The sequence below is a fragment of the Dyadobacter sp. 3J3 genome (assembly GCF_009801115.1).
GTDB lineage: Bacteria > Bacteroidota > Bacteroidia > Cytophagales > Spirosomataceae > Dyadobacter.
In genome coordinates this window covers 1-115,343 of sequence record NZ_VTOL01000003.1, presented here as the reverse complement: position 1 = coordinate 115,343, position 115,343 = coordinate 1, and the positions used below count along the sequence as shown (strand labels likewise).

The window sequence follows — 115,343 nt, the reverse complement described above, 5'->3', positions numbered from 1 at the left end:
GTATTCAGAGCCATGAAGTATTATCAAATTCCATCGATGCTACACTCTAGCTGCCATTGGTATATGAAAGCGCTGGAACAAAAAGGATTAACGGAGCTTAACTATGTGATCATTTCAGACGGTCACGTACATGTTGAAACCTATACGCCTTCAACTTATGACTTTGGAAGACTTGAAGACAAACTGAAATTGTTCAGAATATTTTTAGAGGAGTATAAAGATCAAATAACCAATCAAAACATTTTTAATAATGGAATTGGAAGAATTAAGGAGGATTCATCCGCTAACCGTTAAAGAGGTCACCTCCGTTGAAGATATTAATGCCCGGATTATAATGAGAAAGTTTAATAATCAAAGTGATTTTAAATTTTACTATTTCCTGGCTGCTCATTTTGGTGGTATTTATGACAAAGATAACGCTCGTTTTAAAACTCATTATGAATACAATCCTGAGACATCCGAGTTAAAACATGCACGAATCCGCATATCCAATTTCATATCAGAGCGAAGCATAATCAGAAGTAAAGGAAAAATCTACTTCTCGGGATTTTACAAATATCAAGTACTGAGTCAAATAGAGAATTTTAAAACAGACAATAATGGCAAGTGTTAACAAAGTAATTCTTATCGGAAATTTAGGCAGCGATCCAGAAGTTAGATATCTGGAGAGCGGATCTGCCATAGCGAAATTCAGCATTGCTACGACCGAAGCTTACACGAACAAAAACGGTGAACGAGTTGAAAATACCGAATGGCATCGAATTGAGCTTTGGGAGGGATTGGCAAAGGTTGCAGAGAAATATTTAAAAAAAGGGAACCCGGTTTATATTGAGGGAAAGATAAGGACAGATAAATTCACCGACAAAGAAGGAGTTGAGAAATATTCGACAACTATTCGTGCCAATAGCATGACGTTACTCGGCGGCGCGCCTGTTTCCGGTGGAAATCAAATTTCCGGACAAGGTCAACAAACTCAACAACGGCAACCTGACCCAATTCCACCTGGAATGGGACCTAATAAAGACGACGACGATTTGCCTTTTTAAAAATTTGTGGAGGGTTGGTAATCCATGCCGGCGGACATACTTCTGCCAAGCTCATTGCTTTTCAATAGTGATTTTATCCAACATTAATATCCATTCCAATGAAAGAGTCAAATGAAGATTGGAAATACATTCTTTACAGCTGGTGGACATTCAAGGTTATAGCGGTGCTGCTGCTGATCTGGCTGCTTTGTTGATCAAACGAAATAAAGGTTAAGGGTTTAGGTTTCGCGCTATCAGACGCTTCTCTGGTCCTGCGCTTGCAGGTTTGTTTTATATAAATCATCTCAATACTAACATGATCATTTCGAAAAATAAATCGGGCAACCCAAAATATATCGTCATTGATCTTTTTTGCGGAGCAGGAGGCACAACCACTGGATTTGATATGGCAATGATCAACGGACAGAAAGCCGCATGCATTGCTGCCTGTGTAAACCATGATCCTTTGGCGATTGAATCACATTGGAAGAATCATCCTGATGTACTTCATTTTTTAGAAGACATTACAAAATTATATGGTCAAGTTGTTAACGGGATCCTTTTTCAAACCGATCACATGCGTCAACTGGTACGTCTGGTTGAAATTTACCGTGCTGCTTATCCGGATGCAAAGATTATCCTTTGGGCAAGTCTTGAATGCACCAATTTTAGCAAAGCAAAGGGTGGTCAAGCGCGCGATGCAGATTCGAGAACACTGGCCGATCACCTGGACCGGTATGTTGCCGCTTTGGATCCTGACTATGTCCAGATTGAAAATGTTGTTGAGTTTATGAGCTGGGGGCCAATGAAAGATGGAAAACCAGTTTCAAAGAAAAATGGTCAGGACTGGATCCGATGGAAACAACATCTTTGCAGTTTTGGGTACCGTGATGAATGGAAGGAGCTGAACAGTGCGGATTTCGGAGCTTATACAAGCCGAAACCGACTATTTGGAGTATTCGCAAAACCTGGCATGCCAATCATATGGCCACAGCCAAGTCATAGCAAAAAACCATCTTCCGGAAGTATGTTTGGTGACCTTAAAAAATGGAAGGCTGTTAAAGATGTTTTAGATTTCGAAGATGAAGGATTATCCATTTTTAATCGCAAGAAACCACTTGTTGATCCATCGCTTGAAAGAATTTATGCGGGACTTGTAAAGTTTGTGGCTGGCGGGAAAGAAGCTTTTATACTGAAATACAATTCCACGGACGGGAAAGGATATCACAACCCGCCATCAATTGATGAACCTTGTCCGACAATAGCTTGCCAAAATCGTTTAGGTTTGGTCAACACCTCATTCATTGCAAAATATTATTCAGGGAAGCCAGCCGGAAAAGTTATCCCAGTAACGGGTCCTTCTGGCACTATAACTTGCACTGATGGTCAAGCACTGGTGAATGTAAAACCCTTCGTAATGAATACTAATTTCAAAAACGTTGGAAAATCTATCAATGAACCTGCTGCAACTTTGGTTTCAAGCAGGCGTCACCCATATTTATTGACGCCAGTGCCGTATTTGGTAAATTATAATCATTCGAGTGTCACAAACGATATTGAGCTACCTGCGCCGACTTTGGTATGCAAAGATAAGTTAGCTTTAATCAATCCTTCATTTTTAACTAAATATCATGGTACAGGTGAAAATATAAACTCTATCGAATCACCTGCCAGCACTTTAAGTACGAAAGATCGATTGGCAAAAGTACAGGCAGTCTGGTTTGATAAAACCTATACAGGAAATGGAAATATTTCATCCATTGAAAATCCGGCCGGGACCTTAATGCCAATAGATAAGCATAGATTGATTAATTGTGAGCCTATTATTTTGAATCCCTCTCATGGTGGTCACACTATGTCAACTAATGGGCCGTGCCCTGTCATAATAGCCAGGCAGGATAAGGCCCCTCTTTATTTGATTCAGTTTAAAATAGATCCTGAATATAATATTCCGGTTTACGACGATGATTCGGAAGTGATGGTGCGGATTAAGATTTTCATGTCAATCTACGGAATAGCCGACATAAAGATGAGAATGTTGAAGGTTCTTGAACTTCTAAAAATTCAAGGTTTTCCTGCCAATTACGTTTTAGCCGGAAATCAATCAGATCAGAAAAAGTTTATCGGTAATTCTGTGGTTCCGCATGTTGTTCGCGCCTGGACAGAAGCCATGTCTGGTAAAACCAATTTGTCAAAAGTTGCGTAAAAAGTCTTCAACTAATTCAAAATCAATATAAATCCAAAATGGAAACACAATTGTTAACCATGACACCGGCCAATGCCCAAAAAGCATATAACAATGCAGAAGCTTCGATTAAAAAATGGATGAGAGAGTCTTATCCGGACTTTAATTTTGACCGTAAGCTGATAGATCGCATTGATACCTATCAAGACGCCTGTCAGGAGCTGAATATTATTCCGCTGGCAATCTCCGACTTTTCATTTATTCCATCAAATGACCGAGAGTCACTGTATGCCTATCACCAGCTGACAATTATCGCAAGAGTGCTAAATGAGGGATGGGAACCCGATTTTTCAGACAGTAGCCAGTATAAATATTATCCATACTTCGTCTGGAATGAGGAAGCTGCGGGTGGTCCCGGTTTTTCGTACCGCGGTTACGGCTACGTTCGCTCGTACTCGTTCGTCGGTGCCCGCCTCGTTTTTCTTGATTATGATGCCATGAAATGGGCAACGATTCAACCGGAATTTGTCGAGATATATAAAGCCTGGATGACATTCTCGGAATAAGAAAACAAGGTGGTGCGCTGCTGACTGCAGGTAGTCCCAGTTTTTCGTACAACGATTACAACTACGATAACTGTTGAAGAAAGATACCAAGCTCTTGTAAGGCAATTTTAGCCCGCTCGGTATCTTTCTTAGTCCATTTTCTTCCATCTAATCCGTTTAACTTTTTGCTTAAATAATTATCAGCATACTTATTATTTGGCCACATTCTCTTTGCTAGTCCAGAAAGGTTGATATCTGACTGATTTTTTAAGTAATTCTCTATATCCATATGCAAATGTACTTATAAAAAGTAAATAAATAAATGTACATTTTTATAATTAATGTAAAAGAAAAGATGTACATTTGTTTGTATTAATTTATGATATATGAGAAAGTTTAGGGAAATGCACGGTGAAACCAATACAGATCTTTTTAAAAAATGGGCTTCTATGCGTCAAAGAGTATTGTCTAAATGGAAAGGACGTGAGCATTATTTTGACAAGGGAATTACCGTTTGTTCAGAGTGGGAGGTTTTTACTGTTTTTCGGGACTGGGCGCTCGAAAATGGATATGAGCAAGGCCTTGAATTGGACAGAAAAGAAAATGATAAAGGTTACTATCCAGAGAATTGCAGGTTTGTTACCAAGATTGTAAATACTTCAAATAGGTCGAATACTGTAATGGTTGATTATGATGGAGAACTTATTTCACTAACACTTCTTTCTGAAAAATTAAAATGGCCAGTAAGTAAATACAATACCATCAGAAGAAGAATACATAATGGATGGGATTCTGGGAGCGCTATTCAAACACCTTTGAAAGTGGGAAATTTTGGACATAAAGGTTCTATTTCTGTAATAGACAGCTTGACGGGACAAAAATTTAATAGCGTCAAGGAAGCCGCTTTGCATATTGGGGTAAGTCGAAATCATCTAACCGCAATGCTTTCAGGGAAGCGTAGTAACAAAACGAATTTTGTCTACGAATAGCAGAATGGTCGGTAGTATTGCAGAGTATGCTCGAACAAGTTTCCAAAACCGATTTCCCTTTTGCGACAACCATTGTCAAAGAAAATCAAAGATTCGAATTTACCTGATTAATAAACAATCATTCACAATCTAATTTAAAACAAATATGGCCAGCTGTTACTTATCAAAAATTTGATATGAAAACTATAACAGACTTGAAAGGAAAGAAATTTGGCGACTTGGAGGTAATAAAATTCTCCGGATATAGCAATTCTAAAAAACCTCAGTGGGTTTGCGTATGCTCATGTGGAAAACAGATTTCGGTAAATGGCGCTGATTTGAAAGCTGGAAAATCTAAAACCTGCGGATGTAAAAGGGTATCAAATATCATAAAAAGATGCGTTACCCATGGTTTATCAAACAGGGTTTCTGGCAAAAACAGGCTTTACTCAATTTGGAAAGGAATTAAAAAGAGGTGTTATAACCAGAATGAGCCAGGGTATAAAAACTATGGAGGGCGCGGGATAACAATGTGTGATGAGTGGATGGATTACATGAATTTCCACTTGTGGGCTACAGGCAACGGGTATTCAGATATCTTATCGATTGAAAGAATTAGGGTCAATGAAAACTATTGCCCAGATAATTGCAAGTGGGCAACTACTGAAGAGCAAAGTAACAATACTCGTAGAACCATATTTTTAGAGCACAATGGAATAAGAAAGCCACTATCCTATTGGGCAAAAGACTTAGGAGTATCGCGCTCTGCCCTCTGGAATAGATTACAGCGCATGAGTTTTAGTGAAGCAATTATAAAACCTTACAGATCAACAAAACAACAAGTACATGGCTAGCTATTATTTAGTTAAAATTAGATTCCAGGCAGAAGACAGCGCGGGAAGTCTAAAAACGCATAACGAAGCATATTTGTTTGACGCAGTTTCCTACACGGAAGCTGAAGTAAACGGATATAAACGCATAACAACCGGTGCAAGTGATTTCAGTGTCACATCAATTACCCGCATGCGTCTGGCTGATCTTTTCACTTACGAAGATGGCGAAAAGTGGTTCAAAGCCAAAGTGATATACTTTTCTGTCGATGAAAAATCCGGCAAGGAAAAAAAGGTTGTTAATTATATGCTAGTGAATGCTGACGGCATTGATCAGGCATTACAACGAATCACCGAAAGTCTGCGCACCATGCTAATTCCTTACGAAACTACGGACATGAATTTGACGCCGATCCTGGATGTTTTCCCTTACACTGCGGAAGAAGAAGTGGACGAAATTCCGGCAAACATGCGGCCATTGTCTGAGGTGATGGCCGAGCGCGAAAATCTTTAACGTTGAGAGTAATATATGCCTTCGACATACTTCGAAATCCCGTTTGGGATAACCAGTAACGATTTCAAATTTTTTAAAATTTAAATATCATGCAAGCAACACTTGAAAAGACAATTGTGGCCAGGGTAGCCACAAAGGATCTTCGGAATGCTTTAAAAGTAATATCCAAGGTCATGAGCCGCTCACCAATTGTTCCAATGCTCGAATCCATAATAGTGGAAGTCAGAGATGACAGCCTTTTGATATCAGGATCCGATTTGATCACCGCCGTTTTGATCAAAGTTCCATTGAAGCAGGTAATGCAGCCAGGGATATTCACAATTGAGTTTGCCAGACTTAATAGCATCATCAAATATATAAGCGATGAGCATATTCAGTTTGAGGTGTCAGGTGAAGAAAAGCTTAAAAAGATCTGTATTAGCTGGACAGATGCATCGATCACGTTAAGAGAAGACTATACTTATTTAGAAATGCCAAGACTCCCCGCCGCAGGTGATGAAAATGGGATTTTCCAGATGGGTTTACACCAGCTGCGCGAAGGGCTAAAACTTTGTAAAAAGTCCACCTCAAGCGATAATCTCCGTCCAGCTATGACAGGAATTTACATTGACAGCTATGGTGAGCATGTGAAAATAGTTTCAACTGATGGCCACAGATTGACAAGGTATGAGACTGACATTCAGTTTAACTTTCCTTCGTTTATTGTCAACAAGGTATTATCTGATATTTTCGAAGCCAATCGTACTACCAGATCTGAGAATGTCGAAATACAAGTGGGCAAGGCGACCGCTTCGTTCATCTTTGACAACTGTACCGTTGTTACAAAGAAAATGGATGGTAGATATCCGGATTATGAAAACGCCATCTCTCAGGATGTTAAAGTCCACGTTAATGCACCATTAAATTTGCTTTTGAACCGGCTAGAATTAGCCAGGCTTATGAGCAACGAAGTGACTCACCAGGTTGAGTTTGAATTTTCGAAAGATGCTTTAAAAATAGCAACACAGGATTTCGATTACGATATTCAAACATCACAGGTTATGGCTGTTCAAACTATTTCTCAGGACACTGATATCATAATTGGTTTCAATGCAAAGCTGTTAAAACATTCACTTTCGGGGTACAGTGGGGATGTTGAAATCAAAGTGACTGCGAGTAACAGATGCGCACTATTTCATCCTAAAACTAAATACGGCAAATCGTTGACTATTCTTCTGATGCCCGTATTATTAAAAACTTACGATTAATAAAAAAATATTTATACTTATATTGTAAGTATAAATAAATATTAATTACATTTGCTTATCGCTCCAAAAGGCTGACTACTTTTTGAGTTACAACTCCAAGGATTGTACATTCCCGGAAGGGGGCAGTTGTGTGTTCTTGGCACACGATAGGACTAGTCATCCGCTGTCTCTTCCGGGAATTCCTGTTTTTATAGAACTCTCAAAATTACATTTTTATGTTCACAAGTCATATAAAAGTTGGCCAGCTCATCCAGATTAAAACCAAAGGAGGAGAGCCTCCATTTAAAGCGCCATCGCTTTTATTCACCGGAGAATTAGTTGATGAAGGAATATTAAACTTCAAAAACGGTTGTGTCCGTCTTTTATATTCCGGAGAAGTAGCCGTTCAAAACGATGAAGGAAAAGTTATTGGTTTTGAAAAAGGGCAGAAAGTACTAAGCATTCCCCGCTCGATTATTGAATCCGTTGAAGTATTCCGGAATAAGAGATCAACTTCGCTGTAAAAGGAGTACGTATAATTATAATCGTTAGGTTAAATTCGAATATGAAAATATTGGAGAAAGATTTGGAGAATATGTTATCAACTGATAACACCGAAATATTAATCCGGAGAGGCTTGACATGTTTTGACCATAAAGTAATTTTAAAGCAGGTTGATATGGGAGCATATGGAATTGCGGATGTTGTAGGGATTTCGTCAACCGATTTTCTCGGCGAGAATACTATACAAGTATCCATATATGAACTTAAAAAGGATCAAATAGGCTTTGGAGCATTCGGTCAAGCATGTAGATATGAAGCAGGATTGGTGAAGTATTTTCGAGAGAAATGTCTATTTGAGGACTATATGATTTCTTATTGTATCGTCCTGATCGGTGCTTCGATTGACCTTGATTCCAATTTTATCTTCGCAGCCGGGTCTTCATGTAGGACAAGTTGTTATACTTACTCAGTAGATATAGAAGGCGTTCATTTCGTGAGATCTAACTTTGAAGATTTCATCCCAACGAATCTCGTTGATGATGGATTTGGCGGATTGACCAATATGAATTTTCGGGATTTATTTCAGCAGGCCGTATCAAATTGAAAATTTAAAGCAATCATGCCAAGACCCACAAAAAATAACGCTGATTTTTTTGGTCACGATGGTGATATGCGCAACCATAGGAAAATAAAAGCAATACGTGCTAAATACGGACTGCCTGGATACGCCATTTGGACTATGTTTCTGGAAGTTTTGACCACCGCCGACGAGAATCGTTGGGTTAATAATGAACTTGAAACAGAGCTTTTAGCCGGAGACTTCGGAGTTTCTGTCACAGAAATACGGGATGTGTTGAGTTACTGTGTCAGGTTGGAACTTTTATTTGAACTAGATGGCAAAATATACAGCAAAACCTTAGATGAAAAGCTAAAAGCAGTATACGAAAAGCGAAATCTGTCAAGACAAAATTCTCAGCAGCAGGCGCGAAAGTCAGGTAAATTTGACAGAAATTCCGACTCTATCGGTGTTTCTGTCACAGAAACACCGCAAACTAAAGGTAAAGTAAAAGGTAAAGAAGAAAAAACATCTACTGACGTAGATGAAAAAGAGACGACAGCAGATTCTTCGTACGATGGTATTCCGGATTTCGTAAAAAATGAACTTCAAAAACTCGCAGACGATTTGAAAGAAAATCCTCTGGATCATCGAAAGCCTATACCAAGCTGGGAAGAAGTTGAAAAAATTTTTAAAATCGATTCTGATATTTTGACTGCGTGTAAAAAAAACGCACATGTATCTGAAAGTGAATATTTTGAATTGATTGATCGATTTGTTTCTGATCGCAAGGCAGAAAAACACGGAATCAAATCTGAAAGCGATATCAGAAGATATTTTACAGCTTGGATGCCAAAATTTATGCCGGTTTGGAGAGCTGAAAAAGCATCGCTTGCTAAATCAGAGCCCGAAAAAGGGAAAATACAAACTGCAGTTGAGACAACCAGGAAAGCCGTAAATCTTATCAGGGAACAGCGTGAAGCACAAAAAAATGAATCATGGAAATAACATCAACACGCTCACAAAGCATCACTTTCAAAATTCAGAATGATTTCCTGATGGAAAAATTATCTGTTTTTGAAAATCAGATTGTTGAATTATCGACGGTCTCAGATCGGAATCAAAAGTTGAAAGATTGTGATCTGCTTTCGCTGGCTGAAAAAATCAGTAACATCGCCACGATCCGTCTGGGGCTGAAATCCCGCGGTGACAAAGAGGAATTAGTTTTCATTCAAACCATCGAAGCGGATTGCGCCAAGTTTCCTTTCGCCACTCAAAATGAGATATTGAAAGCGCTGGAAATGGGCATTGACGGGCATTTTGATGAAGGCAAGGACATATTTTTTTCATCATCAAAGTTTGTCAGATGGATTAGGCTGTACTTCGATTCAATTCGAAAACCGGTGATGGTCAAGTTTGCTCAGCAGGCGGATAATGCCCCGTTGTCTGCGCCGGAAATTACTACTGCCGAAAGGATTTCAACTGCATCAAAAGTAGCGAACGGCTATGCCGATGCACGCAGGAAGGATCCTGCACACCGCGTGGATTTAGGTGATGTCCTGTTCCGGAATCTGGAATCATTGGGTGTTTACGAATTGGCCCCCAAAGTGAAGGAAACTATTTACCTGAATGTCAAAAAGAAGAATAAAGATGCTCCTGAGGAGTCAGTTAAAGGAATTTGCCAGAATACTGCCTACAATGATTTTATAGGGATGCTTGTCGAATTGGAGTTTATGCTGACAGAATCAGGCGAGCTTGTTAATCTAAATCAAAATGAATCGAACTGATACAAGACCAGATAATAAAACCCAAAGAAATTTTATAGTTGATAATTCGTTGGGGAAGTTGCCGCCTCAGGCAATTGACCTTGAAGAAGCGGTTCTTGGCGCTCTAATGATTGAAAAAGACGCCTTAACATCTGTCGTTGATATTTTAAAACCAAGTAGTTTTTATAAGGATTCTCATCAACGGATCTATGCAGGGATTCTCGAATTGTTCAAGGAGTCTGAGCCGATCGATATCCTGACAGTTTCAGCGAAACTTAGAAAGTCAGGTGAGCTTGAAATTGTAGGTGGAAAAACTGCCATCATGGAGCTTACCATGAAGGTAAACTCCGCTGCTAATATTGAGTATCATACCCGGCTAATAGTTGAATCGGCGATAAAAAGAGAGATGATTGGAGTTTCGTCGGAGATGCTTCGTAGCGCTTTCGAAGATTCAACAGATGTCTTTGAATTGCTGGATCATGCGGAACAATCCCTTTTTAAAATCACAGAATCAGGAATCAAGAAAAGCTATGAAAACATGGGCTCGTTGATCCGGAAGACGTTAGTTGAAATGGATTTGAAAAAGGGTAACGGGACTGGCTTGACGGGCGTTCCTTCGGGATTTACGGCACTTGACCGGCTTACTTCGGGATGGCAAAAGACAGAACTTACCATTCTTGCAGCTCGGCCCGGCATGGGAAAAACAGCTTTTGTAGTTTCTTCTCTGAGAAATGCAGCGGTAGAATTTAATATCCCTGTGGCGATGTTTTCGCTTGAAATGTCTTCGGTTCAACTCGTGAATCGCCTTATTTCCGCCGAAGCTGAAATTGACAGCGAGAAGATCCGAAAAGGACAAATGGAGCTGCATGAATGGGATAGAATGCATCTGAAAATACAGAGACTTCACAATGCTCCGATTTTCATTGATGACACTCCGGCGCTTTCAATTCTTGAATTACGGGCCAAGTGCCGCCGGCTTAAAGCGCAGCATGATATCCAGATGATTGTCATTGATTATTTGCAGTTGATGACAGCCGATTCAGGTGGGAAAGGAGCAGGAAACCGAGAACAGGAAATTGCAATGATTTCCAGGTCACTTAAAAATCTGGCAAAGGAATTGGATGTCCCTGTAATAGCTCTTTCTCAGTTAAGCCGTGCTGTTGAAACCAGGGGAGGTGAAAAGCGCCCACAGCTATCCGATTTACGTGAATCCGGATCCATTGAGCAGGACGCTGACGTCGTAATGTTTCTTTACCGTCCAGAATACTACGGAATAACTGAGGATGATGCTGGCAATTCAGTTCTTGGTACCGGAGAACTGATTTTGGCAAAAAACAGGTCAGGTTCTCTGGATACCGTAAAGCTGAAATTCACCGGAAAGTATACCAAGTTTTCGGATTTGGATGCGGCTTTTCAGACTCCCTTTGAAGCAGTAAATACCAAAATCCCTAATCCGGAAGCACAAAGAATTCACAACTATCAAAGAAACGAAGCTTTTAACAACATCGAACCCCCATTTTAACCATGACAGGAACATACAAAACAAATTACGGATCCAGCTATGAAGTTTTCAACGGCGAGATCATGCAAGGAAAAAGAAAAGTCTCACACCTGATGGCCAGATGTGTTTATCCGGAAGAGAAAAAAGGAGAAGCGTTCCCAGTTCAGGCAAAAGATATTGACCGGAATGTAAGGTTTGGTACCTGGGAATTGATGAAGTAAATGTCTAAAAATCCGTCTAAAAATGTCTAATTTTTTAAGTGATGAATGAAAAAACTATGCTTCCGCCCAAAATTCGATCATTAGTAAAAGAGAAAAGACCACTCAACGATAAAGAGAAAGCTCTTGCCCTAACACTTTCTGCCGCGGTCCATTATCTTATCAGATCGCTTGATGAGATGGAGTACACCGATCTGTACAAACACAAATTAAAACTTGTTGCCAAAGCTTTCACTTACGAGCTCGAAAACCATGCAAAGTCCAGCCTTTGGGGGAATGAAGTTGAAGGGACCGATCTGAACAAAGTCAATGATCAAATGGAAGATATCGTGCAAATGTTCGGTAATCTGCTGATGATCGGTTTATCCATGGGTGAAATTCATAAAGCTCAACAGACTTTGTTCTGGCAGGAAATGCAGAAGCAGTTTAAGCGATTTGATGTGCCGCTTATGCTTACTCCTGAGGGTGATTTGCATTTTATCAATCCTGAAACCTCAAAACCATCTTTCAATCATGTATGACGTTAATTGTCCCTACTGCGGCGCCGAAATAGAAATCTGTCATGATGATGGGTTTGGTTGCGAAGAAGATATCACTTACCAGCAGGAATGTCCTAAATGTGAAAACGGATTTGTTTTTACAACATCGATTTCCATCGATCACCAGGCTTACCCAGCTGACTGTTTGAATGGCGCTCCGCATGACTACAATCCGGTCATTACTTTTCCGAAAGAATACAGCAAAATGCGCTGCACCATGTGTGATGAAGAACGCACTCCAACGATTGAGGAAATGGCTTCAATCATGAAATAATCAACTACTATTAACCATAAGTTACAATATGAGAACAATCCCAATATCATCTACTGAACGGGTAATTATCACCAGATCGGAAATGCAAAATACCGTCCAATTTCAGATTAAAGAAACAAATGGGTGGGAAACGAAGTATAGAAAAGCCTACGATGGAAACTGGAAAGGCAATATCGTTCTGGATATCAAATCTTCTTACGAGGATGAAATTCGCCGGAATAAGCAGTACAAAAAGTCTAAACTTCAACCGTATCATTGATGGCACAGACTACTAATGGACGGATTAGAGATTTTTGTAATAGGAATGGCTTGTCTGTGGAATTCTACAATAAACAAGTTGAGAGCGGATTTAAGTGGTGTTATGGGTGTAATTCATGGCACCATCGTGCAGATTTCGGTTCAGATAAAAGCAGGTACGACGGTTTAACATCGGCATGTCAATCTTATAGAAATGAAACAGCTAAGATTAAATACAGCCCAAAGTTGAGGCCAAGCGCCGGAAGAAATTTTGTAAATGCGCGTGACGGGGACAAACGACAAGCTCGCAGACGAGTTAATTACTTGGTTGAGCAACGTTTAATTCCGCACCCCAATGATTTGCCTTGCGTCGATTGCCAACATATCTACACGCCGGGCGGTAAGCGCCATGAATATGATCATCACTTGGGGTATGATTCCAAATGTCATGAGAACGTTGAATCAGTTTGCTCTACCTGTCACAAATTAAGAACAAATCAAAATGGGAAAAATAAGTAATATTTCTTGGTGCGATGCCACATGGAATATCGCCCGTGGTTGTTCAAAAGTAGATGCGGATTGTCTTTTTTGTTACATGTTCAGGGAAAGTCTTAACGAAACGCGCTACAAACCCAAAGAGGTCGTGCGTACAAAAACTGTATTTAATCTTCCTCTGAAATTGAAGGATCCTTCGAGGATTTTTACAAGCTCCTTAACTGATTTCTTTCATCCGGAGATTGACTCCTATCGAAATGAAGCCTGGGATATAATTCGTAAATGTCCGCAGCACACGTTCCAGATTTTAACGAAAAGACCGGAAAGAATATTCAATCATCTGCCCGAAGATTGGGGTGATGGATGGGATAATGTTTGGCTTGGAACTTCGGTTGGAAGCCAGGCATCAGTCGATCGAATCGATATTCTTGAACGTGTTCCGGCGAAAACCAAGTTCGCAAGTTTCGAACCATTACATGGAAAAATAACAGAAGGATTCCGAGGCGCATTGGACTGGGTAATTATTGGTGGAGAAAGTGGTAATGATAGCGGGAAATACAGATACCGCCCATGCTCCGTCGAGTGGATAGAATATTTAGTTGAAGCCTTTTCTGATACGCACAGTAATATGTTGCTTGGCGCTGATACAAAGATTTTCGTAAAGCAGCTTGGGACATACCTCTCCAAGCAACTGGGATTAAAAGACCGGCACGGAGGAAACATGGATGAGTGGCCGGAATCATTAAATCATTTAAAACTTAGAGAATTTCCATCATGAAATCATTCCTCGATATTTTAAACGAACTCGCAAAAGAAAATTCCTGCGATTCCTGGAAGTATTATTTCGAAAGCAATAAACGATCGGAACGAAGTATCCGGGAGTTTTGCGAGGAAGCAGCGAAGAGATTTTCAAATCAAAAACTTTAACAGATTAGCACTTTATGTATAGAATAGAAGCATGGCATCCCGACATTAATAAAATGGGCGGATGCGGATTTTCAATAAAACTATTTAAGGAATTTAAAGAGAAAGTTGCAAAAACCGATTTGACACAAGAAAAAATTGATATCGGTATCAAAAACATGTCTCCGTATTGGTTTCAGTACCATGGTTATACAAATACCGAATACGAAAGGATTTCTGTTAGATGGGGTGAGTTTGGTCCTGAACATATTACAGTTCCAGGCAATGCCTGTGGCTTGGATAAATCTGATTTCATGTGTGACGACGACGAGATGCTTTTAACTCCTCACAATGTTGATAGCCTCCGGCAAATGAGCTTGCTGCTTACGGTATTTTGTTGGGTGGAAAATATGATTTACCTGCAAACCTTAAAGATCTAAAATAACACCCCTCTTATTCTTGATTTGAGGGGTAAAACTAAACTAAGAGAAATATGAAACTGAAAGACAATCAAAAATTGCTATTAGAGGCCGCAGCGATCGACCTGATCTCCGAAATGAAAGAGAGCTTGCCTGTTGATTCCATGAAAAAGGCAGCACTCGATATTTTTACAGATAATGGACAGCTTCAAGTTCAGATTATCGTTACGCGTGAAGAATCTGACTTCATGGAATATTTTACCACAGAGGAACAATCAAACTTTATTGACGAATGAAACTAAAAGACATAAAAGAATTTTTAGAGACGCTCACTGACGAACAGTTAGAGCAAGATGCTGTTATCATGGGTGATCAGGACATGGGCTTTCCTGGCGGACCAATCACTATTAGCCCATTTGATGAAGACCACTGGTACAGTGAATACGGGGCTTTTTCTGAAAGCTCAATAAGCGAAGAAGAGTTTCAAGAATATCTTGAATATCAAGGCCAAGATGCCCGGGTTGTTTTTGAGGCTGGTAGTGTCTTTTTTCACTTTGATGATTCTGAAAGATGAAAAGAGAAATAATATTCAGAGCAAAGTCTGTTCATAATGGAGAATGGGTTTACGGAAATTTCATCCACTCAAAACGATTCGCTGGATGTGGAAATGAATTCAGAATCCACAATCCCGAAACCGGTTTGGAATCGGATGTAATACCCGAAACGGTTGGTCAATTCATAGGAATGGAAGACATTAAAACCATTGCGATCTACGAAGGCGACATTGTTCAAGAATATGTTATGGAGGATCGTTTTGAAATCGTTTTTTCAGATTACGGAAACTGGGGAATGAAATCAAATTATCCCATTTTAAAGGATATGGAGTATGAGACAATAGATCCGTCGTATGCTTCGACGACACTGAGAATTATAGGAAACATTCACGAAAATCCTGATTTGATAACATCACAGCAGAAATAGACAGGCTAACCAAATTGAAAGAATGAAAGAATTAACGCCTGAACAAATCTGGCTATTTAAAGATTATTTTACCGATATACACAAAGATGGTCACGAAATTAAACCTATGCCGGACAATGTAAAATTGACCGTATGGTGTGACAATGGTGGTGATGAAGCTGGCTATTTATACGATGTTACTACTAACGAAATGGGATTGGAAGCTCTAATTGCTCAGAGCTGGATACCGCATAAGAAGTTAATCGAATTGGCAAGAGAAAAATTTTATACCTCGTTTATATGACCCATATCAAGTAATAGTGAGTATGACCAAGAGAGAAAAACGCCAACTGATTTACGATAAGTTTGACGGAAAATGCGCCTATTGTGGATGCGATTTGAACGGAAAATTTCACATTGATGAAATAGAACCGTGCCGTAGAAAGCAAAAGATGATTCCAGCCCATTGGACAAATGGGAATCCAACGACAGAAAATGATACTTCCACAGCATTTGTAACTTCAAGATGGGTAAATGATGGATTTGAAAATCCGGAAGCTTTTAGAATTGAGAATCAAAATCCATCTTGTGCTTCCTGTAATATTAATAAGCATTCAATGTCACTTGAAGAATTTAGGAAACTCATTGCTGGATTTATGAAGCATCTAAATGAAATCAACACTCAGTACAAGATTGCGAAGCGGTATGGACTGGTATCCGAAACAAATGAAGAAGTGAAGTTCTATTTTGAGCTTTACGAAGAAGACAGAATTTAATGGTTTCTGAAAGAACAAAAACCGAAAAATACATGAGCGAAAAAGATAAGTTAAAAGCCATTTTTTTGAAGCACATTACTCTTAGCTACGAGTATCGGAAGAAAAACGGGGCGTATGAAAAAGACAAAACAATGCTTTGCGAACTTGTTAGTGAAGGCATAATTTATCTTCACTTGAAAAATAATACTACCGCCTATTATGTATTAACAAAAAAACCGGAATAGCAAAACGCTAAACCGGTTTTATCATTCTTCCGAAGATTTCCAACTAAAACAGTTATTTCCTATTATTTCTCATAAATATTTACCTACAACTTCAAGATATAATGTAGGGTCGCCATAATAAAGGTTTTTCAAGGCCAGGTAATATTCCACCATTTTGTCCTGACTTTCAAATGAATCAAGAATCTCGATTGGCTCATTTTTGTCGAAATAATTGAAGACAGCAGTTATTAAATCAATTGTTTTTTCGAATTTTTTCGAACCTTCATATTTAACGGTTTTCGCAAAATGTCCGTAGAAGTAGTCAAAATGCGTGATTATGAATCGTGAATCTTCATTCTGCGTAATCTGGGCATGAAGATAATACTGCACTACTTTCTGGTAATTGAATATTAAATACCAGAAAATGTCATCAATAGGTTTTTCTCCGGAGAAGAAATCAAAAAAATGTGGATGGCCAATATATTCACGAATTGTTTCGGAAAATGCATTTAATGATTCGATTTCCGTCGGCATATCATTTTTGCCGGCCACAAAATGTATATCGGCTTCCGGATCCATTTCGGATGGGGTAGGTAAGGCGTAAATATTTTCATGCATAATTTTGTATTCGTTTTAATATTGAATTTGACTTTCGGTATAATAAGTTTTAGACTGTCCGATTTTACCGATAATTATTTCTTCTCCATCCATTGTATGGGTGAGCTTCGAATTGTGTACAAAGCGGTGTTCTTTATTTTTCATCGCAAATATATCTTCCGGATCCTGTCTCTGTTCTATCGCTTGTGAAGCGGCATTTGTAATTTCTGGAATTGCGTCAAACAACTCCTTAACTTTATCATCTGGAACTCTTTTACTGATTGAAAACGGTGAAATCTTTACATTCCACAAGATTTCATCAACATATGCATTTCCTAAGCCTTTAATCTTATTCTGGTCGGTTAAAATTTGTTTAATTTTTGAATTAGAATTTGATAAGAGGGATGCTAGATAAGACAAAGTAAAATGATTCGACAACACGTCGGGGATTCCTGTTGATTCTGGATTCAAAATTGACCTGGCCTGCCCCATGTTATCAGTAACACATATTCCACCACCATTGCTAAACATAATGTTAAAAATAGGATTGCTTATTTTTTCATCCGTTGGTAGCAAATACATTTTGCCCGTTAGCATCAAATGGATTCCAATCACATTCCCGTTGTCAAGATGAAATTGAATTTCTTTCCCATCTCTGTCAACCTTTTTGAGGACTGCGCCTTTTACGGCTTCGCGAAATTCATCTTCCGGGACATTGAGCTTTTTAGTCCATGGAAATTCGATTTTATTGATTTTTTCTCCCTTAAAATATTCCTGAAGGGTTTTAGCAATTACATTCAGTTCTGGTATCTCTGGCATTATTGTAAAATAGGATTGTAAACAGTTCCGTCTAAATTTATTCGTACAGTTTGATATGGTTCAGTTGTAAACAATCTTGCAGTTAGCTCAACATCCATGTATGTTTCAGCTGGTATTATTTTCTTTTCTTGAACACCCGAATTATTTAGCCATGTTATTCTGAAAATTTGAAATGGCGCCGGAGCAAGGTAAATGTATGATCCATTGGCAAAACAAAATCCGCCATCACCTTCTTTGATTTGGTCTAGGCTATCTCCCCATATTAAATCAGCATATATTTTAATGGATCCATTATCATCTAAATAGGTGCCGTGGATAAAGCTTCTGCCGCATTTAAAATCCCCCAGTTCAGGATCCCAGAGTTCATAGTATTCGATTTCACGCCCAAGGCATTGAATTAGTGTATCCGAGTCAAGGTTAATGAATCCATGCATTATTAGAAATTATAATATAATAGATAAGCTAAAATAGAGATATTTGTTTTGGTACAGCCAACACGGCTTTTAGTTCAATATACGACCGGTCAAAAAATGCCATTTCCGGTATTTGTGGGTTAAGCCAGTGCTCGTGCTCATCCGGATTAAGAACGACCAACATCCGTTCTCCCTCATTTTTAATTTTCTTCATTAGCTCATTGCCCTCAGTTGTGCAGATTGTGTAGCAGTAAGTCGTTGCGCCTGTTTTAGGATCCTTCCATTCATTAAAAAGCCCTGCACAACAGAAGATACCATTGTCAGGCTTGGTTACCATATATTTGGTTTTCTTTGATTTTGGATTTCCAGGCATTTCCCACTGCCATTCATACATTCCATCCATTGGTATAATGCAACGGTTGGAAATCTTATTCTTAAAGGAAGATTTTTCAGGCAATTCTTCAAGGCGCGCGTTCAGACATTGGTTTCTAGCTTTCTTTACTTCCGGGCTGTTCTTTGCAAACCCTTTAAAAGTTAACCAATCAGCGATCAGGCCCCATTCATAAAACTGAATGATCGGCCGCTCATCCCACCGTACAATAGGATATTCGGGAGATTGAAATCCATTTATTTCGACGGATGGCGTATAAATATCTTTCTCCAAGAACTCTGCTTTCAGAGCCTTTGCGACTGACATCGCGTCTGCTGTAAGTTTGGTATGATAACACATACTATTTTGCGTGTATAATTATAATTTCATCCAGTTTAGTTGTATAGCGTGGTGATAGTCTCTCCTGTTTCATCTTCCATGTACGTCCAAGATCCTGAGCCGCAAGTTTTATTTTCTGATTTCCCAGTGACTTATTTAACTTATCGACAACAGCAAAAAGCGGGCCATGTCTGGGATCAGAATTCTCAAATATGCTCCGTTGTCCATAGTTTGCCGGTGTAATTTCCAACGCGATTACGCCAGCTTTTTTATAAGCGAAGCCCAATTTAAAAATTTTTTTCAAACCATCAGCCGCGAACCTCGCTAATTCAATACTCGAATTGGTAGGATAGGGTAGTTGAAGGACCACATTTCTCGCATACTGTGGCTGATCGGGCCTGAATGCATTGGTATGAACGAAAATCATCAATGCATTACAGCAAGAGTCCTGCTTGCGGAGTTTCTGAGCACATATAGTTGCAAAAGTTACAACACGCTCGTGGATGTCAGAGAATTCAGTATAATTCTGGTCAAAGCTTCGGGTTGTCGCTATGTTCTGTTTTTTCTTTTCTTCTTCAAGTTCAAGGCGGCGCCTACCGGCCAGTTCATGTTGAAGCCTGAGCCCAACGATTGACATATTATTTTGCACCCATCCCTGATTCATACGGGTGAAATCAAGTGCTGTAAAAACGCCTAGTGCATTCAGTCTCTTTGCATGTTGCCGACCGATTCCCCAGACATCTTCAACTTTTGTCCATTGGATTGCCCTTTGAATTTGGGTTTCGCTTTTTATTACATAAACCCCGGCCGTGGTATGTTGAAATTTCTTTGCAATCTTATTGGCGACCTTCGCTAACGCTTTTGTGGGGGCAATTCCGACAGATATTGGAATACCTGTTGATTTTGTTACCACGCTGCGCATTTCTTCGCCGATTTTTTGAAGATCAAAGAGTTCAAATCCATCAAATTGAATAAAGGCTTCATCGATACTGTAAACTTCAACCTCCGGAGAGAATGTAGAAAGGATGTTCATTACCCGGCTACTCATATCTCCGTAAAGTGCGTAGTTACTTGAAAAAACCTTTACGCCATTTTTCTCAAAATCCTTTTCGTACTCGAAGGCTGGAGCTCCCATCTTTATTCCAAGTGTTTTTGCTTCATTGGACCTGGCTATAACACAACCGTCGTTATTTGATAGAACCACGATCGGAACGCCGTTGAGTTCCGGACGGAACACACGTTCGCATGAAGCATAGAAATTATTGCAATCAACCAGTGCGAACATATCAGAAGAATTTAATTACGCTGGTAACTACGCCCCAAATGATAAATTCGCTTTCAGAAGTAACCTGGATGGGCGGGTATTTGCCATTTTCTGCAATAAGCCAGCAAATATCTTTATCGATAAGTATGCGCTTGACTGTAAATTCCTGATCGATGAAACATACCGCAATGCAATTGTCCTTATAGGGCAGGCTTTTGTCCACCACAATAATATCGCCGTCATCTATTCCGATATCTTGCATGGAGTCGCCTTTAACGCGCCCCAGAAATGTGGATGAAGGATTTTTCACTATTTCTTTACTTAGATCAATGGCCACGTCAATGAAGTCGGCGGCCGGAGAGGGAAATCCCGCGCTAATACCAGCCACAACGGGAAGAATTATAGCGTGATCACTTGTAAAAGGGAATAATTCAAGTTTTTCTGACAGCTCCGGGATTTCCATAGTTGATGAAGTTTTTAGCAAAGATCAATCAAAGAAAGCCATATTGTCAATGAAAAAATGGATTATTTCCAATTATATGGAAGAAATCCAATTCGGTTAGTTTAAAAATAATATTTCCATATTTATTGCTTATTATTATATACTTATAATATAAGTATATAATAAATTCTTACATTTGTTGGCACATTTCAAATGTCCGCTCTGGCCAGCTGCTGTTTGAAATGTTTTAAACTATATTCATTAAAGCCTGAATCGATTTGAGTGGCCAGACTCTTTTCTTTTCGGGCTTTTTGATTTTTAATGTCATGTTCGATTCTGAATTCTACCCCACGAATAAAGCAGCATGGGAAGCGATGAATGCCGACTGCTACGGCAAAGTAGTTCTCGATCCTTCGGCAGGTAAAGGAGACTTACTTAACTATGCCGCCGATGCCGGAGCATCTAACACACTGGCAATAGAAAAACATCCACAGCTTAGAACATTGGCAGGTGTAAAGCACAGTGTTATAGGCTCAGATTGGTTTCAAACATCTAATGAACAAATTAGCCATGTTCAAATGATCTTAATGAACCCGCCGTTTTCGAACGCAGATAAACATATTTTACATGCATGGAAAATCGCACCGGAAGGCTGTGAAATTATTGCTCAGTGTAACTATAAAACAATCCACAACCCGTACTCAACTTATCGATCCGAGCTTTCGATGTTGATTAAAAATTATGGATCTGCCGAGAACAAAGGTTCGATGTATACAGAGGCTGAAAAAACAACGGATGTAGAAGTTGCAATCATTCACCTATTCAAACCAATGACCGCGACAAATCCTGATTTTGATGGTTTTTATTTCGATATGCCAGAGCTTAATCAGTCCGATGGATTGATTAAATATAACGAGATACAGGCACTTGTAAATAATTACTCGGGTGCATTAAGGTGCTTTGATAAGTTCTCTGACATAGGTGCAGAGTTGAATCAAATTTGCAAACAAATGGATTTTGGTCAATATGGCGGTTTTAATTTTAAAATGTCTGGCAATGACGACGTTCGGGACGGCGAGATTAGAGATAAAAACACTTTTGCCAGACAGCTCCAAAAACAATGCTGGAAAAATGTTTTTAAGAAATTCAACCTTGAAAAATACATGACCAAGGGAGTATTGGCTGATGTTAACAAGTTTGTAGAAAGTCGCTTTAATTATCCTTTCACCATGAAGAACATATTTAGAATGGTGGAAATTATTGTCGGAACTTCTGATAATAATATGCAGAAAGCAATCATTGAAGCAGTTGATAGGTTTACGATGCATACGCATGAGAACCGTTTTAAGGTAGAAGGCTGGAAAACAAATTCAGGCCACATGTTAAATCGTAAATTTATTACTGGATGGATTGCGGAAATGGGATACGACCGCGAGGGACTCCAAATAAAGGACTATCAATCTAATTTTGGTTATATCATGGATTTAACCAAAGCACTTTGCTTTCTTACGGGCAAGGACTTTGATAAGGTAGAGCAAATTAAATATGCCCCTTGCGAAAGAGACGAAGCGGGTGATCTTATCAAAACCTATAAGCATCTAAATCCAGATGGAACGCCAAAAGTAAACTTTCTGGGCACATTTATAATCAAGCATGAAAATAGGTTTCAACCAAACACCTGGTACGAATGGGGCTTTTTTAGGTTTAAAGTCTTTAAAAAAGGGACGGGACACTTCGAATTCAGGGATGAAAACGACTGGGCACGTTTAAATCAGGCGTATGGAAAAGCGAAAGGGAATCCATTACCGGAATCAACTTGGAAAAAACAATCTAAAAAACAATCAACATGAAAATTTTAGCTTTTATTTTAATTATCTTTTTTACATCTTTTCTTATTGTAGATGGATTAGATGTTTGGTATGGAGTGGTTCGTTTTAACTGGACAAAGAAGCATCTTTTAGAAGCAGGTATTTTACATGGTCCGCAAGAAAAATTTCAGTTTAAAATATTGCCACATGGAGGCTCAGAAGGATATTTAGTAGTACTGGTTTCCAAAGATGGGTTTTATACTTATGACGAAGCTGTGGAATATTTTGTATTGGGGGATAGACCTGTTTTAAATCCTTTTCTATCCAAAACTTTAAAAGAGGCCAGAGATTTTACGGGTAAATTTAAAACCTATCAACAGTACGATAATTATGCTAAAAATTTAGAACGGAAATATGACTTATCTGCCAAAGATTATTCTAAAACCGTAACGATATCTCCATAAAAAGAATTGTCCTCTGATCTGGCGGTAGTTTATTATGCATTTCCCAATTTTGTATATTTACACTTCAAATTTTGACAATACAAATGACTAACAATGAGATAGTACAGGAGTTTCCGATACAGCCACTGATCATGCAGCCAGCTGGGCCTCCAACGGAAGAGCAAATAGAAGAAACGATCGCATTACTTTATGAAAGACTGGAATCGCCAGATATGATGCTGCCAATAAACGCTTTTGTCCGAGAAGGATACGAAGAAGCGGTTGACATATTGGTTGATGACATCAAGGATTATCGAAGGATCAGCGCGAAATCAATCCAGGGAAGGGCTATCGCCGTATTAGCTTGCGACTATTTGACTGGCAATTGTTCAAGGGAAATTTTAATTGGGGTACCATTAAAACATGATTAGTTATGATGCCAAACGAAAATCAATTAAAAGAATTCTTCTCCTCGGAAGTATTTAAAGGCATTGATCCTGAAAATGCAATGGCTGCATTCAAATCGAAATTTGATAATGGATATCAATTCATTTACGAGGTGTCATCACCAAATGAAGAAAACGAATATGCAACCTTGGGTTATTTTTCTGACTACAAATCAGCCACAGCGATGTGTAAAAAGTTGCCTGAATCAGGATTGAGTCAGATCACATTAGACGAATATGAGAAGGATGCTTTAAAGTCAGGTGGCTTATTTTGGATGAATATTGATGAACTAGGAATTGTACATGAAATAAGGACAGCAATAAATTTTCAGGAACCGGTCTTTTATTTCCCAAATGAAAAGGGTTTCGGATATGCGGAAGGAACATTTTTTGGCGAAAATGAAGAAGATGCCGTTGAAACAGCCAGAAAAAGAATGGATCAAACAGACAAATCTTATCACGAATCTTTGTAAATTAAAATGACTGGACAAGAATTATTCGACAAGTATACTGACCTCAAAAATGAATACGCACAGACCCTATGGACTGCACGTATGGTAATGGCTGATGATGAAGTATTCTTTAAAAAACTGGAAGAGGCAGAAAGTCAGGGCAAAAAAATAGGATTAGTTGAACTGCCAGAAGGTATTGTTGGAGAACACTCCGAGATTGAGTTTATTTAGCCAGGAACTCGTCAATCAGATTAATCATCGCTTCATAAAGCTCTGGCGCTATTTCCTTGAAAACGCTATTGCCTGCAAATTTATTCTCAAAGGCATGTGCGATAAACTCTGCTTCTTTTTTACCTGTGTGAGCAAAGTAGGCTTTTGTATGACCAAAACCGTATCCAGGATTTAACGACATCAGAGTATCTGCAAATGCTCCGATTTTTTCAATCGTGTCGTGATCTGCTTTGTCTGCATTTATATAGGCATCTTTCCATTTATTTTGTAAGTCCATATATCCCTGTGACCGATTGGCCTGCAAATCCTTTCGGAATTTTGTCATCAAGTTTTTAACTTCCTTAGTGTCCCTGATGCCATTTGCCCAGTCCACAGCATGACCGTATTCGTGGTAAATGATAGATTCTTGCTCCCATTTACTTTGATCAAGGCGTTTATCAGGTTTAATATTGACGGCTTTGGCAACCGGATCGTAATGCGATCCTTTCGCTTTGCTCGTTGTCATCGGCACATCGCTTTTTAATTTTGAGAAAATATCACGGTTGATCTTAACATCGTATTTCTTTTCATATTCACCAATGCTAGAAGGCGTATATTTTGGATCGGCAACAACTGGATCCAATTTGATCACAACCGGTTTCTTGCCTATGGCAAAATTAAGACCGCCTGTTACGGTTCCATTTTTAAAATTGTCTTTTATGAAATAGGGCTGCGATTTGGCACGAAGCAACCGGTCTTTGTTTTCGGATATCCATTCTGTCCATCCTTCCGGCATTTGTGTAATCTCATTGACTGATTTAAATCCGGAAGTATCATCACCGTTCAAAATTATGTCGGTCAGGTTATCAATTTCCTCCTTGGTAGCCAGAATTGAAACACAATTACAGCGGCATTGCGGATGCCACTGCCTAAACCTGAAAGTTTTTGGATATCTGCCTTTCAGGCTTTCGCAAACCACACATGGGAACGGATTATTACTTCTGCGCACTTCAAATCCGACAACGAAATCAAGATTTTGCCAGCGCTCATGATCAGACGTACGGTAGGCCATGTTGATCTCGGACCTGGTGACCCGCATTGCATTTTTGAAGCTGCTCCTGTAAACACCTTGACCGGGAGAATAGGCCTTTGCTGCCTTGGAAAGATGAAGGACTCCTCGCGCATCTCTAACCCGTCTAAAAAGTTTATCCGGATCATTAAGGTAGGACTGAATATCCCGGGCAAGATCCGCTGCGGATTTTCCTTCTGCCATTCCGACATCAAGACCAAGCTCCAATTCCTGTTTGAACTGATCAGTTAGTTTCCACACACGGTCGGAAAGATTTAAACCTTCGGATTTTCTGGACTGAAATGCCTTCAAGGCGTCCAGATTCCGGTCCATGTAGCGATCGATTGTTTCCTTCGGGAACTTGGTAGATTTGATGATTGAATTCACCAGATCATCGTTTTTCGATGCAGACAATAACCATTCGTGCTGAGTGCCCGAATCTATCGTCGCCAGCATCTTCCCGGAAAGAGATTCGAATAGATTTTTTACCCGGTCATTTAAAGCGGGAAAGTCTGAGAAAGCAAAAGGCTTATCCGGATTAAAGTTTACCGACAGGCCCATACGCACCGCTTCCTTGATCGCATTGAAGTAAAGGAGTCTTACTTTTTGTGCGAATGCTTCAACGTTATTTAAATGGTCAGCTTCCCAGTTACGAGGCTTTGACATAGTGTGTGTTTAATTATGGCGAATTCGCCATAATTGAATTATTAATCCCAAATTTCTTTTAGTGTCATCATTTTTGTACTGTAAGAAGTAAACGCTTGAACATGACCATAGTCATGACAAACGAACTTATCTCCAATCCATCCGAAATTATCCTGTTTAACATCCCACATAAAACGTGGTATTTTGTCAGGCCTTTTTAACTCGGGCATTTCCGAAGTTTTTGCCATGCACATAATATGGCCACCCGGACTTATCCAGTCAATAAGAGCGAACCAATTTTTAACCCATTCGAGTTTTCCCGTCAATCCTTCTATCTCTCGCCACATAAGAAACTCCTGAATGTTGCAGTAGCTGTTTTGCATTGTGCAATCATGGTCTGTCTTTTGTACGTGGCCATATTCAATCTTTATAACCTTGGTTGGATCCAACGCATGTTCATAAACTGCCCGGTATGTTCCGTTTGAGATTAGCCGCCCTAGCATGCACATGATCATATCAATTGCAACATGATCAGATTGAATAATGGCCCTTGCTCCTTCGAAAATAGTTGTGTTGTAGCCTAATTTTGTGACCATTCAGTTGTTTCTGTTTTTGTAATTATATCGTCGGCCCTGAAATACTAAAGGTGTTTGCCGTAGTTGTTTCTTCCTGGATCTGTTTAAAATCAGCAACTGGATCAGAAACTAAACCAGCTTTATTTACTGACTGCATCTGACTTATAATTGGTTTACCGCCGTTTGCAACGACCAAGGCGTTAATTTCTTCCATTACGTCTTTTATAGTATATGGAATAATTTCAGCATCAACTTTAAGCTTGCTAGCCGTTTTTGCCCAGGCAACGTTCATCGAGCCGACAAATGATTTTATAATATTTAAACGGCGTTTTAGATAGGGATCAAATGTCTCACGCTTATCCATGACCTTTAAATGTGCATCCATAAATAATAAGCGTAGAGCGATGCCGGAGATGGCCCCCATTCCTTTAACAGCTTCGAATGATATATCTGGTGTTTGGGTGTAGGTAAGTATCACCTTAAACATGTTTTCAACTTCCATTCTAATAGATTCCGGCGCTCCTTCCCAAACCATAAGGCCAACTTTACCACCTTTCTCAACTTCTATTACTTTTCCCTGTTCTCCTTTTTTTCCCAAACTTAAAATTTGACCTTCTGCGACAACCGTCGGGGATCCATTATAATCATTGGTGTCTCCATGACTAGAAAGAAGAATTTCAAGCCTTTCGATAGCAAATTGCACATCGGCCCATTCCGCATCTTCCTGCTCCGCAAAAACCAGTGGAATTCGTTTTAAAATGTTTGGTGTTTTTTTACTTAAAGTCCAGCCTTGCTGATTATTCTGCCATAAATAATAGTTATCGGAGGTATAACATTCAAAATGTTTAACATTTTTGTTTTCATCATCTTTAATGACAAACAACCTGCTAAAAGCGATGAGATCTCCTTTTTCATCAAAATAGGGATAGAGTTCACTTCCGTCCCATGGACTAAAAATTGACAAACGAAGCCTGAATTTTGTTTTAAATCCATAATCTTCGTGCTCTTCTTCTTTCAGTTCAGGATACCAAATCTCTACTACCTGAGTACTTTTGAATAGATTTTTGGCTATTACTCTGTTTTGGCTATCCGTTTTATTGTCGTCAAGAATCTTTTTTATAGCGTCAAGAACCAATATTTCCTCTGGAGAAGCTGCATCTGACTGGATATCTACGGGATTACCAAACAGGAATGTAACAGCTTTGCCAACGATGTTTTTTTGCATTGGTACAGGGATGCGATTAACATACTCCTGTTTTGTACCAGTTTTTGTTACAAAACCACCATTCCCATCGGATTCATCATATTCGTAATTAACAGTTCTTTTAGGACGGATAGACTCATTCATTACTGCGTGTTCCTTTACATCCCACTGTTTTTTCAGATCTTCAATTTTGAAATCCTTTCCTTGGGAGCACAAAATATTTATAAGCTTGGTTGTATCAGAAACCTGATTCAGCCACTGTTTAAGAGTTTCGTAATTCATTAGTGTGTGTATTATCGTAAAAAACTTCCAAGATTTCTTTTTGGCTCTGGCTTGCCAAGTAATTCAGACATTACCACATATCGAGATCCATCAATACTGTGATTCCATGCATCTATAGGTTCATTCAGCCATACGCCATTTTTGTCCTGCTTATACGTATAGTTTTTTAATTCCTTTATTATATTCAATGAACCTTCGGTGACAAATAATTTCATTGATTTCATCTTGTCAATGCCAGCTTTTACAGAACCTTGATATTTTTGGACGGCATGAATATTAAATCCGGCAACGAATATCTCATTAACTAAACGAGGGTCGGCGCTTTCACTCCAAATCTTGCGGTTTCGATTTACAGATTTTAAAGTATTTATTATATCGCTGGAAGTCATGTGGGTTTTATAACACAGCTCATCCATGTACAGACTATTTTCTCCCTTCCAGATTCCTACATTTTCCAGCGCTGTTACATCATTAGTATAACCAAAATCGAGCCCCTGGTACTGAATTGCCATGCTTGGTATTTCCGGAACAATCTCCCAATTTTCAAAAACGAGACCTTCAATTTTAGCACGTTTGCCTAGCCCGTATATCAGCCATTTGCGCTTATCGACAGTACCATTTTTATAATTATCAGGTGTAGGCTCATATGATAGAATTTGTTCTTTGGCATTTTTAGGGATCAGTCGATTGTCAAGCATAGTGCTATGCGAATACCATGTTTTCTCGCGCTTACAAACACTGTCGTAAATCCAGTGTTCTTCTTCACTGGGGTTGTAATCAAGTATCGCAAAACCCTTACAACGTTGCATTAGCTGATCGTATGAGTCTTTTGAAGCTTCCACAGCTTCGTTTATCCAGAAAGCGTCAGTTTGCATACCATGTATTTTCTGAGGATCATCCAAACCAACAAACCAGAACTCTGTACCAAATAAGGTGTAGATTTTATTGGTTTTATTTTCAGACTTACGATCATATAATCCGTACCCTTTTAAAACGTCAATGAAGTCTTTATAAACGGTACCATTTAGCCATGTTCCTTTCAAACGTGCAACCACCACACGCTTTGTCCTAGACTCGTTTATATATGCCCATCTAATCCAAAACTGGATAATACTATGCGTTTTCGAACTTCTGGAACCTCCTTCCAGAACAAACACATTATATTTTTCAGACAAGAATGAAGCATTTAGTGAATCAAAAACCTTAGTGGTTATCCCTATCATTTAAAAACTTTTCAATCTGCTCGTCAGTCATATTTTCGGCGCTAAGAAATGTTATCGGTGCGCGTAGGGGAGAGCCATTTTTCCCAGTCAGTTCTTTCTTCTCCGGAGCATACATACCTAAAAGCTTACGCCTCTCGATCAGCTGAAAACGGATTTCAGAAATGTATCTTGGATCACCAAAGTTGATTTCTTCCTTTTCGCCTTGCTCCAAATGAGTTGTCGTTATTTTGTCAGATGCAATTTCCTTGTCACCTTTCCCTTTTCCGGCTGCTGGTAACTCGCCCTTTCGCTTGGTAAATTTGGACTTATGATCGGTAGATGATTTTTGCCATGCATCCCAAAGAACCATTACGGCGTCATCAATGCGCTGCAATTCGAGCTGAACCATATCATCTATGTCGCTCATTCTTTCACTTCTCCATTCAGCCAGAAGGGCATGACGGTCGTTAAAAACAGCTTTGACACTTGGTAGTTTATCCAGTCCCATTTGCTTCATCACAACCTCGCAAGTCTGACGGATAGTCATACCTTTCTTATAGCACTCGGCGACGATAACCCGTCTTGCGCTCGCTTTCTGTTTATCTTTTCTCCGTGGATCTGTCATGAGTGGCTTACTTTAAAATGCATTCAAAGCCACGAGTTTGCAGCTCTTCAAAAAGATCTTCCAGTTTGTTTACGTCGCCGCACTCAACCTGAAGCTTTTTGCTGATGCCTTTAATTGGGTCTTCCTCACTTTTGTCGTCAACCAGATTCGGCACGTCCATGCCCCAATGCTTCAATTCTTTTTGATCCCACTCTGAGCTAAGCATGTCGTGGTCCCACTTTCCAAAACTCAGATTATCTTTGACGGCGTAAGCTCTTAACTTTTCGGTAGGTGTGTCTTTGGGGAGAACCCGGCATGGAGCCTCTTTCTTATCACGCAGCATCGTAATTGCAGCAAACCAGTCAAGGAAAAAGCTTTCATGGCGCTTGCTTTCGACCAGCTGATCGAATTCAGTTTGTAGCATAGCAACGACTTCTTCAATCGCTTTTAATCGCATATTTCCTCCAATAATGACAAACCTTTTATTAAAAGGAATAACCACCATTTCGCGGATATCCAAAAACTCCGGATCATCGATGATTGATTGGCGAAGCGTTAAGAAGTCAGCGTCTTTAATAAATCTGGGATTCGCAGGAAGCCCTTCAATCTGCCCTTCATTGTTGTCGAGAATAGATAATTTTATGTTCTGTTTCATAGAAATATTTAAGCCTCTCTTTCATCGAATCCGGAAAGTTCCACTATTGCTTCAATTTCTTCCTTAGTCCAAATTAACTGTTCCAGGTTGGGATATTGGTTTGGATATTTATCATCCTTTTTCCAAGGAATAGTTTCCATATCCTGTACAAAGTCGGTTGATTCACAATCAACAACGTGTTTTATATATTTCTTTAAAAGTTCTTTGTAGTCCATTGTTATATTTTTTATACTCTAAATAAAAAACTATTCATCTTCCTAGCAATGTAAGGTGCGCCAACTGCGGAGGAAGGGTGTACATTATCACTGGTAAATTGACCAATATTTTCGTAGGTTATTCCAGAGCTATTAAACAAATCAAGAAGCGGCACAGAATACATCCCGGACACTTCTTTAATTGCATCTGCATAAGCTTTCTGAGCTGTATAATTAGCCCGGCTATTGCCACGTTGAAGGGGAGTGCAAATCACGATCGTTTTTCCAACATTTTGAGATTGTAAAGTGGCTAGCAGATATTTTAGCGCTCCGTAAAACGTAGTTTTTACCGTGTCAGTAACTACGCCAATAGGTACATTATAATACCAGTCGTTTGTTCCACCAAAAATAAATATTCCATCGGCCGCCATTGCTGTTATGCCAGCTATTCTGTCTACAAATGCTGTTCTATGAACGCCGTCATTTTCAATATCCTCTTTCCCCTGGGCAATACAACTTCCACCAATACCATCTTTTTCCCAAGTAAATCCGTGCACAGCCTGCACATATGGAATGTAATAGCCTTGGGCAGTAATACTATCACCAAGAAAAGCCCATTTTTTACCTTGCCAAATTAGATACGAAGCTTTACTGACGTACCCGCTTAAATTCAGCGCGCTTAGATCTAAATAATCTGGATTAATTTTATTTATTCCGGCTGTATATCCTGTTGCGACTGTACCTAATTCAAGTTGAACTGTGTCGTAGTTTGATGTACCAGCGGCCTTGACGTTAATAATTACCTTTACGCATAGACTAGGTGTAGTAAAGGTTGCAGGCAATGTTGAAAAGTTTGCAGAATTCGCGTTATAAACGCCCAAAAGTGCACCACCTGCATCTTCATACCGAATCTTTACGTACTGTGGATTCTGAACTGTTCCAGATAAAGTGTAAGATGTTAGAGGCAAAACAGTAATTTTTTCGGTAATCGCGTAACCGGATTGATTTACTATTGCGCCTGTATTATTTACAGCTTGCGCTTCAATTATTTTACTTTTATCAATTAAATTTTTACTTGGAACGTTTGGTTTTACGAAGACTGCATCTGTTTGATTTTTAGTGTAATACGATGAAAGGTCAATGTTTGAGGCATCTAATTTACTCCCAAATGAAACGTAAGATGTTGCAACAGATCCTAGCTCAATCTGAATAGTATTATAATCCGAGGTCGAATTAGCTTTTACATTTATTATAACCTTTGTACATCCGGCTGGTGTCGTAAAAGTAGCAGGTAGGTTGGTGAAATTTGCACTATTCGCATTGTAAACACTAATAAAAGTTCCGTCAGATTGCTCATAACGAATCTTAATAAATGGCGCACCGCCTATCGCACCTGAAAGAGTATAAACTGTCGAAGGGGTTACAGTAATTTTTTCTGTTATTGCGTAAGTAGCATCATTAACAATGGCCCCAGTATTGGACACAGCTTGCCCTTCAATTACTGCAGCTTTGTTGAATAAATTCTTTCCTTGGATCGTATATTTTGCATATAGCAAATCAGATTGCACTTTTGTATAAAAAGATGCCGCGTTAGCGAAAGTAGCGTCGGATTGCGCCTTTGTGTAGTATAAAACAAGATCAAGTTGGCTTGATGGTATCTTATTGCCAAATGCAATATACGTTGTTGGAACGGCACCTTTCTCTAATTGAATTGAGTTATAATCTGAAGTCCCTACTGTTTTAACAGTAATGTAAATTTTCACACAGTTAGCAGGGGTATAAAATACAGCAGGGAGCGTTGAAAAATCAGCGGAATTCGAATTGTAAAGTCCCAAAAAAGCACCGGAAGCATCCTCAAATCTGATTTTAACATATTGAGGTAGAACCATCGTTCCAGAATATACATATTGAGTTGAAGGTTCAACTACTGCCGGACATATAGCATAACCAGCCTGTGTTACAATAAGGCCAGTTGTATTAGTTAAACCCTTATTTTCTTGAATTAAGTCTTTATTTATTAAGTTTTTAGATGGAACTGTCAACTTTCCATAAATTAAATCCGACTGTGCTTTTGTGTAAACGCTGGATAAATCAACATTATCAGAAGACATAGTTATTTTATAAGCTTCGTATACTGTTGCAACAGATCCTAGCTCAAGCTGAATAGTATTGTAATCTGAAGTTGAATTTATTTTAGTTGAAATCCACAATCTAGTACAATTCGCTGGTGTCGTAAAAGTTGCAGGCAAGGTGGTGAAATTTGCGCCATTAGCGTTGTAAACGCTAATAAATGTTCCGTCAGATTGCTCAAAACGAACTTTGGTTCCACTAGGAAATCCAATTACTCCAGAATATGTGTAAGCTGTATTAGGTAGTACATTTACAAGAATCATTGAATAATTAGCAAGCGAAAGTATCGACCCGGAATTGTTTAAAGTTAACCCTTCTATTATTTTATTCTTATCAATTAAATTCTTTCCTTTAACGCTGAACTTAGATAATATATAATCAATATCATATTTAGAAAAAGAGCTCAACGCATTAGTATAAATTGAATCTAACGCTAAATAAAAAGATTCATATTGTGTAACTGTTGCCCCCAATTCGAGCTGAATAGTATTATAATCCGAAGTCGAATTTATTTTAGTTGAAATCCACAACCTAGTACAATTCGCTGGTGTCGTAAATGTAGCAGGGAGGGTAGTGAAATTTGCCGACACAGCGTTATAAACACCAAGAAAAGTACCTGAAGAATCTTCAAATCTTATTCTAACCCCACTTTGAGCATTCATAACGCCACTGTAAATATATTGAGCTAATGGCTTTACTTCACATTTAACAATAGAATACCCATTAGAAGCATTTATCAGGCCAGTATCAGTAATAACTAAGTTTTCAACAATTGCAGATTTGTCAATTTTATTTTTACCGGCAATGATAAAATCTGTTTTTATGGCAGACACAACTCTATCTAATATAGAATCTTTTGTTACCGAATTAAGTGGTAACCCAAGCAAAGGAAATGAAACATTAAGTTTGAATGGTTCGTAAGAAGTAGCTACGGAACCCAATTCTAATTGAATGTTGTCGTAATTGCCAGATGAAGCCGTTTTTGTGTTAAAAATAAGGTTCGTGCAATTAGCCGGTGTAGAAAAAGTGGCAGGTAGGCTTGTGAAATTTGCACTGTTAGCATTGTAAACACCTAAAAAGTTACCAAGCTCGTCTTCGAACCTAACCTTAACAAATGCCGGGCTGAATATACTCCCAGACAAAGTATAAGTCGTTAAAGGTAAAACTGAACACTTTCCACTTATTGAGTACGTAGATTGACTAGATTGTATTGCTCCAGAATTATTTACAGCTGATCCCTCTATTACAAGGTATTTATTAAATAAATTTTTACCGTAAGTAAAGAACGTAGTCTTATTAGGCGTAACGGATGCATCTTTAAGTTCTGTGGTTCCTATACTTTTTGAAGATATAGTGAATGCCCTACGCACCCAATTTTGACCACTCCAGTAAACTGAATCACCAATATTATACGTTATTGATGTTCCGGTTAAATTACTGGTCCCGCCAACTGCAACAATCCATAACTTTCCTTGATCGGATTGTACTAATCCAAGTGCAGATAAATTTGGAGTATTTGTTAATACATTCCATGATGTATTTTGTGGTTTAAATGGTCCTAGCACTGAAATTAATGATTCTTCAGCTGAATTTGCAGCCAATACAGCTTTTACTTTTGCATCAAGGGCAGCTTGAAGTATTGCGTCCAAACCAAAGTCGCCAATCCCGGCAAGTAATCCCATTTTTCGTAGTGTGTGTATGGTAATCTTTTTATATCGTAAATATAATTAAAAATACTTACAATATAAGTATGTTAAAATATTGACAACATTGACATGACAGCGAATATTTATAAGCTTAGCGGCTTTATCAAAAACGAGATAAAAAAATACCTACATTAGCCAAGAAAGTAGCCTCCATTATAATTTTGAAACAGAATGATTTTACATTTACAAGGCAATGACCAGATTTTAAAAGATGCCGGTCCAATCGATTTAAATGATTTTACCGTTTTGACAGGAGAAAATGGTTCAGGTAAAACTCAATTGTTACAGTGGATCTTGAACGCATGTCAAGGGATGGTACGGGATTATTCGCGTTTTGGAGGTATATATGACGACGAAAATAAGATATTAGAAAATGCCGTTTATGTAAGTCCAGGTTTGAATTATATAGATGGCAACGAAAATAATTTAGTAAATGACTTAACAACGAGTTGGGGCATCTTGCGGCCTATTGTCATGGCATTATCACTTACCAGACATATTAAATACCAAAATTTGGAGGAAGAAGTTGCTGCTCTAAACCAAGTTATTTTGGAATTTTTTAGATCACATGCGATTGGGAATCTGGCGACAAATCTTATGCATTTCCAAAATGATATTGTTAAAATACAGGAACATAAGCTTAAATATGTTAAAGATTTATGTGATAAGAGTAATAAGGCACCAAGTGACCTAACGATAAATGATTATATAGTTTTTCTTGATGTGCTAAATGAGCTGTTTTCTCCCTCTATACAATTGTTATTTTACCAATTTTACTTAAAAAATAAATATTACAATCACCTAACTTCCGGTAAAAAGGCACCATGGGTAGTATTCAATGAAATCTTAGAAAGAGCAAATTTTAAGTACCGTGTAGTTTACGAAACACCAATGAACGAAGATTATATTCCACAGGTGCAGCTTAAAGATGTTGAAAATGGTAATTTGATCTATTTCCTATTTTTGTCTTCAGGTGAAAAGACAATTATGTCTTTGATTTTTGCGCTATACTCATCGACAATAGGAGGCAATTTTCCTCAATTAATTCTGTTTGATGAACCCGATTCTCTATTACATCCTTCAATGTCTAAATTATTATTGGATGTCATACAAGATGTAATAGTGGGAGCAAATGGCGTCAAGGTGATAATGACTACCCATTCTCCTACAACGATAGCATTAGTCCCGGAATCTGCAATTTATTTAATGGATAGAGAAAAAGGTTATCCAATAAAAATTGGAAAAAAGAAAGCTATTAAATCCCTAACTGCGGGGTTGAATAATTTGAATTTACTGTACGAGGACAAACGGCAAGTATTTGTTGAATCAAATATTGATTTTATAGTTTATAACTCAATATATTCTCTTATTAGCGACAAGCTGCTGCAAGATGTGTCCTTGACTTTTGTGTCAACAGGAAAAGAGGATGGTGGATGCGAAAAAGTAAAACGTTTTACAAAAGAATTATTAAGCGCTGGAAACAAGTATGTCGCTGGAATAATCGATAATGACAGTGGGAATGTCAGTTATGACAATATTAAAGTGTTAGGCGAGAACAAAAGGTACAGTATTGAAAATTATCTTTTTGAACCTTTCTTTTTGGGAATATTTCTTCTTTTAGAAAAGGTTATTGACAAAGAAAAAATTGGTTTTAAAGAAACGGATAAAATTTCGAAAATATCAGGCATTGATAATGATCAAATGCAAACAGTAAGTGAAAAAGTTACAGGACTATTGAAAATAAAAGCAGATCATGAATTATTGGTAGAAGGTCTTTCAGAATGTAAAATGATTAATGGTTTTAAAATTTTGGTTCCTAACTGGATTTTGAACTACCCTGGTCATAGGTTAGAGGAATTAGTTAAGGATGCATTTCCGTTTTTTAAGAAGCCAGAATACAAGAATGATGGTTTTAAAAAGAAAATTTTAGAAGACGTTTTTGAGGAATTCCCTGAGTTCATATCAATCGAGTTTCTTGAACTCTTCACGCAATTGCAAAGAATTGACGTTTCATAAAATAAAAATGGCCGGAAGAATTTATCTTCCGGCCATTTTTATTATGAACAGAGAAGGATTGAAACCTTCAAGAGAACTTACCAGGCACCACACCCGACTAGACTTTTTACAGTTTGAATTTTAATCCTAAATCTGGTTAGTGATCAATGAATTAATGCAAGTCAAACGGCCCTTAATTTCAGATGTAAAAACAGCTAGCATTTGTATCACATCTTCTATATCAGTTGTTGTTCTCACTCTCGATCGCGCGTTTATTTTCGCCACCTGTTCAATTATTTTAATTCTTGATTCAAAGTTATCAATATTTGCTAGGAAGACAAGCCTATTACGCAGGAACAAAATTGTCTCCCTGAAAATGCATCCCATCAACGGATGCCTTCGACCAATCCGCACCACAAATCCAGCCATTGCGTCTCCAAACATCCAAGAACTCATTTGACCAGGAAACTTTTCCATGAAAAGTATTCCATGCAGCATTCAGATCAACCGCAATGCCCCAAGAATGAACAGAAATCCCGGATTGTCCACGTTTGGTGCGAACATTAAAGCATCCATCCCATGTCTTAATTTCTTTGTGAAGACCAGTCGCAATCAACTCACGCATCGTGTCTTCAAAAGGCTGGATGATCAGGTAGTTCATGTAAACCTTATTGGGTAGGGCAGGAATTTCTTTGTTGATGTCGTCTGGGATATCCCAGTATTCCATCCATTTTTTCTCAAACGTTTTGAGAGCCGTATATGGGTTACCGAGCTTCGCAATTAATTCTTTTTGTGTTTTCATTAAAATAGTAGTGTGTGAAGAATGATGATCAGCCACATGGATAATTTCCAAAGGGCAAAAAGAAGGATGAAAGCAAGCAGGATAAAAGAAGCAGTATAATAAACCGGCACACGTCGTGGCGGTCTCTTGCCAATGAAATCATACTGAGACCATCCTTGAATCGAAACCCAGCAGTGTCCTCCTTTTTCCCAGTTACGATAATCAATCAGGTTCAATGTACCGGCAAGTCCCATGCCCAAAAAAGCTAGTTTGCCGTTCACCCAGTTTTTCCCAGTGGCAGAGCTGATTGTTTCATTCCGGGCACCGTAGTGGTAGCCGCCTTTTTTGATGAACAGATCATTGAGCATAGTCGCATATGCGATGTTTCCATATACATCTTCTGCGTAGGCCGCATTTAGGAATGATCGGTTGATGTAATTCCAGCCACCTTTAAAACGGATTGCTCCTGCGATGGTGTGAAAGAAAGCGGGTATGGAAAGAAGATTAGAAAGTATTTTGGCTAAAAGCCAGAGGACAATGCCCATTTTAATTATTTCTGTTATAATTGTGTGTATGATTTTGTAATCGGCGGGGTCTCCGCCGACGGCCTTTAAGGCTTGTTAATGAAGTCCTTCATCCTCATTAAGACTGAGCGTTTCGGCTTTTTTTTAAAAGGGATCGAGTCAGGAAGAACCGGTGGGTTGACGACCAAGGAAGGCTTTGATTTTGGAATCAGCTCAACTATTGGGGTTTTGCGGTACTGTTCAAATCGTGCAATTTTCTTTTTGACATTTACGATTGCCCTTTCATTGCTGGCTTTTAACATGCTATCGAGCGAAAGAAGGCTGTCAAGTTTATCCAGTCGTTTTGCTCTGACAACAAGCTTTATCTGAGTGCTGTCAGGTAATTTAATACCGGCAGGAATTTGCAATGAATCTACTTTTGATAATTGCTGCGTTGGACTTTGTTGAGATTTTACGCCCATAGCCAGCAAAATAACGAGGCAAGCCAAAGGCAACAAAGTTATCCAGGTTACATGTTTAGTTTTCATTGGTTTGATTGTTTGGAGTAATAGTTGGTGTTTTGACAGTTGGGATCGTTTCGGAAAGCTTCTGAATGCTGACCGCTTGCTTTTTGGTTGATTTTATACTTCCTTTTATGCTTTCTTCGAGAAATTTTATCCTTTCCTGATCCTTTATTGCAGTTGCGTCAGTGCGCACCACAACAAGGCTGTTGCAATCATCTTTCTCCTTTTTCATATCCTTATACAGATCTTTCCAAAAGGATATTTCTTTGCTGTCGGCTGTGAGTTGATTGGCTACTGCGACTTCCTTTTCTTCATCCTTATTGCCTAATTTGTTATTTTGCCAGACGATGACGCCCGACAGAGATAGCAGTGCCGTAAGAAGCATGTAGATGATTGCCTGGGTAGGCTTTTTCTCGGTTAAGTCGGTGATTTTATCAATATTATTCTCCACGCTGGTAGTGAGTTTTGCTTTGTTAGTGTGTGTATTTATTGGCTGGCAACCTTTGCAATAACTCGAATCAGCGTGATTGCAGCAGCTCCAATTATTGCTCCTTTAATGCCTTTCCTTCGCCCGGCCTCTTTTTCGGAGTCAAGTGCCGTCTGGCATTCAGACACTTTTGATTCATGCAGGATGTTGTCGAACATGTGGGAACGTTTTTCTGATTCATAGGCCTCAGATTGAAGTTTATGTGTGATTTGCAATTGTCGGACATAAGGTTTTAAAGCTTCGAATTTAAGGGTGCTGTCTTCTAATGCTGTCACGTATTTCACCTGCTCTAATATCACTTTTGACTCTTGCCCGTAGCACGCTGCGACGGATAACCATAGCAAAACTATCGGTGGCCATATCTTTTGCCAGGCTGTCAATGTTTCCTTCATGAATTTTTAAGTTTTGTTGTGCATCTTTTAAATTATTATCTGCCTTGATTACCTCCTTTCTCCAATAGTCTGCACTGTCCAAAGCAATATCAATTGGCTGTTTTGGAGCTTGATTTTGTCTTTTAAATTGGACGTAAAGCACAAAACAAGTAATACTTATCAGTACAATTCCGCCTGCAATCAGGATCTTTTTAAAGTTTGGTTTCATGATAAATTTTAATATTATTCTATTTTTATCCTTACTTGTTTGTCTGTGCCGCCACCGTTTGAAGACCATAGTGACCGGTATCCCTGATCACCTGAAAAACTTGTTATCGGAAAAGTAATGGTTGGCACTGAGGTAATCGGTGGAATCGTTGTAGACTTGACATAGTCATTTTGAAGCACCCAAAGCGCCGGAGCTAATTGAATGATATTATTATTCGTGCCATTTTCCCCAAAACTATAAGCCAAGGCGAAATGTATAATCTTGCCGCCTCGCTTAAAGAATGAAGAACCGTATTCGAGTAAATGACCAGAATCGGTATTATTCCCGTAATTGGTAGATCCGTCCGTTGAAAGATCTTCGGGGTCAAATTCAATTCCAGCTTCTGCGTTGGGGAAGGTGCCAAGATTTACATCAGCTGAAAGTAGCTTAGTACCTAGATCATACCTATTTGCGCCTTCGGATGAATACATCACATCGCATCCGGCAAATATCTTGTTCAATCGGTAAGTCATGTACCAGGCTGATTGCGCACCACCTGCGTCGGCATAGAATCCACATGCTTTTACCCCGCCCTCATGCACTGCATCTCGGAATGTCGCATGAAGATTTACTAATCCATCCGTTATGAAATCATACCATAATTTGCCATTTTCAGTAGTCCAGAAATACCCAGTATCGTATGCATTAGCAATGTTTGGAGTAACTGGTGGCGCTAAACCTGCATGCCCATTGGCCGCTGCATAAGTTGCCCATGCTGATCTATCTACGTCAGAATATCCGGTTAACTCACTGAAAGCTGATGGTGCGTAGGTCTGTACAATCGGGTTCCAAAATTCTTCACTATTCCCATAACCCATAGATATATAATCCGTGTCGTTGGGATACTGAGCCATTATTGAAGCTAGATGTTTTATCATAGCCCTGAACTTTGACTTTGCAATGACGCTATATGGTGCCAGCGTTATCTTATCGATTTCTGTTATCCATATTGTCCCGCCAGATCCTTTCGCGCGCTCGCTCTCCGGAATGAATCCATCGGTAGCTATTCTAAGAGGAAATACGCAGATAGCTAATTTGAGGCCTTTGCTTTTACAATAATTTATTGCCGCAATCAACTTTGCATCATTATATAAACCCTGGGAAGGCTCATAGTCCATCCACTTCATACATAGCCTTACCCCGTTGATGCCAGAAAACGTAACACCATTATAATTCAGGCTTGTAAATGCTTCTATTCTTTTTCTCCAATCCTGATCGATACCATACGGGTCAGATGCGCTAAATCCATACCCTGATGTATTCATATAAATTCTTCTTCCGGAAGAAACAATAACCGGGGGAGCTTCTAAAGTGAAACTTACAGGCGCAGGAGTTGTAGGGCATCCAATTCCTTTAATACTAAAAGAAAAAGTACCATAACCAATTGAATTGTAAATAATGCTGCGGGTCGGATTTGATGAATTAACCGATCCTGTACGAAGAATACCAGTGCTATTACTTACAGTCCATACAATATCCGGAACATTCAAACCTGACCAGGTGAAAGTCAGGCCTGTTGGACTTGTGGAAGAAACAGACTGAATATTTGGACCTGAACAAATAGGCGAAGGAGGAGTAGTTACTCCGCCAGTGTCAACAGGAGCTTCTATACGATTCAGCAGAGTTTCCAGGTAGACCTTTACCCATTCCTGAGTTGCTGCACGGCCTCCGTTACTTATGTGAACATTTACTTGCCCAAAGGATAAACTTTGAACAAGTAATAAAATTATTATTCCGGTTAATCTTTTCATTAAAAAGTGTGTATGTTATCTGTTAATCAAGGTTCGTAAGCCACCACCATTGTACTTCCAGCCACTTGACCCAGGTTGAATTGGACACCGTTATAAGTTATAATCACGGTTTCTATTACAGAAGGATCAATGTTTGTGTTATAATAGAAAAATGCTTTTTTGGTTCCTGGAATACAAAGCGCAACTCCTTTATTTGCTGCTAACGCTTCATTGAAATAGCGGTTGTCGTAACGTGGAACTCCTTTTATAGGCAACCTCCGTTCTGTTGTTGAGCTGGTAAAAGGCACGCCATTTGCTGTGTAATCACAGGCATAAATTTGTCTTCCAGCCTGGTTTAGGGTAGGGATTAACCGGGCATACATTCTACTACCAACCACCCCGGCATCAAGACAAATACCCGTGCGCCTCCAGTCAATATCGCTTACTTTTTTCGCTCCAAATGCTTGCCAATAATACCATGAATCGTAAACCAAAAGCGAAAAGAACGCGTCAAATTTCATTATTTCGGCGGGCGTATCAGGGTAATCGTAACTGATACTTCCATTCGCCAAAAGGGTTCCCGAATCTTTATAAGGAACATCCGCCCCGTGTGCATTTGACTGCATAAGGTCGGTAGCGAACAACATTTTTGCTTTGTTTGGCGTCGCATTTATAGTAACCAATGCTTCCCAGAATTTCGCTGTTCCCCTTGCAGGAGAAAGACCAGTTATAGCGTAGTAATCACCGATTACAGTGCCACGGTAATTATATGCACCCTGGGCGTATTGTTTAAACCCTGTATTATTGGATCCATCTACATTTTCAAGGTTATTTACAACATTAGAATTTGTCAAACTTAGTGCATAGGATCCTAAAGGATCTTTCCCGTTCAACCCAACATTTTGAGATCCATAACCATAATCACCAAGTAACTGAACTTTGGTATATCCAAGCGCCGCTACTCTTTCATTAAATCGTTGGTAAAAACATTCCCTCGAAGGTGCAAATTGCGGGTACAACCCTTCTGTAAATTCATCCGTATAAACGCAGCCTTCGCAAATAAAAATACCATCTGCAACAGTGCGGGCCTGTTCGCAAGTTGCTTGACCACCGTACGGTGTAAGCTCAATCCCATAAACACCTTTGATTATATTATAATAATCAGTACTTGAAAGGTTGAAAGAAGGTAAAATACCATGCGTGTCTACCCCTGGAGTCGGAGCTCCGTTTGTGTAAATACCGGCTCCGTGAAGGTTTTGCCACCAAAGGTGATTAATACCTCCGGCCGACAAATGGTCTGCTGTTTCTTGCGCTGTATTTCCAGCCGGAAAAGCATGTAATGTAACTGGCTTATCTGGTGAGTAACTGGAAGGGTTGAAATAGAATTGAGGCACATATTTACTAGCATCTAACCACGAAGGGTTATTATCCCGAACCAAAGAGCCTGTATTTAAATCAACCCCGTTATTTGTCGTTATCTGCGTAACAGCCGTGGCAAGCAACCAAGAACCGTCTGCGTTGGGGTTTTCATTTGCGTGAAGCCAAATATCCCAGCCTCTGTTCTTGAAATCGGTATGAGAATTAGAACCGGCCCAATTTACGTCAGCATATTCTTTCCTTACCGTAAGAAGAATACCGTTTGGAATAGTAACATTCTTAAATGATTTAATCGAATTATCTGAATTTTTCCAAGGAACTTCATTTAACCAGTAAAGGGCCCTATATTTCCGGCCGTTAGCGTTACGGTAGGTTATGCCAGATTCTTGGTAATCGTCAGCGGTATTATCAGAATAAACACCATTTACATTTGAAATTGTAACAAGTAACTTCGGAACCTGTGAAAAAGCAGGAATTACGTTATTCTGAACAGGCGGAGTTCCTGGGTCTATTCCTCCGGGATCCTGATAAACAAACGTTTTGCTACTGGAACCTATACAGCTCGTTCCTATTAAATCAAGTGTATAATTTCCGTACGGAATTGCGCTGTAAGTGAAATTTAAAGTTGACGAGGTAGGCGTTAGATTTCCACTTCGAATTGTCGCTCCTGCTCCATTTTTAATTCTCCACAATACTTCAAATACCCCGTTTCCGTGAAAAGTAGCAGTAAGCGCTGTTGCCTGAACATTGGTAATTGTCAGCAAAGTAGGTCCTGATGCGCACGGAACCGTAGGATTTGGATTCGAAGGATCTGTTGGGTCCGTTGGATCAGGGTTATCCCCACCTCCCAGATTGTAATTGAAACCCACGTAACATGTAGGGTGCAAGGTAGGCCTGATTGTTATTCTGACTGAATCAAGCCGTGGAACACCTTCGATACGCATCCTTTCACCAACAGTATAGGGTACCGCGTTCCAAAACCACGTTTGCTCACCCTTTACAATCCTGATTGAATAGTTGTTCAGGTTTTGAAGCGAGACGGTTAATCCTATTTCAATAGCAGAGCCCTCTTGAACGATGGTGTCAATACGTAGATCACAATCAGAGATATTGTATTTCTCTAATTGATCAAATAGATAGTTCTGAACCCATTCTTCTGTTGCGATATTGCCGGAAGAAGGGTAGGTTATTACAGATTGAGAGAATATCGGAAGGGCTGCTACAAGTAGTAGCAGACTTAAAAAGTACTTTCTCATTTTTTCTTAATGGTAAAGTCTTTTGAATCTTTCCCGGTGCAGGTATTTGCAGTTACCGTCAGGTGGTAGTCCCCAGGGGGCAGGCTTTGATATCCTATCTTAATGATATTACTCGTTGGCTTCAAAGAACCTTTCGTCACGATTTCATAAATCGGCCCTAGTAGAAGATAATCCAATCCAAAGACATCCTTTCCGTCAAACAGTATTGAAATTCCAGTCATGGTGTCGAAGGTAATCGATTGAATCGTTGGCCCCCGTAAACAGTTCGGCAAAGGAACGACTGAATCCGGAATATTTTTAGTCCCATTCGAATGCACCGTTGACAATGAATCTATCTTTTTGGTGACAAGAGATTTGACCCATTCTTCGCTGGCAATATTTCCCGCAGGAAAGGTTACAGTAACCTGAGCACGAGCACTTCCCAGATATAGTATTCCAATTAAAGCAAAAATTAAGTTCTTCATAGTGTGTATGTGTTTTACCCAACAAAGATAAAAATATATTTATATTGTAAGTATAAAATATTATTTATAGTTTTGTCCTGACACTACACACACACATCAAATTCTTCATGAAAGAGAAATTACGCTTAGCGCTTGTAAATAAGTACAAATCACTTGGGTACAGCCAGAAAGCAATTAATGTGGTTCTTGAATATCTCGAGAAAAGCGTTAAAGAAGAAACCGAAATCGACGAGGCTGTTGACGGGGTCGGTGCAATGTTAAAAGCTTTCCAGTCCGAAATTAACCGAATCGCTGCTGCTGAAATCGCTGCAAAGGATAAGGAAAAAGAAGACGAAAAAGAGGAGGCAGCTAAAAAAGAAAAAGAATCTTCCGCCGGGGGCAGTTCTGAAAACGGCAAGGATAAATCAAAAGATTCCAATGAGGTGCCGGAATGGGCAAAAGGGTTAATTGAAAGCAACAAGGCGCAGTTAGAGGCCAACAAGTTACTTTCAGATAAACTGGCAGCTATCGAATCGGGCAAAACAAGCGAATCAAGGAAACAAATCTTTGAAACGAAGCTGAAAGACTTCAATCCTATTTTAAAGGATGTATACATTGATAATTTCGATCCTTCGAAATTTGAAACAGATGAAGCTTTTCAAGAATATGTGACTGCTACGGAAGCAAAAATTTCCCAGGCGTCTCAAAAGCTTTCAGATCTTGGTTTGGGACAATCCGGTCGTCCATTTACTCCTGTTGGAGGTGGTGCTGGAAAAGAAGCCTCCAAGGAGGAGGTTGATAGCATCTTTGGTGCACTTTAAAATCAGAAATCATGTCCGTAGTAAGTTTAAATCGCGATCGAAAAAATTATTCGACTGAAAACGATAACATCGTAATCGTCGAAATGCTCGAAAGTTTAAAGGGTGGCCGATCCCTTGACGTTAATGGATATCCATTGCATGTCTTAAAAGCAGGCCATGTCATCATCAAAAATTCTACAACTGCTGATCACAAGCCAATGCCGGTTTCAATAGCCGGAGCAATTGTGAAGCTGGGTGCAATCACTGCGGGCACTGGGTATGTAAATGCTGGTACCTATTCCAATGTAACACTTACAGGTGGGACAGGAAGTGGAGCAAAGGCGACTATTGTAGTTGCAGGAGGCTCAGTGATCAGTGCGACTTTAACAACTGCGGGAACCGGGTATAAATATGGCGATAGTCTAAGTGCTGCTGCTGCAAATATCGGCACAGCCGGATCTGGTTTTACAGTTTTTGTTTCCGAAACAGATGGAGCTGCATCTGCCTATACGGCACTTCCTTCGGGACATGAATATGTGGGTATTCTGATTGCGACCATCGAAGCATCAGCTGCGTTTGCTGGTATTTTGGTGCATGGAGCAGTTAATGAAGTAGCCTCACCATTCGCGGTTGCCAGCATCAAAGCTGCATTTAATACAGCAACGGCTAACCGTATACGGTGGACAAGCGATCAAGCCTGATAAGCTGAAATCGCCAATATAATCACACACACACTTTTATATTTTAAAGAATGGAACAGTCATTATTTCCGGACTACGTTAAAAAATGGTTCAAGCCGGTAGTCCTAAGATATGTTCAGGAGTTGAACGGGACTAAAAACCCGCTACCATATCTGCATACGCAATTAACCGAGCAGGTTTTCTCTGTTACTGGTATGTGGGATACGGTTTCTGAACAAAATCAGTTCGTAAGAGCCGATTATATCGCTTTGGATTCACCTGTTCCGACCAAAACATCCGGCGGAACAAGTGCAATGGGCGGTAAGATTCCAAAGGTTGGTATTGAGCGTTGGTTGAACGAACAACAACTGACCGATATTCAAACTACCATTGCAATTGGCGGCACTGAGGGGCAGATTGTAAAAAATCTATTCAATCATACCAAAGCTGTTATTGCTGGTCAGTACGAAACGAATGAAGGTACATTTCTTCGTGGGTTTTCTGAAGGTGTTGCAGAGATTGCTTCTGAAAACGTTGGCGCCGGTATTCGCGTAGACTATGGGTATTATGCCGAAAACAAATTTGGTGCCAACATCCTTTGGTCAAGCCCTTCTACTGCTGATCCTCTTGCCGATATCGACAGAGTAAAGGATAAAGCCAATGGTGACGGAAATTCACCACAGGTAGCTTACCTTGATAAATTCGCACTTAAAAACCTGATGAATAGTGCGGCCTTTAAAGACCGTTATGCTATATCTATTGGTAATTTGGGTACAGTTAAGCCCACACCTGGGCAAGATGCCGCTGTCGCTCTTTTCAAGGCAATCACTGGTCTGGATGTGGTTCTGGTAGACCGTTCAATTCGTTACCAAATCGACGGAAAAACATCTTCTTACAAGCCATGGGCAGAAGGTCGCGTTGTTCTTGCTCCGGCTGGTGTACTTGGATCTTTGGTCTATGCTCGTTTAGCGGAGGAAAACTCTCCGGTTGCAGGTGTGTCTTATGAAAAGGCGGACAATTATATCCAGGTGTCGAAATTCAGAACGAACCGTCCTTCACTTGCTGAGTATACGAATTCTCAGTCGAGATCACTTCCGGTGATTTCAAATGTAGATCAGATTTACACGATTGACACTAAAACTGTTCAAGCGTAATGGCAGGAAAGAAAAAGGATGTTGTTGAAAACCAAGGTTTCATTGTTAAAGATGAATTCCGCGATCGCACCGATTTTAATAAGATTCATTATGTCGGTAGCGATGTCAGTCACCTTGAAAAAAGTGTACTTGAAAGTTTGGTTTCAAGAGGGTTAGTGGAACCTCCTTTGAAAACCGAGATTAAAGCAAAAGCCGATTCTGATAAAGAACAAGCGGATTCTGGCGATAATCAAGGTGAAGAAAGTTCAGGATCCGAAGCAAATTCTGGATCTGGACAGGCGGAGGATAAAAGCCAAACGGCCGATGAAGGCGCCAAAACTAATGAAGCAGAATGACAAACCTTGCGCTCATAAAGCATTTGATCGGCAGCAATGCAAAACTTTCTGATGAAAGGTTAAGTATTGCTGCCGAACTAATTGGATTAAATCCTTCCGAGGAATATTATCCTACTAACAAATGCTTGATCTATGGTTTGGCAATTAATGAAATTCAAACGGATAAAGGAGTCAAGTCAATTTCAGAAGATGGTTTCACGATTCAATATTCTGATTCCAGTTTCGCAAGTTCTTTACTTTCCCTTGCAAAGCAGAGTGGATGCAAAGAATTGATTGATCAGTTTGGAAACGGTCCAAAAATCAGAAACGCTTCAAATCTCTGGTAATATGTTCGCTCAATATCCATACGAATTGTTTCAATATATCCAGACAAGTCCAGGCGGACAGGATGCAGATGGAAATTGGATTCCACAAGCTGCTGAATGGGTAAAAGTTGGTATTTGCAGAAGCAAGGAGAATGGAAATGGTTCTTACATAACGGTCACGGACGGAAATGCTTATGTATATGAGTATTTGATTCTTATGCCTGAGGGAACAACGGAAATTGCCCGAGGGACAAAGATAAAAGTGGAATTGGAAGGGCATATTAAGCTTGAAGGTGTTGTGAAACGATTTGAAACCAAGCAGCTGAATTCAAAATTATGGGTGTAAAATCCAAGTTTACCGCGGCTGATTTCAGGAGAGAGCTTGAAAAGAGGTACCAGAGAATCAATCGCGCGATTATCCTTCAACTTCAGGCGCTAGGTGAAGAACTTGTAAATCATGCCAGGTCGCTGGATACTTACAAGGATCAGACAGGAAATCTTCGGGCATCGATCGGTTATGTACTTATTGTTAATGGAGTTGTTTACAGTCACTATTTCCCTGATTCGAAGCTAGGTGCGGCAACCGGAAGACAGTTAGCTGATGAACTGTCATCTCGCGCCGGAAAAGGATATGCTTTGATCGTAGTGGCCGGAATGGATTATGCGGCAGCCGTTGAATCGATGGGTTACGATGTGTTAACGTCTGCTGAAATGCTTGCATCATCGGAATTCCCGAAACTAAAAGCGAAGATGTTAGCGAAAATTAAAGCAATGAAATGAAAACAGCGCTGGATCAGTCAACTGAGATATTTAAGATTTTAAAGAGTGATCCCACGCTTGCGTATGCCATTACCGGTAGCATTTATAAAAGTGTGAGACCGGCCGATTCAAAGTTGGAGGATATCGTTGTCAATACAATTGCATTAAGTGACGGTAGTCTTCAAAAAGGAGTTTCTAATGTCAATATTCATGTTGTCGATTTGCAGCAAGGACCAGCAAATAAACCATTTTTTGTTCCCAATGAATCCAGGCTTCAAACACTTGTTGAGATTTTAAAGTCTATTCTTAACAATATATATGGTTCAGATTTTAGCCTTTATATCGCCAGCACAGCATTAATCAGACAACCGGAGATTAATCAACACTATATGAATATCAGAATAAATTTCATTTTTGAAAATCTGGAATAATCACACACATTAAAATTTAAAACACACACTATAATGGGAGTAACAAGAGGTACCAGTGATGTCCAGATTGGGACCATCGCTGTTGATGGTGGGGTTGCTACCGCCTTCACTTCAATCGGAGCAATATATGCCGATTCAACTGCGGCCTTAACCCAGGCTGACGCAACAACCAAAGACTTTATGTCTATCCAATCGGATCAGCCATTGGATAAGGACGTAACGCCAGGTGCATTGACCATGATGATTTCTTTAATGAACGTCACATCCGATGACATGGTGGCATTGTTTGGAGGTACTGTAACAGGGACAACCGAAGCAAATAAGATATGGAAAGCGCCATTGCAAGCTGTAACCATCGAAAAGTCTGTTAAGATCGTCCCAAAGAAGGGTAAGATTATTACACTAATCCGTACCCAACTTTCAGCAAAAGCAAATTTCAACCTACAAAAAGATGGGCTTTATCTTGTCGATGTTCTTTTGTCTGTTTTGCAGCCAACAAAGGCATTAACATCGCCTTGGGAATTTGGGCCGGAAGTAGTGGTAGCTTAATCAAAAAAACACACTTAAAATTATAAAAAAAAGCCTCTTAGCCGAGGCTTTTTTTGAATACACACTATGGAAGAAACAGAATTCGATCCGCTATTGGCGGAAAAAAAAGAACTCGATATCATCAATAACAATGGTATGTTCTTTACTGTGACCAAAAGATTTACGGGCTGGTTTAGTAAAAGTAAAACAAGATCTTTCACCATTACGAGTTTTCCATTAGGTGTCATGGACAGGCTCAGTGGCGAGTATATCAATCTTGATCTTGATGAAGAATTGATTAATATAAATCCGCTTCATGAAGTAAAGAATTTAACCAAAGCACACGCATATCGATGCGCAAAGATCGTTGCCATTGCCTGGCTAAATAACAGTCCATTTTATCCATTCCTGGTAAATTTTCTTGCTGGTTATTTCTTTATGAGAATCACGCCGAAGCAGTTACTCCAGTTAACGACCATCATCAATACGATGGCTAATTACGGGGATTTTACCAACTCTATCAGATACCTCAGGACAGCAAGGACCACAAAACCGCAGCTGATAGAGACAAACAGCGAGGACTAAAAAGTCTTCATGGATCACGCGGTTCTATATGCGCACATTTCGGATGGCCCCTGGATTATATTCTTTGGAAAATTCCATATGCCATTGTCATGCGCATGCTCATTGATCAGCCTTCATACGAGTCAGGAAGTGATAAAGACACTAATTCAAAATCCGATAAGACTGTTTCTCATGATGGGCTAATTAACTCTTTGATGAATTACCAAAATAATCTCCCCAGGTAATGAATAATAACAACGGTGCCCTTTCTTTTGAGGCTACAATATTGAATTCTCAATTCAATGCGGCCATTGAAGATATGTCAAATCGTATTCGTGCGCTTACTAATACTGCGGCGACCGAGTCAACAAAAGTCAATGATGCGTTTGGTAAACTTGCGACACTTGCAGGTGGTGCATTTGCATTTACTCAGCTTGCTACACTTCCTCAGAAATTAATACAGGTCCGGGGAGAATTTCAGCAGCTTGAAATTGCATTTGAGACGATGCTTGGAAATAAAACCAAGTCGGACGCCTTATTTGCAGACGTCGTTAAGCTTGCTGCTACAACGCCATTTAATTTAAAAGAGGTTGCAACCGGAGCCAAGCAGCTTCTTGCTTATGGTGTGGCAAGTGAAGATGTTACCAAGACTATGACAAAACTTGGTGATATCGCATCGGGACTTTCTATTCCTTTAAATGATCTTACTTATCTATATGGTACAACCCGAACACAAGGCAGGTTATTCTCTGCCGATTTAAATCAGTTCGTAGGTCGAGGGATTCCTCTAATCAGGCTCTTGTCTGATCAATTTGGAGTTGCGGAATCTGAAGTGAAAAATTTAGTCGAAGCTGGAAAAGTTGGATTCCCGGAAGTTGAGAAAGCAATAAATACGCTTACCCAGTCAGGTGGTATGTTCTCCGGCCTAATGGAGAAGCAAAGCAAATCCCTTACCGGGCTCTATTCCAACTTTGAGGATTCCGTTGAGCAGGCATTTAATAATATTGGTAAAAGTCAAGAAGGGCTTCTTGCTTCAGGTATTGGATTCGCAACTACACTTGTTCAGAATTACGAACCAATACTTGATGTACTGAAAGTTCTTGTTGCAACCTACGGAGCATATAAAGCTGCTATTGTCGCGACCGCCGCAGTTCAAGCCATAGCTGCCAGCGTTGGGCCTGTTAAGTTATTCTTTGAATTGGCCGGAACAATTAAGTCTGCTGCTGATGCTCAGGCATTATTCAACTTAGTTACCGGTTTAAATCCTTACGTTGTAGCAGGAGCCGCACTTGTCGGACTGATTACTGCTGTTGCTTTATTCCGCGATACTACCACACAAGCAGAAAAAGCACAGCAACGAATAGCTGATGTGAATAATGTTGTATCGCAATCATTGTCCGGAGAAAATGCAAAGATTCAAGTATTAACTGCTCAGATAAAAAATGAAAATGCTTCCCGTGAAGACAGAAATAATAAGCTCAAAGAATTAATATCCATTCATCCACAGCTCTTAAATGGGCTGACGCTCGAAAATATTGCTACCTCTGAGGGCACGAAGGTAATTAATGGATATATCGAAGCCAGGAAACGTCAAATTGAAACAGATACGCTTAAAAACGAGCTTGATCAAAGTATCCAAAGACAACTTGATGCTAAAAATGGCAAGAAGGATACAGGAATTGTATCAACTATACTTGGCGCGGCAGCGACGGCCGGGAATGCGGTTGGATCTGCTATTTCAGGAGTTGATTTCGCTAAGATTCAGGCTCAGAATACAATAGCAGCGAATAAACAGATTGTTCAAAGCGAAGGCGAACTTCAAAAGAAAATCCTGGAACGTGTAACTGCTTTGCAGTCCGCCGACGCTGCTAGTTTAAAGTCTTCGGATAATACACAAAAGGTTATCAAGAAAACAGTAGCTTCTTATGATGAAGAAATAAAAGCAAAAAAAGATGCTCAACAAACAGCATCTTCGAGTACAGAGTTTAAGAAACTTCAAGCGGATATTGATAACCTTGAAAAGCAAAAAGCGAGGATTACCGGAGCTATTTCCAAGGAAAGTAAAGCGGCTGCAAAAGAGGCAGATAAATCGGGCCCCTATGGATCTGCTGCGTATTGGGATTACATAGTTTCCAAATCAAAAGAAATACTTGAAAAGACACCGGTTAGCAACACAGGCCAAATTGCTAAACAACAGGCAATACTTGCCGATGCTGAAAAGAATGCGGCTAACGCCCGAAAAAAATTGGCAGTCATCTCATTCGATGAAGAATTAGAAGAAAAGAAGAAGATTTATGTCCAGTATCAGCTTTGGGTTGATAATCTTGGAGCGAAAGCGGCTAATGAGCAATTCGACGGACTGATCTCGCAAGGTAAATCTTATGCCGAATATTTGAAGCAACAAATAAACGAATTTGAATCTTTTCATCCTGATTCGTTGACCGGACAGGAGCAGGAAAAGTTAGTGAAATTAAAGGTTGAGTATTCGGATGTTACCGGTGCAGAAACCCCGCTGGAAAAGTTTCAGAAAAGGCTAGATGATATCAGGACGTCTGCGACTTCTTTGACAGATGAAATTGAAAGGCTGAAAGCTGTTCAGTCCGAGTTAGGCACAACTGATATGTCGCCTGATTCTGTGTTGAAGCGTAAAAACACACAGCAGCAACTCAATGAAGCATCAGCACAAAGAAAAGACAATTTTCGACAATATCTTTTAGAAGTTGCCGGATCCGAGCAAAAGCGTCTTGAAATCGAAAACCGGTTTAAAGATCTGCGGATTGAACTTGAAAAACGTTACGGGAAAGAAAAAGGCGCAGCTTACATCAAGGCTTTAAATCAGATCAATGAGGATGAAATAAAAGCTAATAAAGATCAGGATGTTCTTGTCGCTGAAAAATCTAAGGAATTCAAGGAATTTGCTAAAATAGCCAAGCTTTCAAATGATGAAATAAGCAGAGATAAAGTTATTCAGGCAAGAAAAGATTTTGACGAATTCACTAAAAATCTGGATAAAGAATCCGAAGAATACCGTCAGCACCTGGAAACTCTTCAAAATATTGAAGAAAATTACAAAGCCAAAAGTATAAAAAGATGGGATATGATTGCCGGTGCTATCGGGCAATTAAGCGAAGTATTACAGGAGATGGGTGGCGGAATTGGTTCCGTTGGTTCTGCTTTATCCGGATTAGCGGGGCAGTACGGAAACATAAAGCAGGCATTCGCCACGAATAAGGATGGCACTACCAGCATGAACCAGTATGCTGCGGCAATTCAGGGTGTTATAACAATTGTCGGCGCTTTGGTATCTGCCTCAAAAAAGCGTCATGAAGAGGAAAAGGCATTTGCTCTTGCACGTATTAGTTTTGAAAATGATTACCAACTGGCACTTAATCAGCAAATTGGTCAATCATATGCAGGGAAAGATAGTATTTTCAATAATGATATAGAGGCTAAAATTAAAGCCGGGGTAGCTCAATATCAAGATGCTCAAAAAAAATATCAGGAAGCAATTGACAGGCTAAATGATGGACAAGCAAAAGTAAGACAAAAAAATGTTGTTGATGGTAAGTCTGTTGGGCAGTTAGCCGGAGCAGGTGCCGCAGCAGGTGCTGTCATTGGAGGTATTGTTGGTGTTGGTTTATTTAGCGTTGCAACAGCAGCGGTCGGAGCGGTGATTGGCGGTGCAGTAGGGGCGATTAGTGGGCTTTTTGCTAAGAAAAAGAAAGATATTTTTGGTAATCTACTTGAACAATATCCTGATCTTATATTAAAAGGTGTGGATGGATGGGAGAGCTTAAATGTTGCTATGGCAAAGTCTCTTATCGCAACAGGTCAGGTTGATGATAAAACAAAAGAATTGCTTGAAACTACAATTTCTTACAGTGATGAGCTAGATAAATCAAAAACTCAAATACTAGAAGGACTTTCTGAGTTGACTGGAATGTTAGGCGACAGTATTAGAGATGCTTTGGTTGGATCCTTCCGCGACGGAACGGACGCTGCACTGGCATTCGGGAAGGCGGTTGGTGATGTAATTGCCGATATGGCATCAAAACTTTTATTTACTTCTATTTTCTCTCAAAAATTCAAAGATTTAGAGAAAAGTATGGTGGCTTCATATGGAGTTGGTGGAGATGGTACAATTGTTGATGACCTTGGTGAGTTCTTCGCAAATGGGGATGTTAAGCAAGGTGTAAAGGATTACACTGAAGGCTTAGAGTTAATTAACCAGGAAATGGAAAAATATGGGCTAAAAAATGTATTCGGTGTATCTTCTGGATCATCAGCCGATCCATTACAAGGATCAATTCAAGGGGTATCACAGGAAACTGCTTCCGTTTTAGCCGGATCCATAAATGCCATTAGAATCACCCAGGCAGATTCAAATACAATTCTCCGCAACTCGCTTTTTCAATTAACAGCAATTGCTCATAATACCAGCTACAATGTTTTACTGGTTGATATTAGTAAAAAACTCGACAAGCTAAATCTATTAGATTCTAATTTTAATCGGGAGTTTGGGGGCTGATAAAATAGATATTGAAATTATTTTATTGCCCTACTACTTAGAAGGTAGCGGGGCAATAATTTTTCAATCTGATATTAGTATAATAAGCATTTAACTAATACGCTCTCTGCGGTATCAGTTTAAAAATAGAATCACGATCATCATAAAACTCAATTAACTTATGGTTTGTAATATTAGTTAACTCTTGAAGATAGTCGTTTACTTTATAGGGATTAAAGCCATTAGCCTGGTTGTTTATTATCGCTGTCTTACTAAAATTCTTTGCAGATGTATATTTATTGGATAATTGGAAGTTAACAATCGCCTCACTTGCGCTACCAATAAAATTTCTGGTATGGTAGCCAGTGACATACATTACCAGATAAGTTTGGGATGGTTTTCGTATAATCGCATTAAACTTAACATTATTCAACTCTTCATTATCAACCGACAATGAGTCATTGAGCTCCAAGTCTCCTCCAAATGCTTGCTTAAGAAAACCGTTAACCTCTGTAGAGAATTTCTTTCTTTCAGCAATTGATTTTTCTTCTAAATAAGATATTGACTGGTTGTTCGAAAGAAGACTTATGAAATTACTAACCTCAAACACCATTAAAGCAATTAGGTCTTCGTCGTCCGTGGATTTGTAATTGTAGACAGTTCCGTCTTTATGGGTAGCTATTTTAATGCCGTAGTGTAATCTAATTTGATCTTCTACTCGCACATTAATATCTTCTTCCCCCGGAACATGAATATCATTATAATAATCTCTATCAACCCATCCACCATCTGAAATCACAAATTTTTCCCCCTCTTTACTAATAAATACGGAAACATAGTGATTAGACAATGTTGTTACAGCTGTTATTATTTCGATAGTATTACCTCGAATTTTATAGTCAATCAGATTGCAAAATTGAGATTTTACATTCCTGAAAATTCCGGTTAGATCAGTCTTCATTGTCGAACGTAATTCCAGAATGTAAATCAATTTCTTCATCGGGAAACATTCCCAATTGCTTACTTTGAATTATTTGTGGAATAATGGTATTTTGATTAGTATTAATGTATTTGCAGAAAAAACTCATTCCAAAGTTAATATCTGTTTGCAGATTTTCTTCATTTTTATCAATAAAGTCGTCTCTTAAAGCTCTATTAACACCGTTGGAATCATAGTAATTAATATGAGGCGTCTTAATTTGAGTTCGGTCTAACTTTGTATTTCCGTCATTGTTAAAATGTGAAGGACCATCCGAATCAAAGTAATAGGCTGGACTATCTATAAAATATTTAATAAATATTTTTAATCCATATTTTGCTTCTCTTTTTTTCTTATCCGCTTCAAAAATTATTTCATCATCTGAGTCATGTTCAATGGATGTCCGATATCTACTCCAATTACCCTCCCTGTCTTCAAGAATAATTTGAGGTTCAGTTATGGCCTTCTTTTTGTTTAAAAGTAATTGATATAGTTCGTATTCCAGGCTTATTTTAGTACACTTTTTAGTCATATTGGAAGGGTAATTAAAACGTGAGCTCGCTAGTAAATAAAAAAATGTGATATTACAAAGTTGTATTGTAATATTTTTGATAAAATTTATTAAACGGTTATAAAACAATTCAAAACAAAAAAAGGCGATAGTTAAATCTACCGCCTTTTCTTAAATTTTAATGAATAGTGTCATTTGCTTGGATAATACAGCGCCACCGGATTATTCTTATGAATCTCAACGGATATGCCTTTTTCCTGGCAAAGCTTGTTAAAATACATAACGTCGAATTTATTAGTCACCAAATGGAATCCGTCATAGGTAGGAATCGTGGTTAAGATTTTATTTCCATCAGGCTTGATAGATTCATCTGACAAAATTTGTGACGCAATGGCCATTTCTTCTGGGGAATCACAATCTATAAGCCAAAACCTGTCTTTACTAGTCTGCTGTCCGTTTGCGGAATTTAGAATTCCATTAATGCCAATGTGGTTTTTGGATATTATTCTTTCTGTTATTTGCTTTAACAATTCCAAAGTTATCCTCTCTTCATTCCTTTTATTCAAAGATATTCCAGCCCTACATTTGAATTCTTCACATAGTTGAATTATCTCATCCTGCTTTTGATCAAACTGTTCAAAGTTGAAAAAGCAATACGTTTTTATCAGTCTGGCGCTGTTATTCTTATTCCCAAAAGTAGTCGCGCCATCCTTCTTCCGGAGGATCAATTGACAGTAGTAATAATCACCGTCAGATTCCCAGTTTAGCAAAGATCTTATTTGTTGAAAATTATTGACGGCGTTCATAGATCTGCTACGGTTAAAAGTTTAACTATCCTATCATTGGAAGCAATTACAAACTGAGCAGATTGATTATTCCTTCTCATTTCAAACCACCATTTTATATTTTGCTGCGCATCTTCAATCGACGAAAATGATTTTCCGTTGAAAGACGGGATAAGCTTCCCGGTCGAGTATTGATATACTTTAAACATTTTATTATTAATTAGATCAAAAATCTCCTTCTGCAACCTGTAAACATATTAAACCCATTTGGCGCCAAGTTTCTACCACTTGATTTCTGTCGTCCAGAACGAATTCTATGTTGTATCTTCCACGGACGTTTGCATCGAAAAGTTCTCGTTTGACAATTGAATCCTTTCTGGAATCGCCAGTTGCACGCATAAATAGGCCCACGTATTCTATTCCATGTTTTGACAGGAAAAACTCAGTCTGGGCTCTGTATTTATCCTCACGTCCAGACATGAAAATGACAGTTTTTCCTTTTATAATCCCAGCGACAACGTGATTAAGAAGGTCGTTATCGCATTTTGAAGCGTCGTACGGGTTTCGTCCGTTCAAATTTGCTAGTGTTCCGTCCAGATCGCAGATAATTGCAGATGTAAGGCCATCAATAAACTCAATTATTTCATTTTCAGGTTTTAAAAACTGATTGTGCATGTTTCGGATTACTTTTTCACCTACGGAGTTGGCTCTTTTTAAATCCCATTTGATGCAGGTATCAATTGAGACGTCTGTGAAATCCTTAATTTCCAATTCTGCTTTGCCTCTGATAAGATCATGGATATGTACCTCATGTTTAGGGGCGAGGTTAGTGTCATCTATTATAACGTGCTTTCCTTGTTCAAGTGCAAGGAGAATTAGTGTATCACGCACCTTTATAATGAATTTTTCTGAGTCCTTGGACCAGTTGGAATTATCCATCATTGAGCGGAGATCGTCCTTATTTATTCTTTTATAGGTGTTGGGATTTTTATCGATTATACTTTTTGCCCATGTAGATTTACCTGATCCCGGTAGCCATTTAGTTAATATTACTTTCATTAGATTTCGTTTTTGAATGGTTTTGAATAAGCCGGGCGCACGAGTTTCCAAATTGCCTTGTGAGTACTTTTTTCGTCCAGCATAAGGAATAAAATCGGTGGATATTTCTGAGTTTGAAAGTATAAAGCAGTTTCTTTTCTGGATTCTTTTACCATGAAAACACTATTGCATTGATTCAGTATCTCAGTGAATTTACCAGTTAGTTCCGATTCTGTTTTCTTAACCCAATCATAAAACTCATCAGGCACGCGATCAAGTAATTCATCAAAAGGTTTGCCTTCGGCTAAATACTCCCAAATGGCAATATTCGACACCCCAGTTATAATACGGTGAAGCCGAACATATTCCTTGAATTTCATCTTAAGGCGCATTCCATTGGAGAAAAGAATTACAAAACCTTCATCGTCAGCATTATCAATTTCTCGTATTTTATTAAGATCCGACAAACCATCATATCTATTTACGCACTTAAAGAATGATTGATCAGGTAATGGTAAATCAAGGCCGGTTTCGTTATCAATAATCGCCAATAGGATTATATCATCAAGCTTGCCGTAATTGACTACAATTCTATTTTCTGGGTAGATTATCTCAAAAAGATAAGTTTTATCCTTTTCAAGCTTAGAAAAAGAATGTGAATAATTTCCATGCAATATGCTCGTTGCATGAAGAGCCTGTTTACTTGTAAAGCTTCCTCTCGTAGCGATGTAGGGCTCATTTTCTATCCAATAAAGAATACCTAGCGATCCGTCAAGTTTATCAAAGACTTGAAAAGGGACCAGTGGAATTTCTTCTGGCTTATGCTCTTCGTAATTGAAAAATTTTGAGAATGGGCGAGCAACGTAATTCATTTCGGAATCAAGAATCAATCCGCGAGTTTGCAAAGTGATTTCATTCCACAGTTTTTCATATTGAACAGTGGGTGAATAATTATAGATAAACAAATCAGCGGACGGGTGTTTTTGAACCGTCACCAACTTTTCACTTATCATTTGAAGAAGTAATTCTTTATTCATTTTGTAAAATTAATAAAGTTATTAAACACAAGCCTTCGTCAATTAGTAGCTCTTCTTTTACCAAAATTCAGTTCATCGATATACCGGTCAAGACAAAAAAAACCCAAAAACAGGTACGAGCTGTTAATGGGCTTACGGACTTCTCCGTTGCTTTCGCAAAATATCAGGCTCGTACACCAAAGTTTTGCGATATGACATCACAAATATATGAATAAAATATACTTACAATATAAATATATTATAAAAATTACCTTTTTTGTCGATTCTAATAAAACCGACCCTTCTTCCAAATCCTTATATCTTGCATGTGAAATAGATATCATATGCAGGAATTACAACTTCAAATAATAGAGTTCATTGCTAATAATACGACTGCGGGAACCACACTCGGCGAAAAGCTACTGGAAATGCAGCGCCAATTCCCACCTTTCAATTTCTATTACGATAAGCCGGAAGGAATGTCAACAAACCATTACCTGCAAAAATTTAAACCGGTTGAATTCCGGGATTACTTTATCTATGGTCAAGTAAAGCGATGGTTTCTAAATCTAATCAGTCAAGCTCAGGAATTTACAAAGAAAGGAGAGGCTGAAAAAGCAATTTGGATTTATGAAACGCTGATTGAGCATCGATATCCAAATTACAAGCCTTATGATCTACTGATAAAACTTTACCGAAAGCAGAAGGATCCGGCCAATGAAAACCGAATAATAAATATTTCGATAGAATTCTTTACAGCGCTTCGGAAGAATCAAAAGGAATATGTATTATCGCTTGCTCGGGAAGTTGGTATGAAAGAAAAGGCTCTGGAATATATCAATGCAGGCAACAAGATTGAATATTATGGCGGGGCATTTGTGCTTTATGATCCGGTAAAGGTTTTGGAGAAATGGAAATTACTAAACTTAAAATTTAATGAAAAGCGAATATTTAAGCCAATCTGATATTGCAGATATATTACTTAATTTAAGATTTGTAGAAACGACAAAAGGATCACACAAACGGGAATTTAGAAAAAATCATCATTCAGGTAAGTTTGTGCAATTTAATCATATCAACACTAGGGTTGGGACTTACAATAATTATGATGAAAAAATTAGTCTCAATCTGGAGGACTTGCGTGATATTCTTTTTTATTTGAATAATAACAAAAGTGACTTTTCAATAGTACTTCGAGAAGGTAATTTTCAATATGATACGATTAAAAATAGGATCAATGAGTTGAGGCAACAAGTTGAAGATTACAAGTTATTTAATGTAAAAGAGCGGAGTAGACATAAACTTTTAAAAGTTATTGAAAACTATGAATTGGTCACAATTGAGCATCTGTCAAATTGATTATGAATATTTATAAGTATAAAGTTAAAATGGGCGCGACAGCGTTTATGTTAAAAGTTTTAGAATTGGGGCCAACTCCTGATCCATTTATAGAAGGAAAGCTCTGTAAACTAAATATTACTTTTCCTCTTAAAGATAATATAAAGCAGATATATATTAAAGATTTGAATCTAAATGGTGATACACTTTGGCAAATTCAAGTATTGGGTGAAAATGATATTGAATATTTAATGCTACAAAGTCAGTTAGAACCGTTAGAGAAATTGCACTTTGAACCAGATTAACACTTACAGTATATCCTCAATTAATATTACCGTCTTCTGATCCTCCAACCTCTTAACCTTAACCTGCCGATACTCCCGTTCCTGGATTATCGCTGGCTTATCATCAATTATAACCCCAGCCAACACTAAACAATCCGTAGGGATTTTTCCAGTAGAAACTAAATTATCAAAATCCAATTCCTGTCGGCAGTGATATCGAATCAATTCAAATTTAACCGGCCCCAAATGCCGGTTTTTTGTTTTGGATTTAATAAACCAAACCCATGTATCCCGGATCTTATTTCTTTTCCGCCAGTGCATCCGGAGCAATCCCCCAGGCCCGTTATTGCCGGGAAGTTTCCCGGGAAAAGTTATTTCTGTGATCATTACTTATAATTTCATCGGTCTTTTCTTCCGGAACTTCTTCAACGAAAAGCATTTTATATTTTTTGCCGTCGTACTCTTCAATAATGAAGGTGCCAATCAACTTTTTATCTTCAACAGTTTTCATTTTTTTAAAGAGCCGGTTATTTCTTCATCTAAATCTTTCAAGTACCAGTCAATACCATTTTTCTTAATCAAATCAGTTTGAATTTTCCAGTACCGATTACTGATCTCCCTGGCATACAAAAACCAAATCTTAAATTTGATATCAAAAACTAATTTTTTAATCAAATAGTAAATATCAACACCTATTATTCCAATGGCATTAATAGAATTAATTACCGGTATCCAAGCAATGTATGGCAGAAAGAACCTGGCTTCATCCGACAGGAAACAGAGATCATCGCTCTCGAAATCAATATTATTGAAGACTATAAAGCCGCTTATTAAATAAATGGTGAAGAAAAAATACCAGAAGTTCATAATGGATTATCTGTTTTGATTTTTGATAGTGCATAGTTTAAAAAGTGCTGCTGATCCTGAAATATTTGATGAAACTCCGTCTCTGCATTATCTCCGGACAACAAAACACTTTCTTTCGATATATGACTGATGGATCTGATTTCGGAATGAATCTCGCCTTTTTCAATAAAACCCCATACGATGGAATCGTGATCAGCAAACCAGGACAGCAAATCTTTGAAATTCATTGGCTGACAAATACAGTGAGATTTTATATTTTCCAGAACGACAGGATCCTTGCTTTTTGGAATAACCAAACTCCCTAACCATTCATTAATCTCAGATTTATTAGAGGGGAATGGAGGCGCTACGGATTTATTTTCAGTTATTGGAATAATTTCAACAGCAACCTGATCAGAGATTTCTTTTTCGCTTTTAGTCGCACCATAAATCAAACTATTTGAGCAATCAATCATTTGCTCAATGGTCATCTCATTTACAGAAGCCAAAATTTTTGCGGCTGCTGCCAGTGTTGATTCAGAAGTGGCTTCTGCTTCCAAAGTTTTGATCTTACGTTCAGGCTTATTTTTCTTTTGAATCTGTTCTTCAATAGAAATCATTCCGACAGCTGGTAACGGGTTGTCGTTAAGCCAAGCAAATAATTCCGGGAAAGTGCTTTTGTGAACAGACGCCTTTGCGAAAGCTGAGTTCTTCCCATCTGGGTGGTTATGTCTCAGCCAGGTACCTTCTAAGGAATGGACCTGAAATACTTTGCCTTGATTGGTGGTAATAAATTCGCCTGTCGTAACATGATCTCCATCCAATTGGCAGCAAAGCGCATAGAACAGCGAAGCATCAAATGTTTCCATGACCTCCCTGCCATCTTTAAAAGGGGTATTAGTTGTAGAAATCTTGTTACTACTTTGTTTGTAGAAAGTAGCAACATAGGGCTTGTTCGGGTAAAATTGAAGTAGTGAAAGATCGTATCCCAATTTTATCAATTGAACAGACAAAGGATATCCGTCAACCTGAGCAATTTTCCACTGCTGCTCCGAACATCTCATTGCGAACTTTTGGCAGAAATTTGGCATGTGTGTGTAAGTTGTTCTATTTCTTATTATTTATTGCAGCATCTTTTGCCATTTGCGGCGTAATACTTAGAAAAGGATTATTTGGCGGAATCGGGACTGCATTTGGATATACACGGCAATCAACTAATTCGCCACCAGGTAAAATTCCAGCATTACCAGACTTACTAATTTCGAAATTGTCGACCAAGTCTTGACGACCTGCTGCAATCAATTTGTCTTTTGATTCTTGTGTCATGACTGTTGCATTGTAATTTGAAATGAAATCTTTGAAAACCGGCAACATTTTACTGCTGCCGGTACTATCCCCGTTATGTTGTACTAATCTGCATTTGGCATTCACGATACCTGGCAAGAAAACACTTAGATTTACCAACATCGACCGTACTTGCCTCATTATTTATACGGATCGGTTCTACGCTTATTTAGTGTTGTTATCCAGATAGTTTTGAAACCGGGAATGCCTAATTTGTCACACATTCCCGGTGGAGTTTTCACCTGTAGGACCTCAATTTCAAGCAGGCTAAGGGCGACTTTATTATTTCCCTACACTTTTACCGGGTAAACGTCCTCTTGATCTTTATTCCGTATTACTAACTCCTCTCGTCGTCTGGATGGTTGCGGCCGTTGAGAGGATCGAACTCCCAGGAATACCAGCCTTCCGGTTTCATAAAACACCCGCCTTTCAATTCTCCGCGTATGAATATTCAAGCTCCTTTTTACTACTCCCTTACTTCTTACGATACAAATCGGATACGCGTTTGCGTTTCCAAAAAGAACACTTCCTTCCACTTTTAACGACCATTTTTAAATGAAGAAACCCAAATCGCGTGAGAGTCGATTTGGGTTCGTTGGAACTTCCATTCCGAAGAATGGTATTGTAGCCTCTCACAGAAACAATACCACTTTAATTAGAAGCGGGAGGTCGACTCGAACGACCGATCTTTGGGTTATGAGCCCAATGAGGTACCATCTCCTCCACCCCGCATAACAAACGTACTAAAACTATTTAATATATTTACATTGTAAGTATAAAAAATATTTTATGTTACATTTGTATGAGAACACACACTATAAATGACCCTAGTACTTCACCTTCCATTCGACGAGTCGAACGGATCGGAAATAGCCTATGACTATTCCGCTTCCGGTCTTCATGCTGTGATTACAGACGGGCGATTTACGAAAGGAAGAGAGGGCAATAGCGTGTATTTTCCGGGTAATGGAAGAGCGGAAATAGTTGGATCACAACCCATCAATCTCAACGGAACTTTCACAGTTCATGTCTGGTATCAGGCTGAAATTCAAGGAATATACCCAACTGAAACCTACGTGCTTGTCAAATATGCGGGGACTAATAGGTATTTAAGAGTAGAGCTTAAAACAACACTGCATAACTGGACTCATATTGCTATTGTAAAAGATGGAACCAGGTTTATGACCTATGTCAATGCGAAACTCATAGACAACAAAGAAACTCCGGAAGGCTGGGGTAGTCCCACAGGATTTTGCCTTTTGTCAAATTCTCCTAACTCTGGAAGTGGGTTCAGTTATATCGACAACTTCATTGTCCTGAATGACCAGGTATTAAGCCAGTCAGATTTTGCCAATATTATTTCAAACGCCACACTAGAAGTGAAATATTTAATCAATGGCCGTGATTTCAAGGAATTTGGGATTACGGTCTCAGCAATTCGTGGAATCATCGACAGGTTGGAAATGAAGAATCCAAGTTCATACGACTGGCCTGATTATCACGGCAGAACGACCAACCTGAACGATATCAGATTTGAGCCAAGACAATTTGAAATGGACTGCTGGTTCTCCGAAATCGGGAAGGATGCAACGATTGAAAATGCGCTTGAATTTAAAGAAGAACTCTCCAAGTCAGGCACAATCCGGATCATGATTCAATTGGGAACCAAGCCATTGATCTTCGAAGCCTATGTGAAAGATTCCATGCCATTCGATATTGAAAAATGGCGCGACGGTAAGATGTTTACCAAATTCACGTTGAAATTCACAGAAGATGAGCCGGTAAAAAGGATTTTAAAATTCATCAAAACGGACGCATCCGGGCCGGTTTCAATTACATTAAAACCATCAAGTTTGATTAACGTGTACTGGGGGGATGGATCGGTTATGCACGACGTTTTTAGCAATTTTAATCAAACCAGTCAGCTGTACGAGCCGAACACAATTACACATAATTACTCCTCTAACGGGGAATACTACATCGTCATGTCCGGTGTGATTGAAGATATTGATCAGGATACATTCACTACTAACGCGGTACAGGTGTGGAGCAAATTATCTTAATCAAAACCGACGGAACTCGTTTTCCGCTCAGACGCACTAATCCTGCAACGGACATCACCAAAGCAGAACAGGTGAAGGAGATCCTTGGTCAGGACGTAGTCAATATTTCTGTTCAATCCTCGAAAGCGCTGGAACTGGAAATTGGAACTAAAATCATGGTTTTCAGTGACGAATATACCCTGAATTATGTGCCGCAAGCTCAAAAAAACTCAGGTCGGGAATTTTCCTATGATCTGGTTTTTGAAGGTGTGCAGTATGATCTTTTGCGCTCACAGTATTTTAATACAGACGTTTTAGGCGTTTATACTTCTGGGGAGTTTTCACTTACCGGCGTTATAGATATTTTCATTTCCTCACTGATCTACAACGCCAATCGAACCTTTGGCGCAGGAAAGTGGATTAAAGGAGAAATAGCAGAATCGGACACTAAAACCGTGACTTTTTCAAATCTTGATTGCCTGGCTGCGCTTCAAACTATTTGCCAGGCATTCTCTACTGAATTTGAAATTATCCGGAACTCAAATGGGTCCAGGACGATCAATGTCAAAAAGATTGGGCAGATCCTTAATGATACTTTTTCATATGGGAAAGGTAATGGGCTTTATGAGCTCAGCCGTAAAGCAGTTAATCCAACTGGATTGGTTAACCGTCTTTATCCAAAGGGATCAACAGAAAATATCAAAGCTGGTTATCGGAATTTTTCAGACCGGTTAAAAATTGGGGATGAAGGATCCGATTATGTTGAAAATGCTGCGTCGGTAGCGGCATTGGGTATAATTGAAGGTTCAAAAAACTTTGACGAAGTAAAGCCACAGCGTGAAGGAACAATTACTGCAATTTATGGAGGTGATATCACCGGCTTCGTTGATGGTACCATGGATTTTGATTTGAATGAAAAGGATACAGCCGGCAACACAAAATATCTGATAGCAGGAACTTCGGCCAAAATTCATTTTAATTCAGGAAATCTGGCTGGCTATGAATTCGAATTACAAGAGAAACTTGGATATGTTCATGCAGACAAAAGTTTTCACCTGATCGCGTTGACTGAAAAGCAAGGTGGAATTAAACCCCTGCTTGATTCGCCGTTCATGTTTGCTGTTGGTGATAAGTATGTGATTCTGGACATCAACATGCCGGATACTTATGTCACGGCGGCGGAAACAGAATTAAGGACAAAAGGTCAATCTTTTGTTGATGCAAATTGTTGGCCGATGGTTTCATTTGCTTTGAAAGTGAAACCTGAATATTTGGCAAATCAGACTTCTTCTTCGGCTATTACTAATTTCTTTTCCCTCGGAGATTACATAAACATTCGAGACCTCGATCTTGGAATTAACAAGGCCACGCGCATAACCAGTTTTACACGGCAAATATTGATTAAGTATCAATACGACCTTGTTGTTTCGGACTCCTATCAGGTCAACACGATTGCCAAGACTATCAATGATCAGCGCGATATCCAGACAATCATCCGGATAAATGACCTACGTAATCCACAGAAAGCCCGGATGAACTGGCGCACGCAGCAAGAGCTTTTAAAAGGAGTATTTGATACAGATGGATACTACGATTCGGATAAAATAAAGCCTCTTTCCATCGAAACAAGTATGCTTTCCGTGGGGGCCAAGTCACAGCAGCTGATGCTTAATACGGTGATCAGGCCGAATTATCAGGGAGATAAAAATGTAGTCCGGGTAGATGGTGGATCACTGGTTCATTATACGATCGAGGATGCTGTTAGAAACTGGACGATAAATGCCCAAACGGTTTCCCTTGGTAATGACAATTTCTACTATATATATGGACGCTGTAACAAAACAACAAATGCAGGATCCATCCTCTTTTCGCAGAATCAAATCAAAGTAAATGATGATGCGACATATTATCATTTTCTTCTGGGTGTGCTTCACTCGGTAGATCCTATTCTTTTCATTCGCTGGATTAACCTAACTTATGGCGCCACGACAATCAATGGTGGATTTATAACGACTGGGATGATTAAAAGCGCTGGTGGCGATACTTATTTCGATCTCAATAACGGAGAAATAGGAGGCAAGATCACTTTTAGGCGCGCCGATGGAACAAAAGGAATTGTGGCGGATCTGGAAGAAGATTTTAGCACTTTGACTAATTATGTGAATGAAACTTTGGCTGGTATTGACGGGAAAATTGATACCTGGTATTATGCCTATGACCCAACACTATCTAACGAGCCAACAACCAACTGGATAACAAATGAAGTAAGGGATGCGCACGTAAACGATTTGTTTTATAACACAAATACTGGAAAATCGTATCGTTATGTAAAAAATGGCGCAGTATACAGCTGGCAGATTCTTTCAGATTCGGATATACAAACGGCACTTGCTTTGGCTGCACTTGCAAAAGACACAGCTGATCATAAAAGGCAAATATTTGTAACAACACCGGTCACACCTTATAATATAGGTGATCTTTGGGCAGATGGTACCAATATAAAACGTTGTCTTGTAGAGAGGCTGACAGGTGCATTCAATGCCTTGGATTGGGACGCTGCGTCTAATTATGATAATACGGTTACCACTATTGACGGAGGAATTGTTACCTCAGGGCGCATTCAATTAGCTGGAAGTGGTGGAAGTATTCTGGCGGGTATAACCGGAGAGGGTACCGCTGATAATTCAATTAGGCTTTGGGCCGGGGCGGGGTATGACAACAGGGCAGTTGCTCCTTTACGGATAAAGCAGTCTGGTGAAATTGAAGCCCGGAAGAAAATAGAAGTATTCAATTCCAGTAATATCGGAATGGCTGGGATATGTGGATTTAACGTTTCGGGAGACGGTCCAGTTGTGGCATTCTTCGGCGCGCCTTATGCAAATAGGAATGTCGCTCCGTGCCGAATTAATTCTGACGGCACCATAATATCAGGAAGCTGGTCAATTGGATCTGGCGGAATTACAAATTATGACGGAACAGCTGTGATTGTTGCTGCTTCCGGATCAGGAAACAACGTAACCAAAGCAATTATTGGCGCAAACGCAGTTTCTTCGGCATCTGGAATTTCAGCAGCTGCCTACTTTTCGTCAAAAATTGCTGGCGCAAATAATGTTGGAGCAATTTTCGAAGCCTCTGGCGGTTTGAGCAATTATGCAATATTGGCTTTAACCGGGAAAGCCCTTATTAATGAATCATTAATCAATGGAAAAAGTACCTATAAGGAAACACTAAATGCGGACGCAAGATTGATCGATCCCTCATTGTATGATTTTATTGTCATAAACGGCTTAAAAGTTGGATCCACAATATCAGCGGTTAAATTTACTACACCAAGTAGGCCAATCTATAACGGAAAGGAGATAATGGTTTTGCAACAGAATGATTCAGCCAACCTTAGAATTTTAGAAACTGTAAGAGGCGCAAATAATTTTGACATTGCTGGGGGAGCTCTTGCTACCTTAGTTTATGCAGATGGATTTTGGTATGCAGCCGGAGTCTGGGATAATACATGGACATAAAATAAAGATTAATGAAAAAACTCACGCTTTCGGTTCAAGACCGAATCTACATTCAACTTCTTATTCCCTCAATTGGAGGCCGCATAAAAATGCTTCTGGCTACAAAATTGTTTGAAGCAATTCAATTCACATTGGACGAAATCACACAATACGGAATTCGTGATTTATCGGACGGATCAACTATTTGGGACCGGTCAGAAGATATTGCAATTTCATTATCTGTGGAACAAGTTGATTTACTAAAGGAAGGTGTGGACAAAGCAGATAAGGAGAATAGGATTTACCGTGAAATGATCCCGCTTGTTTTAAAAATTGATGACTTGAAATAGAAAATGGCATATTTTAATATTTAAAATAAGAGATATATTGGTGATTCTATTTTAATTAAAATGAGCCTCGATAATTGTATTTGTGTGCAAAATGTGTGCGACAAATTAAAAATCACTTATCAAGTAAATGATAAGTGATTGATGTTTAAGTGACCCCGCTGAGGTTCGAACTCAGGACCCACAGATTAAGAGTCTGTTGCTCTACCAGCTGAGCTACGGAGTCGGACTATTTTGTCCAAGTTACATATAATTCAATTCAAAGTTTTATGTTTTCCGGAAGCAATAAATATTCCTGTTACAATGACCAATCCGCCGAAGAACCACAGACTTAATACAATATTGTAATAAACGATAGCAATCAGGCAGATTACGGATAAAATTAACGCAACGGCAGGGAAATACGGGTATGCTGGGACTACAAATGGACGTTCCAGATTAGGCTCTTTTTTTCGTAAAGCAAATAGCGCAGCCATACTGATGATATACATGACAACCGCTCCAAGCGCAGCAATGATAATAACCTGATCTGTCGTTCCCAGACTCAGCGCGACACATCCGATTATCCCTCCTGTAAGAAGTGCCCAGTGAGGTGTTTGAAATTTAGTATTTACCTGGCCTAGAAAAGAAGGCAGGTAACCACTTCTCGCCAGCGCAAAAATTTGCCTTGAATAACCAATGATTGTTCCGTGAAAGGACGCGATCAACCCGAATAGACCTAAACTTGCAAATAATTGTGTCCAGCTGCTATCTCTTCCCAGCACAATTCCCAGGGCCGCCGGGAGCGGGTAATCGATCGTACTTAATAATTTCCAATTCGCCACACCGCCGGTAAAAATCATGACAGCTAATGCCAAAATTACCAGTGTCAGTATGCCATAAATATAACCGAGTGAAATCGTTCTTTTCGGATCTTCAACTTCTTCTGCAACCATCGCCACACCTTCAATGGCCAGATAAAACCAGATTGCAAAAGGAAGCGCTGCAAACACCCCCTGCCAGCCAAATGGCATAGGATCGGTAACAAATGTTTCGTAAGAAAAATGTGGGGCGACTATGCCAACATACAAAAGCAATTCACCAACAGCCAATAAAGTGACGACGAGCGAAAAAAGTGCTGATTCCTTAATCCCGAACATATTAATGGTTATGAAGATGACATAACAGGCAAAAGCGGTTTCCAGAACTGTTATATTGGGGTAAAGGAAATGTGTGTAACTTCCTAGCGCAAAGGCGATTGCGGGAGGCGTAATCAAAAACTCGATTAATGTGGCATATCCGGCTATCAAACCTCCCCACCAGCCAAAGGCGCGATGTGCGTAAGAAAAAGGTCCGCCTGCTTGCGGTATCGATGTGGTAAGTTCTGTAAAGCTAAAAATGAAGGTTACATACATGATCGTAACCAGAAGCGTTGCTATTAAAAAACCGATGGTTCCGGAAACTCCCCAGCCGTAATTCCATCCAAAATATTCCCCGGAGATAACAAGTCCAACTGCAATGGCCCAAAGATGAATGGGTTTCAATACTTTTTTAAGCGCAACAGTCTGTTCTGTGGACATGCAAGGAGTGAGGTTAAGTTTAGTTTCGGTATTACTTAAAGTTTCTCGATTCGGTCTACTTTTTTAGGATTTTATTTTTATCAACGGGGTGCAGTTCGCAAATAATCACCCATTTGTATCACTTTTCCTGTATCAATAAAATCAACCTGAAGGCTCATCATGGTTTTCCAGGTATTGATATTGTCAGGCGTATCCCAGAACCGGATTTTTTTATTCAGTCCATGCGTTTTCTGAACAACTTTTGATATCAGTTTTTTATCATTTCTTGGTAAAGGGCCTTCCCCGTTCCAGCTTGTATATCTGGAAAAAGATTGGCTTATAAGCGCGATCCTTTCCAGTTGTTGCGGTGTATACGTAATATCAGGATTTCCATCGAAAGAAATGTAAGCCGGATATTGAAAGAATAATTCGGGTACGGGAATATTGCCGCTTACCACGATTTTAATATTGCTGCCGGAAGAAATTATTTCAGGATGTTTTTCCAATTCTTTTACCAAAATATCCAGCGTCTCAACCGCCTTGGATTTTATGTCGATCAGAAATTGAAAAGAAATATCTTTTTGCGAATAAATCTGTCCGTTGTTCTTTTCCAATTGAGCTATTATTGGACTGAGATAAAGCTTTTCAAACGTTCTTTCCGGCGTAGTATCCTCAATATTGTTGACGGAGTAAAGAACCCCGTTTTTCAACAGTACGTCCGTTTCGACAGAACCAAATTGCTGCTCGCTTGCTTCATTAAAAGGTTTAAGCTGTCGGTTGTCGTTGTGAGAGTGTGCCTGCGCTGTGGTATAAGACAAGAGATTTTGTGCCCACGCACTTTGTAAAAAAATAGAAAAAATTAGTGTTGAACTCAGTGCACATTTCATAGCAGATACTTAAACTGGGCATAGGATGAAGTAACCGTAAATATAAAGTTAAATTATCATTTACTGAATAGTCAGGAGATTTTATCGGTATTGTCTAAATTGAAAACAAAGAATTATCCGTGGAATAAGGATGATTAATTCAACAAATTTTGACCTTATAACATGATGATATAGGAATATCCTTATTTTCGCTTTTGTGTATTAAATAAATGGTTAACCTAACAAACCCGGATGGAAAAAAATACTTCACTATTTCGTAAAAAAACAGTTGAACAGATTTTAAAAGATGCTCATGCGAATGAAAATGGTGGGTTAACCAAAATACTTGGCGTCTGGGATTTGGTATCGTTAGGAATTGCCGCCATAGTCGGTGCCGGAATTTTCAGTACGATTGGTCTGGCTAGTTTCAATGGAGGGCCGGCTGTTTCACTTTTATTTGTTTTTACAGCAATTGCCTGTGTTTTTACAGCCTTATCTTATGCACAATTTGCCAGTACTGTCCCCGTTTCCGGGAGCGCGTATACGTATGCCTATGTAGCTTTTGGTGAACTTTTTGCCTGGATTATCGGCTGGGCGTTGATTTTGGAATATGCCGTATCCAACATGGTGGTGGCTATTTCCTGGTCGAAATATTTTGTTAGTATGCTCGAAGGTTTCGGAATTGTGATTCCTGGTTACCTCACCATAGATCCCGGTTCGGCTGCGGACGCATTTCAAAAACTGCAAAGTACGGGAATAGATTCCTTATCGGCTGCCGAAAAACTGAGCGCAATGGCATACCAAACAGCACCGATATTAGGAGGTTTTCATCTTATTCTGGATCTGCCTGCCGGACTTATCACTGCTTTGGTAACCAGTCTGGTTTATATCGGGATAAAAGAATCCAGGACGGCCAGTAATATTATGGTGGTACTGAAAGTCGGGGTAGTATTACTGGTGATTTTTGCGGGGGCATTTTACGTAAAACCGGAAAACTGGACGCCGTTTGCGCCTAATGGGGTAAAAGGTGTTTTGAGCGGAGTGGCGGCTGTATTTTTTGCATTTATCGGTTTTGATTCCATTTCTACCACGGCCGAAGAATGTCGGGATCCGCAGCGTGATATGCCCAAAGCCATGATTTATTGTTTGGTGATCTGCACGGTTTTATATGTACTTATTACGCTCGTTCTGACAGGGATGGTGAATTATAAGGAGCTGAATGTAAACGATCCTCTTGCTTTTGTATTCCAAAGAATCGGGCTGGATTTTATGGCAGGTCTTATTTCTGTCAGTTCGGTGATTGCGATTACCAGCGCACTTTTGGTATATCAGCTTGGACAGCCAAGAATCTGGATGACGATGAGCCGCGATGGTTTGTTATGGAAAAAATTCTCGAAAATCCACCCGAAATTTCACACGCCTTCTTTCGCAACAATCATAACCGGATTAGTCGTTGGTATTCCTGCATTATTTTTCAAGATGGATTTCTTCGTGGATCTAACCAGCGTCGGTACTTTTTTCGCTTTTATTCTGGTTTGCAGCGGCGTTCTTTATCTGGATCATTCAGGAATTTCAAAGCAGTCGAAATTCAGAGTTCCGTATTTCAACGGAAAATTTCTGGTTGGTTTTGGATTGCTTGCCGCAATACTTGGACTTGCATTTTACGGTCAGAACATCATCGCAGAATGGAAATCATTAACAGTGAGCGAAATTTTTGAGCATAAATTCCTGACGGTAGTTTTCTGGGCTACCTGGATTATGCTTTCCGTACTGAGCTTCAAACTAAATTTCTCGGTACTTCCGGTAGCCGGAATTCTTACCAATCTTTACCTGATGACGGAACTTGGCGCATCCAACTGGCTGATTTTCGTAATCTGGCTAGCGATCGGGCTGGTAATTTATTTCAGTTACGGCTACAAAAAGAGCAAGTTGGCGGGGAATATTGAATGACAGAATTATAAAGTGAGTGAATGATAGAATGGAATACCGGAGTTGATCGCTCAATCCGGTATTCCATTTTTTTGTTTTATATTTTGTCAATTTTGATAGAAATTACGTAGTCTTCCTTCTTTTTTTGAATTTCAGTATTTGGAGATGGCGTCACCGATTTTAATTCTATCCGGTATTTTTCACCACCCAGATCTACATCTGAACTTGGGAGAATTTTAGTGCCATCTTTTGCAGCCATACAATACAAACAAAGTTTGAGCTCTTTTTGTGTTTTCTGGCTTTGGATATCCAGTAAAAGGTCAACCGTAACAGAACCGCTCCATATACAATTAACATTTTCCGGACAACGTGAATCGGCTACTTCTGTAAAAGTTGCTACCGATTTTGTGGTCGGATCGATGGTTAAAGGTTTCTTGTAGTTTAAAAGTACAATGCCTTCCTGTAACCCTACTTTTTCTGTTTTACAGGATGAAAATCCAATAAGTAAAACCAGAAAGTATATTGAGTTTTGTGTCATATCTTTTATACGAAATGGGTGTTACTTCTTTTTTATATCAAGAGAAATCGCATAATCTGATTTCTTGACTTCACCTACCGGCCTTGTCAGCGGTAAAATGGATTTTAAAATAAAACGATATTCCTGACCTGCAAAACTGTAATCCAGGGAGTCCGGGATAATATCACCACATCCAATACACATTTTCAAATGATTCGTAATTCTTCCATCCGTTGTGACACCGTCCAATGACACATCCACTTGGACGAAACCTGCAATAAGACAATTGGCTCCTTCCGGGCAGCGACTATCTGTTACGTCAAAAAAAGTAAGTGATGCAGGCGGCACATCATTGATTGACACCGTTTCCTTATAATGAATCACGCCTTCTTCTTTTTTATCAACTGAAGATTTCTGACAAGCGCCAAGCAGAACTCCTGCCCAAAGAATATAGTATAGTTTTTTCATCTCTTTTCGTTTTTAACAGGACTAATAAATCTCAGGAATGGTTGTAATGATATCGATTTGTGATAGAAATATTTATTGATAAAATATAATAATAGTTTATTAACGATGAAGGGTTATTTCTTATTGATTTGATTAATAATTATTTAAACGAAAAATCCGATTGGCTTAAACCTTTGTCCAATGCGTTAGTCCAAGAATAAAATACGTTCTTATGAAAGATTTGAATATAAGTAAAGACGTACTGCATTTGTACCGAAGAGCCGGTTTTGGAGGTTTGCCTGATAGAGATATTTCTATCAAAAAAGCGATAAGCCAACTTTTTCATGATAGTGAAAATTTCACGCCCATTGAAACAGTAAGCAAAGATTCGAAGCCGCCGCTTATGAGCGAAGGAGCCATGATGCCGGACGCAGATACCCTGAAAAAAGAAAAGATGAAGAAAAACCGGGAAGAAATCCGGGAACTGAATCTTGCCTGGATGTCCAAAATGGCAAAGGGTGACACAGCACTTCGTGAGCGCATGTCGCTGTTTTGGCATGGGCATTTTGCCTGTCGCGTACAGGATGCTGCTTTTGTGCAAAGTTACCTTAACACAATAAGAAAAAATGCGCTGGGCAATTTTGGTGATATGTTAATGGCTATTTCCAAGGAACCCGCTATGCTTCAATTTCTGAATAATCAGCAAAACCGGAAGAACAAACCGAATGAAAATTTCGCGCGGGAGGTCATGGAATTGTTCACGCTTGGACGTGGAAATTATACTGAAAAAGATATAAAAGAAGGAGCCAGGGCATTTACCGGCTGGGGATTTAATACCAAAGGAGAATTTGAGTTCAGAGAAAAAGCACATGATAAGGATGAAAAGAATTTTCTTGGTAAAAGCGGAAATTTCCAGGGAGAGGATATTATTAAAATCCTTTTGGAACAAAAACAGACAGCAAGATTTATAACGGCCAAAATATACCGGAATTTCGTCAGCGAAATTCCTGATGAAAAACGGATATCCGAACTGGCTGAGGATTTTTACAAATCCAGTTATGACATCAGCCGATTGATGCATACTATTTTTACCGCTAAATGGTTTTATGAAGATGCTCCCAAAAACAGGTTGATAAAATCTCCTGTTGAATTGGTTATTGGCATTCAACGTACTTTAAATGCAGATTTTGTCAATAAAGAACCTGTATTATACATTCAAAAGGTTTTGGGTCAAATTCTCTTTTATCCTCCAAATGTTGCGGGCTGGCCCGGAGGACGAAACTGGATCGACAGTTCCAGTTTACTATTCAGAATGCAGCTTCCGAATTTAATGGCGGGAGTTACGACACAAAAAATTCAGGCCAAAGAAAGTGGCGATGTGAATGACCAAACTGTAAAAAAGAAAGGTGAGAACTCTAAAATCGATGTCGATTGGGATCGATGGGCAAAACGTTTTGAAAAGGTTGAAAACCAGAAATTACCTGATTTTTTGAGTCAGGAATTACTAGCCACAAAACCTGATGCGACAGTTATGGCTTTAATAGCTGGTAAAGAAACCGTGATTGCGGACCGTACACAATACATAAGAAAACTGACTTTGGCCCTTATGGGTTTGCCAGAATATCAAATCAGTTAATTTCATTAAATAAAATCCAAAATGAAAAGACGTGATTTTATAAGAACTTCGGTTTTTGCTACTGCCGGGACAATGATGATCCCGCATTTTTTGAAAGCACATGAAACCGGAATTTCTGCCAATCCGAATGGAAAGATTCTGGTTGTGATCCAGTTGTCAGGTGGTAATGACGGACTCAATACCGTGATTCCTTATCGGAATGATATTTATTATCGTGAACGGCCAGTTTTGGCCATTGAAAAGGAAAAGATATTAACCTTGAATGATGAAATTGGTTTAAATCCGGCCCTGGAATCTCTCCGAAGGCTTTATGACGATGGTCGTGTCAGGATTTTGAATAATGTAGGTTATCCCAATCCGGATCGTTCTCATTTTCGGTCGATGGATATTTGGCAAACAGCTAGTAATGCGGATCAGTATCTGAATACGGGCTGGCTTGGTCGTTATCTGGATTCTTCGTGTGCAGGATGCGAAATAAAACCGCATCATATGCTGGAAATTGATGATACGCTAAGTCTGGCCATGAAAGGAAATAAGGCAAATGGACTGGCGATGCTGGATCCGCAAAAATTATATCGCCAGACAAAAAATGGGATGGCTGGAAATCTCGCCAAAACAATCCATCATTCAGAAGATGATCATGATCAGGTAAGTTATTTATACAAAACGCTGGCGGATACCGAATCCAGTGCTGATTATCTATATCAAAAAGGTCAGGTTAAAGGAACTTACAGTGATTATCCGGATACTCAAATTGGAAAAAGTTTAAAGACCATAACCGAACTGATCGTTTCAGGCGTGGATACGCAGGTTTATTATGTATCACTTTCCGGTTTTGATACGCATGTGGGACAAAGAAACCAACAGGATAAATTATTGAAACAATATGCAGATGCAGTCGGTGTTTTTGTCGACGATTTGAAAAAACAAGGTCAACTGGACCGGACGATGATTATGACTTTTAGTGAATTTGGCCGGAGAGTGAAACAAAACGGTAGTAACGGAACGGATCATGGAACTGCAAATAACGTTTTCCTGATCGGCGGCCCGCCACGCAGTTCCATAGTTTATAATGAAGCGCCGAATCTGGTCGATCTGGATGGAGGAGATTTACGTTACTCCCTTGATTTTAGAGATTTGTATTCGTCTTTGTTGAAAGATTGGCTGAATGCAGATGATGTGGCTGTATTGGGAAAAGGCTTTTCTGGCTTGCGGGGGTTGGTTTAGTTAGGTTACGCAGAGGGCCACAGAGCTAAAAAGAGAGACACAGAGGTTTTCTTTTGAGATCTATTTTTTTTCCCGTTAACAACTTTTTATTACCCGTCCGACGGTAGAAAAAATCGTTGGACGAGTGCCCAAATAAAAACCTCTATGTGCGCCTCTGTGTAACCGACAAAAACTAGATTACCAAAGAAAAAACAGTCCCTTTCCCAACCTCAGACCTCACATTTAATTGTCCGCCGTGTTGCTGCAAAATCTGGCGGGAAAGACTTAGACCTATACCAGAACCCGTTTTTTTAGTAGTATAAAAAGGAATGAAAATATTGTCAAGTGCCTCTGGTTCAATACCGTCCCCATTGTCTTCAACTTCTATTACCGTCACGCCATCCGTAACATAAGCATTAATCGAAATCATTCGACTAGCTTGTGAGGTGAAGGATTCAGAAGCATTCTTGATCAGATTGATCAAAACCTGTTGAATTTGCGCACTATCCGCTTTGAGGGAAAGTGTTTCCGGTTTTATATTGATTTGCCATAAAACACCTGCCGCTGTCAGATCCGTTTGTAATAACTGCATCACATCATGGAGTAATTCTTTAACCGCCAATGTAGCAAAATTAGGCTTTGGGAGCGTGGTGAAATCGCGGTAGGCATTTACAAACTGCATCATGCCTTTGCTTCGTTTTTCCAATGTTTGCAAGGCTTCTTTCAAATCGCTTACAGCTTCCTGATTGGAAGTACTTGGCTCAATATCTTCATTAACGATCAGCCGCATCGTCCCCACTAAGGAAACAATCGGTGTCATCGAATTCATGATTTCATGACGTAAAACCCGAGTCAGGTTTTGCCATGATTCTACTTCCTGCTGTTGAAGTTCCGTCTGGATATTTTGTAAAACCACAATCCGAACCCACTTTCCGTGCATTTGAATGGCGGCTCCCTGTAAGGCCAAAGGCTGATCCGCTGGGGTACGATATAATTCCCGGACACCGGAATTGAGATTAGCCAATAATTCGTATAATCTCGGATGTTTGTCTTCCAGTTCGCTGAGTTGATGAAGGCGATAAATTCCCAGCATCCGTAAAGCTGCACTGTTGATAATATTCACCTGTCCTGTGCCGTCGAAGGTAATCAGTCCCGTTCCGATATGCTGCACAATCGTATTCAGATATTGCAAACTTGCCTCTTTCTCCGCTCTCGCCTGACGAAATGCCTGCAAAACTTCATTGAATTGCTGGTTCAGCTCCCGGAACGTGGTACCCATGGTATTATCCGCCCGGAAATTGATCGTAAAATCAGAATAACGAACCGATTCCAGGAAATAAATCAGTTTCCGGTTCACCTTCGTTACATAATTATAGAGTAAAGAGGCCTGAACAAAAACTACAATAGAGCCAAGAATATAGATCAGGCCTTCATTGGTGTGAAATTCGACCAGCCGGAACAAAAGGATAACGGTAAGAATGATGACCGTTATCCGGACGGCAATCATAATACTGAAATGGCGAAGACCGGTCATGCTATTCTGATTTTTCTATGGCTAAGGGATTCTCTAAGAAGAAAAATTTTCTCCCGGACTAATATCGCATTTATTCTTAAACTCCAACAGCCAAAATATCAAATTCTTCCAGTGAGCGCAATTTATAATGGGCAAGATCAAATTTCGGATCATCGTACACCTCCGGATTTGGAACACAAATGGTTATCATTTTAGCCGCGTGTGCCGAACGGAGACCGGTAAAAGAATCTTCAAAAGCAATACACTCATGCACGGGAATTCCCAGTTTTGCCGCCGTAGAAATATACACAGCCGGATGCGGTTTGGTATGTTCTTCCAGTTCTCCTGAATGCCAGGTATCAAAATAATCGATGATTTCCAGTCTTCGTAGTACCGCTTCAATCAGTTCCATATGGGAGGCGGAAGCAACGGCCAGTTTTATTTTTTCTGCATGAAGATTTTTGACAAGCTCAATAGCGCCAGGCATCGGTTTGGCGTTAGCGATAATATTTTTGTGTGCAATCGTTAAAATTTCTTGTTCGAGTTCTTTACGATCCGGCGTGTTCCACGGTTGGATACGATAGCAGAATTCAAGAAATAATTTTATAGACAACCCGGTTGTCTGAAGTTTCAGGTCGTGTGTTAGTTTGAAGTTTACTTTTTGCATCACTTCCGTGGCTGCCTCCGTCCAGATCGGTTCTGAATCGATAAGCAATCCGTCCATGTCAAATATTGCCGCTTTAATCATTTGTAAAAAAAAATAGAATTTAGATGTGAGATAGCAAGGTTAAGAAAAACCGTTGTTAAAAATACTTTCTGTTTTTAATAATGACCAAAACTACTACATTCGTAGATAAGAATGGCTTTAGGGGTGTCCAAAATTGGACTGAGAAATACCCTTTGAACCTGAAACAGTTTGTACTGTCGTAGGAAAAAGCGTTTAAACGAAGGTTTTCACTTTTGTTATCACAATTCCGGGTACTGCTTTCCAGGCGCCAATTCGTTTTGTTTTCTTTCAAAACCCGGTAAAAATGAAATTTAATCTTGCTGAAAATCTGACGGAGCTACGAGCAAAATCGCCTCTGGTTCATAATATTACCAATTTTGTGGTGATGAATTATACCGCCAATGCACTGTTAGCCATTGGCGCCTCACCGGTTATGGCGCACGCCATTGAGGAGGTCGAAGATATGGTGGCCCTTGCCGGAGCTTTGGTCATTAATATTGGAACACTTTCTCCGGCCTGGGTGGAAGGTATGAAAAGAGCTATGCTGGCTGCGGTGAAATTCGGCAAACCTATTATTCTGGATCCGGTTGGTGCCGGTGCTACGGCCTATCGAAATGTTACACTCACCGAATTGTTAAATACTGCTTCCCCAGCCTTAATTCGTGGAAACGCCTCTGAAATTCTGGCATTAGCCGGAAGCAATATTCAGACAAAAGGTGTGGATAGTACAGCAAGTTCCCTGGATAGTTTGCAAGCGGCGAAATTATTAAGTGAAAAATATGGCTGTGTAGTTAGTGTAAGCGGCGCTACGGACGTCATCGTCAGCGGTGAAAAAGTGGCTTATGTGGATAATGGCGTTTCGCTTATGACCAAAGTTACGGGCATGGGTTGTTCGGCGTCGGCTATTGCCGGTGCGTTTTTCGCAATTCAGCCGGATGGTTTTAAAGCGGCTGTTTCGGCAGCTGCGATGATGGGTGTTTGTGGTGAAAAGGCATTTGAAAAAGCCAGATCGCCAGGATCGTTTCAGGTCGCATTTTTAGATTTATTATCAGAATTGTCGCCGGAAGAATTGGAGGAATTGGCAGTTGTCAGGTTGTTGTAGTTGGTAGAAATCAATACAAAATTTGGTTATCAAATTAATATTAGAAAATTGGTTGGGCGCGAATTATGTCACCCGGTTGGGGTTATGGAACGTAGTTGGTAATATCCTTTCTATAAAAATGTCATCCCTTCGGGATTTTGGATTGGTTGAACGTTGGGATTTGATAATGTGTCGAAATCAAATGCTCAATAATAACAACGTCTCTTAGAAATTTACGGAAACCAGGACCTCATTTAATTGATGAAAATTCCAACAAGCCACAATCCCGAAGGGCTGACATTATTATAGCAAAACATCATTACATCTCAGCCAAAACCTCGAAGGGGTGACATAGTTAAACCTATTAAACTTTCCTAAACTTTTAATTGTAAAAACAAAATGCAACTATACCTGGTAACTGATGAAAATGCCTGTCACGGCAGAGATCTATTTTGGGTTGTGGAAGAAGCTGTAAAAGGTGGCGTGACGATGGTGCAGCTTCGGGAGAAATCCCTGGGAACCCGTGCATTTATTGACCGGGCCAAAAAGATGAGAGATATACTTCTTCCTTATAACGTCCCACTGATAATCAATGACCGTATTGACGTCGCGCTGGCCAGCGATGCCGATGGTGTTCATATTGGACAAAGCGATATGCCTTATGAATTATTGAAAGACTTATGGCCGCAAGAAAAAATGATCGGCCTTTCCGCTGAGACAGAAGAAGATATAATAGAAGCGGAGAATTACGATTTAACCTATCTTGCCGTGAGTCCTTTGTTTTCAACTCCTTCAAAAACAGATACTTTGCTGCCCTGGGGAATGGATGGGTTAAAGTGGATAAAATCGAAAAGCAAACATCCGCTAGTTGTTATTGGAGGATTAAATGACACAAATGCACAGGAAGCAATTTCCAATGGAGCGGAAGGAATTGCTGTTATTTCAGCCATTTGCAGCGCCATTTCACCTTTTGAAGCTGCCCGAAATTTAAAATTCCTGATCAACAAAATTGATAAAATATGAAACGCTATCCCACAGTCCTCACCATTGCCGGATCCGATAGCGGGGGAGGAGCAGGAATTCAGGCGGATCTTAAAACAATTGCTGCGCTGGGAGCCTATGGCGCCTCTGCGATTACAGCTTTAACTGCGCAAAATACGACTGGTGTTCGGGCTATACATCCCGTGCCTGGTGCGTTCTTGAAATCTCAGCTGGAAGCCGTTTTTGAAGATATAGTTATTGATTCTGTCAAAATTGGCATGATCAATACGGTTGAAACCGCTGAAATAATTGCAAAAATCCTGGATCGTTTTCAACCCGGATTTGTAATTTTTGATCCTGTTATGGTTTCTACAAGTGGTGCGAAACTGATTCAGGATGAAACGATTGCTGTTTTGTGGAAAGAATTATTTCCACGGGCGGCTTTAATAACTCCAAATCTGGATGAAGCCAGTATTCTTGTTGGAAGAGAAATAGTAAATCCGGATGAAATGATTGTCGCCGCTGAGGAGATGATTGAAAAAGGCTGCCGGGCGGTTTTGCTCAAAGGCGGACATTTAATCGCTCCAAAATTATTTGATGTTTTTGTTCAAAAGGGTGAAAAACCAGAGATTTTTGAAAGCGATTATATCGAAAGTAAGAATGTTCATGGCACAGGCTGTACACTTTCTTCTGCTATTGCGACGTTTGTTGCACTCGGAAATTCCTTAACGGAGGCCATCAGATTAGCCAAAATATATATTGCCGGAGCCATTGAAGCCGGAAAAGACATTAGTACCGGACAAGGTTCTGGCCCGTTAAATCATTCATTTTCTCCACAGAAAATGCAAATCAGACATTACGATAATTAATATCTTATGAAATTTACAGATCATCTTTGGAACGAAGCATTACCGGTTTACAATAAAATTCAGGAACACCCATTTAACCAGGAAATGAAGGTCGGAACCTTGCCGGTTGAAAAGTTCAAATTTTATATTTATCAGGATTCATTGTATTTGGTCGAGTTCGCAAAGGCGCTTGCAACTGCGGGAACAAAGGCCGGAACAAGTCAGGAATTACTCGATTTTCTTCAATTTGCCCAAAATGCGATTATTGTTGAGAGGATCTTACACGAAAGTTATTTCAAAGAATATGCGATTGATTTTGATGGTGGAAAAGCTCCCGGATGTTTTGCCTATACGAATTATTTATTATCAACAGCCGCTTACGAATCCTATGAAGTTTCAGTAGCAGCCTTGCTTCCATGCTTCTGGATATATAAGAAAATCGGTGATTATATCTATGCAAATCAGACTTCGCCTAATCCTTACCAAAACTGGATTGACGCTTACGCAGGGGAAGAATTTGCCGCCTCAGTTGAAAAAGCGTTGTCGATTTGTAACAATCTGGCTGATCAGGCATCGGAAAAAACAAGGGAAAAAATGACGGAAGCTTATCTCACCGCATCCAAACTAGAATATGTATTTTGGGATAGTGCTTATCAGCTCGAAAATTGGAAGGTTTAAGGGAGTTTTCAATTTGAGAGGGTTCTTGGCAAGTGATTTCCTAGCCGATTTAAGGTTGTCATTGGAACGGTTATTTTAATTGAATCTGTTATTAATTTCATCACAGACTTAAGAATAAATAATTATGGAAAAGAACCTTCAAAATTCGGAAGCAATAAATAAATTGAAATCACTGGTTGAAGATATTCGTTTTTGCATGTACACAACCTATGAAAACGGAAAAATTGAGTCACGTCCTATGACAACTTTGGAAGTTGACGAAGGAGGAAATGCCTGGTTTTTTACAAGCAAGCATACCGAAATCGGACAGGAAACAGGGAGTGGAGAAAATGTCACTTTGATTTATTCTCATCCGGGAGATAATACTTATCTGAGCGTTACTGGTTACGCAACAATTGTAGAAGACGAACAGAAAAAAGAAGAATTATGGAGCCCATTATCAAAAGCCTGGTTTCCGGAAGGAAAAGATGATCCAAATCTGGTTGTGTTGAAAGTAACAACGGATGAGGCCGCATATTGGGATAGTCCTTCTTCAAAAATGGTTGTTTTCTTTTCAATGGTAAAAGCGGCAGTTACCGGTCACCAAAGTGATCCGGGAGATCATGGAAAACTTAACCTTGCGTAATTAACTTCCGGGTTTTGATATTGAAAATACGATCGTTCGTCAAATGTCTGTTAATTTAAACAGACATTTGACGAACGATTTTTTATTGAATTGTCAATAACCATTTCTGCTTTTAAGATTTGATTTTTAATAAAAAAATCGCTGGAATGAGATTTTACTCTCAAATCCAGCGATCCTATTATTATGAAGGAAAGGAAATACTATTCCTGGTTGGCTTCCTCGTTTACATACGTCTCCGCCAGTTCGGTTAACTTGTGATCTGTCGTTCCCTCCTCATCCAAAGTAGTCTGAAGCATATTTGCTACGTCTTCATGACCCAAAGTTCTTGCAATGTTTCTTAACGTTCCGTAAGAAGCAATTTCGTAATGCTCCACTTTCTGAGCCGCCATAATCAGTCCACAATCCCGGACCATCGTGCCTTTATCTGTACTTTCAATAATTTCATCTGCTTCTTTTAGCAAGCCAGTCATGGCCTCACATTTTTTTGCTTGTGCTTTCTCTCCGATAACCCCGAATATTTCTTCCAAACGACTCGCATGTTCTTCGGTTTCGGTCGTATGTTTTTCAAAGGCAGCCTTCAGTTCTTCCGAAGTCGCTGCTTTTTCCATTTTTACAAGCGCTTTGGCTAAATGTTTTTCAGCCCAATAGATATCTTTTAAACCGTCAATAAAAAGTTCAGTCAACTTTTCATGATCTTTTTCGCTGATTGCATTTTTTACTTTACTTTTTGCAGTTTTCATAATTGTAATGGTTTAATTTTTAAGTGGTTGATGATAATTTAACATGCTCATTTTGCTTCCTCTTCTTAAATTTTCATACCAATCCCGACAACTGCCTATACCCGGATTTTAAATTGATTCATGAAGACATATATCCACAACTATTTAAATTATAAACTTTAATAGTCGCTAAAACTCCTCAAAGCATTATATGAAAACTATAAAAAGTACTGTTCAAATTGAAGAATGATTTTTAAGTATGTACCTCTTTGATAAATATTTAACACAGCACTCATGTCTGATCGTACAAAAACATCGACTCTTTTATTTGTAATTTTATTCTTACTTATCGCAGTTGGAGTCGCCTTTTTTCTATATAAATCTAAAAATGCTAATCCGGTTTCAGACCTTAAACCCAGGGTAGAAATGAGTATCAGTAAAATAACCAACGTTACAGATAGTACTATGGAGATGGATTTTAAATTACTGGTTGACAATCCTTTACCAGTAGGAATGGATATTCAGGATTTTAGGTATGACGTAAAAGTGAATGGAGTGGAAATTATAAAAAGTAACTATGCTGATCCATTGAAATTAAAGTCCCGCGATACGACAATGGTTACGCTGCCTACGAAAATCAATGTGAAGAAACTTGTTTCCGTAAGCAAAAAAGGTGCAGCAGCTCATGAAGATAGTGCCGACTATCACCTGGAAGCTGCCTTTCACCTGGCAAAACCATTTCTTGGAAAAGATACATTACATATTGAACAGGACAAAAGGCTTCCGCTGATCCGGTTGCCAAAAGTAGAAATGGAGGATTTTGATGTTGAAAAGTTCAGGCTGAGTAATTCCGAAATATCCATCAAATTGAAGCTTATTAATCCAAACGCATTTTCGGTAGAATTCCGGGATCCTTCTTATGTTTTTGATTTGGGAAATCAGAAAGGATTGGCAAAAGGTTCAGTCAAAGGTGTCACCAAAGTGCACGCAAAAAGTAGCCGGATATTCGAAATTCCTGTGGAAGTAGGTATGGGAAAAGCACTGAAAACCACAGGTGCCTTAATCTTCAAAGGTAAAAGTCTTCCATTTAAAATGTATTTCAAATGCAAACTGGTTTCCGACAACGACATGATGAAAAACAGCGAAATGAGCATGGTCATGGAAGGGGAATTAAAAGATCTCGAAAAGCTAAAAAAGAATATGAAGTAATGGAGATATGCCTAAAACCAAAGAAAGCCACGCCCCAATTCAAGGCCGTGGCATCCAAATGAGCAACCCATTCTATCATTCACTCATTCAAAATTCTATCATTGCTGCGCCTCATTTAATATTCTATCATTGCTACCATTCTATCATTTATTTCTTCTCATCAAACCAAATCGTCATTTCATTAGCCCCGCGGTTTGCCCAAGCGTAATAAGGAATCAGCACTGCTGATTTTGAATCATTTGATTTCAAAACAGTTAGACCACCCAGAAAATCTTTTTGATATTCGGATGTAAAGGCCTGATTGGGAGCGATGGTCATGGAAAGAGCTTTTCCGTTGTTATCCTTTCCTTCTGCGCAATACAAAACCGGGCCTCGCTCAATAGCAACTTTTCCTTTATCGGTTTTAATATTTTCGTTAGCAATAACTTTTCTGACAGGCATATCCAAGGCCAGTGTCACAACATCACCCGTTTTCCACTGACGGTTTAATTTGATATAGCCGTTTTCAATCGTTGCAGGTGCGTTTTTGCCATTGATTGTCAGTACAACTGGTTTTACTGTTTTGTCCTGATAAGTATACAAATCTCCTGGAATCGCCTGTCCGTTAGCCCATCCCGGAATTCTTATGGAAAGTGGAAAACTGGCAGATTTAGCTGGTGATATGGTAATTTTGATATTCCCGTCCCATGGATAATTCGTTTTCTGATTAATTTTCACCGCATTGTTGTTCAATTTCAATTCGGATTCACTATCCATAAAAAGATTCACAAACAGCTCATTCGCTTTCGTTGCATAAACATATCCCGGAAGTGATGGTAAAAAACGCGTGACATTTGTTGGGCAACAAGCGCAGGCAAACCACTCATGACGCGTAGCTCCGGAACCATGTCCAAAATCATTGATCCCATTGGAAGCCATCGGGTTGACATAGAAAAATTCATTTCCGGAAACCGACATTCCTCCCAAAAAACCATTGTACAATGTTCTTTCAAAGACGTCCATATATTTGGATTCTCCTGTGTACAAAAACATTTTATGATTCCAGATCAGGTTTGCTACCGCCGAACATGTTTCAGCATAAGCATTGTCATTTGGCAAGACATAAGCTGCGTCAAAGGCTTCGCCGTCCGCTCTTGCGCCAACGCCGCCCGTGATGTATTGTTTTTTTGTAGTCGCGTCATCCCAAAGACGGTGAATGGTCTTGCTATACTGAGGATCGTCATCGATCGTTAGCATATCGGCAATTCCTGCATAGAGATATTGTGCCCTCACCGCGTGACCAACCGCTTCCGTTTGCCTTACAACCGGTTTTTGATCCTGAAAATAAGATGGGCCAAGTTTGTGTTCATCAAGAAATAACGTACGTTTGTCTGAGCGCCCCCGCATATCCACAAAGAAATGGGCAAGATCCAGATATTCTTTTTTTTTGGTAGTCCGGTACAATTTTACCAACGCAATTTCAATTTCTTCATGCCCCGGAACCACAATCATTTGTCCGGGTTTAGGGCCAATTGTTTTAACAAGGTGATCCGCATTTTTGGTAGCAATATCCAGCAAAGTTTTTTTTCCGGTAGCGTTGTAATGGGCAACCGCGGCTTCATAAAGATGCCCCACAATGTAGAGTTCATGGCTGCCATTTTCAAAAGAATATCGGGACGGGCCCGCAATCCAGTCGTAAGATCCGGTGGTGTCTTTGTTGATTGTACGAATTGTATAAAGATATCCGTCAGGTTCCTGAGCCGCCGCAAAAAGTACTATCAGACTGTCAAGATAATGATCCAGTTTGGCATCATAATGGTTTTGGAGCGAATAAGCAGCGCCTTCGACAACTTTGAAAACATCGGAATCATCAAATCGTGTTCCTTGAAAAACGCCTTTTTTTAAACCTCCGGCAACAGCAAAGTTGTCAATCCGGCCGGTTTGTTCACATTCCTGAAAAACGTGAGGGATCATAACAGTACGTCCCGTTTCAAGTCTTTCATGCCAAAATCCCTGATGCAGTTTTACATCTTTAAGCGGAACAGATGTGATCGAATTATTTTGAGCAATACTTATTTGAGTTAAAAAAAGAAGGAAAATCAGATGGCAATACTTTATCATTAGTTGAAAATTGAAATGAGAAGTTGTTTTACATAACGATAACTGGGCTTAAAAAATATGCCAGAGGGGATTTCGGCCGTCGGCAATCGGCTTTCAATTCACCTTCAATCGCGCGGCCCCTCCTAACTTTCCACTTTCAACTAAAAAAATCAAAGACCGTACTTCTCCATTCTTCGATATAAAGCTGCCCGGCTCAATCCCAATTCTCTGGCAGCGTCTGTAATATTTCCGTTGAAACGCTTCATTGCCTGCACGATCATATTTTTCTCCATATCTTCCAGATCAAAACCTGTTGCCGTTGTAGGTTGCTCACCGGATGTTTTTAGGAAAAGATCGTCGGGCTGCAATGTTTTTTCCTGAGAAAGAATGACCGCTCTTTCAATGGCGTGCTGTAATTCCCGGATATTTCCCGGCCAGTTATATTGCTGCATTTTTTTGATTAATGCGCTGCTGATATCCGTAACAGGACGATTGTATTTCTTACGGAATTGTTTCAGATAAAATTCTGCAAGCGGCGCAATATCTTCCGGACGTTCACGAAGCGGTGGAAGGTCCAGTTCAATGGTATTGATACGATAGAAAAGATCCTGACGGAAAGATTTGTCAGCGACCATACTTTCGATATTCATATTGGTCGCGCAAATCAGGCGGACGTCAAGAGGAATTGATTTATTAGAGCCAACACGGGTGACCTTGCGTTCCTGTAAAACGGTCAGCAATTTTGCTTGAAGCGATAATGTCAGATTTCCGATTTCATCCAGAAAAATGGTTCCTCCTTTTGCTTCTTCAAACCGACCGGCGCGGTCATCCTTTGCATCTGTAAAGGCACCTTTTACATGACCAAAAAGTTCGCTTTCGAAAAGTGAATCACTTAATGCACCCAAATCCACTACGACAAAGGGTTTATCAGAACGCTGTGAATGCTGGTGTAAGTGTTTTGCCAATTGTGTTTTCCCGGTACCGTTTTCGCCCAAAATCAAGACGTTAGCATCCGTAGCTGCTACTCGTTCCGATGTTTTCAAAACATGCTGCATACCAGCGCTTTGTCCTATAATTGCATCCGATGATGTTTTTTCTTTTTTATTATCACCTTTTTCCTCCGTTCCTGTTGCCAGTTTATCACCTTTTTTCTCATTTAAAACATCCGCAATGGTTGCAACGAGTTTATCATTTTCCCAGGGTTTTAAAACAAAATCAGTAGCTCCGGATTTTATGGCGCGAATTGCCATTTCAATATCTCCGTAAGCCGTGATCATAATCACTTTAATATTGGGATTAATGTCAAGAATCCGGTCGAGCCAGTGAAATCCTTCTCTGCCACTGTTCACATCACGTGTGAAATTCATGTCGAGAAGGATCAGATCGTAGCTGCTGTTGGTTACAAGGAAAGGTAGTTTTTGAGGATTTTTTTCAATATCGACAAGTTTTGCATGGCGTTTAAGCAATAATTTTGCTGCACTTAAAACATCGACATCATCATCAATAATAAGAATTTTGGCTTCGGAAAGGAGCATATTTCTGGGCTTTGGCTAATATTTGAATTTTCGTTTTGCAGTCAAACTTTATATCGATCACAAATCATTAGGCAATATTGGTTAATTTTTATGTAATTTTTAAGCTAATAAGATACTTAACGCAATCTTCTATGCTGATTTGTAAAAAGTATTCTTGTAATCCTGGTTTTTAATATGCAATTAACGACCGGATAATTGTTCGGATGAGGCCATTTTAGCTTGTCCGAAGCCGAACAAAAGTGTCCGATATTGAACATGTTCGATAATTGTAAATTGTTTAATTTTATTGATTTTCAATTAGTTATGATCAATTGCTTTTTCTGGCACAAGGATTGGATATAAGAAGAAAAAAGATTTTTAAACGATATTTATAAGCCTGACTATATAATGGAAGTTAAAACACCAGTTTCGGGGAGCGGCGGATCCAATTTCACGGGAGGATCAACAATGGATAAAGCGAAACCAAAGAAATTTTGGAATAGCCGCAGGATCGGGATTATTGCCGGAAGTGTCCTGTTGGTTAGTTTTTTGGTTTACCAGTTTTTCTTCGCAGACAAGAGAAGCAAGCTGAATGTGCAGCAGGATAAACTTACAATCTCAACTGTAAAAACCGGTGTTTTTGACGAATTTATCGTGGTAACCGGGGTTGTGCAGCCATTAAAAACAATTCAGCTGGATGCGATAGAAGGTGGTTATGTAACCCAGAAACTGATTGAAGGTGGTAATATGGTGAAACAAGGTGATGTACTTTTGAAACTGGAAAACCAGAGTCTGAAATTGAGTTTCCTACAATCTGAAACGGAGGCAAGCCGATTGGTTAATGATCTTCAAAATACCCGTCAGCGTCTGCGTGTGGAGCGTTTTGCTTTGCAGAAAAGTTTGAGTGAACTTGATTTCCAGATTGACCAGGCGAAAGATGCGCATGATCGAAATATCAAATTATATAAGGATAAAGTAATCCCTGATGCTGATTTTCTTAAAACGAAACGTGAATTCGACCGTTTGACAAAACAGCGTGATATTGAAATAGAATCACAAAAATACCAGGAAGAAAACTCCAAAATGCAGATTTCTCAACTGGAAGGAACACTGGCCAATACGAAGAAAAACGTGGATTTGTGGAGACAAACGCTTGATAATCTGGTTGTAAAAGCGCCGGTTTCGGGTATGCTTTCTTCTATGAATGTTGAAGTGGGTTCAAATATTAACCAAGGCCAGAACATCGGACAAATTGATGATTTGAATGGTTTCAAAATGCGTGTCAGTGTGGATGAACACTATATTTCAAGAATTTTCGCCGGTCTTACTGGAAGCATGGATTTTAACGGCAAGGCATATACTTTGAAAATTATCAAAATTTATCCTGAGGTTTTGAGCGGCCGTTTTGAAGTGGATATGGAATTCCCAAAAGGTGGAGCGCCTGAGCTGATCAAACGCGGACAGTCAGCGCCGATCAGATTGCAGCTTGGACAGCCATCAAAAGCAACCTTATTACCTGTTGGCGGATTCTTCTCCGAAACTGGCGGAAACTGGGTGTATGTTTTAGGCTCAGACGGCAAACGTGCTGCGAAACGTAAAATCACACTGGGACGCAAAAATCCTGAATACTTTGAAGTACTTGAAGGATTGCAGCCAGGTGAAAAAGTAATTACAAGTTCGTATGAGAACTTTGGGGATAATGAGGTTCTGGAATTTTAGGTTAGCTGTTGGCTTTTAGCGATTAGCTTTTAGGATAGATAATTGGAACTCGATTGGTAGAAAGGTGATTTTTAACAGCTAACAGCTAACAGCTAACGCCCATTTAATTTTTTGATGAACGAGTTTATCATCTTTCTTATTTCGGTTAAATTTTGATGAAGTTGTTCATAAACCAAAATGTCAATATAAAATAGATCTTTTGAAAGCATTAATTGATAGTCAAGTTCAGAGGCGGAACCGCTGGCAATAACTAAAAAATGAGCAAGTTCTTTGTCTGATAAGCGTCCGCAGCCTTCTGAAATATTAGAGGGAACGGAAACAGAACAACGGCGGATTTGACTTGTCAGACAATAAATTTCTTCTCTAAGGAAAGTTTTTGTAACCTGATAAATAGCCAATGTAAGTAAATGACTCTTTTGCCAAACAAGTAAATCTTTATAGTCTTTCATTGATTCAAGTTTTATAAGCGCAATTGAGAATGTAGAAACAGCATTTAGTAACGAAATAGTAATAAAAAAAGCAATACGTAAGAAGTACCCCGGACCAGGCTAAAAGCCAAAAGCTAATAGCTGAATGCTAACAAAACATAACAAGCCAACACGTAAGAAACACCCATAACCAAGCTAAAAGCCAAAAGCTCACAGCCAACAGCTAACGAAATATGATCAAAATTGACAACTTACAGAAAATTTTTTCTACTGAGGAAGTAGAAACTACCGCCCTTAACGGGATTGATCTGGAAATCAAAGACGGAGAATTTGTCGCTATCATGGGACCATCCGGTTGCGGGAAATCTACGCTTTTGAATATCCTTGGCTTGCTGGATAATCCAAGTGCTGGCTCGTATGAGTTTTATGGTACCGAAGTTGGTAAAATGTCTGAACGTCAGCGTGCCCAGATCCGTAAAGGAAATATCGGTTTTGTATTCCAAAGCTTTAACCTGATCGACGAACTTACGGTTTATGAAAACGTCGAACTTCCTTTGTTATACCTGAAAACCCCTCCGGCAGAACGTAAGGAAAAAGTGGAGGCTTCCCTTACCCGCATGAACATGATGCACCGTCGGAATCACTTTCCGCAGCAGCTTTCCGGGGGACAGCAGCAGCGTACTGCGATTGCACGTGCGGTAGTTGCAACACCAAAAACAATACTTGCGGATGAGCCGACTGGTAACCTTGACTCCAAAAACGGAGAAGAAGTGATGGCTTTGTTAAGTCAGTTAAATGGTGCCGGAACGACGATCATCATGGTAACTCACTCGCCGTACGATGCAGGTTTTGCCCACAGAATTATCAATTTGTTTGATGGTAAGGTGGTCACTGAAAAGATTCACGTTTAGAAATACATATAGTACCCAGAGTTCGGATTTGATTCGGACAAAAGTTTTCTTCCGATGATGGTTTAGTATTTCAAAAGTAAATTTTGGAATACTAAACCATATTAAATCTATTAGCCGGACATGATATTGCCTTGATTTTTAAGATTGAGGTATTGGTCAAAGTCACTTCTTAAAAAAATATGAACAATGTTCAGACACAATCTCCTTGTCATTTATCGCAACTTCAAGCGATTTAAAAGTACTTTTTTTATCAATTTGACAGGACTTTCCGCGGGATTGGCCTGTTCGTTGTTGATATACCTTTGGGTTAATGACGAACTAAATATTGACAAATTTCACGAAAAAGACAGCCAGCTTTTTCAGGTAATGGAAAACCGGGTGCAGGCTCAGGGAATCTGGACTGCACAATCCACATCTATACCTTTGGCAGAAACGCTTAAAAGTGAACTGCCGGAAGTTGAATACGCCATTACGTCAAAATTGTATGATGGCACGCTGTCGGTTGGCGATAATGATGTTAGAACTAAGGGCAGATACGCCGGAAAAGATCTCTTCAAAATGTTTTCCTACGGTCTGGAACAGGGAGATGCAAATCAGGTTTTAAATGACAAAAATTCAATAGTTATTTCTGAAAAACTGGCACTGAATCTTTTTCATACAACAGAAAATATCATCGGAAAACCGATTGAATTCCAGCATGAAAAGCAATATGTAGTTTCCGGAATTTTTAAAGGAACGCCTTCTAATTCTTCTGAACAATTTGATTTTGTCATTTCTTTTGAGGTGTTAAAGGATAAATATTCAAACAGCGCTAATTGGGGGAATACAGGTCCTGAAACATTTGTATTACTGAAAAGCGGTACCGATGTAAATCAGTTTAATAAGAAAATTCTCAATCTGGTTAAGTCAAAAAGTAATGGGGAAGTAACTCACCGCACGTTATTTGTACGCCCTTATTCTAGCGGATATTTGCACGGAAAATACGAAAATGGTTTAACTGCGGGCGGCAGGATAGAATATGTCCGGTTATTTTCGATCATCGCTGTTTTTATATTGATAATAGCCTGTATCAACTTTATGAATTTGTCTACGGCCAAAGCTTCGGGACGGATTAAAGAAGTTGGTATTAAAAAGGCAATTGGTGCGTACAGAGAAACGCTGATTTATCAGTATCTGGGAGAATCGATGCTGATGACTTTCTTGTCGCTTTTTCTTTCTGTTTTACTGGTAATATTGGTTTTACCTCAATTTAATGAAATAACAGGAAAGGATCTGACACTTCATTATGATCCAAAACTGGTTGTCACACTGTTGGCTGTGGTTATTTTTACGGGCTTAATTTCAGGGAGTTACCCGGCTTTATATCTGTCCGGTTTTAATCCGATTTCTGTTTTAAAAGGAAAATTAAATGTTTCTGTTGGCGAAGTTTGGGCCAGAAAAGGTCTCGTGGTTTTTCAGTTTACGATTTCTGTAATCCTGATTGTTTCGGTGATTGTTGTTTACAAACAGGTGGAATTTGTCCAGTCCGAAAACCTGGGATATGATAAGGACAACATTGTCTATTTTTTTAGAGAAGGGAAAATGCAGGATGACGGGAAAGTGGAAACTTTTTTGTCAGAATTAAAAAACATACCCGGGATTGTTAACGCATCCAGCATCGGTCACGATATGACCGGGCATAATTCCGGTACCTCGGGAATTTGGTGGGAAGGGAAGGCGGAAGATAATAAAACCGAATTTGAGAATGTCGGTGTGAATTATGAAATGATGCAGACGCTTGGAATTCGACTGAAAGAAGGTCGTTTATTTTCTAAGGATTTCAGCTCGGATAGTGCTAAAATTATTTTTAATGAAGCGGCCATAAAATTTATGGGACTGAAAGATCCGGTCGGAAAAACGGTTAAACTTTGGGGGAATGATATGCAGATTGTAGGGGTAACCAAAGATTTTCATTTTGAATCTCTTCATGAAAATGTAAAACCTTTGTTTTTCCGTTTATCTCAGGGCAGCACTTATATTATCATGGCAAAAATTGCAGCCGGAAAGGAAAAGCTTGTTTTAGCGTCAATGGGGGAACTTTACAAAAAATACAACCCTGGATTTTCTCTTGATTACAAATTCCTGGATCAGGAATATCAAGCACAATATGCGGCGGAACAACGCGTAGCTGCACTTTCAAAATATTTCGCAGGTTTGGCAATTCTCATTTCCTGTCTGGGATTATTTGGCCTGGCCGCCTTTACAGCAGAAAGAAGATTGAAAGAAATTGGTATTCGTAAGGTGCTTGGATCCAGCGTTTTCAGTATTGTATATTTGCTTTCCAGTGATTTCACAAAACTGGTCATTGCAGCCATTGTTATCGCATTGCCTGTCAGTTATTTCATCACGGGTTATTGGCTGAAAAGTTTTGCATTACATATTGATCTTGAAGTCTGGTACTTCCTTGGAGCGGGCATCGCCGCATTAGCAATAGCCTGGGCGACCGTCGGAATGCAGGCTGTAAAAGCGGCGAATGTGAATCCTTTGGAATGTTTGAAAAGCGAATAGGTCGAGGTAGCTGTTAGTTATTAGCAGTTAGCTTTTAATACCAGGATTATCGAAAATGTATGCCTGTCGCGTCTTTTCCATGGAACATCTTAATATCCCATACGCTTGAAATATCGGAAAGCTAATACCTAACCGCTAAAAGCCAACACCTCAAAATGATAAAAAACTATCTCAAAATCGCATGGAGAAACCTTTGGAAGCATAAGGGATATTCTCTGCTCAATATTCTCGGTCTGGCTACCGGGATGACGGCCTGTATTGTGATCATGCTTTTTGTTTTTTACGAAAAAAGTTTTGATGACATTCATAAAAAAAATGTGTATCGGCTGGACGAAGTTCAGAAATTTCCGGGCATGGTTGCTTCACAAAATGTGGCGTTATCGATGTTTCCGATGGGGCCAACTTTAACGGCGGAGTATCCGGAAATTCTGAATTTTACAAGAGTCAGAAACATGGATAAGGTGAAACTTCGCTTTGACGACAAGAAATTCACACTGGCCGAAGCGATATTTGTTGATTCTACCTTTTTAAAGATATTCGATTATGAATTATTAGAAGGCGACAGAAATCAGGTTTTACAAAAGCCCAATAGCGTTGTCTTAACCCAAGAAAGTGCATCCAAAATATTTGGAAAAGCGGATCCAATCGGGAAGATTATTACGGTTTATGGAAGCGATACCACGCGTTTCAACGTTACCGGTATTCTTAAAAACACGCCGAAAAATTCACATCTTCAATTTGAAGGTTTGTTTTCATTTAATACCATGATAAAACCGGATTTTATCAACAACTGGGGAGGTAACTGGTTAGTAACGTATCTGGAACTATCCAAAGACGCCAACATCGCTTCTCTGGAAAAACAATTTCCGGCGTATTTGAAACGGCATATGAAAGGCGATGGCGCGGGCTATTATCAATTATTTTTGCAGTCATTAAAAGATGTTCACGCAAACTCCACAAACATCACCCACGATTATCAGAATTATCAGAAATTTGACCAAACCTATACCCGCGTTTTCACGATTGTAGCGCTGATCGTACTGCTGATTGCCTGCATAAATTTTATGAATCTTTCCACCGCGCGTTCAGCCGGACGGGCCAAAGAAATTGGTATACGGAAAGCGAGTGGATCGGGCCGAATTCAATTGGGCGCTCAATTTCTTGGAGAATCGGTGATGCTGTGTTTTCTTTCACTTATTCTCGCCGTTCTTTTCGTCTTGTTGCTGCTTCCTTATGTCAATGATTTGAGTCAGCGTCAACTTGAATTTTCGATATTCAAAAACCCTTTGCTTCTCGTCGGTTTAATCGTCGGAACTGTTTTGGTTGGGGTTATTTCAGGACTTTATCCTGCCGCTTACCTTTCTTCTTTTAGTGCAGCTACGGTTTTAAAAGGAGTCATGAAAGGCGGGAATAAAAAATTATCCTTCCGAAATGCTTTGGTGGTGGGCCAGTTTTCTGGTGCTATTTTCCTGATGATCGCAACGGTTCTTACAGTTCGCCAATTGAATTATATGCAAAAAGCGAATATTGGATTTGATCGCGAGCAGGTCATTACCATTCCTTTGGGAGTCCAATCCGGTAAAAATTACAAAGCGATCAAAGATGAATTATTATCCAAGGCGCAAGTCGTATCGGTTACAGGTTCGGGGCAGAAACTGGGTAACAACATGCACCAGACAGGCGTGCGATATCATGGCCCCGGTCCGGTGCGCGAAATGGCATCTTCTCAGATTGTGGTGGATCCGGATTATTTGACTTTATATAAAATCAAACTTGTGGCCGGCCGGAATTTTAAAGACGACAATGCTGATAACGGAAAAGCCTATATCGTGAATGAAACTCTGGCAAAAGAGTTACTAAAAGATACTCCTGGCAAGCCACTGGATTATTTGATAGGTAAGAATTTTGGATTTGGAGGAATGGATTCGGCTGGTGTAATTGTCGGTGTCTCCAAAGATTTTAACTTTAATTCCCTGCATCATAAAATTGAAACCTTATGCATTTTTGATCAAAAGGAATGGGGTTACAACGAAATGTCCGTTCGGATTAAGACGGCCAAAGCGGAAGATGTTATCGGAGAAATCCGTTCAACCTGGAAAAGTATTGCCCCGGAAGAAGATTTTGAATACCAGTTTCTTGATGATCATTTTGCCGAATTATACCAGGCTGATAATACGGTGAGTGAAATCGTTGGCATTTTAGCGGGCCTCGCCATTTTGATCTCCTGTCTCGGATTATTCGGTCTTGCGTCTTTTTCAGTGGAACAGCGGGTCAAGGAAATCGGCGTGCGAAAAGTATTGGGAGCCAGCGTTGCCGAGATTGTCAATCTACTTTCCAAAGATTTTGTAAAACTGGTACTTGTCGCTTTTATAATCGCCGCGCCGCTTGCCTGGTTTGCCATGAACAAATGGCTGGAAGATTATGCTTACCGTATTGATATTCCGGTTTGGGTTTTCGGTTTAGCCGGAATTCTGGCCGTTGGAATTGCATTACTGACCGTCAGTTTTCAATCGATAAAAGCAGCGTTGAAAAATCCTGTAAAATCGCTACGTAGCGAGTAGCGGTTAGCTGTTGGCTTTTAGCTATAGATCCGGGTTTTGGAAGTTTGTTTCCTGAAATGAGAGTGGGTTTTGTAGCTATTGAAGGAGATAGTTATACTTGATTAATTGACAGTTACAGATAATTTCTAAAACTCAAACAAAGGCTCGAAGCCACGGCTAAAAGCTAATCCCTAACCCCTAAAAGCCAAAAGACATGTTAACCAATTATCTCAAAATCGCTTTCCGTAATCTTACGAGGAATAAGGTATTTTCGGTGATCAATATTGCAGGGTTGTCGCTTGGGCTTACCTGTTGTATGTTAATTGTACTTTACACCAAAGACGAAGTAAGTTTTGATCGTTTTGAAGAAAACAAAGACCAGCTTTACCGGATCCAGGTAGCGATGACGGACGAGAAAGATACGCACGTCATAGGCAGTACCAATGCAATTCATGGACCTTCTTTCAAACAGGAAATTCCAGAGATCAAGGAAATCGTCAGAGCGCAGAGCAGTTCTTTTGTTGTAAAAAAAGGGACAGATCTGCTCAATGAAAATATTCTTTTTGCCGACGATAATTTCTTTACCGTTTTTTCAATGCCCTTGTTGTATGGCGATCCGAAAACGGTTTTGTCGGATATCAATTCCATTGTGATTTCCGAGGATGTTGCTGAGAAATATTTCAATACAAAAGATGCTGTTGGAAAAACACTGGATCTTAAAATTGATGATAAGTTTGAAACATTTAACGTTACCGGTGTTGCCAAAAAATGTCCTCAGAATTCCTCCATCCAGTTTGAATCCGTTATTCCTTTCAAATTCCAGGAAGCGCGAGGCTGGACGGATCAGGAATGGTTGGGGTTTTATATGAATACCTTTGTATTGTTGCACGAGAAGGCCAATTATCTGACTGTTGTTCCAAAACTTGATCAGGTTTTTAAAACAAAATCTGCTGTTGAAATCAGTAAAATCAAGGATTTTAAACAGAAAATTCACTTCGACCTTCAACCGTTTCTTAAAATTCATCTGGACGGCGAATCCGCAGATATCAGAAATGGGTTAGGCAAAGGCAGCAGCCCGATTTATACCTATATCCTTTCGGGAATCGCCATTTTTATTTTGCTGATTGCCTGTATCAATTTTATAAATCTCACCGTTGCAAGATCCCTCAAACGGGCAAAGGAAATCGGAATCCGCAAGGTTGTTGGAAGTCAGCGGAAACAGCTGATGTACCAGTTTTTGGGAGAATCGTTCCTTTTGTCGTTTATCGCTTTCAGTTTTGCCTTTGTATTAACCCATTTGATTTTGCCGGTTTTTAATGAGTTGGCAAACAAACAACTAGCGGTTTCTTATTTGTTCGATTTTAAACTTGTTGCCGGTTATTTTGCACTTTTTCTGATCACAGGTCTGGTGGCGGGATTTTACCCTGCCATGGTTTTGTCGGGATTCAGCCCGGCGCAAACATTGTATAACCGTACAAAACTGACGCAGCGGAATTATCTTACCAAAGGTTTGGTCGTATTTCAGTTTGCTTTGTCGGTTTGTCTTGTTATTGGTACCATTATTATTTATTCTCAATTTAAATATCTGACCAATAAAGATTTAGGTTATAATGATATCAATCTGATGCGTTTCAGTATCGGACGTGGCGGTGGCAGAAAGGAGTCGCTGGCCGCCATAAAGCAGGAACTGGAAAATACAGCAGGTATTAAAACGGTGGCTGCTTTCAACGGAAATTATAACAGTACCGGAGCAAAAATTGAAAAGGGAAGTATTGATTTCGGCTATATCGGAGTAGATGATAATTTTCTGAATGCGTTAGAAATTCCTATCATAAAAGGCCGCAATTTCTCCCGGAGTTTTACATCCGATCCAATGGAAGCGGTTGTGGTGAATGAAGCGTTCGTGAAAGAAGCAGGCTGGAAAGATCCGGTTGGAAAAGAAATTAATTTTGATTGGAAAAATCAGAAATATAAAGTGATCGGTGTGATTAAAGATTACCACTTCGCTTCTTTAAAAGAAAAGATAAAACCGCTTTTATTGACGCAGGATCCGAATTATGGATTGGGTACCATTTACCTTAAATTGAATTCAACTGATATTCCTGAAACGATCCGGACTGTTGAAAAGGTTTTTCACGCACATGTGCCTTTTATGCCTTTTGAATACAAATTTGAAGATGTCAGTAATTTGAAAAGATATGAAGCGGAGGCCAAATGGAAACAAATGATTACGTTGGCAGCCATTTTATCGATTTTTGTTTCCTGCATAGGTTTATTTGGTTTGGCCACTTTTAATGCTGAAACAAGGGTAAAGGAAATCGGGATAAGAAAAGTTTTGGGTGCTTCCGTTGCCAGTATTGCCACTTTATTATCAACGGATTTTGTCAAACTGGTTTTGATTGCGATCGTTGCAGCGTTACCAATTTCGTATTACGCGGCTACTATCTGGTTGGAGAATTTTCCTTACAGAATTGAAATTTCCGGCTGGTATTTTGCACTTTCTGCTGTTCTTGCCATTTCTGTTGCCGTTTTAACTGTTGGAATTCAAAGTTTGAAAACGGCCATGATGGATCCGGTGAAATCTTTGAAATCGGAATAAAATTTACCAGATTATCGGTAATTCGTAATGCTTAAAATTGTTATCCCTGCTAATTACAGTCAGGCTATCACAAATTGCCTGAGCAATAATAATTCTGTCAAATGGATCTCTATGGAAAATAGGCAAATTTATTAATTGACTTGTATGTAAAAAAGTAATAGGTAAAAGCTGGAAGTCATTTTTAATTACGTGCCATTCCAATTCCCGGAATGGCATTTCTATTTTCAATTTGTTGATATTTATCTTAATCGCAATCTCCCAGAAGGTTGCAATACTAATATACTTAACATTATCAGGATCTTCAATGATGACTTTTGAACTTTGCGAAAGTTCATTGTCGCCGTTGATAAACCAAAGAAAAGTATGTGTGTCCAATAAATAATTCATTACATATAATCCTTAAAGTCATCTAGAGGTTCGTCGAAATCCGGAGACATTTTAATTTTGCCTTTGGCACTTCCAAATTCAGGAATAATTTTCTTTTTTTTCTCTTTACTCGATTTCTCGATTAGAAAATCAATAAAATCATTAACCTCTTCTTTCAAGTCGGGGGTTAAAGTTTCTAGTTTCGTATAAATTGATAAAGTACTCATTCTTACTTTTTTGTCTGTTATACAAATATAAAAACAACTGCCAGTTTAAAGATAACTATATTGAAGTTATAGTTAATAGAGCACTCAGGAAATTTATTAAATGTTAATTACATTAAGATACTCTTTTTTTTGGGAATCATGGCAAGATTTTCGAAAGTCCAATACCGAACGAAAGTGTCCATAATCGGACACTTTTTTTGTTTCATATTTGATATAAAACATTTATAATGAAATAGTTAAATGCTATATTTTTGCCTGGTATAATAATTTCAATTCGAATAGACGGGTATTCCTGCAACACTGAAAAATGCAGATTATTTAACCCGGAAAATCAAAAAAAGCAACCCATTTAGCTATGAAAAAGTATTTTATCATTCTACTAACCACTGTAAATTCGATCGCTTTCGCACAATCGCGATCTGTGAATAAAAGTATAGAGGACGATGGTAAGTCTGTGTCGATCCATATCAGCGGAACAATTGACGGACAAACAATACGATATGATCATACTTTTGATCTGTCTTTTTTGGATAAATCGGAGCGAATGGCGCTGAAAGAAAAGGTGATGGACTCGTTGGATCTTTCTTTTCCTCCTGCTCCAAAATCTCCCACGGCACCCTTGTTTTCTGAGGAAGAACGGGAGCCGGAAATTTCAAGAAGAGTTCCCAAAATGACGATAACGGAAAGTACTGAAAATACAAAAACTGAAATCTGTGATAAAAAACAGCCTTTTTCAAAACAAATAAAATATAATGCCGAAGGACAAATGTATATGCACTATCAGTTTGTCAAAAACGGAGAAGATTTTGAATACGAGAGAACGTTGAACGCTAATGGAAAATCGGAAGAAGAACGTCAACAGATTATCACAGAAACAGAACAGGAAATAGGGTTTTCAATCTATAAATAATCAGCAGATGATACGTAATTACTTCAAAATTGCTTTCAGGAATCTCTGGAAAAGTAAGGGTTATGCAGCGATAAATATTGTCGGGCTTGCTGTCGCCTTTTGTATCAGTATTTTTCTTTTTCTGACGGCTTATTTCCAACTTTCATTCGATCTGTTTCATAAGGATAGCGACAGGATTTTTCAGACGTATCTGTTTTCAAATAAACCCGAAAAAGAAGAAAAAGGCACCTCCATGCCCATGCCGCTAACGCCTGCTCTGAAAGCGGAATATCCGGAAGTGGAGGCAGCTGCAAGATTGGTGAACGGCAGCAGTATGGTTGAATACAAAGGGAAATATTTTGATAAACAGGTGATGCTGACAGATCCTGATTTTTTGAAAATATTTACTTTCCCGATGTTAAAAGGTAGTTCGGAAACGGCGCTGAATGATCTGAGCAATATCGTGATCAGTGAGAATATGGCAAAAGCTGTTTTTGGCACTGAGGATCCCGTTGGAAAACAAGTAATGCTTGGAGCCGAAGGCGGAAGTCAAAAACAATATAATGTAACAGGAGTATTAGCTGATTTTCCGGACAATTCATCCATTCAATATGACGCATTTATCCGGGTGGAAAACCATCCGGGTTACCAGAATCAAAAGGATGCCTGGGACGCCATGTCTCACAACGTTTATATAAAACTGGCACCCAATGTCGATCAGGGTTCCTTTGAAAAACGGTTGAAATCTTTTTCAAATAAATATTTTGCAGGTAATATTGCCGTATTGAAAAAACAGGGAGCAAAACCTGATGAGCGCGGTGATATTTTTGCTGTCAGGTTACAAAAACTGGCCAATGTACATTTTAATAAAGATATTTCAGGAGGCTCTGCGGTTACGCTTATCTATGCATTGATGGGCATTGCCTGTTTCATTTTGCTGATCGCCTGTATCAATTTCATAAATCTGAGTGTTGCGCGTTCATTTACACGAGCTCGGGAAGTTGGTGTTCGTAAATCTTTGGGCGCACTTAAAAACCAGCTTTTTGTACAAATCTGGGGTGAAACATCGATGATTTGCTTTGTCGGATTTCTTGCCGGACTTTTTCTTGCCTATGTTTTTCTGCCACAATTCAATGCCACATTTAGAGGGAAACTAACGCTTGAATATATTTTCCAGCCAGCAAGCATGGCCATTGTTCTTGGTTTGTTTGTGCTTGTGACCTTGATCGCAGGCGGTTATCCGGCTTGGCAAATGTCTAAATTTAACGCTGTGGAGGTTTTAAAAGGAAAGATTACTTTAACGCGTCCCGGTATCTTGCGCAATTCACTCATTGTAACGCAGTTTACTTTATCTAGTTTGTTAATTTGTTGTACCATTATTGCGATTCAACAAGTGAATTTCCTTCGGACGCAACCGCTTGGTTTTAATAAAGATCAGGTGATCAGTATTCCCGTTGGAAATAAAGTGAATGGCCAGCAGGTATTACGCAGAATGCGTAATAAGTTGGATAATGACCCAACTATTCTTGGGATTTCAGGTAGTGGAGTAAATCTGGGCGTTGGAAGCGACCATAGTACGTCCAGAAGCATCCTGGGTTTTACTTACAAGGAAAAAGAAATTTCGTCAGACTGGGTTTCAGTTGATTACGAATATGCAAAAACGCTTGGAATTAAACTTCTCGGCGGCCGGGAATTTGATCCGGCATATCCAACGGATTCTCTGGACCGGGTGATCATAACGGAACAGATGGCCAAAATGATCGGGGAAAAAGATCCGGTTGGGAAATATTTTCAAACGGATACTGCAGGGGTGAAATATCAGATCATCGGTCTTATTCCTGATTTTCATTTGTATTCACTGAAAGCGGATCAGAAACCGATTACTTTACATATTTCACATTCAGAATCAATCAATTATATTTTTGTCCGGGTCACTCCCCAAAGTCTTTCCGGTGCGATGGACAAACTTAAAAATGTATGGAAAGAAGTCGCTCCGCAGTCAGAATTCATAGGTTCTTATATGGACGAAAACACCGATGCCTGGTATAAGGAAGAAGAAAGGCTATCGCAGATTTTTAGTCTGGCATCCGGTGTCGCAATTTTATTATCATGTCTGGGATTGTTTGCGGTTGCATTGATGGTTATTGAGCAGCGTACGAAAGAAATTGGTGTTCGTAAAGTATTAGGTGCCAGTATTTCAAGTATCGTTTATACGTTGTCCGAGGATTTTGTAAAAATGGTGGTTCTCTCCATTATTATAGCAACTCCGTTAGCCTGGTTTTTTATGCAAAAATGGCTTGATAATTATTCTTACCGTATCGAAATAAGTGCCTGGATTTTTGTTTCCGTCGGCATTGCTGCAATTTTCATAGCCTTGGTTACGGTTAGTTTTCAATCGATTAAAGCAGCTTTGATGAATCCGGTAAAATCTTTAAAATCTGAATGAAACACTTTTGTTGATAGATATTTTGTGTGATTTTTAACCTGACTTCTTAAAATAATAAAGCGATGATAAGCAATCACATTAAAGTAGCATTCCGGAATTTTCGCCGGCAAACTTTTTTTTCGCTTGTGAATGTTACCGGCCTTGGGGTTGGACTTGCGGCGTGTTGGCTTATCGGGATTTATGTTTATTACGAAAGGAGTTTTGATGAATTTTTGCCGGATGCGGATCGTATTTTTTCGGTCACGCTGGATTTTAAAATGGGTGGCGAAGAAGGAAAGACAACCAATACGCCTCCACCGCTCGGTCCAAGATTAGCAGCAGATTATCCGGAAATTGAAATGACAGCCCGGACTTTTAACCTCGGAAATGTTATTGTACGGCGCACAGTTTCCGGAGACGAACCGCTGCAATACAACGAAACTGCGGCGATGGCGGCCGATACTTCATTTTTAAAATTATTTGCTTTTCCGATTAAGGAAGGCGGTTTGTCAGCGCTTAATAAGTCTGGAAGTTTGGTATTAACTGAGCAAACTGCTGAAAAATATTTTGGCACAAAATCTCCGATAGGACAGGCTCTGGAAATCAATGGACATATGTATACGATTTCCGGTATCGTAAAAAATCTGCCTGCCACATCCTCAGTCCAGTTTGATTTTTTGTTGCCCATGGCTGATTTTCGGGTTGTAGAAAACTTCGCCTGGAGCTGGATTTGGCTTCAGGTGGATACCTGGGCGAAATTTCACAAAACACCAACGCCCGGAACAATAGCTTCACTGGAAGCAAAATTTCCGGATATGGTCAAAAGATATGCACCGGCAGCCTACGAACGAGTCGGACAGGATTTTCTGAAACAACTTGAAAAGGGTGACAAACTGGATGTTAAATTAATTGCTCTCAAATCATTACATCTAAATGCCGCGGGGTTTTATTCCCGATTGACAACACTTGGAGATAAACAGCAGGTAAACATTTTTGCCATTGTGGGTGGTTTGATCCTTTTGCTTGCCTGTGTAAATTTTATGAATCTTTCCACAGCCAGGTCGATCAAGCGTACCAGGGAAGTTGGCATTCGTCGTGCTTTGGGATCAAATAAAAATGTGCTGGTTGGACAGTTTCTTACCGAATCATTATTATACAGTGTAATTGCGATGATTCTGGCAGCTGTTTTAACTTCGATAACATTACCTTTTTTCAATAAACTTACAGGATTGAGACTTGAAGCGGCAGATCTTTATTCTTTAAAAATATTGCCTTACGTAATTCTCCTGCCACTTTTAACTGGTTTGGTCTGCGGTTTATATCCTGCCTTCTATTTTTCCAAATCCAAAACGGTTGATATTTCAAAAATGTCCGGTACGCCGGCTACGGGAGGTCATGTTTTTTTGCGGAATGGTTTGGTTGTATTTCAATTTTCTGTATCCATAGTACTGATGTTAGGCGCTTTTGTGGTTTACGAACAATTACATTTTGCTACGAAAGTTTCACCCGGACTGCAACGTGAAAACGTTCTGATTATTGAGAATGCCCGGCATTTGGGAAATGCTTCTGCCAAAGAAACTTTTCGTCAGCAATTGTCTCAGATTCCAGGTGTTGTTAATACAACATTTTCATCTTATTTGCCTTCTCAGGGAAGTTTTGGAGATTATTATGAGCCGGAACAAGGAGATCAAAAACACGCGGTTGTCAAAAGCCTGCTTCTAAGTTCTTTCATGACAGACCTAAATTTTGTTCCTACTCTGGGAATAGAGATAATTGCCGGACGGAATTTTCTGTCCAATACAGTGAGTGATTCAACAAGTGTTATTTTAAACGAAGCGGCTGTAAAAGCAATGGGCTGGGAAAATGGTGTCGGAAAATGGATGCGTTATCCGGGTAACCGGAACCAGCGTTTTCAGGTCGTGGGCGTGATGAAAAATTTTTATAACGGATCCGTGAAGCTGGCTATTGAGCCGATTGCAATTTTTAACGAATCGTCTAAAAGTTATCAAACCTGGGATTCCAACGTGGCTGTGAGATTACTGCCCGGTACTGAAAAATCAGTCATTCAAAAAGTGGAAGCACTTTGGAAAGCCGCTGTTCCTGAGGTACCCGTGGAGCATGATTTTCTGGATTCTTCTTTTGCCAGGCTTTACATTTCAGAAGGAAAAACGAGTACCGTTTTGGGCGTTTTTACAATTCTGGCATTATTTATCGGCTGTTTGGGATTATTTGCCCTGGCTGCTTTTACGGCTGAACAGCGTACCAAAGAAATTGGAATCAGGAAAGTACTTGGAGCTTCTGTTTTTGGATTGGTTCGTTTGTTGTCGGGCGATTTCCTCAAACTTGTATGTATCGCCATTATTGTATCGACACCGCTGGCCTGGTATGCAGTGGATAAATGGCTGCAAAATTATGCCTACCGGGTTCATGTGTCCTGGCAGATATTTGCTGTTGCTGCGATAATAGCTATTGTTATTTCTTTGGTTACAATCAGTTTTCAAAGTATCAAAGCTGCACTGGCCAATCCTGTAAAATCTCTTCGCTCAGAATAGTAAACCTAACTTCCTATGTTCAGAAATTATCTCAAAATCGCCGCCCGGAATATTTGGAAGCACAAAGATTATTCTTTTATCAACATTGTCGGACTGGCTATGGGAATGGCCGTTTCCATGTTGATACTCATGTTTGTCATGCATGAATATAGTTATGACAAGTTTCATAAAAATGGTGACAGGATTTATAGTATGCTGGCCACCGTGAATATGGACGGGCATAACATGCAGTTCAAGAATTTCAATGCAAAACTGGCACCACAGCTAAAAGAATCAACGCCGGAAATCCAGAACTTTGTTCGTTTGAAGGAATCCTATCAGTCGGTAGTTATTAAAAATCCTGAGAATTCGTCAGCGTTATTCAGTGAAAAAAACTTCATATTTGCCGATCCTTCTTTTTTTAAAGTTTTTTCGTTTAAGTTAAAAGAAGGTAATGCAGATGAGATTTTAAATAAACCCTATGCACTTGTAATTTCCGAGCGTGCGGCGAAGAAATATTTTGGAGAAAAAGATCCTGTCGGGAAAACGCTTTTATATGAAGGAAAACATTTGTTTGAAATTACAGGTATAGCTGAAAATCCTCCTTCCAATTCTACCTTCAATTTTGATTTTGTCGCATCACTTGCCACAATCCCTCAGCTAGGCAAAAATGAAAAGGATATGTGGGAACATGCCGGTGCCTTCAATACATTTCTGTTACTTGATTCTGAAAATTCAGTAAAAAAGGTTGAAAAAAGTATTATTGCGTCAGGGCTTAAAATCGATGATTTTGATAAAAAAGCAAGTTATTCACTTGAAGGATTTACCACCATTCACCTTGGGAATAATTTTGTGGATTCGGGGAATACCGCACTGATCAATATTTTTGCCGGTATTGCTTTATTGATATTGTTTCTGGCACTTTTCAATTACATGAGCCTTACCACCGCAAGGTCAACACAGCGTGCGAAAGAAGTAGGCGTTCGTAAAACGGCAGGAGCGGGGAGAAGTGGTTTGATCAGGCAGTTTTATACCGAATCAGTCATGGTATGCTGCATTGCATTTGCCTTATCGTTTGTTCTGGTAGAAATTATGCGCCAGCCATTCTACAATTTATTAAATCTGAAAATTGACAGCTCTTTTTTATTATCTCCTTCTTTTATTGGGATATTGACTGGTATTTTGCTTTTTAGTGCATTCGTAGCGGGCAGTTATCCGGCACTGATCTTATCAGGTTTTTCTCCGATTGAAGTATTGAAAGGAAGGTTAGGAAGCCAGCAAAAGGGCGTGGCTTTACGTAAAGTTTTCATGGTTTTTCAATTTACTGTTTCCATTGCACTAATCGTTTGCAGCTTCATCGTGCAGCAGCAATTGAGCTTTATGCAAAACGTAAAACTGGGATTGAATAAAGACCAGATGTTGAATATCCCGTTAAGCGGATCTGTTGGTAAAAATTATTTTTCATTAAAAAACGAGATAGCAGAACTTGCTGGTGTGGAGGACGTTACTTTTTCAACAACCAGCTTATACAAAGGGTACAGCATGTTTTTTGCCCAAAATAAATCAACCAAAAAGGATTTAAGTGTGTCATATGCCGAAGTTGATGCCAATTATATGAATACGCTTGGGCTAGCCTGGAAAATAAAGCCGGAGGGGAGTTCCTGGAAAAACGGACATGGTATATTGTTGAATGAGACGGCAGTAACCGACTTAGGCTTAAAAGGTGATCCATTGGGACAAACTGTATTTAACAGAAATCTGGTGGGGGTTTTAAAAAATTTCCGATTCGCATCAACCAAAAGTGACAAGCTGCCTATGGGGCTTTTCATTATGAGTGACACCACAAATATGCTGGCTGATGAACAAGGGTCCGGAGTTTTGTTTGCCAGAATGGACCCCAAATCCAACATTGTTGAAAAAATAAAAGCAATTGAAACTATTTACAAGAAATATTCGGCCGATAAGCCTTTTGAATATTCTTTTCTGGATGATGCTTTCAATGATACATTCAAGACAGAAATTCGGATGTCCAAAATGTTCACGGTATTCACAGCTTTCGCCATCTTTATTGCCTGCATGGGATTATTCGGTTTGATCACATTTACAGCAGAAACACGGACAAAAGAAATAGGAATAAGAAAAGTGCTGGGTGCCAGCGTGGCTAGTATTGTTGCGCTTTTATCAAAAGATTTTTTCAAACTGGTGGTTATCTCTATCGTTTTGGCTACACCGGTCGCGTGGTATTTTATGAAAAAATGGCTGGAAGATTTTACTGAAAGAATTGAAATAGCCTGGTGGATTTTTGCCATTGCCGGACTCATGGCAATCATTATTACCTTCATTACAGTTGGTTTTCAAAGCATCAAGGCAGCCCTCATGAATCCGGTTAAATCACTTAAAACAGACTAAACAGACACAACTAAACATCAATTATATGAGCCATATAGCGATCCCGATTCCAAACATTCCAGGAAGGCATGAAATCGAAATTGAAGTAACTGTGAATGGGCTGAAAGAACAGCTGCATTATCGTGTTGAGCTTTTTTATTGGGACAATTGTTCAAATCCAACCGGCCATCGTGCGGATTGTATCAGTGAAATGCTCTCTCATCAGGATCCGGAATGGGCCGTTTATTACATAGGCGCGCCCACGGACGAATATGTGCCGATTACGTTTGTCAAAAAAGAAAGTAGATGGCTATTGCAGAAAAGCCGGGCCACCGCGTAAACTTTTACATAAGTTTTTTGTCAAATTCTTACCTGTTACCGGGTAAGAATTTTTCATTTTAAAACCACCATCTTTCATATTCGGAAACGGGTTTCCATTTGCTTTTTGGTTCGAAATGATTCCATATTATTTCGGAAACTTTACGGATCATGTCGTAGCCTTCATTATCTCTTTGCCAGCGCTCGTCCTGCTGGTTTTTGGTTGTAATACAAAAAACATAATCACCATGAGGCGCGTGAACCATCACTACTTCTGATTTGGCCTGATTTACTGCCCCACTTTTTGCTCCGGTTTTAATAAAAGGCGGAATTTGGGACAATGCTTCGCCATCCCAAAACTGCATTCCTAAATAGCGGTACATTCTTTCACTTGCAGAAGGACTGATCACTTTCCCCTGCCGGATCATTACCATCAATTCGGCCATTTCGCGCGGTGAAGTTTGTCCCCAGCCATAGATTGCCTGGTTTTGTTTCCGTCCAGGCGTTCTGGAATTGACACGTGTGTTGACAAATCCATTCGTTTCCATCCATTGATTAATTGCTGCGCCGCCACCTGCCAAAGCCTGCAGCCACAAACTTCCGGTATTATCGCTCAATGAAATCATCAAATGAATAACTTTTGGTAAAGGAATTTTAGTGCTGTCACGAAAGGAACCTGTGATTCCGTCATCATATTTCAGGGAATCGCGGTAGGTGAGAAGCTGGTCAAATTGAAGTTCACCCTTATTTATTTTGTCAAAAACACCAATCATGATGGGTATTTTCACCATACTCGCAGTCGGGAAAATTGTATCGGAGTGCACGGAAGCAAACTTATCTGTTTTTAGATTTCGCACATACACACCCGCGCTTCCTTTAAAACCAGCCAATGCTTTTTCAAGTTTTTCAGTAAGCTTTTTATCAGATTTGGAGGGAATTGAATTAAAATTTTGAGCTGGTACAGCAAAATTCATGAATGTTAAGACCGTAAGAAAATAAATGCGTTTCATATAGTAAAAAGGTAGTTTGGGGAAATTCGTCAAAAATAAATCTGTATGTTAAATATATATCAGGTAACTAAATGTCTTGTTATGAATTATTTGTGAGGATATGTTAATTGATTTACAAAATAATGACACAAAATTTTTTATGAAAGGTGGGGAATGGATTCCCGTGCCGCAATTTATATATTCCTCAGTTTTTGTATAATCTGTGGAAATTTATTAGAAAATAGAAATCCTTCAAAAATTAAATCCACAACATAGAAGAAAAGCATACACACATTTGCCATCCGGGAGTATGGAACATGTTTTGTACTAACATATTATGAAGAGCTAACAAAGCTGTCGGACTTACCCAAAATAATTATTTAATAATAAGAAAGATGATAAGTAAATCTGCATACACCGAACGTGAGTTGATATCTTCTTTGAAGTGCAACAGTAAGGAGGCTTTCGAATATCTTTACGACCATTATGCTTCGGCCTTGTATGGTATCATTATGAAAATTGTTAAGGATGAAGAGAAGGCGGCGGATGTAATGCAGGATTCTTTTTTGAAGATCTGGAAAAATATTGATAGTTATAATAATGAAAAGGGGAGTTTGTTTACCTGGATTCTGAATGTTGCCAGAAACACAGCCATAGATCGGTTAAGGCTTGATGTTAAAAAGGAAAAATCGGTAAGCTGGGATACTGTTCTTGAATCAGAAATGGGAAATAATGTTATATTTAATCCAATACCTGCCACAATTGATATTCGTGCAATCGTTTCCAGGTTATTACCTGAAAAAAGTATTTTAATTGATCTTGTTTACTTTCAGGGATATACGCATGAAGAAGTGTCTGACAAATTGAGCATACCGCTGGGTACTGTAAAATCAAGAATCCGCAAGGCGCTTAAGGAATTAAGAGAAATTTTTGATGTTTGTAACTACGCGCTAAGAGCTGCATAAATAAAAAAATAGCAATTTGGACCAGTTTCTCTTTTCGGGATGCTGGTTTTTTTTATGGATTTTAGTTTTTAGCGAATAAATTTAAGGAAAGCGAAAATTATATTTCCTTAATACACTGTTTTAGAACGAAATAAATAATACTACATAATCCAGATTTTCTCTTAGCGAAAATCCAAAGAGTACTACAATTTCTACGAAATGATTTATTGTTGCATCATCTAATATAATTCGGTCAAAAACAAAGGTTTTCTTGAAGGAATTAAATTTGGATGTAAAAGCTATATTGAGACTGAGGTTTGAAGTTAAAGTAATATACGGGCTTTTTTTTTCTTATTTCACTTTTCACTCAGTGTTAAGAATAAAATAGTAGCGGATTGTAGAGTAAGTTTGATGACGTATAATAAATAGCGTTCATTTTTCCTTTTTTGCCTCTTCTAACTCCCTGAGTGTGATTAGTTTTGTAACCTTATCACCTTCGGCCGGTGAATTATTTTTTAGTGGTCTTCCAATTGACTTGATTAATAAGTGGTTGGAGTTTTGTCAAAATGAACGAATTTTTAATGATACTTGAATCTTATTTTAGAATTATTTTATGAGTGAATAGAAAAAAATAAGTCACAGAATATGTTTGCAAATTTATTGAATACTTGGAAAAATCATATTTTGTCTTTGGGGTCAAAAAAATCACTTTTTCTTATTTAACGGTATAGGTAAATTTGTAAAGGGTTGACAGGTAAACTATTTAACTTTTTTTGGTAGTAGATTTAGTTGTTTTTACTCCGTAGAATTAATTTAATTATTACCGTAGATGTAGTTGTTTGTGATTTATAATATAAAATTAATCATAAAAATGATTTGATTTTTAAATAGAATTTTTTTTACATTTGCACTTGTCGACACCTCCATAAATAACCATAGAAGTTTAACTATACTGGTCATTGCAACATTAATGATTGATAGGATAAACCGTCCGCTAATCCGTTAAGAAGTTTAATTGTTTTGAATTCCAATTGAATCAGATCAATCTGTTTTATGGAATATTTTTTAAAAAAATCATGTCAGTCAGTACTTTATTTAACCCGTAAATTTCTCATCATTATCGCTAACAACTATACATTCTCATGAAAACATTCTATTCATTAATAGTGATATGTGCTCTTAACCTGTACATATCAATTGGTACAACAAATGCCCAAAAGATAGTTTCTCAGCCCTCTGGTCTTTCGACAGTCGTCAAAAACAACGTAAGCGCTCCTGCCTCAGCCGCGAGGACAACAACATATCCAAAAGGAGATTGTTCTTGTTCGAATAATTTATTGGCTGACCCAAGTTTCGAAGACAGCGATCCTTTCAGTGGCTGGAATAAATCAGGAACATGGTCAACCGATGGAACTTACGCTGTTTGTGGTTCTGATGCAGCGGTTTTGCAAAATGCCGGTTCTATATATCAAGATTTCGAAATTGTCCCTGGGTCAGTAGTAAATTTTACTATTTGGGGTGGATATCACGTATTCAAGTCGCAGACTTTTAAGAGGACTTTTATGGATGTCAATAAAAAGCTAATCACGGCTGACTCCCTGATCGTTGATTGGGACGTGGATGTTGCGCCTACATCCGGACCAATTTTAAAAAAATATACCTTTTCGGCAGCGACGGCACCTGCCGGTACCGTTTACGTTCGTGTTGAAGCAAAAGCAAAATCGGGAGATTGGTTTAAAGTTGACGGAGGTTGTTTGCAGATAACTGCCCCTCCTATTAGTTGCGGATGCGATAACAACGTATTATTAAATCCTAGTTTTGAAAATGGGATCACTTCATGGACATTTACTAAGATTGGTAATGGTTCAGCTAGTTCCAATACTACCTACGACGTTTGTGGTAGCAATGCGATCGTTATTAATGGTGGCGGTAAACTTACCCAAGACGTGCCAATTATTGGAGGTACAACGGCAACACTTACAATTTATGGCGGGTACCATGAAAAAATAGGCCAGAAGTTTAATCTGATATTCCTTGCGCCTGATGGTATCACCGCTCTCTTGACAAAAACTGTGGAAGTAGACTGGGATGTTGATATCGTTGCTGCCGGTCAACCGATATTGAAACAGTATTCATTAACCGATGTAGCGCCTCCTGGTTCGTCATTTGTTCGGGTAGAAGCAACTACACCAGGTCCTGATTTTTTCAAAATTGATGCGGCTTGTCTGAAACTTACCCCTGCCCCTTGCGAAACTTGTACGGGTAATCAACTGGTAAACCCAAGTTTTGAAGATGGGGTAAATAGCTGGGCAAAGACCGGGGACGGTACATTTGCAACTTCAACAGACTATGTAGTTTGTGGAACTAAATCAGCTAAAATAACGAATAAGGCTGCTATCTCGCAGACAAAAAATATTGCTCCTGGAAATACAGTAACCTGGACAGTATATGCCGGATATGAAGGTTCGAATACTGGATTCACACAGACTTTAAAGGTGAAATTCTTTAAGGGAACGGAAGAGATAACAGGGTCAACAGTGACTCAAGTAATTGACAAATCCGTAACAGCGGCCACAGTTGGCTTGAAAAAATATACACTGACAAAACAGGCACCTTCCGGTACAACTTCGGTTGTTCTTGAAATTTCTTCAAGCGCAGGTACTATTTATTCTGATCTTGGTTGCTTCCTGCTCAAAACGGATACACCGCTTCCTGTAACACTTACAGATTTCAGCGTGAAAAAAGAAGGAACAGCTGCTTCACTTGCATGGAAAACCACAGCAGAGACCAACTCAAAATCTTTTGAAGTACAACATAGCCTTAATGGTAAAGAGTGGGCAGTTTTAGGCTCAGTTGATGCACAGGGTGAAAGTTCAGTAACCAAATCTTACAACTATACACATGCTACTCCTGCTAACGGCAACAATTTGTATCGTCTGAGAATGATCGATAAAGATGAAACGTTTGCTTACAGCAGAATAATCAGTGAAAATTTTGTTACCGATGAGTCAGCAGTACTTTACCCCAATCCGAGTTCGAATTTCATGAAACTGAGAAATGGTAAGGAAAAAATTGCCAGCATTCAGATCTATGACATCAGAGGAGTAAAGGTGAAAGATTTTGTTCCGAAAGATGGTGTTGATGTAGATATCAGTAATCTGTCTTCTGGAAGTTACATCGTAACCTTTAAACAACCCAATGGCTTGATAACCAAACAGAAAATTACGGTAATCAGGTAGTACAAAGCGTTATTAATTTCAAAATCCTTCACCTGTCATTCGGGTGAAGGATTTTTTTGTTTACATACGGTCATCGCTGATAAAGAATTAGCTGTGCTTTCACATTGATCTTTCCAATATTAAGTTTTTCATATCATTACGCTATTGTTATCTTTTTGGCAATTATTCCATTTAATTTTGTGTTAGTGACTTCACGTTCAGGACATAATTAGCAGAAACATTGAAGGATTTTAATCAAATCAGTATAGTGCAGGAAGAAACCGAAAATCTGGAAATCCCGAAAATGGGTATTCTTTCCAAAAAAGATTTCGGCGTTGATTTCAGGTGGGGCACTGCTACTGCAGCATTTCAGGTTGAAGGCGCGGTTGCAGAACATGGGCGGGGAGAGTCAATCTGGGATACTTTTACCCGTCAAAAAGGGAAGATAAAAAATGGCCATCACGCAGAGATTGCCTGCGATTTTTACAACAGATATGATGAGGACCTGGAATTAGTTGCGGATCTTGGCTTCAAAGAATTCCGTTTTTCCATTTCATGGTCTAGAATTTTGCCGAATGGAACTGGTATAATTAATGAAAAAGGAATCGATTTTTATAACCGGATCATTGATAAATGTATTGCCCTTGATATTGAACCCTGGATTACTTTATATCACTGGGATTTGCCTCAAGCGCTGGAAGACCGCGGAGGCTGGAAAAACAGAGAAATTGTAAAGTGGTTTTCTGAATACGTTTCGCTTTGCGCGGATGCTTTCGGTGGAAAAGTCCGTAACTGGATCATTCTAAATGAACCTATGGCCGTTGCCGGCCTGGGGTATACAACAGGTATGCATGCGCCTGGCAAAAAAGGATTATTTAATTTTCTGCCGGTTGTGCATCATCTGGCTTTATGCCAGGCAGAAGGTGGCCGGATTGTCCGGGATATGGTGCCTGAGGCTTACATCGGTACAGCACTTTCCTGTTCACATGTGCAGCCTTTTTCGCAAAGCACAAGAGATATCCGGGCGGCCAAAAGAGCGGATGCAATCATGAACCGTCTTTTTCTGGAACCGTGCTTAGGTCTGGGTTATCCTATTGATGCATTTCCATTTCTGAAAGGAATTTCAAAATTCATGCTGGAAGGAGATGCTGAGAAACTGGCATTTGATTTTGATTTTATCGGACTTCAGAATTATTTCCGGGTTATTGTAAAGCATTCTTACTTCGCACCTGTTTTGTGGCTTGAAGAAGTATCGGCCAGGAAAAGAAATGTTCCGTTGACGGCTATGGGCTGGGAAGTGGCGCCGGATGGGATGTACGAAATTTTGAAACAGTTTGCTAAATACCAAAATATCAGGGAAATCATTATTTCTGAAAACGGGGCAGCTTTTGATGATGTGTTGGAAAATGGAGAAGTTCAGGATCACAAAAGGATACAGTTTTTTCAAGAATATCTTGCTAATATTTTAAAGGCAAAAAACGAAGGTGTGAAAATAGGAGGATATCTCGCCTGGTCTCTTTTAGATAATTTCGAATGGGCCGAAGGATATGGGCCTCGTTTTGGGCTTGTTTATGTCAATTATGAAAATCAGGAACGGATTATCAAGGATTCGGGAAAATGGTTTGCTAAATTTTTGAGAGAATAAGAGTTTCACGCGAAGCAGATAAGAAAAAGGGTAAAGCACGCAAAGTTAAAATCTTGGCGAGCTTTGCCCTTCACTTTTTTGCTACTATATAACTTCTTCATGCTGCCTCAGCCATAAGCCTTTTTAGTGCCCTTTCTAAATTTGCAATTTTAGCCAATCTGTATTTTTCTCTGTATTCGTCTTGGTCGAAAGGAATAAAAGGCTGCTT

General features: G+C 39.3%; 118 protein-coding genes, 2 tRNA genes and 1 riboswitch (1 of these 121 running past the window's edge). Of the genes, 72 read left to right on the top strand and 48 right to left on the bottom strand.

Features of this window, described 5'->3' with window-relative positions:
* From FZF08_RS07380 to FZF08_RS07360, 5 genes are all read left to right on the top strand, one after another.
* Nucleotides 1-294, top strand: partial view of a hypothetical protein gene (locus FZF08_RS07380; RefSeq protein WP_159468004.1) — the final stretch only. The gene continues 336 nt to the left of window position 1, outside the view; the window shows 294 of its 630 coding nt (coding positions 337-630); the start codon falls outside the window, past its left edge; it ends in the stop codon at nt 292-294.
* A complete protein-coding gene (locus FZF08_RS07375; protein ID WP_159468003.1) occupies nt 251-613 on the top strand; it encodes a hypothetical protein in 363 nt (120 codons plus the stop codon). The genes FZF08_RS07380 and FZF08_RS07375 overlap by 44 nt, the downstream gene beginning before the upstream one ends.
* Nucleotides 600-1,046, top strand: a complete 447-nt coding sequence (locus tag FZF08_RS07370) for a single-stranded DNA-binding protein (RefSeq protein WP_159468002.1) — start codon at nt 600-602, stop codon at nt 1,044-1,046. Before FZF08_RS07375 ends, FZF08_RS07370 begins: the two co-directional genes overlap by 14 nt.
* 295 nt (nt 1,047-1,341) lie before the next feature.
* Nucleotides 1,342-3,231, top strand: coding sequence for a DNA cytosine methyltransferase (locus FZF08_RS07365; protein WP_159468001.1), 1,890 nt, complete (start codon nt 1,342-1,344; stop codon nt 3,229-3,231).
* Nucleotides 3,232-3,269: 38 nt separating this feature from the next.
* Nucleotides 3,270-3,776 (top strand): hypothetical protein, encoded by a 507-nt coding sequence (locus FZF08_RS07360; protein WP_159468000.1) that lies wholly within the window; start codon nt 3,270-3,272, stop codon nt 3,774-3,776.
* Between the two features lie 61 nt (nt 3,777-3,837).
* On the opposite strand, the gene FZF08_RS07355 is transcribed toward FZF08_RS07360, so the two are convergent.
* Nucleotides 3,838-4,044 (bottom strand): hypothetical protein, encoded by a 207-nt coding sequence (locus tag FZF08_RS07355; RefSeq protein ID WP_159467999.1) that lies wholly within the window; start codon nt 4,042-4,044, stop codon nt 3,838-3,840.
* Between the two features lie 97 nt (nt 4,045-4,141).
* On the opposite strand from FZF08_RS07355, the gene FZF08_RS07350 reads away from it, so the two are divergent.
* The 22 genes from FZF08_RS07350 (at nt 4,142) to FZF08_RS07245 (ending at nt 16,665) form a co-directional block, all read left to right on the top strand.
* Nucleotides 4,142-4,744 carry a hypothetical protein gene (locus FZF08_RS07350; RefSeq protein WP_159467998.1) on the top strand — a complete coding sequence of 201 codons (603 nt, stop codon included), beginning with the start codon at nt 4,142-4,144 and terminating at the stop codon, nt 4,742-4,744.
* A gap of 176 nt (nt 4,745-4,920) precedes the next feature.
* On the top strand, nt 4,921-5,577 hold the full coding sequence (locus FZF08_RS07345) for a hypothetical protein (protein WP_159467997.1): 657 nt from the start codon (nt 4,921-4,923) through the stop codon (nt 5,575-5,577).
* Nucleotides 5,570-6,067: a DUF4494 domain-containing protein gene (locus FZF08_RS07340; RefSeq protein WP_159467996.1), complete on the top strand. Its 498-nt coding sequence runs from the start codon at nt 5,570-5,572 to the stop codon at nt 6,065-6,067. Before FZF08_RS07345 ends, FZF08_RS07340 begins: the two co-directional genes overlap by 8 nt.
* Nucleotides 6,068-6,156: 89 nt before the next feature.
* A complete protein-coding gene (gene dnaN, locus FZF08_RS07335; RefSeq protein WP_159467995.1) occupies nt 6,157-7,314 on the top strand; it encodes a DNA polymerase III subunit beta in 1,158 nt (385 codons plus the stop codon).
* Nucleotides 7,315-7,529: 215 nt separating this feature from the next.
* The gene (locus tag FZF08_RS07330) at nt 7,530-7,817 is read left to right on the top strand and encodes a hypothetical protein (protein ID WP_159467994.1); all 288 of its coding nucleotides are present in this window, start codon (nt 7,530-7,532) and stop codon (nt 7,815-7,817) included.
* 41 nt (nt 7,818-7,858) lie between these two features.
* Nucleotides 7,859-8,401, top strand: a complete 543-nt coding sequence (locus tag FZF08_RS07325; protein ID WP_159467993.1) for a hypothetical protein — start codon at nt 7,859-7,861, stop codon at nt 8,399-8,401.
* A 15-nt stretch (nt 8,402-8,416) separates the two neighbouring features.
* The gene (locus FZF08_RS07320) at nt 8,417-9,361 is read left to right on the top strand and encodes a DUF4373 domain-containing protein (protein ID WP_159467992.1); all 945 of its coding nucleotides are present in this window, start codon (nt 8,417-8,419) and stop codon (nt 9,359-9,361) included.
* Complete coding sequence (locus FZF08_RS07315; RefSeq protein WP_159467991.1) at nt 9,352-10,140, top strand: hypothetical protein; 789 nt, start codon at nt 9,352-9,354, stop codon at nt 10,138-10,140. The genes FZF08_RS07320 and FZF08_RS07315 overlap by 10 nt, the downstream gene beginning before the upstream one ends.
* A complete protein-coding gene (gene dnaB, locus FZF08_RS07310; RefSeq protein WP_159467990.1) occupies nt 10,127-11,641 on the top strand; it encodes a replicative DNA helicase in 1,515 nt (504 codons plus the stop codon). The genes FZF08_RS07315 and dnaB overlap by 14 nt, the downstream gene beginning before the upstream one ends.
* Before the next feature lie 2 nt (nt 11,642-11,643).
* Complete coding sequence (locus FZF08_RS07305; RefSeq protein WP_159467989.1) at nt 11,644-11,841, top strand: hypothetical protein; 198 nt, start codon at nt 11,644-11,646, stop codon at nt 11,839-11,841.
* Nucleotides 11,842-11,882: 41 nt separating this feature from the next.
* Entirely contained in the window at nt 11,883-12,359 is a 477-nt protein-coding gene (locus FZF08_RS07300) for a hypothetical protein (protein WP_159467988.1), read from the top strand.
* Nucleotides 12,352-12,651, top strand: a complete 300-nt coding sequence (locus FZF08_RS07295) for a hypothetical protein (protein ID WP_159467987.1) — start codon at nt 12,352-12,354, stop codon at nt 12,649-12,651. The genes FZF08_RS07300 and FZF08_RS07295 overlap by 8 nt, the downstream gene beginning before the upstream one ends.
* 28 nt (nt 12,652-12,679) lie before the next feature.
* The gene (locus FZF08_RS07290) at nt 12,680-12,910 is read left to right on the top strand and encodes a hypothetical protein (protein WP_159467986.1); all 231 of its coding nucleotides are present in this window, start codon (nt 12,680-12,682) and stop codon (nt 12,908-12,910) included.
* 15 nt (nt 12,911-12,925) lie between these two features.
* Nucleotides 12,926-13,078 (top strand): hypothetical protein, encoded by a 153-nt coding sequence (locus FZF08_RS07285; protein WP_159467985.1) that lies wholly within the window; start codon nt 12,926-12,928, stop codon nt 13,076-13,078.
* Nucleotides 13,079-13,390: 312 nt separating this feature from the next.
* Nucleotides 13,391-14,161, top strand: coding sequence for a DUF5131 family protein (locus tag FZF08_RS07280; RefSeq protein ID WP_159467984.1), 771 nt, complete (start codon nt 13,391-13,393; stop codon nt 14,159-14,161).
* A gap of 163 nt (nt 14,162-14,324) precedes the next feature.
* Nucleotides 14,325-14,726, top strand: a complete 402-nt coding sequence (locus FZF08_RS07275) for a hypothetical protein (protein WP_159467983.1) — start codon at nt 14,325-14,327, stop codon at nt 14,724-14,726.
* Nucleotides 14,727-14,779: 53 nt separating this feature from the next.
* Nucleotides 14,780-15,001, top strand: coding sequence for a hypothetical protein (locus FZF08_RS07270; protein WP_159467982.1), 222 nt, complete (start codon nt 14,780-14,782; stop codon nt 14,999-15,001).
* A complete protein-coding gene (locus FZF08_RS07265; protein WP_159467981.1) occupies nt 14,998-15,279 on the top strand; it encodes a hypothetical protein in 282 nt (93 codons plus the stop codon). The genes FZF08_RS07270 and FZF08_RS07265 overlap by 4 nt, the downstream gene beginning before the upstream one ends.
* On the top strand, nt 15,276-15,686 hold the full coding sequence (locus FZF08_RS07260; protein WP_159467980.1) for a YopX family protein: 411 nt from the start codon (nt 15,276-15,278) through the stop codon (nt 15,684-15,686). The genes FZF08_RS07265 and FZF08_RS07260 overlap by 4 nt, the downstream gene beginning before the upstream one ends.
* 22 nt (nt 15,687-15,708) lie before the next feature.
* Nucleotides 15,709-15,969, top strand: a complete 261-nt coding sequence (locus FZF08_RS07255) for a hypothetical protein (protein ID WP_159467979.1) — start codon at nt 15,709-15,711, stop codon at nt 15,967-15,969.
* 22 nt (nt 15,970-15,991) lie between these two features.
* On the top strand, nt 15,992-16,441 hold the full coding sequence (locus tag FZF08_RS07250) for a hypothetical protein (RefSeq protein ID WP_159467978.1): 450 nt from the start codon (nt 15,992-15,994) through the stop codon (nt 16,439-16,441).
* Between the two features lie 32 nt (nt 16,442-16,473).
* Nucleotides 16,474-16,665: a hypothetical protein gene (locus tag FZF08_RS07245; protein ID WP_159467977.1), complete on the top strand. Its 192-nt coding sequence runs from the start codon at nt 16,474-16,476 to the stop codon at nt 16,663-16,665.
* A gap of 69 nt (nt 16,666-16,734) precedes the next feature.
* On the opposite strand, the gene FZF08_RS07240 is transcribed toward FZF08_RS07245, so the two are convergent.
* The 6 genes from FZF08_RS07240 to FZF08_RS07215 are packed head-to-tail and all read right to left on the bottom strand — an operon-like array spanning nt 16,735 to nt 20,909.
* Nucleotides 16,735-17,262, bottom strand: coding sequence for a hypothetical protein (locus FZF08_RS07240; RefSeq protein WP_159467976.1), 528 nt, complete (start codon nt 17,260-17,262; stop codon nt 16,735-16,737).
* Nucleotides 17,263-17,277: 15 nt separating this feature from the next.
* Nucleotides 17,278-18,060, bottom strand: a complete 783-nt coding sequence (locus FZF08_RS07235; RefSeq protein WP_159467975.1) for a DNA-formamidopyrimidine glycosylase family protein — start codon at nt 18,058-18,060, stop codon at nt 17,278-17,280.
* A complete protein-coding gene (locus FZF08_RS07230; RefSeq protein ID WP_159467974.1) occupies nt 18,060-18,494 on the bottom strand; it encodes a hypothetical protein in 435 nt (144 codons plus the stop codon). The genes FZF08_RS07235 and FZF08_RS07230 overlap by 1 nt, the downstream gene beginning before the upstream one ends.
* A gap of 28 nt (nt 18,495-18,522) precedes the next feature.
* Complete coding sequence (locus FZF08_RS07225; RefSeq protein WP_229216448.1) at nt 18,523-19,203, bottom strand: SOS response-associated peptidase; 681 nt, start codon at nt 19,201-19,203, stop codon at nt 18,523-18,525.
* A gap of 1 nt (nt 19,204) precedes the next feature.
* On the bottom strand, nt 19,205-20,467 hold the full coding sequence (locus FZF08_RS07220) for a Y-family DNA polymerase (RefSeq protein ID WP_159467972.1): 1,263 nt from the start codon (nt 20,465-20,467) through the stop codon (nt 19,205-19,207).
* Nucleotide 20,468: 1 nt separating this feature from the next.
* Nucleotides 20,469-20,909, bottom strand: coding sequence for a LexA family transcriptional regulator (locus FZF08_RS07215; RefSeq protein WP_159467971.1), 441 nt, complete (start codon nt 20,907-20,909; stop codon nt 20,469-20,471).
* 305 nt (nt 20,910-21,214) lie between these two features.
* On the opposite strand from FZF08_RS07215, the gene FZF08_RS07210 reads away from it, so the two are divergent.
* From FZF08_RS07210 to FZF08_RS07190, 5 genes are all read left to right on the top strand, one after another.
* Nucleotides 21,215-22,738, top strand: a complete 1,524-nt coding sequence (locus FZF08_RS07210) for a DUF4942 domain-containing protein (protein WP_159467970.1) — start codon at nt 21,215-21,217, stop codon at nt 22,736-22,738.
* Complete coding sequence (locus FZF08_RS07205; protein WP_159467969.1) at nt 22,735-23,160, top strand: hypothetical protein; 426 nt, start codon at nt 22,735-22,737, stop codon at nt 23,158-23,160. The genes FZF08_RS07210 and FZF08_RS07205 overlap by 4 nt, the downstream gene beginning before the upstream one ends.
* Before the next feature lie 83 nt (nt 23,161-23,243).
* Nucleotides 23,244-23,570, top strand: a complete 327-nt coding sequence (locus FZF08_RS07200) for a hypothetical protein (protein WP_159467968.1) — start codon at nt 23,244-23,246, stop codon at nt 23,568-23,570.
* A gap of 2 nt (nt 23,571-23,572) precedes the next feature.
* Entirely contained in the window at nt 23,573-24,058 is a 486-nt protein-coding gene (locus tag FZF08_RS07195) for a hypothetical protein (protein ID WP_159467967.1), read from the top strand.
* Between the two features lie 6 nt (nt 24,059-24,064).
* The gene (locus tag FZF08_RS07190) at nt 24,065-24,268 is read left to right on the top strand and encodes a hypothetical protein (protein WP_159467966.1); all 204 of its coding nucleotides are present in this window, start codon (nt 24,065-24,067) and stop codon (nt 24,266-24,268) included.
* Here the strand turns inward: FZF08_RS07190 and FZF08_RS07185 are convergent.
* From FZF08_RS07185 to FZF08_RS07150, 8 genes are read right to left on the bottom strand one after another with little or no spacing between them, the layout of a single operon-like run.
* Entirely contained in the window at nt 24,261-25,982 is a 1,722-nt protein-coding gene (locus FZF08_RS07185) for a hypothetical protein (protein ID WP_159467965.1), read from the bottom strand. The genes FZF08_RS07190 and FZF08_RS07185 overlap by 8 nt on opposite strands.
* A 41-nt stretch (nt 25,983-26,023) precedes the next feature.
* Nucleotides 26,024-26,557, bottom strand: a complete 534-nt coding sequence (locus tag FZF08_RS07180) for a hypothetical protein (RefSeq protein WP_159467964.1) — start codon at nt 26,555-26,557, stop codon at nt 26,024-26,026.
* A 22-nt stretch (nt 26,558-26,579) separates the two neighbouring features.
* A complete protein-coding gene (locus FZF08_RS07175) occupies nt 26,580-28,022 on the bottom strand; it encodes a phage portal protein (RefSeq protein ID WP_159467963.1) in 1,443 nt (480 codons plus the stop codon).
* Nucleotides 28,023-28,033: 11 nt separating this feature from the next.
* Entirely contained in the window at nt 28,034-29,197 is a 1,164-nt protein-coding gene (locus tag FZF08_RS07170) for a PBSX family phage terminase large subunit (RefSeq protein ID WP_200837046.1), read from the bottom strand.
* Between the two features lie 28 nt (nt 29,198-29,225).
* A complete protein-coding gene (locus FZF08_RS07165; protein ID WP_159467961.1) occupies nt 29,226-29,849 on the bottom strand; it encodes a hypothetical protein in 624 nt (207 codons plus the stop codon).
* Nucleotides 29,850-29,856: 7 nt separating this feature from the next.
* A complete protein-coding gene (locus tag FZF08_RS07160; protein ID WP_159467960.1) occupies nt 29,857-30,483 on the bottom strand; it encodes a hypothetical protein in 627 nt (208 codons plus the stop codon).
* An 8-nt stretch (nt 30,484-30,491) separates the two neighbouring features.
* The gene (locus FZF08_RS07155; protein WP_159467959.1) at nt 30,492-30,698 is read right to left on the bottom strand and encodes a hypothetical protein; all 207 of its coding nucleotides are present in this window, start codon (nt 30,696-30,698) and stop codon (nt 30,492-30,494) included.
* 11 nt (nt 30,699-30,709) lie between these two features.
* Nucleotides 30,710-34,489: a GDSL-type esterase/lipase family protein gene (locus FZF08_RS07150; RefSeq protein ID WP_159467958.1), complete on the bottom strand. Its 3,780-nt coding sequence runs from the start codon at nt 34,487-34,489 to the stop codon at nt 30,710-30,712.
* Nucleotides 34,490-34,684: 195 nt separating this feature from the next.
* Between FZF08_RS07150 and FZF08_RS07145 the strand changes: the two genes are divergently transcribed.
* Nucleotides 34,685-36,529, top strand: coding sequence for an AAA family ATPase (locus FZF08_RS07145; protein WP_159467957.1), 1,845 nt, complete (start codon nt 34,685-34,687; stop codon nt 36,527-36,529).
* Nucleotides 36,530-36,854: 325 nt separating this feature from the next.
* Here the strand turns inward: FZF08_RS07145 and FZF08_RS07140 are convergent, their stop codons facing one another.
* The 9 genes from FZF08_RS07140 to FZF08_RS07100 all read right to left on the bottom strand — a co-directional run bounded on the left by FZF08_RS07140 (nt 36,855) and on the right by FZF08_RS07100 (nt 44,269).
* Complete coding sequence (locus FZF08_RS07140; RefSeq protein WP_159467956.1) at nt 36,855-37,310, bottom strand: M15 family metallopeptidase; 456 nt, start codon at nt 37,308-37,310, stop codon at nt 36,855-36,857.
* Entirely contained in the window at nt 37,310-37,834 is a 525-nt protein-coding gene (locus FZF08_RS07135; protein WP_159467955.1) for a hypothetical protein, read from the bottom strand. Before FZF08_RS07135 ends, FZF08_RS07140 begins: the two co-directional genes overlap by 1 nt.
* Before the next feature lie 65 nt (nt 37,835-37,899).
* Nucleotides 37,900-38,340, bottom strand: coding sequence for a hypothetical protein (locus FZF08_RS07130; RefSeq protein WP_159467954.1), 441 nt, complete (start codon nt 38,338-38,340; stop codon nt 37,900-37,902).
* Entirely contained in the window at nt 38,330-38,767 is a 438-nt protein-coding gene (locus tag FZF08_RS07125) for a hypothetical protein (protein ID WP_159467953.1), read from the bottom strand. The genes FZF08_RS07130 and FZF08_RS07125 overlap by 11 nt, the downstream gene beginning before the upstream one ends.
* A gap of 35 nt (nt 38,768-38,802) precedes the next feature.
* On the bottom strand, nt 38,803-39,078 hold the full coding sequence (locus tag FZF08_RS07120) for a hypothetical protein (RefSeq protein WP_159467952.1): 276 nt from the start codon (nt 39,076-39,078) through the stop codon (nt 38,803-38,805).
* Nucleotides 39,050-39,403 carry a hypothetical protein gene (locus FZF08_RS07115; protein ID WP_159467951.1) on the bottom strand — a complete coding sequence of 118 codons (354 nt, stop codon included), beginning with the start codon at nt 39,401-39,403 and terminating at the stop codon, nt 39,050-39,052. The genes FZF08_RS07120 and FZF08_RS07115 overlap by 29 nt, the downstream gene beginning before the upstream one ends.
* A 14-nt stretch (nt 39,404-39,417) precedes the next feature.
* Nucleotides 39,418-41,193 carry a hypothetical protein gene (locus FZF08_RS07110; protein WP_159467950.1) on the bottom strand — a complete coding sequence of 592 codons (1,776 nt, stop codon included), beginning with the start codon at nt 41,191-41,193 and terminating at the stop codon, nt 39,418-39,420.
* Nucleotides 41,194-41,219: 26 nt separating this feature from the next.
* Nucleotides 41,220-43,805: a hypothetical protein gene (locus FZF08_RS07105; protein ID WP_159467949.1), complete on the bottom strand. Its 2,586-nt coding sequence runs from the start codon at nt 43,803-43,805 to the stop codon at nt 41,220-41,222.
* The gene (locus FZF08_RS07100) at nt 43,802-44,269 is read right to left on the bottom strand and encodes a hypothetical protein (protein WP_159467948.1); all 468 of its coding nucleotides are present in this window, start codon (nt 44,267-44,269) and stop codon (nt 43,802-43,804) included. Before FZF08_RS07100 ends, FZF08_RS07105 begins: the two co-directional genes overlap by 4 nt.
* 107 nt (nt 44,270-44,376) lie before the next feature.
* Between FZF08_RS07100 and FZF08_RS07095 the strand changes: the two genes are divergently transcribed.
* The 11 genes from FZF08_RS07095 to FZF08_RS07045 all read left to right on the top strand — a co-directional run bounded on the left by FZF08_RS07095 (nt 44,377) and on the right by FZF08_RS07045 (nt 54,332).
* Nucleotides 44,377-45,069: a hypothetical protein gene (locus tag FZF08_RS07095; protein ID WP_159467947.1), complete on the top strand. Its 693-nt coding sequence runs from the start codon at nt 44,377-44,379 to the stop codon at nt 45,067-45,069.
* 11 nt (nt 45,070-45,080) lie between these two features.
* Nucleotides 45,081-45,749 (top strand): hypothetical protein, encoded by a 669-nt coding sequence (locus FZF08_RS07090; protein ID WP_159467946.1) that lies wholly within the window; start codon nt 45,081-45,083, stop codon nt 45,747-45,749.
* Between the two features lie 50 nt (nt 45,750-45,799).
* On the top strand, nt 45,800-46,882 hold the full coding sequence (locus FZF08_RS07085; RefSeq protein ID WP_159467945.1) for a major capsid protein: 1,083 nt from the start codon (nt 45,800-45,802) through the stop codon (nt 46,880-46,882).
* Complete coding sequence (locus FZF08_RS07080; protein ID WP_159467944.1) at nt 46,882-47,217, top strand: hypothetical protein; 336 nt, start codon at nt 46,882-46,884, stop codon at nt 47,215-47,217. Before FZF08_RS07085 ends, FZF08_RS07080 begins: the two co-directional genes overlap by 1 nt.
* On the top strand, nt 47,214-47,543 hold the full coding sequence (locus FZF08_RS07075) for a DUF6706 family protein (RefSeq protein ID WP_159467943.1): 330 nt from the start codon (nt 47,214-47,216) through the stop codon (nt 47,541-47,543). The genes FZF08_RS07080 and FZF08_RS07075 overlap by 4 nt, the downstream gene beginning before the upstream one ends.
* Before the next feature lies 1 nt (nt 47,544).
* Nucleotides 47,545-47,868: a hypothetical protein gene (locus FZF08_RS07070; RefSeq protein ID WP_159467942.1), complete on the top strand. Its 324-nt coding sequence runs from the start codon at nt 47,545-47,547 to the stop codon at nt 47,866-47,868.
* Entirely contained in the window at nt 47,859-48,302 is a 444-nt protein-coding gene (locus FZF08_RS07065; RefSeq protein WP_159467941.1) for a hypothetical protein, read from the top strand. Before FZF08_RS07070 ends, FZF08_RS07065 begins: the two co-directional genes overlap by 10 nt.
* A complete protein-coding gene (locus FZF08_RS07060) occupies nt 48,299-48,712 on the top strand; it encodes a hypothetical protein (protein ID WP_159467940.1) in 414 nt (137 codons plus the stop codon). Before FZF08_RS07065 ends, FZF08_RS07060 begins: the two co-directional genes overlap by 4 nt.
* 33 nt (nt 48,713-48,745) lie before the next feature.
* A complete protein-coding gene (locus FZF08_RS07055; RefSeq protein ID WP_159467939.1) occupies nt 48,746-49,261 on the top strand; it encodes a hypothetical protein in 516 nt (171 codons plus the stop codon).
* Nucleotides 49,262-49,327: 66 nt separating this feature from the next.
* Complete coding sequence (locus FZF08_RS07050; RefSeq protein ID WP_159467938.1) at nt 49,328-49,825, top strand: hypothetical protein; 498 nt, start codon at nt 49,328-49,330, stop codon at nt 49,823-49,825.
* Nucleotides 49,826-50,048: 223 nt separating this feature from the next.
* Complete coding sequence (locus FZF08_RS07045) at nt 50,049-54,332, top strand: tape measure protein (protein WP_159467937.1); 4,284 nt, start codon at nt 50,049-50,051, stop codon at nt 54,330-54,332.
* A 94-nt stretch (nt 54,333-54,426) separates the two neighbouring features.
* Here the strand turns inward: FZF08_RS07045 and FZF08_RS07040 are convergent, their stop codons facing one another.
* The 6 genes from FZF08_RS07040 to FZF08_RS07015 form a co-directional block, all read right to left on the bottom strand.
* Complete coding sequence (locus FZF08_RS07040; protein WP_159467936.1) at nt 54,427-55,272, bottom strand: hypothetical protein; 846 nt, start codon at nt 55,270-55,272, stop codon at nt 54,427-54,429.
* Complete coding sequence (locus tag FZF08_RS07035) at nt 55,262-55,822, bottom strand: hypothetical protein (protein ID WP_159467935.1); 561 nt, start codon at nt 55,820-55,822, stop codon at nt 55,262-55,264. The genes FZF08_RS07040 and FZF08_RS07035 overlap by 11 nt, the downstream gene beginning before the upstream one ends.
* A gap of 170 nt (nt 55,823-55,992) precedes the next feature.
* Nucleotides 55,993-56,607 carry a hypothetical protein gene (locus FZF08_RS07030; RefSeq protein WP_159467934.1) on the bottom strand — a complete coding sequence of 205 codons (615 nt, stop codon included), beginning with the start codon at nt 56,605-56,607 and terminating at the stop codon, nt 55,993-55,995.
* On the bottom strand, nt 56,604-56,795 hold the full coding sequence (locus tag FZF08_RS07025) for a hypothetical protein (RefSeq protein WP_159467933.1): 192 nt from the start codon (nt 56,793-56,795) through the stop codon (nt 56,604-56,606). Before FZF08_RS07025 ends, FZF08_RS07030 begins: the two co-directional genes overlap by 4 nt.
* 16 nt (nt 56,796-56,811) lie before the next feature.
* The gene (locus tag FZF08_RS07020; RefSeq protein ID WP_159467932.1) at nt 56,812-57,645 is read right to left on the bottom strand and encodes an AAA family ATPase; all 834 of its coding nucleotides are present in this window, start codon (nt 57,643-57,645) and stop codon (nt 56,812-56,814) included.
* Nucleotides 57,645-58,661 carry an RNA ligase gene (locus FZF08_RS07015; protein WP_159467931.1) on the bottom strand — a complete coding sequence of 339 codons (1,017 nt, stop codon included), beginning with the start codon at nt 58,659-58,661 and terminating at the stop codon, nt 57,645-57,647. Before FZF08_RS07015 ends, FZF08_RS07020 begins: the two co-directional genes overlap by 1 nt.
* A 323-nt stretch (nt 58,662-58,984) precedes the next feature.
* Here FZF08_RS07015 and FZF08_RS07010 point away from each other — a divergent pair, with 323 nt between their 5' ends.
* Genes FZF08_RS07010 through FZF08_RS07000 form a run of 3 tightly spaced genes read left to right on the top strand, consistent with a single transcriptional unit; the run spans nt 58,985 to nt 60,283 of the window.
* Nucleotides 58,985-59,605 carry a hypothetical protein gene (locus FZF08_RS07010; RefSeq protein ID WP_159467930.1) on the top strand — a complete coding sequence of 207 codons (621 nt, stop codon included), beginning with the start codon at nt 58,985-58,987 and terminating at the stop codon, nt 59,603-59,605.
* Complete coding sequence (locus FZF08_RS07005) at nt 59,577-59,999, top strand: hypothetical protein (RefSeq protein WP_159467929.1); 423 nt, start codon at nt 59,577-59,579, stop codon at nt 59,997-59,999. The genes FZF08_RS07010 and FZF08_RS07005 overlap by 29 nt, the downstream gene beginning before the upstream one ends.
* A gap of 2 nt (nt 60,000-60,001) precedes the next feature.
* Nucleotides 60,002-60,283 carry a hypothetical protein gene (locus FZF08_RS07000; RefSeq protein ID WP_159467928.1) on the top strand — a complete coding sequence of 94 codons (282 nt, stop codon included), beginning with the start codon at nt 60,002-60,004 and terminating at the stop codon, nt 60,281-60,283.
* A gap of 322 nt (nt 60,284-60,605) precedes the next feature.
* Here FZF08_RS07000 and FZF08_RS06995 read toward each other — a convergent pair whose 3' ends face one another.
* From FZF08_RS06995 to FZF08_RS06980, 4 genes are all read right to left on the bottom strand, one after another.
* The gene (locus tag FZF08_RS06995) at nt 60,606-60,773 is read right to left on the bottom strand and encodes a hypothetical protein (protein WP_159467927.1); all 168 of its coding nucleotides are present in this window, start codon (nt 60,771-60,773) and stop codon (nt 60,606-60,608) included.
* A 352-nt stretch (nt 60,774-61,125) separates the two neighbouring features.
* Complete coding sequence (locus FZF08_RS06990; protein WP_159467926.1) at nt 61,126-62,172, bottom strand: hypothetical protein; 1,047 nt, start codon at nt 62,170-62,172, stop codon at nt 61,126-61,128.
* Between the two features lie 43 nt (nt 62,173-62,215).
* Nucleotides 62,216-62,593: a hypothetical protein gene (locus FZF08_RS06985; protein ID WP_159467925.1), complete on the bottom strand. Its 378-nt coding sequence runs from the start codon at nt 62,591-62,593 to the stop codon at nt 62,216-62,218.
* Between the two features lie 518 nt (nt 62,594-63,111).
* Nucleotides 63,112-63,184: transfer RNA gene (locus tag FZF08_RS06980), tRNA-Met, on the bottom strand.
* Nucleotides 63,185-63,273: 89 nt separating this feature from the next.
* Between FZF08_RS06980 and FZF08_RS06975 the strand changes: the two genes are divergently transcribed.
* The 3 genes from FZF08_RS06975 to FZF08_RS06965 are packed head-to-tail and all read left to right on the top strand — an operon-like array spanning nt 63,274 to nt 68,341.
* The gene (locus tag FZF08_RS06975; RefSeq protein ID WP_159467924.1) at nt 63,274-64,515 is read left to right on the top strand and encodes a hypothetical protein; all 1,242 of its coding nucleotides are present in this window, start codon (nt 63,274-63,276) and stop codon (nt 64,513-64,515) included.
* The gene (locus tag FZF08_RS06970) at nt 64,497-68,012 is read left to right on the top strand and encodes a hypothetical protein (protein ID WP_159467923.1); all 3,516 of its coding nucleotides are present in this window, start codon (nt 64,497-64,499) and stop codon (nt 68,010-68,012) included. Before FZF08_RS06975 ends, FZF08_RS06970 begins: the two co-directional genes overlap by 19 nt.
* An 11-nt stretch (nt 68,013-68,023) precedes the next feature.
* On the top strand, nt 68,024-68,341 hold the full coding sequence (locus FZF08_RS06965) for a hypothetical protein (protein WP_159467922.1): 318 nt from the start codon (nt 68,024-68,026) through the stop codon (nt 68,339-68,341).
* Nucleotides 68,342-68,491: 150 nt separating this feature from the next.
* Here the strand turns inward: FZF08_RS06965 and FZF08_RS06960 are convergent.
* The 3 genes from FZF08_RS06960 to FZF08_RS06950 form a co-directional block, all read right to left on the bottom strand.
* A tRNA-Lys gene (locus FZF08_RS06960) sits at nt 68,492-68,564 on the bottom strand.
* A 28-nt stretch (nt 68,565-68,592) separates the two neighbouring features.
* Complete coding sequence (gene eat / locus FZF08_RS06955; RefSeq protein WP_159467921.1) at nt 68,593-69,897, bottom strand: ethanolamine permease; 1,305 nt, start codon at nt 69,895-69,897, stop codon at nt 68,593-68,595.
* Between the two features lie 80 nt (nt 69,898-69,977).
* A complete protein-coding gene (locus FZF08_RS06950) occupies nt 69,978-70,694 on the bottom strand; it encodes an alkaline phosphatase (protein WP_229216447.1) in 717 nt (238 codons plus the stop codon).
* A 300-nt stretch (nt 70,695-70,994) separates the two neighbouring features.
* On the opposite strand from FZF08_RS06950, the gene FZF08_RS06945 reads away from it, so the two are divergent.
* A complete protein-coding gene (locus FZF08_RS06945; RefSeq protein ID WP_159467919.1) occupies nt 70,995-72,692 on the top strand; it encodes an amino acid permease in 1,698 nt (565 codons plus the stop codon).
* 76 nt (nt 72,693-72,768) lie between these two features.
* On the opposite strand, the gene FZF08_RS06940 is transcribed toward FZF08_RS06945, so the two are convergent.
* Together FZF08_RS06940 and FZF08_RS06935 are read right to left on the bottom strand one after the other, a co-directional pair.
* A complete protein-coding gene (locus FZF08_RS06940; protein ID WP_159467918.1) occupies nt 72,769-73,209 on the bottom strand; it encodes a hypothetical protein in 441 nt (146 codons plus the stop codon).
* 21 nt (nt 73,210-73,230) lie between these two features.
* Nucleotides 73,231-73,656: a hypothetical protein gene (locus FZF08_RS06935; RefSeq protein WP_159467917.1), complete on the bottom strand. Its 426-nt coding sequence runs from the start codon at nt 73,654-73,656 to the stop codon at nt 73,231-73,233.
* A gap of 211 nt (nt 73,657-73,867) precedes the next feature.
* On the opposite strand from FZF08_RS06935, the gene FZF08_RS06930 reads away from it, so the two are divergent.
* Complete coding sequence (locus FZF08_RS06930; protein ID WP_159467916.1) at nt 73,868-75,271, top strand: DUF1800 family protein; 1,404 nt, start codon at nt 73,868-73,870, stop codon at nt 75,269-75,271.
* A gap of 21 nt (nt 75,272-75,292) precedes the next feature.
* Nucleotides 75,293-76,498 (top strand): DUF1501 domain-containing protein, encoded by a 1,206-nt coding sequence (locus tag FZF08_RS06925; RefSeq protein ID WP_159467915.1) that lies wholly within the window; start codon nt 75,293-75,295, stop codon nt 76,496-76,498.
* A gap of 172 nt (nt 76,499-76,670) precedes the next feature.
* On the opposite strand, the gene FZF08_RS06920 is transcribed toward FZF08_RS06925, so the two are convergent.
* Together FZF08_RS06920 and hxpB are read right to left on the bottom strand one after the other, a co-directional pair.
* Nucleotides 76,671-78,011, bottom strand: a complete 1,341-nt coding sequence (locus FZF08_RS06920) for a PAS domain-containing sensor histidine kinase (RefSeq protein ID WP_200837045.1) — start codon at nt 78,009-78,011, stop codon at nt 76,671-76,673.
* Between the two features lie 76 nt (nt 78,012-78,087).
* Nucleotides 78,088-78,738 (bottom strand): hexitol phosphatase HxpB, encoded by a 651-nt coding sequence (hxpB, locus tag FZF08_RS06915; RefSeq protein WP_159467914.1) that lies wholly within the window; start codon nt 78,736-78,738, stop codon nt 78,088-78,090.
* Nucleotides 78,739-78,847: 109 nt separating this feature from the next.
* Nucleotides 78,848-78,940: riboswitch (TPP riboswitch) on the top strand.
* 81 nt (nt 78,941-79,021) lie between these two features.
* Here hxpB and thiM point away from each other — a divergent pair.
* The 5 genes from thiM (at nt 79,022) to FZF08_RS06890 (ending at nt 82,930) form a co-directional block, all read left to right on the top strand.
* Nucleotides 79,022-79,819: a hydroxyethylthiazole kinase gene (thiM, locus tag FZF08_RS06910; protein ID WP_159467913.1), complete on the top strand. Its 798-nt coding sequence runs from the start codon at nt 79,022-79,024 to the stop codon at nt 79,817-79,819.
* Between the two features lie 378 nt (nt 79,820-80,197).
* Complete coding sequence (thiE, locus tag FZF08_RS06905) at nt 80,198-80,821, top strand: thiamine phosphate synthase (RefSeq protein WP_159467912.1); 624 nt, start codon at nt 80,198-80,200, stop codon at nt 80,819-80,821.
* On the top strand, nt 80,818-81,648 hold the full coding sequence (gene thiD, locus FZF08_RS06900; RefSeq protein ID WP_159467911.1) for a bifunctional hydroxymethylpyrimidine kinase/phosphomethylpyrimidine kinase: 831 nt from the start codon (nt 80,818-80,820) through the stop codon (nt 81,646-81,648). Before thiE ends, thiD begins: the two co-directional genes overlap by 4 nt.
* Nucleotides 81,649-81,654: 6 nt before the next feature.
* On the top strand, nt 81,655-82,305 hold the full coding sequence (gene tenA / locus FZF08_RS06895) for a thiaminase II (RefSeq protein WP_159467910.1): 651 nt from the start codon (nt 81,655-81,657) through the stop codon (nt 82,303-82,305).
* A gap of 124 nt (nt 82,306-82,429) precedes the next feature.
* Nucleotides 82,430-82,930 carry a pyridoxamine 5'-phosphate oxidase family protein gene (locus FZF08_RS06890; protein ID WP_159467909.1) on the top strand — a complete coding sequence of 167 codons (501 nt, stop codon included), beginning with the start codon at nt 82,430-82,432 and terminating at the stop codon, nt 82,928-82,930.
* A 200-nt stretch (nt 82,931-83,130) separates the two neighbouring features.
* Here the strand turns inward: FZF08_RS06890 and FZF08_RS06885 are convergent, their stop codons facing one another.
* The gene (locus FZF08_RS06885) at nt 83,131-83,670 is read right to left on the bottom strand and encodes a ferritin-like domain-containing protein (RefSeq protein WP_159467908.1); all 540 of its coding nucleotides are present in this window, start codon (nt 83,668-83,670) and stop codon (nt 83,131-83,133) included.
* A gap of 273 nt (nt 83,671-83,943) precedes the next feature.
* Here FZF08_RS06885 and FZF08_RS06880 point away from each other — a divergent pair, with 273 nt between their 5' ends.
* Nucleotides 83,944-84,858 (top strand): LEA type 2 family protein, encoded by a 915-nt coding sequence (locus FZF08_RS06880; RefSeq protein WP_159467907.1) that lies wholly within the window; start codon nt 83,944-83,946, stop codon nt 84,856-84,858.
* Nucleotides 84,859-85,005: 147 nt separating this feature from the next.
* Here the strand turns inward: FZF08_RS06880 and FZF08_RS06875 are convergent, their stop codons facing one another.
* The gene (locus tag FZF08_RS06875) at nt 85,006-86,958 is read right to left on the bottom strand and encodes a glycoside hydrolase family 127 protein (RefSeq protein ID WP_159467906.1); all 1,953 of its coding nucleotides are present in this window, start codon (nt 86,956-86,958) and stop codon (nt 85,006-85,008) included.
* 149 nt (nt 86,959-87,107) lie between these two features.
* Nucleotides 87,108-88,472, bottom strand: a complete 1,365-nt coding sequence (locus tag FZF08_RS06870; protein WP_159467905.1) for a sigma-54 dependent transcriptional regulator — start codon at nt 88,470-88,472, stop codon at nt 87,108-87,110.
* A gap of 447 nt (nt 88,473-88,919) precedes the next feature.
* On the opposite strand from FZF08_RS06870, the gene FZF08_RS06865 reads away from it, so the two are divergent.
* Entirely contained in the window at nt 88,920-90,170 is a 1,251-nt protein-coding gene (locus FZF08_RS06865) for an efflux RND transporter periplasmic adaptor subunit (RefSeq protein ID WP_159468382.1), read from the top strand.
* 92 nt (nt 90,171-90,262) lie between these two features.
* On the opposite strand, the gene FZF08_RS06860 is transcribed toward FZF08_RS06865, so the two are convergent.
* Entirely contained in the window at nt 90,263-90,619 is a 357-nt protein-coding gene (locus tag FZF08_RS06860; protein WP_159467904.1) for a four helix bundle protein, read from the bottom strand.
* A gap of 212 nt (nt 90,620-90,831) precedes the next feature.
* On the opposite strand from FZF08_RS06860, the gene FZF08_RS06855 reads away from it, so the two are divergent.
* The 4 genes from FZF08_RS06855 (at nt 90,832) to FZF08_RS06840 (ending at nt 99,195) form a co-directional block, all read left to right on the top strand.
* Nucleotides 90,832-91,509 carry an ABC transporter ATP-binding protein gene (locus tag FZF08_RS06855; RefSeq protein WP_159467903.1) on the top strand — a complete coding sequence of 226 codons (678 nt, stop codon included), beginning with the start codon at nt 90,832-90,834 and terminating at the stop codon, nt 91,507-91,509.
* A 186-nt stretch (nt 91,510-91,695) separates the two neighbouring features.
* Nucleotides 91,696-94,056 carry an ABC transporter permease gene (locus tag FZF08_RS06850; RefSeq protein ID WP_159467902.1) on the top strand — a complete coding sequence of 787 codons (2,361 nt, stop codon included), beginning with the start codon at nt 91,696-91,698 and terminating at the stop codon, nt 94,054-94,056.
* Between the two features lie 155 nt (nt 94,057-94,211).
* Entirely contained in the window at nt 94,212-96,617 is a 2,406-nt protein-coding gene (locus tag FZF08_RS06845) for an ABC transporter permease (protein WP_159467901.1), read from the top strand.
* Nucleotides 96,618-96,810: 193 nt separating this feature from the next.
* Nucleotides 96,811-99,195 (top strand): ABC transporter permease, encoded by a 2,385-nt coding sequence (locus FZF08_RS06840; RefSeq protein WP_159467900.1) that lies wholly within the window; start codon nt 96,811-96,813, stop codon nt 99,193-99,195.
* Nucleotides 99,196-99,198: 3 nt separating this feature from the next.
* Here the strand turns inward: FZF08_RS06840 and FZF08_RS06835 are convergent, their stop codons facing one another.
* On the bottom strand, nt 99,199-99,582 hold the full coding sequence (locus FZF08_RS06835; protein ID WP_159467899.1) for a type II toxin-antitoxin system VapC family toxin: 384 nt from the start codon (nt 99,580-99,582) through the stop codon (nt 99,199-99,201).
* A complete protein-coding gene (locus FZF08_RS06830) occupies nt 99,582-99,788 on the bottom strand; it encodes a DUF2281 domain-containing protein (RefSeq protein ID WP_159467898.1) in 207 nt (68 codons plus the stop codon). The genes FZF08_RS06835 and FZF08_RS06830 overlap by 1 nt, the downstream gene beginning before the upstream one ends.
* 355 nt (nt 99,789-100,143) lie before the next feature.
* Here FZF08_RS06830 and FZF08_RS06825 point away from each other — a divergent pair, with 355 nt between their 5' ends.
* From FZF08_RS06825 to FZF08_RS06805, 5 genes are all read left to right on the top strand, one after another.
* Nucleotides 100,144-100,698, top strand: coding sequence for a hypothetical protein (locus FZF08_RS06825; RefSeq protein WP_159467897.1), 555 nt, complete (start codon nt 100,144-100,146; stop codon nt 100,696-100,698).
* 7 nt (nt 100,699-100,705) lie between these two features.
* Complete coding sequence (locus FZF08_RS06820; RefSeq protein ID WP_159467896.1) at nt 100,706-103,123, top strand: ABC transporter permease; 2,418 nt, start codon at nt 100,706-100,708, stop codon at nt 103,121-103,123.
* 62 nt (nt 103,124-103,185) lie between these two features.
* Nucleotides 103,186-105,654 carry an ABC transporter permease gene (locus FZF08_RS06815; RefSeq protein ID WP_159467895.1) on the top strand — a complete coding sequence of 823 codons (2,469 nt, stop codon included), beginning with the start codon at nt 103,186-103,188 and terminating at the stop codon, nt 105,652-105,654.
* Nucleotides 105,655-105,669: 15 nt separating this feature from the next.
* Nucleotides 105,670-108,042: an ABC transporter permease gene (locus FZF08_RS06810; protein WP_159467894.1), complete on the top strand. Its 2,373-nt coding sequence runs from the start codon at nt 105,670-105,672 to the stop codon at nt 108,040-108,042.
* Nucleotides 108,043-108,067: 25 nt separating this feature from the next.
* A complete protein-coding gene (locus tag FZF08_RS06805; protein WP_159467893.1) occupies nt 108,068-108,361 on the top strand; it encodes a hypothetical protein in 294 nt (97 codons plus the stop codon).
* A 58-nt stretch (nt 108,362-108,419) separates the two neighbouring features.
* Here the strand turns inward: FZF08_RS06805 and FZF08_RS06800 are convergent, their stop codons facing one another.
* Nucleotides 108,420-109,349, bottom strand: coding sequence for a serine hydrolase (locus tag FZF08_RS06800; RefSeq protein WP_159467892.1), 930 nt, complete (start codon nt 109,347-109,349; stop codon nt 108,420-108,422).
* 374 nt (nt 109,350-109,723) lie between these two features.
* Between FZF08_RS06800 and FZF08_RS06795 the strand changes: the two genes are divergently transcribed.
* From FZF08_RS06795 to FZF08_RS06785, 3 genes are all read left to right on the top strand, one after another.
* Complete coding sequence (locus tag FZF08_RS06795) at nt 109,724-110,293, top strand: RNA polymerase sigma factor (RefSeq protein ID WP_159467891.1); 570 nt, start codon at nt 109,724-109,726, stop codon at nt 110,291-110,293.
* 1,121 nt (nt 110,294-111,414) lie between these two features.
* On the top strand, nt 111,415-113,511 hold the full coding sequence (locus FZF08_RS06790; protein WP_159467890.1) for a T9SS type A sorting domain-containing protein: 2,097 nt from the start codon (nt 111,415-111,417) through the stop codon (nt 113,509-113,511).
* Nucleotides 113,512-113,794: 283 nt separating this feature from the next.
* Entirely contained in the window at nt 113,795-115,135 is a 1,341-nt protein-coding gene (locus FZF08_RS06785) for a GH1 family beta-glucosidase (protein ID WP_159468381.1), read from the top strand.
* Nucleotides 115,136-115,343: the final 208 nt, after the last annotated feature.

What these genes read in the sequence shown, in the direction of transcription:
- FZF08_RS07375 (WP_159468003.1), top strand. Translation starts at nt 251, where the DNA reads ATGGAATTGGAAGAATTAAGGAGGATTCATCCGCTAACCGTTAAAGAG.
- FZF08_RS07370 (WP_159468002.1), top strand. Translation starts at nt 600, where the DNA reads ATGGCAAGTGTTAACAAAGTAATTCTTATCGGAAATTTAGGCAGCGAT.
- FZF08_RS07365 (WP_159468001.1), top strand. Translation starts at nt 1,342, where the DNA reads ATGATCATTTCGAAAAATAAATCGGGCAACCCAAAATATATCGTCATT.
- FZF08_RS07360 (WP_159468000.1), top strand. Translation starts at nt 3,270, where the DNA reads ATGGAAACACAATTGTTAACCATGACACCGGCCAATGCCCAAAAAGCA.
- FZF08_RS07355 (WP_159467999.1), bottom strand. Translation starts at nt 4,044, where the DNA reads ATGGATATAGAGAATTACTTAAAAAATCAGTCAGATATCAACCTTTCT.
- FZF08_RS07350 (WP_159467998.1), top strand. Translation starts at nt 4,142, where the DNA reads ATGAGAAAGTTTAGGGAAATGCACGGTGAAACCAATACAGATCTTTTT.
- FZF08_RS07345 (WP_159467997.1), top strand. Translation starts at nt 4,921, where the DNA reads ATGAAAACTATAACAGACTTGAAAGGAAAGAAATTTGGCGACTTGGAG.
- FZF08_RS07340 (WP_159467996.1), top strand. Translation starts at nt 5,570, where the DNA reads ATGGCTAGCTATTATTTAGTTAAAATTAGATTCCAGGCAGAAGACAGC.
- dnaN (WP_159467995.1), top strand. Translation starts at nt 6,157, where the DNA reads ATGCAAGCAACACTTGAAAAGACAATTGTGGCCAGGGTAGCCACAAAG.
- FZF08_RS07330 (WP_159467994.1), top strand. Translation starts at nt 7,530, where the DNA reads ATGTTCACAAGTCATATAAAAGTTGGCCAGCTCATCCAGATTAAAACC.
- FZF08_RS07325 (WP_159467993.1), top strand. Translation starts at nt 7,859, where the DNA reads ATGAAAATATTGGAGAAAGATTTGGAGAATATGTTATCAACTGATAAC.
- FZF08_RS07320 (WP_159467992.1), top strand. Translation starts at nt 8,417, where the DNA reads ATGCCAAGACCCACAAAAAATAACGCTGATTTTTTTGGTCACGATGGT.
- FZF08_RS07315 (WP_159467991.1), top strand. Translation starts at nt 9,352, where the DNA reads ATGGAAATAACATCAACACGCTCACAAAGCATCACTTTCAAAATTCAG.
- dnaB (WP_159467990.1), top strand. Translation starts at nt 10,127, where the DNA reads ATGAATCGAACTGATACAAGACCAGATAATAAAACCCAAAGAAATTTT.
- FZF08_RS07305 (WP_159467989.1), top strand. Translation starts at nt 11,644, where the DNA reads ATGACAGGAACATACAAAACAAATTACGGATCCAGCTATGAAGTTTTC.
- FZF08_RS07300 (WP_159467988.1), top strand. Translation starts at nt 11,883, where the DNA reads ATGAATGAAAAAACTATGCTTCCGCCCAAAATTCGATCATTAGTAAAA.
- FZF08_RS07295 (WP_159467987.1), top strand. Translation starts at nt 12,352, where the DNA reads ATGTATGACGTTAATTGTCCCTACTGCGGCGCCGAAATAGAAATCTGT.
- FZF08_RS07290 (WP_159467986.1), top strand. Translation starts at nt 12,680, where the DNA reads ATGAGAACAATCCCAATATCATCTACTGAACGGGTAATTATCACCAGA.
- FZF08_RS07285 (WP_159467985.1), top strand. Translation starts at nt 12,926, where the DNA reads ATGGACGGATTAGAGATTTTTGTAATAGGAATGGCTTGTCTGTGGAAT.
- FZF08_RS07280 (WP_159467984.1), top strand. Translation starts at nt 13,391, where the DNA reads ATGGGAAAAATAAGTAATATTTCTTGGTGCGATGCCACATGGAATATC.
- FZF08_RS07275 (WP_159467983.1), top strand. Translation starts at nt 14,325, where the DNA reads ATGTATAGAATAGAAGCATGGCATCCCGACATTAATAAAATGGGCGGA.
- FZF08_RS07270 (WP_159467982.1), top strand. Translation starts at nt 14,780, where the DNA reads ATGAAACTGAAAGACAATCAAAAATTGCTATTAGAGGCCGCAGCGATC.
- FZF08_RS07265 (WP_159467981.1), top strand. Translation starts at nt 14,998, where the DNA reads ATGAAACTAAAAGACATAAAAGAATTTTTAGAGACGCTCACTGACGAA.
- FZF08_RS07260 (WP_159467980.1), top strand. Translation starts at nt 15,276, where the DNA reads ATGAAAAGAGAAATAATATTCAGAGCAAAGTCTGTTCATAATGGAGAA.
- FZF08_RS07255 (WP_159467979.1), top strand. Translation starts at nt 15,709, where the DNA reads ATGAAAGAATTAACGCCTGAACAAATCTGGCTATTTAAAGATTATTTT.
- FZF08_RS07250 (WP_159467978.1), top strand. Translation starts at nt 15,992, where the DNA reads ATGACCAAGAGAGAAAAACGCCAACTGATTTACGATAAGTTTGACGGA.
- FZF08_RS07245 (WP_159467977.1), top strand. Translation starts at nt 16,474, where the DNA reads ATGAGCGAAAAAGATAAGTTAAAAGCCATTTTTTTGAAGCACATTACT.
- FZF08_RS07240 (WP_159467976.1), bottom strand. Translation starts at nt 17,262, where the DNA reads ATGCATGAAAATATTTACGCCTTACCTACCCCATCCGAAATGGATCCG.
- FZF08_RS07235 (WP_159467975.1), bottom strand. Translation starts at nt 18,060, where the DNA reads ATGCCAGAGATACCAGAACTGAATGTAATTGCTAAAACCCTTCAGGAA.
- FZF08_RS07230 (WP_159467974.1), bottom strand. Translation starts at nt 18,494, where the DNA reads ATGCATGGATTCATTAACCTTGACTCGGATACACTAATTCAATGCCTT.
- FZF08_RS07225 (WP_229216448.1), bottom strand. Translation starts at nt 19,203, where the DNA reads ATGTGTTATCATACCAAACTTACAGCAGACGCGATGTCAGTCGCAAAG.
- FZF08_RS07220 (WP_159467972.1), bottom strand. Translation starts at nt 20,467, where the DNA reads ATGTTCGCACTGGTTGATTGCAATAATTTCTATGCTTCATGCGAACGT.
- FZF08_RS07215 (WP_159467971.1), bottom strand. Translation starts at nt 20,909, where the DNA reads ATGGAAATCCCGGAGCTGTCAGAAAAACTTGAATTATTCCCTTTTACA.
- FZF08_RS07210 (WP_159467970.1), top strand. Translation starts at nt 21,215, where the DNA reads ATGTTCGATTCTGAATTCTACCCCACGAATAAAGCAGCATGGGAAGCG.
- FZF08_RS07205 (WP_159467969.1), top strand. Translation starts at nt 22,735, where the DNA reads ATGAAAATTTTAGCTTTTATTTTAATTATCTTTTTTACATCTTTTCTT.
- FZF08_RS07200 (WP_159467968.1), top strand. Translation starts at nt 23,244, where the DNA reads ATGACTAACAATGAGATAGTACAGGAGTTTCCGATACAGCCACTGATC.
- FZF08_RS07195 (WP_159467967.1), top strand. Translation starts at nt 23,573, where the DNA reads ATGATGCCAAACGAAAATCAATTAAAAGAATTCTTCTCCTCGGAAGTA.
- FZF08_RS07190 (WP_159467966.1), top strand. Translation starts at nt 24,065, where the DNA reads ATGACTGGACAAGAATTATTCGACAAGTATACTGACCTCAAAAATGAA.
- FZF08_RS07185 (WP_159467965.1), bottom strand. Translation starts at nt 25,982, where the DNA reads ATGTCAAAGCCTCGTAACTGGGAAGCTGACCATTTAAATAACGTTGAA.
- FZF08_RS07180 (WP_159467964.1), bottom strand. Translation starts at nt 26,557, where the DNA reads ATGGTCACAAAATTAGGCTACAACACAACTATTTTCGAAGGAGCAAGG.
- FZF08_RS07175 (WP_159467963.1), bottom strand. Translation starts at nt 28,022, where the DNA reads ATGAATTACGAAACTCTTAAACAGTGGCTGAATCAGGTTTCTGATACA.
- FZF08_RS07165 (WP_159467961.1), bottom strand. Translation starts at nt 29,849, where the DNA reads ATGACAGATCCACGGAGAAAAGATAAACAGAAAGCGAGCGCAAGACGG.
- FZF08_RS07160 (WP_159467960.1), bottom strand. Translation starts at nt 30,483, where the DNA reads ATGAAACAGAACATAAAATTATCTATTCTCGACAACAATGAAGGGCAG.
- FZF08_RS07155 (WP_159467959.1), bottom strand. Translation starts at nt 30,698, where the DNA reads ATGGACTACAAAGAACTTTTAAAGAAATATATAAAACACGTTGTTGAT.
- FZF08_RS07150 (WP_159467958.1), bottom strand. Translation starts at nt 34,489, where the DNA reads ATGGGATTACTTGCCGGGATTGGCGACTTTGGTTTGGACGCAATACTT.
- FZF08_RS07145 (WP_159467957.1), top strand. Translation starts at nt 34,685, where the DNA reads ATGATTTTACATTTACAAGGCAATGACCAGATTTTAAAAGATGCCGGT.
- FZF08_RS07140 (WP_159467956.1), bottom strand. Translation starts at nt 37,310, where the DNA reads ATGAAAACACAAAAAGAATTAATTGCGAAGCTCGGTAACCCATATACG.
- FZF08_RS07135 (WP_159467955.1), bottom strand. Translation starts at nt 37,834, where the DNA reads ATGGGCATTGTCCTCTGGCTTTTAGCCAAAATACTTTCTAATCTTCTT.
- FZF08_RS07130 (WP_159467954.1), bottom strand. Translation starts at nt 38,340, where the DNA reads ATGAAAACTAAACATGTAACCTGGATAACTTTGTTGCCTTTGGCTTGC.
- FZF08_RS07115 (WP_159467951.1), bottom strand. Translation starts at nt 39,403, where the DNA reads ATGAAACCAAACTTTAAAAAGATCCTGATTGCAGGCGGAATTGTACTG.
- FZF08_RS07110 (WP_159467950.1), bottom strand. Translation starts at nt 41,193, where the DNA reads ATGAAAAGATTAACCGGAATAATAATTTTATTACTTGTTCAAAGTTTA.
- FZF08_RS07105 (WP_159467949.1), bottom strand. Translation starts at nt 43,805, where the DNA reads ATGAGAAAGTACTTTTTAAGTCTGCTACTACTTGTAGCAGCCCTTCCG.
- FZF08_RS07100 (WP_159467948.1), bottom strand. Translation starts at nt 44,269, where the DNA reads ATGAAGAACTTAATTTTTGCTTTAATTGGAATACTATATCTGGGAAGT.
- FZF08_RS07095 (WP_159467947.1), top strand. Translation starts at nt 44,377, where the DNA reads ATGAAAGAGAAATTACGCTTAGCGCTTGTAAATAAGTACAAATCACTT.
- FZF08_RS07090 (WP_159467946.1), top strand. Translation starts at nt 45,081, where the DNA reads ATGTCCGTAGTAAGTTTAAATCGCGATCGAAAAAATTATTCGACTGAA.
- FZF08_RS07085 (WP_159467945.1), top strand. Translation starts at nt 45,800, where the DNA reads ATGGAACAGTCATTATTTCCGGACTACGTTAAAAAATGGTTCAAGCCG.
- FZF08_RS07080 (WP_159467944.1), top strand. Translation starts at nt 46,882, where the DNA reads ATGGCAGGAAAGAAAAAGGATGTTGTTGAAAACCAAGGTTTCATTGTT.
- FZF08_RS07075 (WP_159467943.1), top strand. Translation starts at nt 47,214, where the DNA reads ATGACAAACCTTGCGCTCATAAAGCATTTGATCGGCAGCAATGCAAAA.
- FZF08_RS07070 (WP_159467942.1), top strand. Translation starts at nt 47,545, where the DNA reads ATGTTCGCTCAATATCCATACGAATTGTTTCAATATATCCAGACAAGT.
- FZF08_RS07065 (WP_159467941.1), top strand. Translation starts at nt 47,859, where the DNA reads ATGGGTGTAAAATCCAAGTTTACCGCGGCTGATTTCAGGAGAGAGCTT.
- FZF08_RS07060 (WP_159467940.1), top strand. Translation starts at nt 48,299, where the DNA reads ATGAAAACAGCGCTGGATCAGTCAACTGAGATATTTAAGATTTTAAAG.
- FZF08_RS07055 (WP_159467939.1), top strand. Translation starts at nt 48,746, where the DNA reads ATGGGAGTAACAAGAGGTACCAGTGATGTCCAGATTGGGACCATCGCT.
- FZF08_RS07050 (WP_159467938.1), top strand. Translation starts at nt 49,328, where the DNA reads ATGGAAGAAACAGAATTCGATCCGCTATTGGCGGAAAAAAAAGAACTC.
- FZF08_RS07045 (WP_159467937.1), top strand. Translation starts at nt 50,049, where the DNA reads ATGAATAATAACAACGGTGCCCTTTCTTTTGAGGCTACAATATTGAAT.
- FZF08_RS07040 (WP_159467936.1), bottom strand. Translation starts at nt 55,272, where the DNA reads ATGAAGACTGATCTAACCGGAATTTTCAGGAATGTAAAATCTCAATTT.
- FZF08_RS07035 (WP_159467935.1), bottom strand. Translation starts at nt 55,822, where the DNA reads ATGACTAAAAAGTGTACTAAAATAAGCCTGGAATACGAACTATATCAA.
- FZF08_RS07030 (WP_159467934.1), bottom strand. Translation starts at nt 56,607, where the DNA reads ATGAACGCCGTCAATAATTTTCAACAAATAAGATCTTTGCTAAACTGG.
- FZF08_RS07025 (WP_159467933.1), bottom strand. Translation starts at nt 56,795, where the DNA reads ATGTTTAAAGTATATCAATACTCGACCGGGAAGCTTATCCCGTCTTTC.
- FZF08_RS07020 (WP_159467932.1), bottom strand. Translation starts at nt 57,645, where the DNA reads ATGAAAGTAATATTAACTAAATGGCTACCGGGATCAGGTAAATCTACA.
- FZF08_RS07015 (WP_159467931.1), bottom strand. Translation starts at nt 58,661, where the DNA reads ATGAATAAAGAATTACTTCTTCAAATGATAAGTGAAAAGTTGGTGACG.
- FZF08_RS07010 (WP_159467930.1), top strand. Translation starts at nt 58,985, where the DNA reads ATGCAGGAATTACAACTTCAAATAATAGAGTTCATTGCTAATAATACG.
- FZF08_RS07005 (WP_159467929.1), top strand. Translation starts at nt 59,577, where the DNA reads ATGAAAAGCGAATATTTAAGCCAATCTGATATTGCAGATATATTACTT.
- FZF08_RS07000 (WP_159467928.1), top strand. Translation starts at nt 60,002, where the DNA reads ATGAATATTTATAAGTATAAAGTTAAAATGGGCGCGACAGCGTTTATG.
- FZF08_RS06995 (WP_159467927.1), bottom strand. Translation starts at nt 60,773, where the DNA reads ATGAAAACTGTTGAAGATAAAAAGTTGATTGGCACCTTCATTATTGAA.
- FZF08_RS06990 (WP_159467926.1), bottom strand. Translation starts at nt 62,172, where the DNA reads ATGAGATGTTCGGAGCAGCAGTGGAAAATTGCTCAGGTTGACGGATAT.
- FZF08_RS06985 (WP_159467925.1), bottom strand. Translation starts at nt 62,593, where the DNA reads ATGAGGCAAGTACGGTCGATGTTGGTAAATCTAAGTGTTTTCTTGCCA.
- FZF08_RS06975 (WP_159467924.1), top strand. Translation starts at nt 63,274, where the DNA reads ATGACCCTAGTACTTCACCTTCCATTCGACGAGTCGAACGGATCGGAA.
- FZF08_RS06965 (WP_159467922.1), top strand. Translation starts at nt 68,024, where the DNA reads ATGAAAAAACTCACGCTTTCGGTTCAAGACCGAATCTACATTCAACTT.
- eat (WP_159467921.1), bottom strand. Translation starts at nt 69,897, where the DNA reads ATGTCCACAGAACAGACTGTTGCGCTTAAAAAAGTATTGAAACCCATT.
- FZF08_RS06945 (WP_159467919.1), top strand. Translation starts at nt 70,995, where the DNA reads ATGGAAAAAAATACTTCACTATTTCGTAAAAAAACAGTTGAACAGATT.
- FZF08_RS06940 (WP_159467918.1), bottom strand. Translation starts at nt 73,209, where the DNA reads ATGACACAAAACTCAATATACTTTCTGGTTTTACTTATTGGATTTTCA.
- FZF08_RS06935 (WP_159467917.1), bottom strand. Translation starts at nt 73,656, where the DNA reads ATGAAAAAACTATACTATATTCTTTGGGCAGGAGTTCTGCTTGGCGCT.
- FZF08_RS06930 (WP_159467916.1), top strand. Translation starts at nt 73,868, where the DNA reads ATGAAAGATTTGAATATAAGTAAAGACGTACTGCATTTGTACCGAAGA.
- FZF08_RS06925 (WP_159467915.1), top strand. Translation starts at nt 75,293, where the DNA reads ATGAAAAGACGTGATTTTATAAGAACTTCGGTTTTTGCTACTGCCGGG.
- FZF08_RS06920 (WP_200837045.1), bottom strand. Translation starts at nt 78,011, where the DNA reads ATGACCGGTCTTCGCCATTTCAGTATTATGATTGCCGTCCGGATAACG.
- hxpB (WP_159467914.1), bottom strand. Translation starts at nt 78,738, where the DNA reads ATGATTAAAGCGGCAATATTTGACATGGACGGATTGCTTATCGATTCA.
- thiM (WP_159467913.1), top strand. Translation starts at nt 79,022, where the DNA reads ATGAAATTTAATCTTGCTGAAAATCTGACGGAGCTACGAGCAAAATCG.
- thiE (WP_159467912.1), top strand. Translation starts at nt 80,198, where the DNA reads ATGCAACTATACCTGGTAACTGATGAAAATGCCTGTCACGGCAGAGAT.
- thiD (WP_159467911.1), top strand. Translation starts at nt 80,818, where the DNA reads ATGAAACGCTATCCCACAGTCCTCACCATTGCCGGATCCGATAGCGGG.
- tenA (WP_159467910.1), top strand. Translation starts at nt 81,655, where the DNA reads ATGAAATTTACAGATCATCTTTGGAACGAAGCATTACCGGTTTACAAT.
- FZF08_RS06890 (WP_159467909.1), top strand. Translation starts at nt 82,430, where the DNA reads ATGGAAAAGAACCTTCAAAATTCGGAAGCAATAAATAAATTGAAATCA.
- FZF08_RS06885 (WP_159467908.1), bottom strand. Translation starts at nt 83,670, where the DNA reads ATGAAAACTGCAAAAAGTAAAGTAAAAAATGCAATCAGCGAAAAAGAT.
- FZF08_RS06880 (WP_159467907.1), top strand. Translation starts at nt 83,944, where the DNA reads ATGTCTGATCGTACAAAAACATCGACTCTTTTATTTGTAATTTTATTC.
- FZF08_RS06875 (WP_159467906.1), bottom strand. Translation starts at nt 86,958, where the DNA reads ATGATAAAGTATTGCCATCTGATTTTCCTTCTTTTTTTAACTCAAATA.
- FZF08_RS06870 (WP_159467905.1), bottom strand. Translation starts at nt 88,472, where the DNA reads ATGCTCCTTTCCGAAGCCAAAATTCTTATTATTGATGATGATGTCGAT.
- FZF08_RS06865 (WP_159468382.1), top strand. Translation starts at nt 88,920, where the DNA reads ATGGATAAAGCGAAACCAAAGAAATTTTGGAATAGCCGCAGGATCGGG.
- FZF08_RS06860 (WP_159467904.1), bottom strand. Translation starts at nt 90,619, where the DNA reads ATGAAAGACTATAAAGATTTACTTGTTTGGCAAAAGAGTCATTTACTT.
- FZF08_RS06855 (WP_159467903.1), top strand. Translation starts at nt 90,832, where the DNA reads ATGATCAAAATTGACAACTTACAGAAAATTTTTTCTACTGAGGAAGTA.
- FZF08_RS06850 (WP_159467902.1), top strand. Translation starts at nt 91,696, where the DNA reads ATGTTCAGACACAATCTCCTTGTCATTTATCGCAACTTCAAGCGATTT.
- FZF08_RS06845 (WP_159467901.1), top strand. Translation starts at nt 94,212, where the DNA reads ATGATAAAAAACTATCTCAAAATCGCATGGAGAAACCTTTGGAAGCAT.
- FZF08_RS06840 (WP_159467900.1), top strand. Translation starts at nt 96,811, where the DNA reads ATGTTAACCAATTATCTCAAAATCGCTTTCCGTAATCTTACGAGGAAT.
- FZF08_RS06835 (WP_159467899.1), bottom strand. Translation starts at nt 99,582, where the DNA reads ATGAATTATTTATTGGACACACATACTTTTCTTTGGTTTATCAACGGC.
- FZF08_RS06830 (WP_159467898.1), bottom strand. Translation starts at nt 99,788, where the DNA reads ATGAGTACTTTATCAATTTATACGAAACTAGAAACTTTAACCCCCGAC.
- FZF08_RS06825 (WP_159467897.1), top strand. Translation starts at nt 100,144, where the DNA reads ATGAAAAAGTATTTTATCATTCTACTAACCACTGTAAATTCGATCGCT.
- FZF08_RS06820 (WP_159467896.1), top strand. Translation starts at nt 100,706, where the DNA reads ATGATACGTAATTACTTCAAAATTGCTTTCAGGAATCTCTGGAAAAGT.
- FZF08_RS06815 (WP_159467895.1), top strand. Translation starts at nt 103,186, where the DNA reads ATGATAAGCAATCACATTAAAGTAGCATTCCGGAATTTTCGCCGGCAA.
- FZF08_RS06810 (WP_159467894.1), top strand. Translation starts at nt 105,670, where the DNA reads ATGTTCAGAAATTATCTCAAAATCGCCGCCCGGAATATTTGGAAGCAC.
- FZF08_RS06805 (WP_159467893.1), top strand. Translation starts at nt 108,068, where the DNA reads ATGAGCCATATAGCGATCCCGATTCCAAACATTCCAGGAAGGCATGAA.
- FZF08_RS06800 (WP_159467892.1), bottom strand. Translation starts at nt 109,349, where the DNA reads ATGAAACGCATTTATTTTCTTACGGTCTTAACATTCATGAATTTTGCT.
- FZF08_RS06795 (WP_159467891.1), top strand. Translation starts at nt 109,724, where the DNA reads ATGATAAGTAAATCTGCATACACCGAACGTGAGTTGATATCTTCTTTG.
- FZF08_RS06790 (WP_159467890.1), top strand. Translation starts at nt 111,415, where the DNA reads ATGAAAACATTCTATTCATTAATAGTGATATGTGCTCTTAACCTGTAC.
- FZF08_RS06785 (WP_159468381.1), top strand. Translation starts at nt 113,795, where the DNA reads ATGGGTATTCTTTCCAAAAAAGATTTCGGCGTTGATTTCAGGTGGGGC.